Origin of the sequence: Paraburkholderia acidisoli (assembly GCF_009789675.1) — a bacterium.
Lineage (GTDB): Bacteria > Pseudomonadota > Gammaproteobacteria > Burkholderiales > Burkholderiaceae > Paraburkholderia > Paraburkholderia acidisoli.
On record NZ_CP046917.1, the window covers coordinates 1 to 115,343 of the forward strand.

108 protein-coding genes and 3 pseudogenes (1 of these 111 running past the window's edge) are annotated in these 115,343 nt (G+C 60.9%); 73 read left to right on the forward strand and 38 right to left on the reverse strand.

Translation table 11 applies throughout. The features are described 5' to 3' along the window. The first annotated feature begins 15 nt into the window (after positions 1-15). The 4 genes from FAZ98_RS34420 (at position 16) to FAZ98_RS34435 (ending at position 4,158) form a co-directional block, all read left to right on the forward strand. Positions 16-267 (forward strand): DUF6723 family protein, encoded by a 252-nt coding sequence (locus FAZ98_RS34420; RefSeq protein WP_158958763.1) that lies wholly within the window; start codon positions 16-18, stop codon positions 265-267. Positions 268-404: 137 nt separating this feature from the next. Continuing rightward, complete coding sequence (locus FAZ98_RS34425; RefSeq protein ID WP_158958765.1) at positions 405-647, forward strand: hypothetical protein; 243 nt, start codon at positions 405-407, stop codon at positions 645-647. 621 nt (positions 648-1,268) lie between these two features. Then, on the forward strand, positions 1,269-2,141 hold the full coding sequence (locus FAZ98_RS34430) for a manganese catalase family protein (protein ID WP_158958767.1): 873 nt from the start codon (positions 1,269-1,271) through the stop codon (positions 2,139-2,141). 1,330 nt (positions 2,142-3,471) lie between these two features. Continuing rightward, on the forward strand, positions 3,472-4,158 hold the full coding sequence (locus FAZ98_RS34435) for a glycosyltransferase (RefSeq protein WP_158958769.1): 687 nt from the start codon (positions 3,472-3,474) through the stop codon (positions 4,156-4,158). A 289-nt stretch (positions 4,159-4,447) separates the two neighbouring features. Here FAZ98_RS34435 and FAZ98_RS34440 read toward each other — a convergent pair whose 3' ends face one another. From FAZ98_RS34440 to imuA, 7 genes are all read right to left on the reverse strand, one after another. Beyond that, positions 4,448-4,951 carry a hypothetical protein gene (locus tag FAZ98_RS34440; protein ID WP_158958771.1) on the reverse strand — a complete coding sequence of 168 codons (504 nt, stop codon included), beginning with the start codon at positions 4,949-4,951 and terminating at the stop codon, positions 4,448-4,450. Positions 4,952-5,240: 289 nt separating this feature from the next. Next, positions 5,241-5,669 (reverse strand): response regulator, encoded by a 429-nt coding sequence (locus FAZ98_RS34445; RefSeq protein ID WP_158958773.1) that lies wholly within the window; start codon positions 5,667-5,669, stop codon positions 5,241-5,243. A 155-nt stretch (positions 5,670-5,824) separates the two neighbouring features. Next, positions 5,825-6,514 carry a hypothetical protein gene (locus tag FAZ98_RS34450; RefSeq protein ID WP_158958775.1) on the reverse strand — a complete coding sequence of 230 codons (690 nt, stop codon included), beginning with the start codon at positions 6,512-6,514 and terminating at the stop codon, positions 5,825-5,827. Between the two features lie 92 nt (positions 6,515-6,606). After that, positions 6,607-7,533 carry a DUF72 domain-containing protein gene (locus tag FAZ98_RS34455; RefSeq protein ID WP_158958777.1) on the reverse strand — a complete coding sequence of 309 codons (927 nt, stop codon included), beginning with the start codon at positions 7,531-7,533 and terminating at the stop codon, positions 6,607-6,609. 10 nt (positions 7,534-7,543) lie between these two features. Further along, positions 7,544-10,690 carry an error-prone DNA polymerase gene (locus FAZ98_RS34460; RefSeq protein WP_158958779.1) on the reverse strand — a complete coding sequence of 1,049 codons (3,147 nt, stop codon included), beginning with the start codon at positions 10,688-10,690 and terminating at the stop codon, positions 7,544-7,546. A gap of 15 nt (positions 10,691-10,705) precedes the next feature. Next, on the reverse strand, positions 10,706-12,181 hold the full coding sequence (locus FAZ98_RS34465; protein ID WP_158958781.1) for a Y-family DNA polymerase: 1,476 nt from the start codon (positions 12,179-12,181) through the stop codon (positions 10,706-10,708). After that, positions 12,102-12,818, reverse strand: a complete 717-nt coding sequence (imuA, locus tag FAZ98_RS34470; RefSeq protein ID WP_158958783.1) for a translesion DNA synthesis-associated protein ImuA — start codon at positions 12,816-12,818, stop codon at positions 12,102-12,104. The genes FAZ98_RS34465 and imuA overlap by 80 nt, the downstream gene beginning before the upstream one ends. A gap of 187 nt (positions 12,819-13,005) precedes the next feature. Here imuA and FAZ98_RS34475 point away from each other — a divergent pair, with 187 nt between their 5' ends. The 5 genes from FAZ98_RS34475 (at position 13,006) to FAZ98_RS35515 (ending at position 22,665) form a co-directional block, all read left to right on the forward strand. Then, positions 13,006-13,977, forward strand: a complete 972-nt coding sequence (locus FAZ98_RS34475; RefSeq protein ID WP_158958785.1) for a hypothetical protein — start codon at positions 13,006-13,008, stop codon at positions 13,975-13,977. Positions 13,978-13,985: 8 nt separating this feature from the next. Beyond that, positions 13,986-16,298, forward strand: a complete 2,313-nt coding sequence (locus FAZ98_RS34480; protein WP_158958787.1) for a UvrD-helicase domain-containing protein — start codon at positions 13,986-13,988, stop codon at positions 16,296-16,298. Positions 16,299-16,555: 257 nt separating this feature from the next. Then, the gene (locus FAZ98_RS34485) at positions 16,556-20,635 is read left to right on the forward strand and encodes a tetratricopeptide repeat protein (RefSeq protein WP_199272510.1); all 4,080 of its coding nucleotides are present in this window, start codon (positions 16,556-16,558) and stop codon (positions 20,633-20,635) included. 417 nt (positions 20,636-21,052) lie between these two features. Then, on the forward strand, positions 21,053-21,832 hold the full coding sequence (locus tag FAZ98_RS34490; RefSeq protein WP_158958789.1) for a hypothetical protein: 780 nt from the start codon (positions 21,053-21,055) through the stop codon (positions 21,830-21,832). Positions 21,833-22,260: 428 nt separating this feature from the next. Next, a complete protein-coding gene (locus FAZ98_RS35515) occupies positions 22,261-22,665 on the forward strand; it encodes a hypothetical protein (RefSeq protein ID WP_199272511.1) in 405 nt (134 codons plus the stop codon). Between the two features lie 86 nt (positions 22,666-22,751). On the opposite strand, the gene FAZ98_RS34500 is transcribed toward FAZ98_RS35515, so the two are convergent. The 3 genes from FAZ98_RS34500 to nikR all read right to left on the reverse strand — a co-directional run bounded on the left by FAZ98_RS34500 (position 22,752) and on the right by nikR (position 25,274). Further along, positions 22,752-24,308 carry a UvrD-helicase domain-containing protein gene (locus FAZ98_RS34500; RefSeq protein WP_158958791.1) on the reverse strand — a complete coding sequence of 519 codons (1,557 nt, stop codon included), beginning with the start codon at positions 24,306-24,308 and terminating at the stop codon, positions 22,752-22,754. Next, positions 24,305-24,547 carry a hypothetical protein gene (locus FAZ98_RS34505; RefSeq protein ID WP_158958793.1) on the reverse strand — a complete coding sequence of 81 codons (243 nt, stop codon included), beginning with the start codon at positions 24,545-24,547 and terminating at the stop codon, positions 24,305-24,307. Before FAZ98_RS34505 ends, FAZ98_RS34500 begins: the two co-directional genes overlap by 4 nt. 268 nt (positions 24,548-24,815) lie before the next feature. Next, positions 24,816-25,274 (reverse strand): nickel-responsive transcriptional regulator NikR, encoded by a 459-nt coding sequence (nikR, locus tag FAZ98_RS34510; protein WP_158958795.1) that lies wholly within the window; start codon positions 25,272-25,274, stop codon positions 24,816-24,818. Between the two features lie 127 nt (positions 25,275-25,401). Here nikR and FAZ98_RS34515 point away from each other — a divergent pair, with 127 nt between their 5' ends. Both FAZ98_RS34515 and FAZ98_RS34520 read left to right on the forward strand, forming a co-directional pair. After that, the gene (locus FAZ98_RS34515; protein WP_158959062.1) at positions 25,402-26,466 is read left to right on the forward strand and encodes a HoxN/HupN/NixA family nickel/cobalt transporter; all 1,065 of its coding nucleotides are present in this window, start codon (positions 25,402-25,404) and stop codon (positions 26,464-26,466) included. 201 nt (positions 26,467-26,667) lie between these two features. Beyond that, positions 26,668-28,731 carry a TonB-dependent receptor gene (locus FAZ98_RS34520; RefSeq protein ID WP_158959064.1) on the forward strand — a complete coding sequence of 688 codons (2,064 nt, stop codon included), beginning with the start codon at positions 26,668-26,670 and terminating at the stop codon, positions 28,729-28,731. Between the two features lie 15 nt (positions 28,732-28,746). Here FAZ98_RS34520 and FAZ98_RS34525 read toward each other — a convergent pair whose 3' ends face one another. The 3 genes from FAZ98_RS34525 to FAZ98_RS34535 all read right to left on the reverse strand — a co-directional run bounded on the left by FAZ98_RS34525 (position 28,747) and on the right by FAZ98_RS34535 (position 32,197). Further along, positions 28,747-29,547 (reverse strand): phosphodiesterase, encoded by an 801-nt coding sequence (locus tag FAZ98_RS34525; protein ID WP_158958797.1) that lies wholly within the window; start codon positions 29,545-29,547, stop codon positions 28,747-28,749. Positions 29,548-30,051: 504 nt separating this feature from the next. After that, positions 30,052-31,203, reverse strand: a complete 1,152-nt coding sequence (locus tag FAZ98_RS34530) for a PDDEXK nuclease domain-containing protein (protein ID WP_158959066.1) — start codon at positions 31,201-31,203, stop codon at positions 30,052-30,054. A 490-nt stretch (positions 31,204-31,693) separates the two neighbouring features. Continuing rightward, positions 31,694-32,197, reverse strand: coding sequence for a hypothetical protein (locus FAZ98_RS34535; RefSeq protein WP_407672179.1), 504 nt, complete (start codon positions 32,195-32,197; stop codon positions 31,694-31,696). 298 nt (positions 32,198-32,495) lie between these two features. On the opposite strand from FAZ98_RS34535, the gene FAZ98_RS34540 reads away from it, so the two are divergent. The 4 genes from FAZ98_RS34540 (at position 32,496) to FAZ98_RS34555 (ending at position 37,690) form a co-directional block, all read left to right on the forward strand. After that, positions 32,496-32,969, forward strand: a complete 474-nt coding sequence (locus FAZ98_RS34540; protein WP_158958799.1) for a hypothetical protein — start codon at positions 32,496-32,498, stop codon at positions 32,967-32,969. A 74-nt stretch (positions 32,970-33,043) separates the two neighbouring features. Further along, positions 33,044-34,891 carry a phage integrase family protein gene (locus FAZ98_RS34545; RefSeq protein WP_158958801.1) on the forward strand — a complete coding sequence of 616 codons (1,848 nt, stop codon included), beginning with the start codon at positions 33,044-33,046 and terminating at the stop codon, positions 34,889-34,891. A 1,114-nt stretch (positions 34,892-36,005) separates the two neighbouring features. Then, on the forward strand, positions 36,006-36,659 hold the full coding sequence (locus FAZ98_RS34550) for an AAA family ATPase (protein ID WP_158958803.1): 654 nt from the start codon (positions 36,006-36,008) through the stop codon (positions 36,657-36,659). 2 nt (positions 36,660-36,661) lie between these two features. Continuing rightward, positions 36,662-37,690 (forward strand): ParB/RepB/Spo0J family partition protein, encoded by a 1,029-nt coding sequence (locus tag FAZ98_RS34555; protein WP_158958805.1) that lies wholly within the window; start codon positions 36,662-36,664, stop codon positions 37,688-37,690. Between the two features lie 44 nt (positions 37,691-37,734). On the opposite strand, the gene FAZ98_RS34560 is transcribed toward FAZ98_RS34555, so the two are convergent. The 3 genes from FAZ98_RS34560 to FAZ98_RS34570 all read right to left on the reverse strand — a co-directional run bounded on the left by FAZ98_RS34560 (position 37,735) and on the right by FAZ98_RS34570 (position 42,551). Continuing rightward, entirely contained in the window at positions 37,735-39,036 is a 1,302-nt protein-coding gene (locus FAZ98_RS34560) for a replication initiation protein (RefSeq protein ID WP_158958807.1), read from the reverse strand. Positions 39,037-40,428: 1,392 nt separating this feature from the next. Further along, entirely contained in the window at positions 40,429-41,076 is a 648-nt protein-coding gene (locus tag FAZ98_RS34565; RefSeq protein WP_158958809.1) for a hypothetical protein, read from the reverse strand. Positions 41,077-41,465: 389 nt separating this feature from the next. Continuing rightward, complete coding sequence (locus FAZ98_RS34570; RefSeq protein ID WP_158958811.1) at positions 41,466-42,551, reverse strand: ParA family protein; 1,086 nt, start codon at positions 42,549-42,551, stop codon at positions 41,466-41,468. Between the two features lie 616 nt (positions 42,552-43,167). Between FAZ98_RS34570 and FAZ98_RS34575 the strand changes: the two genes are divergently transcribed. The 15 genes from FAZ98_RS34575 to FAZ98_RS34645 are packed head-to-tail and all read left to right on the forward strand — an operon-like array spanning position 43,168 to position 58,789. Next, positions 43,168-43,872, forward strand: coding sequence for a type IV secretion system protein (locus FAZ98_RS34575; protein WP_158958813.1), 705 nt, complete (start codon positions 43,168-43,170; stop codon positions 43,870-43,872). Then, a complete protein-coding gene (locus FAZ98_RS34580) occupies positions 43,869-44,762 on the forward strand; it encodes a TrbG/VirB9 family P-type conjugative transfer protein (RefSeq protein ID WP_158958815.1) in 894 nt (297 codons plus the stop codon). Before FAZ98_RS34575 ends, FAZ98_RS34580 begins: the two co-directional genes overlap by 4 nt. 2 nt (positions 44,763-44,764) lie before the next feature. Continuing rightward, positions 44,765-46,036, forward strand: a complete 1,272-nt coding sequence (locus tag FAZ98_RS34585) for a TrbI/VirB10 family protein (protein WP_158958817.1) — start codon at positions 44,765-44,767, stop codon at positions 46,034-46,036. 34 nt (positions 46,037-46,070) lie between these two features. Then, positions 46,071-46,853 (forward strand): transglycosylase SLT domain-containing protein, encoded by a 783-nt coding sequence (locus FAZ98_RS34590; protein ID WP_158959068.1) that lies wholly within the window; start codon positions 46,071-46,073, stop codon positions 46,851-46,853. Continuing rightward, complete coding sequence (locus FAZ98_RS34595; RefSeq protein ID WP_158958819.1) at positions 46,850-48,094, forward strand: TrbG/VirB9 family P-type conjugative transfer protein; 1,245 nt, start codon at positions 46,850-46,852, stop codon at positions 48,092-48,094. Before FAZ98_RS34590 ends, FAZ98_RS34595 begins: the two co-directional genes overlap by 4 nt. After that, a complete protein-coding gene (locus FAZ98_RS34600) occupies positions 48,094-48,510 on the forward strand; it encodes a lytic transglycosylase domain-containing protein (protein ID WP_199272513.1) in 417 nt (138 codons plus the stop codon). The genes FAZ98_RS34595 and FAZ98_RS34600 overlap by 1 nt, the downstream gene beginning before the upstream one ends. Before the next feature lie 36 nt (positions 48,511-48,546). Further along, positions 48,547-49,080, forward strand: a complete 534-nt coding sequence (locus FAZ98_RS34605) for a toxin co-regulated pilus biosynthesis Q family protein (RefSeq protein WP_407672181.1) — start codon at positions 48,547-48,549, stop codon at positions 49,078-49,080. A gap of 3 nt (positions 49,081-49,083) precedes the next feature. Beyond that, the gene (locus tag FAZ98_RS34610) at positions 49,084-50,748 is read left to right on the forward strand and encodes a type II secretory pathway protein (protein ID WP_158958824.1); all 1,665 of its coding nucleotides are present in this window, start codon (positions 49,084-49,086) and stop codon (positions 50,746-50,748) included. 8 nt (positions 50,749-50,756) lie between these two features. Beyond that, a complete protein-coding gene (locus FAZ98_RS34615) occupies positions 50,757-52,055 on the forward strand; it encodes a hypothetical protein (RefSeq protein WP_158958826.1) in 1,299 nt (432 codons plus the stop codon). Beyond that, positions 52,042-52,857, forward strand: coding sequence for a hypothetical protein (locus FAZ98_RS34620; protein ID WP_158958828.1), 816 nt, complete (start codon positions 52,042-52,044; stop codon positions 52,855-52,857). Before FAZ98_RS34615 ends, FAZ98_RS34620 begins: the two co-directional genes overlap by 14 nt. Positions 52,858-52,870: 13 nt before the next feature. Continuing rightward, on the forward strand, positions 52,871-55,054 hold the full coding sequence (locus tag FAZ98_RS34625; RefSeq protein ID WP_158958830.1) for an ATPase, T2SS/T4P/T4SS family: 2,184 nt from the start codon (positions 52,871-52,873) through the stop codon (positions 55,052-55,054). A 26-nt stretch (positions 55,055-55,080) separates the two neighbouring features. Next, positions 55,081-56,187: a type II secretion system F family protein gene (locus tag FAZ98_RS34630; RefSeq protein WP_158958832.1), complete on the forward strand. Its 1,107-nt coding sequence runs from the start codon at positions 55,081-55,083 to the stop codon at positions 56,185-56,187. An 11-nt stretch (positions 56,188-56,198) separates the two neighbouring features. Beyond that, positions 56,199-56,792 (forward strand): type 4 pilus major pilin, encoded by a 594-nt coding sequence (locus tag FAZ98_RS34635; RefSeq protein ID WP_158958834.1) that lies wholly within the window; start codon positions 56,199-56,201, stop codon positions 56,790-56,792. Positions 56,793-56,801: 9 nt separating this feature from the next. Then, entirely contained in the window at positions 56,802-58,028 is a 1,227-nt protein-coding gene (locus FAZ98_RS34640; RefSeq protein WP_158958836.1) for a hypothetical protein, read from the forward strand. An 11-nt stretch (positions 58,029-58,039) separates the two neighbouring features. Further along, positions 58,040-58,789, forward strand: coding sequence for a hypothetical protein (locus FAZ98_RS34645; protein WP_158958838.1), 750 nt, complete (start codon positions 58,040-58,042; stop codon positions 58,787-58,789). A gap of 88 nt (positions 58,790-58,877) precedes the next feature. Here the strand turns inward: FAZ98_RS34645 and FAZ98_RS34650 are convergent, their stop codons facing one another. The 7 genes from FAZ98_RS34650 to FAZ98_RS34680 form a co-directional block, all read right to left on the reverse strand. Then, positions 58,878-59,882 (reverse strand): CAP domain-containing protein, encoded by a 1,005-nt coding sequence (locus FAZ98_RS34650; protein WP_158958840.1) that lies wholly within the window; start codon positions 59,880-59,882, stop codon positions 58,878-58,880. 192 nt (positions 59,883-60,074) lie between these two features. Next, positions 60,075-60,440, reverse strand: a complete 366-nt coding sequence (locus FAZ98_RS34655) for a hypothetical protein (protein WP_158958841.1) — start codon at positions 60,438-60,440, stop codon at positions 60,075-60,077. Between the two features lie 14 nt (positions 60,441-60,454). After that, positions 60,455-60,634, reverse strand: coding sequence for a hypothetical protein (locus FAZ98_RS34660; RefSeq protein ID WP_158958843.1), 180 nt, complete (start codon positions 60,632-60,634; stop codon positions 60,455-60,457). Positions 60,635-60,638: 4 nt separating this feature from the next. Continuing rightward, positions 60,639-61,841 (reverse strand): FlhC family transcriptional regulator, encoded by a 1,203-nt coding sequence (locus FAZ98_RS34665; RefSeq protein WP_158958845.1) that lies wholly within the window; start codon positions 61,839-61,841, stop codon positions 60,639-60,641. Positions 61,842-61,921: 80 nt separating this feature from the next. Then, positions 61,922-63,166 (reverse strand): hypothetical protein, encoded by a 1,245-nt coding sequence (locus FAZ98_RS34670; RefSeq protein WP_158958847.1) that lies wholly within the window; start codon positions 63,164-63,166, stop codon positions 61,922-61,924. A 59-nt stretch (positions 63,167-63,225) separates the two neighbouring features. Further along, positions 63,226-63,642, reverse strand: coding sequence for a hypothetical protein (locus FAZ98_RS34675; RefSeq protein WP_158958849.1), 417 nt, complete (start codon positions 63,640-63,642; stop codon positions 63,226-63,228). 278 nt (positions 63,643-63,920) lie between these two features. Then, positions 63,921-64,667, reverse strand: a complete 747-nt coding sequence (locus FAZ98_RS34680) for a nuclease-related domain-containing protein (RefSeq protein ID WP_158958851.1) — start codon at positions 64,665-64,667, stop codon at positions 63,921-63,923. 471 nt (positions 64,668-65,138) lie between these two features. Between FAZ98_RS34680 and FAZ98_RS34685 the strand changes: the two genes are divergently transcribed. The 6 genes from FAZ98_RS34685 to FAZ98_RS34710 all read left to right on the forward strand — a co-directional run bounded on the left by FAZ98_RS34685 (position 65,139) and on the right by FAZ98_RS34710 (position 69,173). Then, positions 65,139-65,489, forward strand: coding sequence for a hypothetical protein (locus FAZ98_RS34685; protein WP_158958853.1), 351 nt, complete (start codon positions 65,139-65,141; stop codon positions 65,487-65,489). Positions 65,490-65,600: 111 nt separating this feature from the next. Beyond that, a complete protein-coding gene (locus tag FAZ98_RS34690) occupies positions 65,601-66,032 on the forward strand; it encodes a hypothetical protein (RefSeq protein ID WP_158958855.1) in 432 nt (143 codons plus the stop codon). Positions 66,033-66,040: 8 nt separating this feature from the next. After that, complete coding sequence (locus FAZ98_RS34695; protein WP_158958857.1) at positions 66,041-66,871, forward strand: hypothetical protein; 831 nt, start codon at positions 66,041-66,043, stop codon at positions 66,869-66,871. A 15-nt stretch (positions 66,872-66,886) separates the two neighbouring features. Continuing rightward, positions 66,887-67,465, forward strand: a complete 579-nt coding sequence (locus tag FAZ98_RS34700; protein WP_158958859.1) for a single-stranded DNA-binding protein — start codon at positions 66,887-66,889, stop codon at positions 67,463-67,465. Positions 67,466-67,715: 250 nt separating this feature from the next. Continuing rightward, on the forward strand, positions 67,716-68,852 hold the full coding sequence (locus FAZ98_RS34705) for a primase-helicase zinc-binding domain-containing protein (protein WP_158958861.1): 1,137 nt from the start codon (positions 67,716-67,718) through the stop codon (positions 68,850-68,852). Positions 68,853-68,954: 102 nt separating this feature from the next. Continuing rightward, positions 68,955-69,173: a hypothetical protein gene (locus tag FAZ98_RS34710; RefSeq protein WP_158958863.1), complete on the forward strand. Its 219-nt coding sequence runs from the start codon at positions 68,955-68,957 to the stop codon at positions 69,171-69,173. Between the two features lie 64 nt (positions 69,174-69,237). On the opposite strand, the gene FAZ98_RS34715 is transcribed toward FAZ98_RS34710, so the two are convergent. From FAZ98_RS34715 to FAZ98_RS34730, 4 genes are all read right to left on the reverse strand, one after another. After that, complete coding sequence (locus FAZ98_RS34715) at positions 69,238-69,492, reverse strand: hypothetical protein (protein ID WP_158958865.1); 255 nt, start codon at positions 69,490-69,492, stop codon at positions 69,238-69,240. Beyond that, positions 69,492-69,650 carry a hypothetical protein gene (locus tag FAZ98_RS34720; RefSeq protein WP_158958867.1) on the reverse strand — a complete coding sequence of 53 codons (159 nt, stop codon included), beginning with the start codon at positions 69,648-69,650 and terminating at the stop codon, positions 69,492-69,494. Before FAZ98_RS34720 ends, FAZ98_RS34715 begins: the two co-directional genes overlap by 1 nt. Positions 69,651-69,772: 122 nt before the next feature. Beyond that, the gene (locus FAZ98_RS34725) at positions 69,773-70,129 is read right to left on the reverse strand and encodes a hypothetical protein (protein WP_158958869.1); all 357 of its coding nucleotides are present in this window, start codon (positions 70,127-70,129) and stop codon (positions 69,773-69,775) included. Continuing rightward, positions 70,126-71,136 carry a PRTRC system protein D gene (locus tag FAZ98_RS34730; protein WP_158958871.1) on the reverse strand — a complete coding sequence of 337 codons (1,011 nt, stop codon included), beginning with the start codon at positions 71,134-71,136 and terminating at the stop codon, positions 70,126-70,128. Before FAZ98_RS34730 ends, FAZ98_RS34725 begins: the two co-directional genes overlap by 4 nt. A 1,209-nt stretch (positions 71,137-72,345) precedes the next feature. Here FAZ98_RS34730 and FAZ98_RS34735 point away from each other — a divergent pair. Then, a complete protein-coding gene (locus FAZ98_RS34735; protein ID WP_158958873.1) occupies positions 72,346-73,479 on the forward strand; it encodes an integrase domain-containing protein in 1,134 nt (377 codons plus the stop codon). A gap of 247 nt (positions 73,480-73,726) precedes the next feature. Here the strand turns inward: FAZ98_RS34735 and FAZ98_RS34740 are convergent, their stop codons facing one another. From FAZ98_RS34740 to FAZ98_RS34765, 7 genes and pseudogenes are all read right to left on the reverse strand, one after another. Continuing rightward, positions 73,727-74,398 carry a Lar family restriction alleviation protein gene (locus FAZ98_RS34740; protein WP_158958875.1) on the reverse strand — a complete coding sequence of 224 codons (672 nt, stop codon included), beginning with the start codon at positions 74,396-74,398 and terminating at the stop codon, positions 73,727-73,729. Between the two features lie 109 nt (positions 74,399-74,507). Then, positions 74,508-75,565, reverse strand: a pseudogene (locus FAZ98_RS34745) (phage Gp37/Gp68 family protein). Next, complete coding sequence (locus tag FAZ98_RS34750; RefSeq protein WP_158958877.1) at positions 75,558-76,220, reverse strand: hypothetical protein; 663 nt, start codon at positions 76,218-76,220, stop codon at positions 75,558-75,560. The pseudogene FAZ98_RS34745 and the gene FAZ98_RS34750 overlap by 8 nt, the downstream one beginning before the upstream one ends. Before the next feature lie 60 nt (positions 76,221-76,280). Continuing rightward, complete coding sequence (locus FAZ98_RS34755) at positions 76,281-77,144, reverse strand: DUF1173 family protein (RefSeq protein WP_267904876.1); 864 nt, start codon at positions 77,142-77,144, stop codon at positions 76,281-76,283. A gap of 22 nt (positions 77,145-77,166) precedes the next feature. Beyond that, positions 77,167-77,502 (reverse strand): annotated as a pseudogene (locus FAZ98_RS36020) (DUF1173 family protein); the annotation flags it as partial. An 8-nt stretch (positions 77,503-77,510) separates the two neighbouring features. Further along, positions 77,511-77,849, reverse strand: a complete 339-nt coding sequence (locus FAZ98_RS35910; RefSeq protein ID WP_233273052.1) for a hypothetical protein — start codon at positions 77,847-77,849, stop codon at positions 77,511-77,513. Between the two features lie 27 nt (positions 77,850-77,876). Next, the gene (locus FAZ98_RS34765; protein ID WP_158958879.1) at positions 77,877-78,596 is read right to left on the reverse strand and encodes a hypothetical protein; all 720 of its coding nucleotides are present in this window, start codon (positions 78,594-78,596) and stop codon (positions 77,877-77,879) included. A 360-nt stretch (positions 78,597-78,956) separates the two neighbouring features. Here FAZ98_RS34765 and FAZ98_RS34770 point away from each other — a divergent pair, with 360 nt between their 5' ends. The 9 genes from FAZ98_RS34770 to FAZ98_RS34810 all read left to right on the forward strand — a co-directional run bounded on the left by FAZ98_RS34770 (position 78,957) and on the right by FAZ98_RS34810 (position 86,126). Further along, positions 78,957-79,994 carry an N-6 DNA methylase gene (locus FAZ98_RS34770; RefSeq protein ID WP_158958881.1) on the forward strand — a complete coding sequence of 346 codons (1,038 nt, stop codon included), beginning with the start codon at positions 78,957-78,959 and terminating at the stop codon, positions 79,992-79,994. A 218-nt stretch (positions 79,995-80,212) separates the two neighbouring features. Continuing rightward, on the forward strand, positions 80,213-81,880 hold the full coding sequence (locus FAZ98_RS34775; RefSeq protein WP_158958883.1) for a PRTRC system ParB family protein: 1,668 nt from the start codon (positions 80,213-80,215) through the stop codon (positions 81,878-81,880). Between the two features lie 87 nt (positions 81,881-81,967). Continuing rightward, positions 81,968-82,435, forward strand: a complete 468-nt coding sequence (locus FAZ98_RS34780; RefSeq protein ID WP_158958885.1) for a PRTRC system protein E — start codon at positions 81,968-81,970, stop codon at positions 82,433-82,435. Positions 82,436-82,447: 12 nt separating this feature from the next. Further along, positions 82,448-82,666 (forward strand): PRTRC system protein C, encoded by a 219-nt coding sequence (locus FAZ98_RS34785; RefSeq protein WP_158958887.1) that lies wholly within the window; start codon positions 82,448-82,450, stop codon positions 82,664-82,666. A 24-nt stretch (positions 82,667-82,690) separates the two neighbouring features. Beyond that, the gene (locus FAZ98_RS34790; RefSeq protein WP_158958888.1) at positions 82,691-82,906 is read left to right on the forward strand and encodes a hypothetical protein; all 216 of its coding nucleotides are present in this window, start codon (positions 82,691-82,693) and stop codon (positions 82,904-82,906) included. A 23-nt stretch (positions 82,907-82,929) separates the two neighbouring features. After that, the gene (locus FAZ98_RS34795; RefSeq protein ID WP_158958890.1) at positions 82,930-83,937 is read left to right on the forward strand and encodes a PRTRC system protein F; all 1,008 of its coding nucleotides are present in this window, start codon (positions 82,930-82,932) and stop codon (positions 83,935-83,937) included. Positions 83,938-83,953: 16 nt separating this feature from the next. Further along, the gene (locus FAZ98_RS34800; RefSeq protein ID WP_158958892.1) at positions 83,954-84,682 is read left to right on the forward strand and encodes a PRTRC system protein B; all 729 of its coding nucleotides are present in this window, start codon (positions 83,954-83,956) and stop codon (positions 84,680-84,682) included. Next, on the forward strand, positions 84,679-85,314 hold the full coding sequence (locus tag FAZ98_RS34805) for a PRTRC system protein A (protein ID WP_158958894.1): 636 nt from the start codon (positions 84,679-84,681) through the stop codon (positions 85,312-85,314). The genes FAZ98_RS34800 and FAZ98_RS34805 overlap by 4 nt, the downstream gene beginning before the upstream one ends. Further along, entirely contained in the window at positions 85,311-86,126 is an 816-nt protein-coding gene (locus FAZ98_RS34810) for a PRTRC system ThiF family protein (RefSeq protein WP_158958896.1), read from the forward strand. The genes FAZ98_RS34805 and FAZ98_RS34810 overlap by 4 nt, the downstream gene beginning before the upstream one ends. A 298-nt stretch (positions 86,127-86,424) precedes the next feature. On the opposite strand, the gene FAZ98_RS34815 is transcribed toward FAZ98_RS34810, so the two are convergent. Then, a complete protein-coding gene (locus tag FAZ98_RS34815) occupies positions 86,425-87,180 on the reverse strand; it encodes a prepilin peptidase (protein WP_158958898.1) in 756 nt (251 codons plus the stop codon). Between the two features lie 42 nt (positions 87,181-87,222). On the opposite strand from FAZ98_RS34815, the gene FAZ98_RS34820 reads away from it, so the two are divergent. The 10 genes and pseudogenes from FAZ98_RS34820 to FAZ98_RS34865 all read left to right on the forward strand — a co-directional run bounded on the left by FAZ98_RS34820 (position 87,223) and on the right by FAZ98_RS34865 (position 95,383). Then, complete coding sequence (locus FAZ98_RS34820; protein WP_158958900.1) at positions 87,223-87,498, forward strand: hypothetical protein; 276 nt, start codon at positions 87,223-87,225, stop codon at positions 87,496-87,498. 273 nt (positions 87,499-87,771) lie between these two features. Continuing rightward, positions 87,772-88,236 (forward strand): outer membrane lipoprotein, encoded by a 465-nt coding sequence (locus tag FAZ98_RS34825; RefSeq protein WP_158958902.1) that lies wholly within the window; start codon positions 87,772-87,774, stop codon positions 88,234-88,236. A gap of 91 nt (positions 88,237-88,327) precedes the next feature. Next, entirely contained in the window at positions 88,328-88,720 is a 393-nt protein-coding gene (locus tag FAZ98_RS34830; protein ID WP_158958904.1) for a hypothetical protein, read from the forward strand. 9 nt (positions 88,721-88,729) lie between these two features. Next, complete coding sequence (locus FAZ98_RS34835) at positions 88,730-89,206, forward strand: hypothetical protein (RefSeq protein ID WP_158958906.1); 477 nt, start codon at positions 88,730-88,732, stop codon at positions 89,204-89,206. 206 nt (positions 89,207-89,412) lie between these two features. Next, positions 89,413-89,832 (forward strand): hypothetical protein, encoded by a 420-nt coding sequence (locus FAZ98_RS34840; protein WP_158958908.1) that lies wholly within the window; start codon positions 89,413-89,415, stop codon positions 89,830-89,832. Between the two features lie 76 nt (positions 89,833-89,908). Beyond that, positions 89,909-91,429, forward strand: a complete 1,521-nt coding sequence (locus FAZ98_RS34845; RefSeq protein WP_158958909.1) for a hypothetical protein — start codon at positions 89,909-89,911, stop codon at positions 91,427-91,429. A gap of 302 nt (positions 91,430-91,731) precedes the next feature. Then, the gene (locus tag FAZ98_RS34850; RefSeq protein ID WP_325073090.1) at positions 91,732-91,944 is read left to right on the forward strand and encodes a DUF3717 domain-containing protein; all 213 of its coding nucleotides are present in this window, start codon (positions 91,732-91,734) and stop codon (positions 91,942-91,944) included. Positions 91,945-92,095: 151 nt separating this feature from the next. Further along, positions 92,096-93,117: pseudogene (locus FAZ98_RS34855) on the forward strand (ATP-binding protein). Between the two features lie 132 nt (positions 93,118-93,249). Beyond that, positions 93,250-94,173, forward strand: a complete 924-nt coding sequence (locus FAZ98_RS34860) for a hypothetical protein (RefSeq protein WP_158958913.1) — start codon at positions 93,250-93,252, stop codon at positions 94,171-94,173. Between the two features lie 19 nt (positions 94,174-94,192). Further along, the gene (locus FAZ98_RS34865) at positions 94,193-95,383 is read left to right on the forward strand and encodes a vWA domain-containing protein (protein ID WP_158959072.1); all 1,191 of its coding nucleotides are present in this window, start codon (positions 94,193-94,195) and stop codon (positions 95,381-95,383) included. A 65-nt stretch (positions 95,384-95,448) separates the two neighbouring features. Here FAZ98_RS34865 and FAZ98_RS34870 read toward each other — a convergent pair whose 3' ends face one another. After that, positions 95,449-95,634 (reverse strand): CsbD family protein, encoded by a 186-nt coding sequence (locus FAZ98_RS34870; protein ID WP_158958915.1) that lies wholly within the window; start codon positions 95,632-95,634, stop codon positions 95,449-95,451. Positions 95,635-95,908: 274 nt separating this feature from the next. Between FAZ98_RS34870 and FAZ98_RS34875 the strand changes: the two genes are divergently transcribed. The 17 genes from FAZ98_RS34875 to FAZ98_RS34955 all read left to right on the forward strand — a co-directional run bounded on the left by FAZ98_RS34875 (position 95,909) and on the right by FAZ98_RS34955 (position 114,339). Then, positions 95,909-96,955 carry a CpaF family protein gene (locus FAZ98_RS34875; protein ID WP_158958917.1) on the forward strand — a complete coding sequence of 349 codons (1,047 nt, stop codon included), beginning with the start codon at positions 95,909-95,911 and terminating at the stop codon, positions 96,953-96,955. 21 nt (positions 96,956-96,976) lie between these two features. Continuing rightward, positions 96,977-97,369 carry a conjugal transfer protein TrbC gene (locus tag FAZ98_RS34880; protein ID WP_158958919.1) on the forward strand — a complete coding sequence of 131 codons (393 nt, stop codon included), beginning with the start codon at positions 96,977-96,979 and terminating at the stop codon, positions 97,367-97,369. Then, complete coding sequence (locus FAZ98_RS34885; protein WP_158958921.1) at positions 97,356-97,688, forward strand: VirB3 family type IV secretion system protein; 333 nt, start codon at positions 97,356-97,358, stop codon at positions 97,686-97,688. Before FAZ98_RS34880 ends, FAZ98_RS34885 begins: the two co-directional genes overlap by 14 nt. 175 nt (positions 97,689-97,863) lie before the next feature. Then, a complete protein-coding gene (locus FAZ98_RS34890; RefSeq protein WP_158959073.1) occupies positions 97,864-100,341 on the forward strand; it encodes a VirB4 family type IV secretion system protein in 2,478 nt (825 codons plus the stop codon). Between the two features lie 11 nt (positions 100,342-100,352). Further along, positions 100,353-101,096: a type VI secretion protein gene (locus FAZ98_RS34895; RefSeq protein ID WP_233273048.1), complete on the forward strand. Its 744-nt coding sequence runs from the start codon at positions 100,353-100,355 to the stop codon at positions 101,094-101,096. An 8-nt stretch (positions 101,097-101,104) separates the two neighbouring features. Further along, positions 101,105-102,154, forward strand: coding sequence for a type IV secretion system protein (locus tag FAZ98_RS34900; RefSeq protein WP_158958923.1), 1,050 nt, complete (start codon positions 101,105-101,107; stop codon positions 102,152-102,154). After that, positions 102,151-103,572 (forward strand): TraI domain-containing protein, encoded by a 1,422-nt coding sequence (locus tag FAZ98_RS34905; protein ID WP_158958925.1) that lies wholly within the window; start codon positions 102,151-102,153, stop codon positions 103,570-103,572. The genes FAZ98_RS34900 and FAZ98_RS34905 overlap by 4 nt, the downstream gene beginning before the upstream one ends. Positions 103,573-103,577: 5 nt before the next feature. Then, positions 103,578-105,449, forward strand: a complete 1,872-nt coding sequence (gene traD / locus FAZ98_RS34910; protein WP_158959077.1) for a conjugative transfer system coupling protein TraD — start codon at positions 103,578-103,580, stop codon at positions 105,447-105,449. Between the two features lie 13 nt (positions 105,450-105,462). Next, positions 105,463-105,984, forward strand: a complete 522-nt coding sequence (locus FAZ98_RS34915; protein WP_158958927.1) for a hypothetical protein — start codon at positions 105,463-105,465, stop codon at positions 105,982-105,984. Then, positions 105,941-106,201, forward strand: a complete 261-nt coding sequence (locus tag FAZ98_RS34920; RefSeq protein ID WP_158958929.1) for a hypothetical protein — start codon at positions 105,941-105,943, stop codon at positions 106,199-106,201. Before FAZ98_RS34915 ends, FAZ98_RS34920 begins: the two co-directional genes overlap by 44 nt. A 40-nt stretch (positions 106,202-106,241) precedes the next feature. Beyond that, the gene (locus FAZ98_RS34925; RefSeq protein WP_325073088.1) at positions 106,242-106,799 is read left to right on the forward strand and encodes a DUF4400 domain-containing protein; all 558 of its coding nucleotides are present in this window, start codon (positions 106,242-106,244) and stop codon (positions 106,797-106,799) included. A gap of 247 nt (positions 106,800-107,046) precedes the next feature. Then, positions 107,047-107,904, forward strand: a complete 858-nt coding sequence (locus FAZ98_RS34930; protein WP_158958933.1) for an ATPase — start codon at positions 107,047-107,049, stop codon at positions 107,902-107,904. A gap of 10 nt (positions 107,905-107,914) precedes the next feature. After that, a complete protein-coding gene (locus tag FAZ98_RS34935) occupies positions 107,915-109,624 on the forward strand; it encodes an ATP-dependent helicase (RefSeq protein WP_158958935.1) in 1,710 nt (569 codons plus the stop codon). 235 nt (positions 109,625-109,859) lie between these two features. Next, positions 109,860-110,996, forward strand: coding sequence for a mandelate racemase/muconate lactonizing enzyme family protein (locus tag FAZ98_RS34940; protein WP_158958937.1), 1,137 nt, complete (start codon positions 109,860-109,862; stop codon positions 110,994-110,996). Beyond that, the gene (locus tag FAZ98_RS34945) at positions 110,993-112,225 is read left to right on the forward strand and encodes an MFS transporter (RefSeq protein WP_158958939.1); all 1,233 of its coding nucleotides are present in this window, start codon (positions 110,993-110,995) and stop codon (positions 112,223-112,225) included. Before FAZ98_RS34940 ends, FAZ98_RS34945 begins: the two co-directional genes overlap by 4 nt. Next, positions 112,225-113,133, forward strand: a complete 909-nt coding sequence (locus FAZ98_RS34950) for a LysR family transcriptional regulator (protein ID WP_158958941.1) — start codon at positions 112,225-112,227, stop codon at positions 113,131-113,133. The genes FAZ98_RS34945 and FAZ98_RS34950 overlap by 1 nt, the downstream gene beginning before the upstream one ends. Positions 113,134-113,244: 111 nt before the next feature. Further along, complete coding sequence (locus FAZ98_RS34955; RefSeq protein ID WP_158958943.1) at positions 113,245-114,339, forward strand: porin; 1,095 nt, start codon at positions 113,245-113,247, stop codon at positions 114,337-114,339. A gap of 202 nt (positions 114,340-114,541) precedes the next feature. Here FAZ98_RS34955 and FAZ98_RS34960 read toward each other — a convergent pair whose 3' ends face one another. Both FAZ98_RS34960 and FAZ98_RS34965 read right to left on the reverse strand, forming a co-directional pair. Then, positions 114,542-114,949 carry a bactofilin family protein gene (locus FAZ98_RS34960; protein ID WP_158958944.1) on the reverse strand — a complete coding sequence of 136 codons (408 nt, stop codon included), beginning with the start codon at positions 114,947-114,949 and terminating at the stop codon, positions 114,542-114,544. 11 nt (positions 114,950-114,960) lie between these two features. Next, positions 114,961-115,343: the 3' end of a hypothetical protein gene (locus FAZ98_RS34965; RefSeq protein WP_158958946.1), read on the reverse strand. The gene runs 472 nt beyond the window's last position; the window shows 383 of its 855 coding nt (coding positions 473-855); the start codon falls outside the window, past its right edge; the stop codon is at positions 114,961-114,963.

A 115,343-nucleotide genomic window follows, 5' to 3' on the forward strand; every position in this document is an offset into this window, starting at 1 on the left:
ATGCACGGCACAACAATGGGAAAGAAGAAAATTTTTCTGCCTTCGCTGCGGGCAGAAGACTATGAAGTCATTTGTGGACAACGGATCAACGCGCGCGGGCAATATATTGGCGAGCTGCGCATTCGCCGAACAGCGGACGGCAAGGTCATTTATCCGTTTGACGGCTGCAAGGTTCCCGGCCCGTTTGAGACTGCGGAAGAAGCCAGGCACGCTACACGGCAACTCGCAGAAGAGCTGGTGCGTCAGGACGTTGCTAATCCCGAATAGTCCATAAATCCATGCAGCGATCAGCTCGCATAGGAGTTTTTGCGGTGACAATTACCAGACCGATGAGCCCCAACGCGCAGGTACTACAGTCAGCAATGCGAAAATGCTGCATTCCTCTTCTTGCTAAAGGAACCGCGATGTCCATTGATCCGACGGAACTTGAAATCGCCACGCTGCAGACCGAAAAAAGCATGCTTGTCTATGAACTGAGGGCTGCGCATCACATCATTCGTAACGCCCTCGCCATCATGTCGACAGAGCAGCAAATTGCATGGGCGGAATTGAACGCGCGTGACGGAATTGACGGTGATGGCGCCACCCGTGCGGCGGAGCGCGATGCCCTGCTGGCAAGGCCCCGGATGGCGTTAGGATCGGCATGATTCGGCGGTCGCGCCCGGCGGTAGGCCGCATTATTGTGGTCTTCATCGCCAACCGGGTTCGTTAACGCGAGAAGGCGGGTGATCTCCCGGGGGCGTCTGCTTCCCACTGCACAGTACATCACTAATCAAATTACCTTGATAGGACATTTTTCTTACATAGTAGTACTAATCAAGGTACGCCGTCATGACGACAAACACCGTAAAGGGGTAGTTGAAAAAGCGAAGGGCATAGTGGCCGAAATTGTGGGGCATGTAGCGGAGCATCCCGCCAGGAGCTGCGGGGAGCGGAGCAACGGCGCGCCTACGAAGGCCACGAGGTTGTTGTGGGCGACATCGACGATGCAGCGAAAGACGCAAACAAACGTGCTTGACCTTTTTGGGGAATCGTTCGTTAGCGACCGCTCGTCGGTGGCACGTCACATGCGAAAGGGTGAGCGCGATTGTCTTCCACGCGGTAGTCGCACCGCGATCTGGCCGGAACTCTTTTAACGTTCCGAGAACCGAACGCCCCTTCGGGTGCTCTCTGGTGGTCACCAGCGAGCTGTTCGGTCCACGACTGCTATTCCTTTTTTGCGAACTTTCCTCGCAAGGGAATAGCTTTGCCCGGAAAAGGAGAAACTCATGTTCACCCACAACAAGCGTCTTCAATATACCGTTCGCGTCGCCAGTCCCAATCCGGGCCTGGCTAACCTGCTACTTGAGCAGTTCGGCGGTCCGCAGGGAGAGCTCGCGGCCGCATGTCGCTACTTTACCCAAGCCGTCGCGGAGGACGATCCCGGCCGCAAGGACATGCTTTTCGACATTGCAACCGAAGAACTTAGCCATCTCGAGGTGATTGGGTCCATTGTGGCGATGCTTAACAAGGGAGCCAAAGGACAGCTCGCGGAAGCGGTTGAAGAAGAAGCCGAACTCTACCGTTCACTCACCGGTGGCGGTAACGACTCACACACGACCGCGCTTCTCTACGGTGGGGGACCGGCTCTCACCAACTCCGCCGGTATTCCCTGGAGCGCTGCCTACATCGACACGATCGGGGAGCCGACGGCGGATTTACGCTCGAACATCGCTGCCGAAGCACGGGCAAAAATCGTCTATGAACGCCTCATCAATGTGACTGACGATCCCGGTATCAGGGATGCTCTCGGCTTCCTGATGACGCGGGAGATTGCGCACCAGAAGTCTTTCGAAAAGGCGCTGCATTCGATTCAGCCTAACTTCCCGCAGGGCAAACTTCCTGGTGTGGCAAAGTTTGCCAATGTCTATTACGACCTGTCGAAGGGCGACGATCAACGTGGGCCCTGGAACGAAGGGCCGGAATGGGAATTCGTCGAGGCCCCGACGCCAGCTGTGGACGGGGGCGACGGTACTGCCCAAGTCCAGGTAGGGAAACAGGACGTCGAAGTTCTCAAGGCGATGGCAGCCAGAACTGCGTCCCGTACCGACGTAGACCCGGTTACAGGTGCGGATCTCGGGGCGGGCGGGGCAACTGAATAAGCAGGGAGGCCGGGGCGGCCACTGAAAGGACGTCCCGGCGAGTTTATCGAATAGGAGCGCTTCGAGTGACACCAGGAAATGTGGACCGCTATAAATCGCGTGATCGCCGCCTCGATTGTCTTCGGTACATGTACGCCATGCGGAGGCCCATGGTACAGGCACGAAGGCCGGCGCAAGCGCTACGCGAAAGTGTTGCCCGCGAGTGAGAGATCGATCGAGGATCTGAGCCGATGGTATTTCGGAACTAACTGCTATCCGCTTTCGAATTTCGACCGTTGGCCGCCCCGGACACGGTGGCTTGTGTTGTTTCGTCGTCGGATATCGCGTCAGCCCGAGGCCGTCGCCACCGATAGTAGGGATGACCGACTCCTCCCTTTTTATTCTCGTCATCGGCGGCAGGATTTCGTGCGAGCTTGCGGGAATCTGGTTTCATTGCAAAACTCCTTGTGGAGCGCCTATTTCGATTGTCGAGATGGATTGACGTCTGTGTTTGCCGCGACTGGCCTGTGAAATCGCGCCGTCGGAAAAAGGGCGGCCCTGCCTTCAATCGGGATATCCGGTAGGAATGCTACGGACGGCCTGTTTGTTGTGGGTTCCATTGAATCTCGCCTTTTTACTTCACTGCGCGAGAAGGCAGGCCGCGGTCGCCTCGCTTATGCGTTCAATCGACTCGATCAAAGACATCTGGTCGTCGAGAGGAACTTCGTGATCAGGCGGACGAGTATTGTCGCGTTCGGCGTGATTGGGCACTGATCCTGAGCAGTAAATCAGCGAGGTTGCGTGGCGGTTGGATCTTCTGACGGATTGGCCTTTGGTGCTGAAGCACCGCGTGACACTGCTGCGTCGCCGTGCACCGGCTTTCCTCTCGTTTTGCGTTGCATCTGGCGATCTCCTTTTGAGCCCGGTGCCGTCGTATCCTGACCGAGATTAGATCCATACGGCGAGGGGCCCAAGCCCTGTGCACTGACGCTGGTCGCGCCGGTCATGGCGACAAATACTGCCACTCCAATTCTGGTCGATTTCATTGCCGATATCCCCCCTGAGAGTGTCCCGAAAAGCGCTAGCTGGTGCCTGCAATTCGCCGGAGTACCGCAAGCGGCGTTCCGTTGAGTCGTTCATAGGCGCCTGCCGGATAGCGATGAAACGGCCCCGGGCATGCCCGATGCGTAGGGGGCGGAGGCGTTTCTCCTCCGACGGAGTGAGCTGCGAAACCAAGTGTCCTGGAATAGCCTTTGCCTGTCTGTGATCCCGATTTTAAAGGCCGATTTGTCGGCGATCTTCAGGCAGGCTAGTCACGGTTTTTTGCTAAAACTAGAGAGCGGGAGCGGGAATGATCGGCATCGTTATCCCTGTACACAATGAAGAACGATTACTGGGCCGGTGTCTCGACAGCGTCCTCACAGCCTCTCGACACGAAGCGCTAGACGGGGAACGCGTGCGGGTCGTGGTTGTGCTTGACAGTTGCTCGGACAGCTCCGAAGCGGTAGCGCAGAACGCTGGCGTCGAAATAGTGCGAATTGAAGCGCGCATGGTGGGCGCGGCCCGCGCCGCCGGGGCGAATATCCTCGTGTCGCGCGGTGCGCGATGGCTGTCTTTTACGGACGCGGATAGCTATGTCGCGCCGGACTGGCTGGTGAGGCAACTGGAGATCGGGGCAAATGCAGTATGTGGGACCGTTCAGATCGACCAATGGGATAACCAGCCTGAATCGCTGCGTAGGATCTGGTGCGAGCGGTACCACGACGCCGACGGGCATCGTCATGTACACGGGGCGAATCTGGGCGTCAGCGTTTGGGCGTACGAACGCGCGGGAGGCTTTCCGTCTTTAACCTGTTCAGAAGATCTTGCGCTTGTCGACGCCATCATTGCAGCGGGAATTCCGGTCGTATGGAGTGCCTCACCGCGGGTTGCTACCAGCGCCCGTACTCAGGCGCGGGTGGGGGGCGGCTTCGGGGACACGTTGGCAAGATGGGCCCAGGAGGGCGCGAATTCTGGAGGAAGCAGTCTTGTCGCCTGAGAAAGTGCCGACACGGCTTTGGTATGCCGTGTTCGGCACGCCTTGTGTGGAAAGAGAAACACGGTGAAGTGCATAGCCGATTGATGCCGGACTGACGAGCCGGTTCATCATGATATCGCGAAGCACAGCTTAACTTTTCATTCGCTCAATAGCGCTGGCCGCGCTTGGCCATTAGCGTTGGGCAGAAGATGGCGAGTGTGGCTCGGATGGATCGAAGACGAACGCGCATTTCTCGGCGCGGCCCTCGTGTGTCACACCTGCAATGTTCCGATATTCCCGCTTCACCGGCCTAATGCAGCTTTGCATCCTCTCGCTTGGCGTCTGCCATGGCCTCCGGCTCCAGCTCCTCTGCGGATCGGTTCAAGTAAATGAATCCTCCCCAGCATGCGAGTAGCAGCCCATTAGAAGCAATCAACCAGGCCGCGTACCGAAGCTGTGACGGATCCTGGTGGAGCGCCTTGAATGTCGCCACCAGACCTTCGATGGCAAGTGCGACGACCACAACAACCAGAAATCTCGATACGAAACGTCTCACGCGTGTCGGCGCACTTACGTCCGCATCGCGAATGACCTCTTCCTCCACGATTGTCTCAGCGATCTGCATCGCAACAACTGCACCAGCGAGCAGCCCAAGAGCCTCAAAGACAGACAGCGCTGCTGCCTGATCCCATCGGCTGTCAAAGGCGCTCGCTCCCGTTCGAGCAGCAATTGCGATCAACATCAGCGCCCCACACGTGAAGAAAAGAGCCATCAGACCGTGGACGACAGTAAAGAACTGCAGGATGACTTTCATCTCTCGCTCGCTGTATCAATCGATGCTTTACCGCCCGCCGCGGAAGTCGGAGTCGCAACTGCAAGCGCTATTGTCCTTTACTTTGAAAGCGCATAGCGCTCGTCGGGGCCGCGCGCCTCTTCTTCGGTCGCGCAAGGCTGGAAACCTCCAGTGAACCAAATTGCTGCGCAGTGACATCTGTAGGATTCGGGAGGAATACGACGATCGAGGCACGTGCGAAGTCTGGATGGGCGCGAGATCCAGAGGCTGACAGCGGTGAGGGCCGTACGCGAGGGCAGCTCATGACGGCCTAACTGGCGAACCAGCTTGCAACGAACATGGCAAGTTCGTCAGCGGGGACGCCTTTCTGGCAGTAGCCATCAAAATCTCCGGGGATACTGTGGGCACAGACGAAATCCGGCGGAAGGGCCGTGTATGCGATTATCAGTATATTCCTGAGCGCGGCGCTCGACCGGATTTGTCGGCAGGTTGCAAACCTATCGCACTGCGGCATCGAGATGTCAAGCAGAATGGCGTGCACTTCATGCTCCTGACATTTGGCGATACCGTCAAGGCCTGAATAAGCTGGAACACTCTGGAAGCCTTCAAACTCCAGCGTTGCGGATACCGCATCCGCAACGAGCTCGTTGTCGTCGACAACGACGATGCGTAGCGGCGATGTGTCCATGCGCTTCACTTCTCCCGCCAACCTTCGGATGCGATTGTCGAGCATAAGCATTGCCCCCGCACGGATAATGAGGAGATTCCGCAAACGTCGTGCCGTATCAGGGCGGGCAGCCGCGCTTGCTTTCTCTTCCCATCCTGAGAAGTTCTAGAAGATCTGGCCAGGAGAACTCGCCGAAAATTGTGTCACCTAAAGCGAAACAACCGACTTCAATTCCCGGTGTCCGCATTGTGCGGATTTAATACGGAAATGCGAGCCGTGACTTCTGGAAAACGCTCAAAAATGGGCGCATAAACCCACCTCGCGAAGCCGTCTTTCCACTCGCTCCAGAGCAGATCGTCCAGATCAAATTGCTCCTCGATCGACCGCGTATCGTCATCTTTCAGATAGGCGAAGATGACCTCATCCTCCTCCATCCATGCCACGATGAGCTCTTGCAGGCGTGCGACAGCAAAACGGCCGACGCCGCGCAGCTTGAGCGCAAGCGCAACGCGGAAAGCCTCAGGCGAGACCGTGGCCGACGCTGCGTCTTCTTCGGCCCGCGCCACCCATTCCGGATCGTCGAAGTTCGAGTGTTCGCCAACCGGCCTTGCCTGGTTAAATGGCATGACCGGCCCTTTAAGCCACTCGTCGATCGTTGCTCGAACGATAGCGTAACCGGCGTCAAGGTGGGTTCCGTCGGGCGTTCCCGGTTCGTCGGGAAAGACCAGTAGACCTCGAATCATCATGTCGTCGCAAAATCCATAGCGACCGAGATTGTAAGTCTCGGAGAGCTCAGCGTAGCTTTCGGTGCTCCACGAGAGCTCGCCGTTCGACATCGCGTCGATAATCTCGAATTTCGTCTGCGCGATGAACATCTCGATCATGGCCTGTTGCCGGGCAGTCATCGGTCGTGGCATTTCAACACTCCTTTCTGGCGAGACACAGAGGCGGCTCCCGCTTGAATCTGTATTTCCTGACGGTAGCAAAACTCGCGATTAGCCGCGCAGGCTCAGGGACCTGCTTCCAGCGGAGATTTTGCGGCGGCGCCTAGAATCTCCATCAACGTTCGCGCGTTACGCTGTCCCTGATTTTCCCAGTTGTTGTTAAATACGACGTGCGTCTGGGAAACTGACTTTGCGATTTTTTGTATCTCGATTGATAGTTCGGATAACTCATCATTACTGTAGTCGTAATTAAAACGGTCACTCGCCGCCGTCGCGCCTTTTATATTCCACGTTTCATGATTGCGGCCGTGCAGACGAATCAGCGCGAGAGACGGGCTGGTAACCTCCCAGACTGACGGTATCGAATTGGCGGGCCCCTGTGGCTCGTCGACAATCACGTTAACAAGCCCACGTTCCCGTTCCAGAGCGAGCGTTGATGAAGCATGCTTTTCATCGAACCAGCTACGGTTGCGAAATTCCACTGCCATCATGTGCCGGCCCGCCATGACGTCTGCACAATGCTCAACATGCGCGCGTCCGTCCGGCGCCGACGTCACCCAAGGGGCGAACTGGAAGTGCACAGCACCAAGTTTTCCCGCGTCGTGCAGCGGCGCAATCGCTTCGAAGTAACGCCGCCATAGTTCGTCGCGGACATCCTCAGGCATGTCCTTGTAGTACAGGTTCTTCTTACCGTTCTGGGGCAGCGCAGACTGCATGTCCTTCGGGAACATGTCGCGTGGAGTCTGGTGACCGGTGAACAGGCGGAATGCCTTGATGTTGAAGACGAAGCCCGGCAGCGTGCGTTCAACCCACAGGACCGAATTGCTGCCGTTCGGCATCGAATAGTAACTGGAATCGACCTCGACAAGGGGGAACTGGCTCGCGTAGAAGCGTAACCGCGCCTCTGCGCTGTTGCAGCCCGGCGGATAAAACTTCCTGCTTTTGATAAGCGTCGGGTCTGTCCATGAGGCCGTGCCCACGAAGATTGTCATCTTTTCGCTCTCAGCAAAAGTTACGACTCACCGTCGGCAACTCGCCAAGCAGCGCGCTGACGTCCACGAGGCGATTTGCGACAAGATGACGGACCTCGCCTTCCTTCTGCCACACACCATAGACAGCAAGCAGCGACGCGCCCAACGCTTCACGCCGGAATTTCTCCAGCACCGACTGCCACACGATGACGTTCACACTCCCGGTTTCGTCCTCGAGCGTCATGAACATCACTCCCTTTGCCGTTCCCGGGCGCTGCCGCACGGTGACAATGCCGCAGGCGCGCGCGAGCTGTCCGTTGCGGTACCCCAGAAGCGTGCCAAACGCGACGAGGCGCATGGTTGTGAGCTTCGGGCGGAGAAGGGCGAGCGGATGTCGCCCCAGTGTCAGGCCCGTCGACTTGTAGTCGCCCACGATTTCCTGTCCTTCCGTCATCGGCGCCAGCGCCGGTGTTTCGTCGTCGTCCGTCGCGCCGCGCAGCAGGTCGCGATCGGGCACAGCGGCAACTGATTGCCAGAGTGCGGCGCGGCGATCGCCAGCGAGCGAGCGGAGGGCGTTCGCCGAGGCGAGTGCTTCCAGATCGCGCCGGTCGAGCTGGGCGCGGCGGGCGAGATCCGACACATCGCGGAATGAGCGCACAGCGCGTGCCATCTCGACGCGGGCGGCGGCTTCCGCCTTCAGGCCGCGCACGAGCGACATGCCGAGCCGCAGCGGATCGCGCGTTGTTGCTCCCTCGATCGTTGAATCCCAGTTGCTCAGCGTGACGTCCACGGGCAGCACCTGCACGCCATGACGCCTTGCGTCCTGCACGAGCTGCGAGGGGGAATAGAAGCCCATCGGCTGGCTGTTGAGCAGCGCGCACACGAAGACCGTGGGCTCATGACATTTGATCCACGCGCTCGCGTAGACGAGCAGCGCGAAGCTCGCTGCGTGGCTTTCCGGAAAACCGTATTCGCCGAAGCCTTGGATCTGCGCAAAGATCTGCTCGGCGAATTCCTTGTCGTAACCCCGCTCAAGCATGCCGTTGACGATGCGGTCGTAGTAGACGCCGAGGCCGCCCTTGCGACGCCATGCGGCCATCGCACGGCGCAGCTGGTCGGCCTCACCCGCGGAGAAGCCGGCGGCGAGCATCGCCACCTGCATGACCTGCTCCTGGAAGATGGGCACACCGAGCGTGCGTGCGAGCGCCTGCTCCATCTGCGGACTCGGGAATGTGACGGGTTCGAGGCCCTGACGGCGACGCAGGTAAGGGTGAACCATCCCCCCCTGTACAGGGCCCGGCCGCACGATGGCCACCTCGATCACCAGATCGTAGAACCTGCGCGGCTGCAGTCGCGGCAGCATGCTCATCTGCGCACGCGACTCGATCTGGAAAACGCCCACGGTGTCAGCACGACAGATCATTTCGTACGTGTCGGCATCCTCCGCCGGAATGTCCTGCAGTTCGAAGACCTCCCCGCGCTTTTCCGAGATCAGATCCAGTGCGCGGCGCACGGCCGACAGCATGCCGAGCGCGAGCACGTCGATCTTCAACAGGCCGAGCGCCTCGATATCGTCCTTGTCCCACTGGATGATCGACCGGTCCGCCATTGCCGCGTTTTCGATCGGCACGAGGCGCGAAAGCTTGCCGCGACTGATGACGAAGCCGCCGCTGTGCTGCGAGAGGTGACGCGGGAAGCCAAGCAGCAGGGCAGCGAAATTCGCCCACTGCACGATCAGCGGCGCCTCCGGATCCAGCCCTGCCTCCGCGAAGCGGTTCAGCAGGTCCTGGCTCGAATCGAACCACTGGTGCGCTTTCGCAACCCGGTCCACGATTGCCGGATCGACGCCTAGCGCCTTTCCGGACTCGCGCAGCGCGCTACGTGGCCGGTAGGTCGTGACGGCCGCCGCGAGCGCCGCGCGGTCTCGCCCGTACTTGCGATAGATGTACTGGACCACTTCCTCGCGCCGCTGGTGCTCGAAATCGACGTCGATGTCCGGCGGCTCGCCGCGCTCCTTGCTGATGAAGCGCTCGAACAGCATCGACGAACGGGCGGGATCGACCTCGGTGATCCCAAGCGCGTAACACACGGCTGAGTTTGCGGCAGAGCCACGGCCCTGGCAAAGAATCGCCTCGTTGCGCGCGAAGCGCACGATGTCGTAGACCGTGAGGAAGTAGGGTTCGTACTTCAGGTCCGCGATCAGAGCGAGTTCGTGCTCGATCTGCGCCTGGACCCTGTGCGGGATGCCGGCCGGCCAGCGCCGGTGCGCGCCGGTGTACGTTTCCTGACGCAGATAGGCTTCTGGCGTGTAGCCGTCCGGTACAAGCTCATCGGGGTATTCGTAGCGCAGCTCATCGAGCGAGAATGTGCAGCGTCGCGCGATCGCTATGGTTTCCGCAAGCGCGCGGGCAGGGTACAGGTTGGCCAGGCGCAGGCGCGAGCGCAGATGCTGCTCGGCATTCGGCGCAAGATCGTATCCGCACTCAGCGACCGGACGGCCGACGCGGATCGCCGTGAGCACGTCCTGAAGCGGTTTGCGCGAGCGCACGTGCATGACCGGCATGCCGGTGGCGACGATCGGCACGCCGTGGCGCGCAGCGACCTTTTCGATCACGCCGCGGTGGATGTCGTCCATGGCGCGCGCATGGAGCGTGAGCGCGACCCACGCTCTCTCACCGAACGTCGCGGCGAACCACTCCATCTGTGCGTCAAGATGCGTCTCGTCGGCCGGATAGTCCGGGCTCAGGATGGCGACGCACGCCGGCAGTCCCTTCAGATGGGCGTGCGACGTCTCGGGGTGATCGAGGTCGCGCGTGGCCAGCCGGTAGCTTCCCTTGTCCGCGCGCATGCGCCCGAGCGTGATCAGCTCGCTGAGATTGCCGTAGCCTTCGCGGTTCATCGCGAGCGCGGTGAAACGAAGCGCCGGCGAGCCGTTGGCATTCGTCAGGACGAATTCGGAACCAACGATGAAAGGAATTCCCGCTTTCTTCGCCTCGACGTGTGCGCGCACGACGCCCGCGAGCGAGCATTCGTCAGTGACTGCGATCGCCGCGTAGCCCAGTTGAGCCGCGCGCGCCGACAGATCGTCGGCATGCGACGCACCACGCAGAAAGGAAAAGTTTGAGATGCACTGCAGTTCCGCGTAATCGGGCAGCGCGCCATAGGCCGGAGTTGACATCGCGAGAACCCATGCCTAACCGAACAGACCGTGCAGAAACCAGCGCGGCTCACGTTCTTCAATCACGCCGACACGCTCGCGGTAGACCCAGTAATGCAGGTGGTTCTCCGCTTCCGCGACAAAATAGTCGCGCGTCACGGCCGCGCCGTCCTGCCATCCACATTCGATCCGCTCTCCGGGCGAGACCATGCGCAGCGGTGTGCCATAGAACGGTCTGTGACTGCGCATGATGAGCTGGATCGGATTTTCAAGCAGCCATGCGGGACGGGGCAGGTCGCGCGGCAAGCCCTGCGCCGCTCGCGGAATGTCGTTCGAAGCCGGCACCCATTGCGCCGCGACTTCCGGCCGGAAATCGGCTACCGGGCTGGGTCGCAACACGTTTTCAGAGCCGAGGCGCGCGGTGAGTAGCTCCATGAGACGCGCGAGATCCTGTGGCGATCCCCCGGGTTCCGGAAACAGCGAATCGCTGGGTGCTTCGGCTTCGCGCACGTCTTTCGCTTCCAGCCGGAGTGCGATGACGGGTGCCGCGAGTTCGATCCGCGCCAGCCATTCCTTGAGCAAACGCACGAGATGCTCCTCATGCCACGTCGGCTCGCCGAGTGCGATTTCAAGCTCCGTCGGAGCGATCGCTCCGCGCCCGCGCTCGTGTTCGAGCGAAAGAACGAACCGCGTAATCGCGAGCCGGCGCGCCGCAAGCCAGCCGGTCATCTGTAGCGTCAGTCGGCGCGCTGCGAAGAGGGTCGCCTCGACATGCTCAATGCGATCGGGCAGCTCAACGCGCTCGTTGAAGGTCGGCGGCATCGTCATCCATTCAAACACTTCCGGCGCTTCCCCCGTCGCACGATCAAGCACATCGAGCAGGGCCGTGCCACATCGCTTTTTCAGTCCCGCGCGAGGCAGACGCATCGCATCGGCGATCGACGTGCAACCTAGACCATCGAACCATTCCGCAAACTTCCGCGCAGCCGGTACCGCCGCGACCGGCACACGCCCGAGCACACGCGACAGCGTGCGCTCCGAAAGCGCCAGGCCGCCTCCGACGCGCGCGATCAGCCATGCGGCCTGGGCGGTCGGCGCGACGGCCACAGCGCTCGTCACGCCAAACACGGCGACTGCGGCGCGCACGCGCTCGCGAAGCCGGCGCAGACCGCCAAAAAGACGCAGGCTGGCCGTCACATCGGCAAGTACCACATACTCATCGGCGACAACGACGTTGGGCGTGAACTGAAGCAGAGCGAACGCCACCCCGCGGATGGTCTGTTCTTCGCGCGCTATGTCGCGCTCCTTAAGGTCAGCGGACGGCGCCAGCGTCAGCACGCCACCGCGGCGCATCCCTGCGACTACCCCCTGAGCACGCGCGGCCGCGTCCAGCTCGATGACGCGATTTTTCTCCAGCACCACAACGCCCGCGTTATGCGCTGGCGTGTGCCACGTCGGGCAGAAACTCTCGATGGGCAGGCGCGGCAGATGAACGCCGATCCAGTGGTGCATTTCGATTCAACAGAACAGGTGAGGGTGATAGTGGAACGAAAACCGGCTCATCCCGATGGGGGCCGCGACGCTTGACGAACGAAACGTTGAGGCCGCCGGCGGTTGCCTCCAGCGAGACCCTCAGCGGTGCCGGTGACGTTGTCGTGGCGGCCGCCATGGGACGGAACAGAAAGAACAGCGTTTCGGATCGCTGCGCGGCCAGCTGAAGCCGTCTTAACGCTTCGGCCCTTACCTGTTGCTGCCAGAAGAGCAGCGCGCCGACGGTGCCCGAGCGAAGGATCTGCTCGGCCGCCCAGAGCGCGTCGGCGGTCGACCTGGGAGTGAGCACACGGATATTTCCCGGATCAAGCCCCCACCACGACAACGCTGCCGGTTGCAGCGGGTGCGGTGGCTGAAGGAGCATGACCGGCCGCGCAGCGGTTGCGGCGAGCGCCGGCTTGAGCAGTCGAACCTCGCCGCAGCCAGGCTGCGGCACCAGAATCTCGCTCAGCGACCCGGTAGGCCAGCCCTGCCCAGGCAGTTCGGCGTCGAGCATCGCGTGACCGCTGGCCACCGTCCGCGCAGCGGATGACGCCAACTGGGAGGCAAGCCACAAATCGCGGTGAATTTCTTCAATTTTCGCCAGTGGCAGCGCCATTTCCGCCCCCCTTTAATACTGTATATCCATACAGTCATTCTAGCCTGGATTCTTGTCAGGAGGAAACAGGGCGTCGAATTGGGTCAACAGCGCTGTGGAATCCTTCTGTGTTGCCGGTGATAATTAGCGTGAAGCGCACACTAATAACAGTGGCCGTCCAGGCGGCCGGGGTCCGAGGAATCAAGTAATGGAGTCAGGCGAGCTGTCGGCCGAATCACTACGCAAGACCGTAGTCGGCATCCAAGAAAATGCAAGTCGGGAATCGAAGCAAGGATCGTCGGCCAAGCTGACAGCGGGCTCCATGATTTCGAAGCCGCGTATGGGGCGAATTACCCAAGGCACCGTGTTCTGCGGGGCGTGCGCCGAAGAATATCCTGGGCGGCCGGCTTGGGGAGTTGTGATTACCGCGAGATGCGATACCACGCACGAAAAAACGCCAATAGTGAATTATTTGCCGGCTGTCACCGTGGAAGACTGGTTACAGTCGCACGGCGGGCTTCTGAGCATCGACCGTGAATTTCTTGAGGTTAAGAACAAATACAGAAACCTGCTCGTTAAGAAGCAACTGAGCGAGAGTCTGCTTGATGTTCACTCGCCGATGCAAATCGCCGAAAACAACTTCCCGTTTCCAGACGAATCGCTGGGTAACCGAGCGCAGAAAGAGCGCAAGGACGCAGAAGACGCGCGCGGCTTCGCAGCTCGCCTGCAGACACTAGGTGACTGCCTTGTTACCCCCTTACCCAACCGCGAAGGCATCGGCTCCATCCTGCCGACATGCTCGAAGAATGTTGAAGCCGTCGTCAAGGAGCTCGTCAGCCATCGGCTTTCTGGTTACTACTTTCTTCCAAGCCTGGGTAGTGTCACCGAGCGCGCCTCGTGCAGAGGGTACGTTGTGCTTCTCCGCGAAGTTCATCATATCCCTCGCCGGACAGTTCCTCACCTAACCTCTGGCGTTACTGCGGACGACATTGATGCCGTGGCTACGCGATCGCTCCGGTTCGATTGCTTCGATTTCGCGTATCCGGTTGCAGAGCTTCAATCGCCGTGGACCGAACACCTTATGCAGATGTTCTGCAATCTATTCGGCCGCATCGGTGTTGCCGATGCAGACAAGGCGCTCGTCGCCCAAATTGTCTCCGACCTTGAATTTACAGACTAAAGGACCCTATGCGTCGCTTCATTTTGGTTGATGGCGCTGCCGCGGACGACCTCGTGTCAACCCGCACGTTGCAGTCAGATGACTTTGAACACGGTCAAACGCTCGGCGAAGTCCTAAAGGGAACCTCAGCTATCAAGCAGTTGACCACGCGCACTTATCTTGTAGAGGACGAACAGGGCCTCTATTTCCTGCAAGATGCCTCCAAAGACGAGAACGTTCTGATCATTGACCTAGAGACGGCACCCGTGTTCACCGACGGCTCCACGCGCGATTCGATTATTCGTTTCCAAAAGCTGCTGCGCTTCGCGAGGCGACGGTGGGCGAAGGTCGGGCCTGCACAAAACGAAAAGCTGTTCAACGGAAGCTCGAAGGCCGTTGTCTTTCCCTATCCCATCACCACGCAGTCGTCCATCCGGATGTCCGTCGAGATGGCTCCAGACCGCCATCGACGGGAAAAGCGTACCAAAGGCATTGAGCTGCTTGTGTACCGCATCGGCACGGACGAAGGTGGTGGTTTGCAAGAAGAGGCATCGGTCACTAATTTTCGGAAAGCGATCGAAGGCCTTGCTGCTGCGAAGGAAGTGCTTCGAGCCCGAGTCCGTGCGGAAGGTAGCAACCCCGCTGCTTCCTCTGTCGACAGTCTGAGCGTCACGAGACTCACCGAAGGAACCGTCCGCGGTGCAATCGCTGGCTGCGACTTCGATCAATGGGACGATTACCTAACGGACTCGCAGAAAGCATTCGTCAATCAGGAGCTTTCTTCCCCTCATCGAATTGAAGGTCCTGCAGGCACGGGTAAGACGCTCAGCTTGGTCCTCAAGTGCATCTTCCAGATGCGCGCGGCCAAGGAACGAGGCGAAGCGCATTCCGCTCTCTTCGTGTCACACAGCGAAGCGACGCGCCGGAGCATCGAGTCGATGTTCGACCCGGAGAAAGAAAAGGAACAAGTATCTTCCTCTGGCTTCGCCCTGCAGTCAGTCAAGGTGACCACGCTCCACGAACTGTGCGGTGAGCTTCTTCGATACGAAATATCGGACACCGAGTTGCTGGACCGAGATGCTTTTGAGTCGAAGCAATCACAGCTGCTGTACGCAGTGGAGGCGCTTCAAGAAGTCATTAAGGCAGACCTGCTGAGCCACCGAGCGCACATGAGCGCTTCCTTCTGTGACTACCTCACGTCCAATGACGAATGGGTGGTCGCTGAAATGCTGCAGCACGAAATCAGCGTGATGATTAAGGGCCGAGCCGACGAAGACTTGGAGAAGTACAAGCGACTTCCCAAACTGCGTTATGGTCTGCCCGTTGTGAGTGAGGGAGACAAAGCCTTTACCTTCTTGCTGTTCTCCGCGTATCAGCGCCGACTCCGGGCGAGCGGACAGTTCGACACCGACGACGTCGTATTAAGCGCTCTGCAGCAGTTGGATACTCCCATCTGGAGACGCCGTCGCGAAAAAGAGGGCTATGACAGCATCTTCGTTGACGAGACCCATCTGTTCAACATCAACGAACTGTCGATTTTCCATCGACTAACGCGCACGGCAGACCGTTTCCCCATTGCGTACTCGGCGGACATCTCGCAGTCGCTCGCCGACAAAGGATGGGCTGACAACCAGTTGAGCGACGCGCTGCTTGGCTCAGCGAGCCGGGATGACAACGAGAAGGAGACGACATTTAGCTCCATCTTCCGTTGCTCACCGGAGATTGTGAATTTGGCGTTTAGCGTGACATCTTCTGGAGCGACGCTTTTCACGAATTTCCACGACCCGTTGGCGGCAGCCTCGTCGGCGTTCACGGAAGCAGAAGAGCGGAAGTGTCAGCCGCCCAAGTACGTTATGTACCCAACGGACGAGGCGATGATAGCGGGCGCATTTGAGGTTGCCGATGTCTTGGCAAGCGAGATGCAAAGCACTCGAGGCGACATCGCGCTTATCGTTTTTGGTAGCGAGCTGTTTGCGGAGGTCGAGCGGCAAGCACGTGGCGCGAACAAGCCGGTTGAGCTTCTGAAGCATCGTGGTGACATGGCGGTTGTTCGGCAGGCACGATCATCTGGCCGGTTCGTCATCTCGACTCCGGACTACGTCGGTGGTCTGGAATTCGATGCGGTCATTCTCATCGGCGTGGACAAAGGGCGGGTTCCGCCAAAAGTCTCTGCGGAATCGGCTGACAGCGAAAACTTCGTGAGCTATGCGACTCACCAACGGCTCTACGTCGCAATCACGCGAGCGCGCTACCGCATTGCGCTGCTCGGGGTGAAAGCTCGAGGCATGTCAGATGTTCTTGGCAATGCTGCGAAACACGGCTTGCTGCAGCTAGAAGGCTGATTAAAGCCGTCTCGTGTGGGCGATTTGCAGATTTCCCGTGAAGTGCAATTTCGCCCTGCGGCGTCCTACGGCTTGCATCCGGAAACACGCCGGTCCCAGAAGAGTTGAGCGGAAGAGGATCTTCTGGACGAGGCCGCACAAGATCACGCCGTCATATTAGTCCCGAAGACAGCAACAATACTGGGTGTCGCGCCAATCATCAATTTGATTGTCAGCGATAACTCGCACAGTCGATATTCAAATAAGTTCGTCTCGATATGCTCACCGAAAGCATTGGTCTACAGCCCCCCCGAAATCCCCAAGCATTTGAGGATTTTTGCCACATCGTCTATATGAAGGTATTAGATGACCCAACGGCAACCAAGTACGGCCGTTCAGGGCAAAAGCAAGATGGCGTGGATGTCTTCGTGACCCGCAAGGCCGAACGATATGGCGTGCAGTGCAAGCAGAAGACCTTCGGAAAGCTGACGAAGGGAATCATTGATGACGAGGTGAAATCTGCAGACGCGGGTGACGTGCGAATTGACCGACTCATTGTCGCGACAACGGTTGCCAATGACGTGAAACTTGTTGCTTACGCAACGAAACTAACCGACAAGCGGCGCGCGGAAGGGAAATTTGAGGTCCATCTTGCGTTTTGGGACACATTAGAAACACTCGTTCGGAGCCATCCCGAATTGCAGTATCTGTATTCGCCTCAGATGTCCGGCGGGGCGTTCTGGGAGCAGAACAGGCGGCTGGATCAGCACTCCGCGCAAATAATGCAGCGGCTCGATGAGCAGGCGGCCCGACTTCAAGGTTTGGCCGACCAGTCCGCCCCGTATGCCGGTGCCTCGGCCTCTCGCTCAATTCCTGATGCGCGGGCTAACTCCCTGAACAAGTTGGTTGATACACAGCTCGACGCCGTCAAGCAACTGCTCGTGACCGGGAAGTTTGAAGATGCGTTGAAGAGTCTGACGGCGCTGGGCTCGAATTTAGACGCTTTTGACGAACACCAAAAGGCACGTTGGTATTCGCAACGAGCCCATTGTTATTGGCACCAAACTGAGCTCAACCTTGCTGCGGCTGATTTTGAAGCGGCATGGAAGCTAACTCCGCACGACGACAAGGCGATCAGCAACCATGCAACAGGTCGGCTTCTCGTTGGAAACATCGACGACGCAGCTAGAATCATTAACGAGGCGAGAGAAAAATTCCCTGCATCGACGACCGTCTACTCGGTGTGGATTCAAGTCGTCGACCAGCAGGGTCGAAGAGTTCACCATCCGCGCGACGTACCGCCGGAGATGCGGAAGAATGGCGATGTTTTAACGGTACTGGGATGGCTTGCGGCACATCACGGCTTGCATCGTGAGGCGGCAAGGCTAGCCAAGCTCGCCATCGAGGCCGGCTCAGTTGGACACCAGCAAACCTCTCTACGTCTTCTTGCACTGGTAAACCAAGCCGCGGAGAACGGAGTGCTCGCGAGCCTGAGTCTCCTCCCGAATGACCTGAAGATCCAGCTTAAAGGTGCCATCTCCTATTTCTTGCCATTCGACGAAACCATTTGGCAGAGGCAAGACCAGGCGACGACAGCGCAGACGGTGGCATGCCTTGGGTATGCGTTGTTGATGACCGGCCGCGCGAGTGAGGCGCCCGAATTGTTGCGTGAAGGGGTCAAACGCTATCCCGAGGATGGCCAGATTGCGCGGGTATATCTGGAGACGCTCCGCAAAACAAACACGAGCGTTGATCGAGCGCTCGAATTCGGGCGCACGTGTATTGACATAATCGACGAAGAGGCCCGAATGATGGTTGCGGAGATGGCCGCGATGCGCGCGGATTTTGACACGCTTGCGCGCATTCAAAAGTCGTTTCGCGAGGAGGACGACGAGGGGCTGCGAAATGAGCTCCAGGCGTTTGCATGGATGGCAACCGCGAATAGCGGGAAAGGCAGTGAACTTGCATCGGCAATGACGCTACAGTCGGTGACGTCGATGAAATCGGTGGCCGCAAAGGTTGTCGCGCTAAATGTCGCCTTCGCACTTGGGGTGCCTTGGGCCAAGCAGGCGGTTGAAGAGATGGCGGCCTCAATTGACGCAGATTCCTCGATGGGCGAAGCGCTCATGGTGGCTCAAGCATGCCTTGCGGTCGAGATGTACGATCAAACCATCGCTCTGTTAAAGGAACGTCTGCCTACCAAGGGGGTTAGCGACCCGCATAAGATACTGCTCGAGGCGCTGATAAGGAGCGGTGCGCGAAAGAAGGCGCACCAAATGCTTGAGGCATTTCCCGCCTCAGCGATGGACGACCCAGAAATTCGAGCCTTGGCCGTGGACTTGGCGAATGCAGCCAATGACTGGAAGCAGCTACTCAAGCTCTCCGACCTGCAGCTCCGTGCTCATCCGAATCGAGCAGAGGCTTGGACGTATCGTGCCGCTGTATTGTTCCGTCAAAAGAAAACGTCCGACTTGCGTGCTCTACTCAAGCGTGACATCCCCCTCAATCTAGAGGGCTCTATCCCCGCTCAAGCGCAATTGGCACGCTTCGAAATCGAGCTCGGGAACCGAGCGCGTGGCTTCAGGCGCCTCTATCGTATGTTCCGCAGTGCTCTCGGCGACGTAAAAGCCGCGGTCGCCTACTTCTCAAACATCCTACTCCTCAACAACCCGGATGTAACGCCGGCGAAGGCGACAAGTGTCAGTGAAGGCACCGCAATTACCATTGTGAGTGACAAGGGTGAAATCCGAAGAGTTGTCATCGACCCGGACGACCTCGGCCAAATGCCTCCAGCTCCTGAGTTCATCAACACAGCCAGCGATCTCTATGGCCGATTCGTTGGAAAACAACTCGATGACATTGTCTTGCTCCCGAGCGGCCTGGGTGGTGACGAGAAGTATCGAATTGCAGATATCGATTCTGCTTATCGGCATCTAACGCGCCTTGCCGATGAAGTTAATCGCAGGGCGGTCGCGCAGAACGGTTCTATGTTCTCGATTCACATGTCAGTGAAGGAAGATGGTGACATGGATTTCACCGAAGTCCTTAAACTCCTGACCGCACGCTCGTCTCAGGTGAACGAGGCTTTTGAGCTGTACTCGAGCGGTCCTGCCACCCTTGGCATCCTCGGAAAGTTTCTCGGCGTAGGTGCAATGGTAGTGGCCGCCGACTGGCCAGATGGATCCAAGCCCAAGTTGTACGTGTGCCAGGGAACGGCGGCCGAGCGTTCCGCGGCTGAGGCACTTCTCGCATCCCGTCCAAAATCGGTGGTGCTTGACCTGACAGCCTTGAACGAGCTTGTTGCTAACGACCTAGAGTCCGCTCTTCGGCTAGCCGAAAAAGTTTATGTCTCGACTTCAGCCGTAGAGGCGCTTGATGAACTCATCCTGAGCGCAAAGACCGATCGGGCACGCGGTCATATGCGCGAGGAAGGTGGTCGAATCTCCGTAATCGAGTACGGAGCAAATTATCATCAACAGCGGTACGACTATCTCCGCAAACTGCGCCGGTGCGTCGACGATTACTGCGAGGTCGCGCCGGCATGGGGCAATGAAGAGTTGCCAGAGAATCTGTCCGAGCTTAGCCCGCATCTGGGTGACGACTCATACGATGCGCTTCTGTTGTGTCTAGAGCACGAAGCGATCCTATTGACCCTTGATGGGCGCCTACGCGAAATAGCCAAGGCACTCGGCAAAATCGACGGAGTTTGGCCGCAGGTATTTTGCAATGTGGCGCTCGCCCATGGTTTTTGCTCTGAGGAGGCGTATAGAGCCTTCGTCGTCTGGAGCATCAAGCATCGCCGAACACACGTTGCGCTCTCCGCACACGAGTTCCTGTGGCTTTTCAAGAGTCCCGCTTCGACACGGCAGTCAGCAACGTCGGCGATTGTGGGATATGTAGCCGAGCCGACGCTCGAAGTCGGGAGCATCGCTTCCGTCATATTGGAGGTGGCACAACGGATGTTGGTTTCAGGCACTACAACGCTTGCTCTCTGTCAGTATCTCTATCGGGCGACGGCGCCGCTCTTTGCACGCCCCCAACTGAAAGTTGATGCCCTCGAGAAGTGGTTCGTCGGCAAGCTAGACCAATTCCTGCTACGGAACTTTACAAAACGCACGGGGCGCCACGTCGAACGCGACATCAGCCTAGCCAAGGTGAACATGTGGAGTCGAGAGATTGCAGGCGCGATGTCGGCCGCGAAGGCGGCCGGGCTTTCCACCTCGGTAGAGGAGCTCGGCGCCACTTCTATCGGAGTGGTTGCTCTGTATGGAGCGACGACTCCCTTGTTCATTGCGTATCCTCCTCCCGATATGCGCACAGCGGACGAACAGGAAGATATTCAAGTTCAGGTTGTGTAAGCCATAGGATACTTCGCCAAGTCGCACATCGAACGGTAGCGAATTCTCAATCACGGTCGTACGTCCGGTTTCCGTGCTGTGAGAAGGCTTACTGTGCTCGTCCAAAGTCGCCAATCGACTCGCCTGTGTGCAGCCACCCTCAAGAGCCGGAGAATGCCAGAAAACGCGCTAGGTGATTCGCCGAGTACGAAGGTTAGAAAATAGAGACGTCGTCAACAATGCTGGCGCCGCAGCGGTTCCTTAAATCAGCGAGATCGCTTCACGTGATGGCGCATGATTCGTTTTCGTCGATCTCGTCGATCGGGCCTATCGATAGTAGGCTTACGAGCGCGGCATCGAATAGGCCAAGTAATCAATCGGCAACAATTACGGATTCAATATGGATGATCCGTTGCAATAGCATAGTGGGATACGATAGTGTCAAAAAAAGAAAACGTTGTTCAGGCGGCTATCACCGGTGCGCTAGAAGTCTACTGCCACGGAAACGGCATGCCCAGATTGGAGTTGTTTCCGCCTTACTCCGTCCAGCAAGGAAAAGGGCTACGAAAATTCTGTGCTGATCTTGTCGGACGGTTAAATGACACACAGATTATCCTCTTGGAAATTAAAGAGCTTGACTGCTCTTCTGGCGTTCTACCCGCGTTTGACTCCGATCAGCATGCCGACAATTTACGGTTCGAAAAGCTTGGCGTCCCGATCGCCTACGCTTACAACGCTCAGTGCCCGCTCCCATATCATTCAGAGTTCCGACCACCCGAATGGCCCGAACTCACACTGGCTGCAGTAAAGCGCACAGTTCCCAGTTTGTTGCCAAATGGCACTCCACGCGTAGTAGAGCATCAATCGTTGCTCAGTTGGCTACTTACAGCGAAAGGCAAAAAGGCTAGCGCGGAACTTGGCCGCGTACATGGAGCATTTAGGGCGGCAAGCGAGTTACGAAATGGTGCACTGGTACTGCTGCACGGTGTCGCCGAGAACGTGCTGACTTCACTCACCCCTGAACAGTTGGACAAGGTGATCAGTTGCCTTGATGACGGCTCGTGGTTGACGCCGAGACATCAAAGAAAGTTGAAGACGTTACTCGGGGCTTCAGAGTCGGTTTTTCAAGATTTCACAGTGGCGCCGAAGAAGGCAAAACCGAAAATCACTGATCCAGCGGAAAACAAGCCAGCACCGGTGAAAAAGAAATTCAATTAGGTTAGATGTACCGGCCCTGTTCGACGGTTGACGCACAGATGATGTGCGCGCAGAATCGCTGATCTCAACCGGTGAATTCCCACAGCAATCGACGCAAGACTGAAGTAGGATTCTCGTCGTACATGGCGTCCGGCTCAGCCGCCATGAGCGGCAGCAAGTGACGGTGTCCGCTTCTCATAGCGCGCAGTTAAGGACTGTATGAATATGCGGTTTTCGCGTAACAGTCGAGATCTCGCTTGCCGCAACCGGCTTTTCCAAACCCCAATCAATCGCGTCGGACGCGACACAGACTATGAAACAAATGGAGAGCAGAGAATGACTATGCGAGAACCAAAAGAACGCGACATTTGCAAATGGTTCTTACAATTAAAAAGGTCGATAAAATAATTTATGTTAAATTAAACCGCGTCGCTGAATGGAGTTGTCACATGATTAAATGCTCGCTGTTTTCAAAGACCCTTGGCCATCTGGATCGCGCCTTTAGCGAAAGTGACACACAGGTCATTGTTATCACCGATACGGCCAAGCTGAAAGCCGTGATGGAGGCGAACAGCCGTTACTACCTGAATGAAGCAAGGGTCGAAATGCACGCCCGGTATCTTGATAAGGGCATGTTTGAAATGCCGCTTGTGGCGCCGACTGTGGACTCACTGAAATGGGTCGAGGGCTTTCATCAGATCAACGCCGCTGTGAACGGCCAGCTCTCTATTCTGCCGGTCACTACCTCTGCTTCGCATGCGGAACGGGTAAAGGCGCTCGTGGGAGCAAGCGCGCCCGACTCCGCGTACGAAATCTTTGATTTTTCCGAGTGTCATGGTGTAAAAGTGGCTTAGGTCTCGCACTTGGGATTTTTAGGTTTACGACCTTTCTCCGCGTTGCCTGAATGCACTTGCGAAATATAAGGGAAACCTAAAATTCCTCAGTCTTCTCCAGACAGGAATGCAGCCTGCCCCTTGTGGTGGGCTTTTTCTTTTCCGCACTCCACCTGCGGCGCGACTGCCGAGCGCTTGAACGGTTGCTCAACTACCCGCTGCACCAGGTCATCCCGCATCTCCGAAATGTCCAGAACGTGCTGCGCGCGCGTGATCGCAACGTACAGCAATCGAAGTTCGTCGTCGTCCGGAACCGGACTTCCGTCTGCGCCGCGAAAGCGAAAATCGTTTGCTACCCTGACCCGCTTCCACTCCAGCCCCTTGGCTCGATGGACCGTCGAAATGACATAGTCGGCCTGCGCCTCGGGCGCGCCCTGTTGCGCAAGTGCACGCAGGTACCCGGTGCCGAGCTCGTCAACGATTTGTACGATCGGCGACAAGTCCTGTCCGAATGGCGTGCGCGCAAACGCCTGCGCGTCCGCCCAGTTCTCGAACAGGGAAAACGCGGCGGGTTTGAATGCGCGCTGCCCAGCCAGCAACAGGTCGGCACCGTCTGCAAAGGCGGTGACCTCTGCCGCGCTCATCCGGATCGCCGGCCGGTGGCCCGCTTCAAGTCCGGCCGCCAATTGCCAGATCGCCGTCACGTTCTTGCGACACAGCACCGCGTCGACCGGCGGTGCGAGCGAAGAATCCTCGACCAGCATTGTGCCGATGGCGTCCTGTCCCCGCAGCGGCACTGTCTCGCCCAGGCGGGCGAGCAGGCGGCTCGCCAGCGCTGCAACGGTCGCGCCAAACCGGAACGATTCCGTGAGCGCACATTCGGGGGCCGCGATCTGCGACATCGCATTGACGGCGCCCCGCCACTCATAGATCTGCTGGTACGGATCGCCCACGTAAATGACCTGTGCGTGGCGTTGCTGGGCAAGCACCGACAGCATGACGGCATCGCTGTCCTGTGCCTCGTCGAACAGGATGTAGTCGGCGTCGATGCGCGGCCCGGACATCGCCCACAGCTTGAGCACGACATCGGGCGACACGGCGCTGCGCGACTGTGGCGCCGCACTCTCCTCCCAAATCCGCCGGAGCGCAGGCAGCAACCACGCCCGCAGCTCGGCGGCGAAGACCTCATCGAGCTTTTCGTCAACCACCACATGGTGCACCTGCGGCTCGGCGTCGGCCGAACGGCAGAAGCGACCGAGCGCGTCGGCAATCAGGCGGCCCGTCTCGAACGGCAGGAGTTCGACGCGCCGCCCGGTCACCGTACGCGCCTCGACCGGTCCAATGCCGAAACGCGCGGCCAGCATATGGGGCGGCTCGGGTTCCAGATTACCGCGGTTTCTGAGCGACGCGCTGACGGCTGCCCACGCATGAGCATGCATCGTTCTCGATGCTACGTGCGGCGGAAACCGGCGCGCTGCGGCGTCCGCGATGGCACGGTTGAATGCGAGGTAGAGACCACGCCGCCCTTCGAGCCCCTGAGCGATCAGCCCGAGGGTCGAAGTCTTGCCGGCACCCGCATACGCCTTGATCTTGAGGTCGCCGCCGCGGCGGGCAGCGTCTAGCGCGATCACCTGCTCCGCCGTCGGCGCGAATGCTCCGGTCATGCGGATCCGATCACCATGCGCGGTCTCGCCAGCAGGGCGTCCCGCTCCGCGGCGCGCGTCGCGCCCTCGCCGTCGACGCCGTCACGCGCGTTCATCTGCGCCCACGCGACCTGCTGCTCCGTCGTCATGACAGAGAGGGCGTTACGGATGATCTGGTGAGCCGCTCGTAGTTCATAGATGAGCAAGCCCTTCTCGGCCTGCAGCGTGGCAATTTCGAGTTCCGTTGGGTCGATCGACATTGCGGTTCCTTCTGGGCAAAGACGAATGCGCAATTCTCGCACGGGGCCCGTAGACCGTAATAATGTAACACCGTCGCGACGATAATTGAGTCACCACGAACGTAGCAATCCACACGCCCCCAGCCGTATCGCGCCGACGAGCGGCCGCGGCAAACACCGCCACCGGTTGCGAACTTCCGGTCTCGACCCTGAGCAGCCGTCCGACTCCAGCGAACGAACGTCCGCTTTGCGCGTTATCGCAGCAAATCGCTAGTCCAACTGGTGGATATCAAACATGCAGATGATCGTGATGATCCGCCGCATCGCCATGCGAATGCAGTTCACGCTCCACCCTGGCCGGAATTGCATGCAAGTTTGCGTAACGGACACCTCGTTGACTGGTGATCCCGTCAGCGAACGCCATCACGTCTTCAGTGCGCCCGCGCAAGACTGAAGACTCAAGCAGACTGTCATGATCCAGGTGAACACGCATGCTCGCAACCGATAGGTCGTGGCGCTCGTGATGCGCCCGGGTGATCCGCCGCGCAAGCTCGCGTGTCGCATGGTCGTACACATAGGTCAGCGTCGCGACGCAGTGCGCGCCAACCTCCGCGGGCCGGTCGCGAACGCGGTGTTCCCGGACGAGATCGCGGATAGCTTCCGAGCGGTTGGTATATCCGCGTTCCGTCATCAGTTCGTCCAGCGTTTCCAGCAAATCGTCGTCAATGGTGATGGTGATGCGTTGCATGTTGCCTCCGGCTTCGATGCGACATGATAAGACACCGAAATGAGTATGATTATTTTTGAAAAAGGTATTATCTGGCTCCGTCAGCCAACAAAAAGCTCTCGCGCGGCGAGAGGGATTGGGATCGGAGATGAAAAAAATAATCGGTGCGTTGTTCGGCGACGAGCAGGGGCAGATGAAGCAGAAGATCGGCAGCCTGTACGCGTTACTTATCGCGTTCAACGTGGGCGCCTGGATATGGGCGTGGGCCGCCTTTCACGACTATCCGGTGTTGCTCGGCACAAGCCTGCTGGCCTGGTCGTTCGGTTTGCGGCATGCAGTTGACGCCGATCACATCGCCGCGATCGACAACGTGACGCGCAAGCTCATGCAGGACGGACGTCGGCCGATCACCGTCGGTCTCATGTTCTCGCTGGGGCATTCGACCATCGTGGTGCTCGCGTCCATCGGCATCGCGGCGACGGCACTGGCGATGAAAAGCCACATGGACGGCTTCAAGGAAATTGGCGGCCTGATCGGCACGCTGGTCTCGACGTTTTTTCTCTTCGCCATCGCCGTGATGAACCTGTTCATCCTGAAGGCGGTGATCGCGGTATTCCGTCGCGTCAAGCGCGGCGAGCCTTATGCCGATGAAGACCTCGACGTGCTGCTTGCGGGCCGCGGTCTGCTTTCGCGCCTGTTGCGGCCGCTTTTCTCGCTTATCACCCGTAGCTGGCACATGTATTTCCTCGGCTTCCTGTTTGGGCTCGGCTTCGACACCGCTACGGAAGTCGGCTTGCTCGGCATTTCGGCGGCGGGCGCCGCGCAGGGCATGCCGATCTGGTCGATTCTTGTGTTTCCGGCGCTATTCACCGCTGGCATGACGCTGATCGACACCACCGACAGCATCCTCATGCTGGGCGCCTATGGGTGGGCGTTCGTCAAGCCGGTGCGCAAGCTCTACTACAACATCACCATTACGACGATCTCGGTGCTTATCGCGCTGGCTATCGGCAGCGTCGAGGGGCTCGGCCTGCTCGCGGACAAGCTCCATCTGGAAGGGGCGTTCTGGGACGGCATCGGGGAACTGAACGACAACTTCGGTGTGGTCGGTTTTGCAGTGATCGGCATCTTCATCGGAAGCTGGATTGTCTCGGCGCTGATCTACCGCTTCAAGCGCTACGACGATCTCGAAGTCAGAACCACCACGATCTGACCCGTTCCGCTGCGGCGGACACCCTTAAAAGCGTACCGGAAGTTTCTCCGCCTCACTGGCGGAGGGCTTCGTCACGCCTCGATAAAAACACCAACGACCAAGAGAATCGTCATGCCGTGCAACTCCTTGCCTTGCGCGCCGCTGTCCGGCAGGCGCGCCATCGTGCTCGCCTGCGCCACCGTGTTCTGCACATTTGACCTTATGCCACGGGCGCGCGCAGGCGGTATTCAGGAGCCGCCTCCCGACGCTGGCCAGACCCTGCCGGCGGTCACAGTCACAGGATCGGGCTCTGCCGCCGCAGCAGAGGCGGTAGGCGACTCGGCGAGCGAGGGCTACATTCCTCGCGCACAAATCCAGGCGCGCCCGTTGTTGCGGCCGGGCGAACTTCTCGAAGCGGTGCCGGGCCTCATCGTTACGCAGCACAGCGGCGATGGTAAAGCGAACCAGTACTTTCTTCGTGGCTTCAATCTCGATCACGGTACCGATCTCGCAACGACCTTCAACGGCATGCCTGCGAACATGCGCTCCAACGCACACGGACAGGGCTATACCGATCTGAACTTCGTCATGCCTGAACTCGTGGACAGCATTGCGTATCGTAAAGGTCCGTATTTCGCGAGCGAAGGCGACTTTGCTACGGCCGGTGCCGTCGATATCGAATACGTGGATAGCCTCCCGCAGGGAATCGCCAGCGTCGAGCTAGGCAGCCACGCTTATCGGCGCGGCGTACTCGCCGATTCGTTCCAGCTTGGGCCGGGCACGCTGCTTTATGGTTTTGAATGGCAAACCGAGAACGGGCCGTGGGATACGCCTGAGAACATGCACAAGCTGAACGGTGTCGTCCGATACACGGTGCCGCTCGGCGCGGGCGAGAAACTCGGCGTGACGGCGATGGCATACCGCAATGCCTGGAACAGCACGGATCAGGTGCCGGAGCGCGCGATCGACAGCGGGCTGATCGACCGCTATGGCGCGCTGGACCCGACCGATGGCGGTTACTCTTCGCGCTACAGCCTCTCGGTCGACTGGTACAAACCGCTCGCGGACGGCGCGCTGAAGGCGAACGTCTACGTCATCAAGAGCCGTCTGCAACTGTTTTCCGACTTCACGTTCTTCTTGACCGACCCGGTTCACGGCGACCAGTTCGAGCAGTATGAAAACCGTGTAACAACCGGTGCCAATGTAGAACGGAAATGGTTTTCCTCGCTGCTCGGCCGCGACAGCGAGACCGCCGTGGGCTTCCAGTCGCGCTACGATCGACTCGATCCCATTACGCTGGCAAACACGGAGGCCCGAACCGTCGTCGACGACGTGAGTATCGACACGGCCAATGAAACAAGCGCCGCGCTGTATGTGCAGAATTCCACCCAATGGCTGCCCTGGCTGCGCACGATCGCCGGACTGCGCGCCGACCAGTTCTGGTACAACGTGACGAGCGAACTGACGCCAGCGAATTCGGGATCGGGCAGCCAGCATATATTGAGTCCGAAATTCAGCATCGTCCTGTCGCCGACGTCCGCAACCGATATCTTCCTGAATTACGGACGCGGTTATCACAGCAACGACGTGCGTGGAGCGACGGCGACGATCGATCCGGTCACGGGCGCGCCGCTGTCCAGGGTCAATGTTCTCGTGCCCGGCACCGGTTACGAACTCGGCATCAAGTCGGCGACGCTGATCCCCGGCCTGCAGCTTTCAGCGTCGCTCTGGCAACTGGATCTTGCGTCCGAGCTGGTCTACGACGGCGACACCGGGACGACCGAGCCGAGCCGGCCAAGCCGCCGCCGAGGCATCGAACTGGCGGCGTATTACAAGCCGAACCCTTACATTACCTTCGATATCGACGGCGCCTGGTCGCATGCGCGCTTTCGCGACTATGACCCCGTGGGTGATTACATACCGGAAGCTATCGAAACGACGGCATCGGCGGGGTTGTCGGTCGAGCATGAAAAGTGGTCGTTCGGCGCGCGGCTGCGCTATTTTGGACCGCGCCCGCTGATCGAAGATAACTCGCAACGTTCGGCGTCGTCGTTTCTCGTGAATCTGAAACTGGGATATCGCGTCGCAAAGAACACGCATGTCTTCGCGGAAGTGCTCAACGTGCTCAACAGCAGGGCCAACGACATTGACTACTACTACGCGACCTTGCTGAAAGGCGAAGTGTCGCCTGTGGACGCGAATGGTCAGCCTGAAGGGATCAACGATCATGTGATTCATCCGGCTGAACCACGAGAACTGCGGGTCGGGCTCATCTACAACTTTTAAGGTGGTTGTGCCGACTTAGGCGAAGGGCAGCGGCCCTTCGAAGCGACCTACGTAGCAGAGGTGAGAAACCGCCGGCTGACCTCGCCCCGTCCAGCGATGCAGCATGTAGGCGGGCGGTTCGAGAAAAGAGGCGGGTTGCGCATCCGCTTCGACTCGCAGCGCGATCTGTGTGGTCGTGCTCGGGCAAGTGAGTACCGGAACGTTCCCCAGGCGTGTCTGCATAGACCGATGAACATGCCCGGCGAGAATCCGGTCTACATTTTTATGGCGCGCGAGAACCATTGCCAATGCATCCGCATTGCGCAACCCGTAGATGTCCAGATAAGGGATGCCCGTCATGAACGGCGGATGGTGCATGAAGATGACCACGGTCTGATCGCGATGCACTGTAAGCTCATCGTCGAGCCACGCAAGGGATGCCGCGTCCAGTTCACCGTGATGCAGTCCCGGCACGGAGGTGTCCAATGCCACTAGACGGAGCTGGCCCACGTCTCGCGCAAACGAGAGCGATCCTTCGCCCGGAAGCCAGGGGTGGTCCGGGAACGCGGCCCGTAGATTCCCGCGATTGTCGTGATTACCCGGCATGACCACGAATGGTTGTCGCAACCTGGCAAGTAATTCACGAAGTTTCTGATATTCGTCTACCGTCCCCTCGTCCGTGAGATCGCCGGAGATGACGACAAGATCCGGCTCCGGCCGATTGCTATTCAGCGAATCGACGGCCGCTGAGAACATCGCATTTGAATCCACGGCGTCTTGATAGAGGACGCCGTGAGGCCGGACATGGATATCCGAAAGTTGCGCGATGACTGTCAATCAGCTCTCCGTTGATGTTAACTGCTCCGTGCATGGATGAAAACGATTCTAGGGTAGACAAAATTCGTCCATCGGCAGACTTCTTCGATAGGGCAGCCTCATGCGGTCTGTTCGGGATTGCTCGGCCTGTGGCCGATTTGGCCTGACGAACGGACGCTGGTCGGTCAGGCACGAGGGACCGCTTTTGGCCGGCTAGCGCCTGACGCATCGTCCGAGAGCGGGCACCCCCGGCGGCATGCGTGCGGCCACCTTGCCGCCGATCCGCAACCCTGTCGCTAACGCACATGCGAGATAGCTGCGTTTTTCGCCAAAACTGCATTCACACCGACCAAGCCGCTGAGATTCCGAGGCGGCCCAGCTCCGATGCTAAGTGTCTAATGCGACAGAGGCGAAGACACGGTTTTTATCGCGCTCCGAGAGGAATAAACTCTGTCACTTCGGTGTCGAGACGCCCCTCTACGTCGGGGACGCCCAAGTGACAAAGTTATTGCGGACTACGGTGCATCAATCGTCGGGTTCCGATTTCTCTTGCGAGGATCCATGCTGCGCTTCCCATTCCCGGCGGGTCCTCGATAATTCCTCGGCGAGCAGCTGTTCGTCTGGAAGCACCGTGTGGTATTCGGCCGCAAGTATCTTGTTCGGAAGTCCATCGAGCGCGTAGCGTGCAATGGCGGCGTTGTTCCGCGCGCACAGGACCAAGCCTACCGGCGGATTCTCATCCGGCAGCGTCCAGTGCTCTTTCGCATAGTTGCAATACATGTGCATCTGGCCCACATCGGCGTGGTTCAGCTCGGTCAGCTTGAGATCGATGATCACCAGGCAACGTAACCGTCGGTGGAAAAACAGCAGATCAACCCGAAACCAGCTGTCACCGATGCGCAGTCGCCGCTGCCGCCCGACAAAGGCAAAGTCGCCGCCCAGTTCCAGTAGAAAGTCCTCGAGCCGATGGATGAGCGCGTCCTCGAGATCGCTTTCGGAATACTCGTCTTTCAGGTCGAGGAACTCAAGCACGTAAGGATCCTTGATGGCTGCCTCGGGCGTGACCGTGTCCGCGGGGGTCGCAACGGACCCTTTCTCAAGCATGGCACGCTTGTTCTTCGACAGCAGCGTACGCGTGTAGAACTGGGTGTCCATCTGCCGGCTGAGCTGCCGCACGCTCCAGCCACCGCGCAAGGCCTCGGTTTCGTAAAACGCTCGCTCCTCAGGTGAGCGTGTCCGCCGCATCAGTCGAACGTAGTGCGTCCAAGACAGGGGGAAACGGGTGGCCAGCCCCGCAAGCGGAAAATGCCGAATCGGTGATTCGGTTTTTGTCCGCGAGACCCGGCTCCCTGATTCCCGAATCGCCGGTTCGGCAATCTCTGCAGACGGATAGGTTTGGTAGAACAGCCGCATCAGTTCCAGGTTGTCCTTCCCGAAGCCACGTCCAAACTGCCGGGTCAGATCGACCGACAGATGCTCAAGCAGCGCCTGACCGTATGCGGCCCGCTCCGCCCCGCCCTGCTCGGACTCGACAATCCGGCGACCGATCAGCCAGTACGTCGCGGTCATCAGGGCGTTGACGCTGCGCGCGGCGCTGCGTCGAGCTTCCTCCAGGAGCTCGATCACGTCACTGAGTGTCGCGCTGTAGTTGCCGTCAGGCGAAATCACATCCGTCATCATGCTCTCATTGGTTAGTACACCCGGAGCCGGGCGTTGCCGCGATCCGATCGTGAAATACGGTGCGCAGGATCACGGCTGGCGCTTGCCGCCGGCTCGCCCACCCGGAACGAACCGCAGCAGAACGAATCGCCCCCGCGCGAGCCGACATTTCCTCACCGTGCGGAAACTTCCTAACCGGGCATCAATTGTCCAGTTCGAATGCCGCTACCACCCCGCAGCGCCGCATCTCAGAAAAGGCCGCCCTGCCGTGTGTCCCTCGCTGGTGGCAACGAGACCTTCGCCCGACGCGCGCCGCGACGGAGCAAGACCCGACGCATGTACGCCACCAGTTCGACGCTCACCTCTCCGCCCGTTAGCCCCTTCTGACCGGTCATCGCGGTCAACCGCAGTGTATGACGCTTCACGCCGCCAACTGCGGAGTTGTGCAGCCTGCGTAGCGAGACACGCAGCCCGGTTCGTCGGGCACGATGGAGCAACTGAGCGCGACTCATCCCGTTCCAGCACTCGCCGACGAACGATGCAATTGCTGGTGGCAGCGCCTCGGGAGCACAGCCAACTGGCAATGCAATCGCGACAAGTTCAAGGCGGTCACCCATCGCGCGCATCGCCTGTATGTATGCATAAGTGGCTGGCGCGAGCCGGCCACCGCGGGAGGAGTCTCGTCACTTCCCGCCCGGCCACCATGCCTGTGGTTGCGGCGCGTCGATCGCGTAGTCCTCGAGCCGCTTGCCCACGAGCCAGCGTGGGCGCCTGCCCTGCCCGACCACTTGTTGCCGGTGACCGGGTCAAAGTATTTCGCAGGCAACTGCGCAGGCCGGTCATAGCCGAGCGCGCGGCGCACTTCCTGTTCGGTGATGCCGAGCATCGCCACGTCCTCCCGGAATTTCGCCAATGTTGCCGCGACTTTGCCGGCGGGCGCATCGGCCAACAGATCGTTCACGCGGCCGAGTTCAGCCCGCAGCGGCTTCAGGTCGGGTTTCGGTTCAGACATGGACCCTTGGGTGTAAGGCCGGCGGGCGGCAACCGTCAGATTCTAGCGTCGGCGCGAGCCGCTAGAAAGATGCCCGTGCCACCACGCCGGCCGGACGGCCCGTGCCCTGAAACATTAACCGGCTCACCGTCGAGCCAAGCAACGTGCGTTCGGCACCAGCCGTCGTTTAATGGAGGTACGTTTCGGAGAACCTATTGTTGTTTGTGAACATCTTCAAGCATGATAATTGTTATTATCATGCTTGCGTTTGATCGCTAAAATATGGGTAATTCCCGTCGAACCTCACTCCGGAGGCCGTTTGCGAAACGATTCCACGCCGCCCGATACGTCTGCTGCCGCTCTGACCGAGCGCCTGCGAATCTTTATCTACAGCGCAGCCCTGCCCGTCAGCCGGCTCGCCCTCGACGTCGAGGGCGCTGAGCGGTTTTCAGCCTTCGGCGACGAAGGCTCTCCTCAGATGCAGCTCGTGCGCGCCATGCCACCGTTTACGCCAGCGGCCGCCGAAATCGTCAATGCGATGGTGGACGCATTCGGCGCCGATCTGTTCACGGACAGGCTTGAAGGTCGGTTGCAGGCGGTGATTCGCTTCGGTCCCGTTCGTTTCGCCCACGTCATCCTCGCTTTCGAGGCACGGTTTCCCTCTCGCCCGCTGTCGGCGCTGGCGACGCGTTTCCAACAGATCCTCGACCGCCACCCCGAAACCGGCTACGCCGATGCGCATCTGGCTCTCAGTCAGATCGGTCTGCCGGTGGGCGGCCCCAACGCCCGATGAGTGCGATTGCCTCAGCGCCGAAGGCGTATGCGTGTTTTAACCGAGGCTGAGCGTTAGTTGCGTGAGGAGCAGCGTTGTCCGAAACCCTTGACCGCCAACGCCTGTACACCGCGAAAGATTTCGCGGCACTGCGAGCCTTCGTCCAGCGCCTGCCGCCGGCCGTCATCGCGCGCACCTATTTCAACGAGGACTACGACCCGCACGCTGCCACACCAGGAGCGACCGAACGCTATCTGCGAGACATGCTGGCCACGCTCGTTGAGCTGGCGATTGATCATGGGTCCCCTGTACTCGCCGATCACCTGAAAGCCTCCATCCGCCGGCACGGGAGCGCGCGCCTTACCGCTGTCTCCCTGAAGATGGTCGAGGACGCAGCACGTCTCGCAGCGGCACGACCGGCTGCAGGACACGGCATCGGGATGTGGTTCCGACCGTTGGTCACCCGCTATCTCCACATGCGCGGCGTGTCGACGCTCGAAAACCTTGTCGCGTACTGCAACGCACGAGGCGGCAGCTGGTGGCGCTCCGTTCCCCGGATCGGCCCGGGCCGCGCGCGGGCGATCGTGGGATGGTTGCGCCGACACGAGCGAGATATCGGCCTTCACGTCGACGCAGACGTGGATCTTGACGATCCACTTGTCGCGCCCGACGCGGAGATCGTCGCCATCGGCGGCACGGCTGACGTGCTGGCTCCGCTCGAGCGCATGGCGCTACGCGAAGTGCTCGATGGCTCCGCCGGCATCAACCGATCAACTGCCTTCCCGTACATTGCCGCGCATAACGACCTGGCCGCCGTTCGTGCGTGGTTGCATCTCTATCGCGATCGACCGAAGACACTGCGCGCCTATACCAAAGAGGTTGAGCGATTCTTGCTGTGGGCTGTCACCGTCCGTGGGAAGGCGCTCAGCTCCCTGCTCGTCGATGATTGCGAAGCCTACAAGGATTTTCTGAAGCTGCCCTCCCCGTCATTCATCGGCGCGCGAGCACCGCGCTCGTCGCGCCGGTGGCGACCTTTCGCGAGTGACCAACTAAGTCCCGAGTCCCAGGTATACGCGGTTCGCGTTCTCCGCGCCGCCTTCGCGTGGCTCGTCGACATGCGTTACTTGGCGGGAAATCCTTGGAAAGGTGTCAGGGACCCGGAGACTATCCGGCGCGAGGGAGAGATTCAGATCGAGCGTGCGTTGAACGGCGAGCTGTGGTCCGATGTTCGCGCTCATGTTCGACGCAGGTGCGCCGCAGCGGAGAGCCAGCGCTGGCGTATCGTGCACGCATTGATGTTGCTGATGGGTGACTCTGGCCTGCGGCGTGAAGAAGCGGCGGCCGCACGACGCGAGCGCCTCCAGCCGTACGTCAGCGACAGTAATGTGGAAGTCTGGGCTTTGACGATCGTCGGCAAGCGCAACCGGGAGCGCACCGTTCCCGTCAGTGTCGAGACCGTCGACGCGCTGCGCGCGCACTGGCAGGACAGGGGTGACGACTTTGATGTCCCTGCCGCTGCCGGCCCCCTGCTGTCACCGCTGATTATTCCTCACACCGAGGCAGCGCGCCGCAAGCATGTCAGCGGCGAACGCATGCCCTACGAGAGCAACCATCTCTACCGATTGATCGAGTGGTTGCGCGCACGCCTACTTGCTGAACTCCAGAATCTTTCGCCCGCAACGCACGCTCAGCTTGAGCAAACGACGCCGCACGCCTTTCGCCACACCTTTGGCACGTTGGCGGCCGCTAACGACGTGCCACTCGACGTCGTTCAGCGCGTCCTCGGGCACCGGTCGATTCAGACGACATCCATCTATCTACAGGCGGAAAAGCGGCGCATGATGACCGAAGTCGGCGCTATGTTTGGCCGCCGCCTCGAGTCCGAAAACCAGCGGCCTGCCAACGGTGTCTCCGAGCCTATCGACGTAGCGTCGGACATCTAGCGGTCTCCTCACGGGCTCCAACTTACCCGGCGAGCCGCTTCTGCGCCAGCAGCAACCAATAATGGGTCACGGCGATGTAACGTCGCACCGCGAGCGCCCTTCCCTCGGTGCATGCTTATAGCGAAAGATCTCCAATGTCGAGCCGGTCGCGTCGCAGTTCGTCGAACAAAATCTGCCGAATGGACAGGCCCCACCAAGAGGGCGGCAATACGGAAATTATGTATTGGTCTGCGCGAGGCGATCGCTTGGGCCCAACATCAAGGTCGAGTGGTTGACTTTCAACAGATCAACGAGGCGTCGACGCACTGTCACGCCACTCGTCCGCGAAGGGGCTAACGGAAGCGGTGGACTCTGGCCTCGATATTCGCGACTCTCACGGATATGGGACACATGGAGCTACTACCTTCAATCGGTATGTAGACGGTAAAACCGATAAAACGAGCGCTGCCCACTGTCCGGACCCGCCGCGCACGATGATGGCGGCCCTTCCGAGGGCAGATCCCTCAGTTTCTGCGTGAAGCCTCCCTCAGCCGATCCCGGCACCTGCCAGTTTCTACGTAGAAACTGGCGCGCGCGACAATCAATTGCATATCTCAACTGGCCCGAACGGTTAATTGCATTTCCCTTCATGGACATGGCTGCTAACCGATCCGGGCGAAACGCGACATCGCGTTTCAAGGGCACTCCGAATAAAGTACCCGCAACTCATGTTGGGCAGATTTCACGCGAGGAATGGTCCACTGAAAGCGGCTCTCGACCCATAGTTTCTACGTAGAAACTATGGGCGTAGCGAGAACCGGGCCGATAGGGTCAAGCGCCGACCGTCATAGTTCATCCCAGTTTCTACGTAGAAACTACGGCTGGTAGTTTCCACGCGAAGAACGCTACAACAGACTCGAAGTCAAGCTCCGTGCAATTCGCCAAAGACATCGGACGATGATTTTACCGGTACAAAGCAAGATCACTCACATTATTTCGTTGATGACTATCGCTATCTAGGTGAATTTTTCTTGAGAAAACTAGATTATGAAACTATCATCATTCACATCCTACGCGCGTGCAGTTTCTACGTAGAAACTGCACCATCACGAGCACGGAAACGATCGGAGTACAAATGCCCGCAAAAATTATTACGGTCTTCAATCAAAAGGGTGGGTCCGGAAAGACGACCACCTCGTGCAACCTAGCCGGCGTCTTGGGGTCACGCGGATTCAAAACTCTGCTCGTAGATCTGGATGAACAGGGGACGGCCACATTATCCGTAGGTGCCGCAGCTGACGATCGACCGTTTCCGGCAGCTCTGTCGAATCTTTCTCGCTCTCCGCGCCCAGATCGCGAAATCGCAAAATTCGTCGATGACTACGAATTCATCGTCATCGACTGTCCGCCTGCCATCAGGTCGAGCGCGCCCTCCGTCGCACTGCTAATCTCCGATCTCGGTTTGATTCCCGTAGGTGCGTCTGGCGGAAATCTCTGGGCCGTCCAAGAGGCCAAGAGGCTCGGCCTCACTGCACAAGTGACAAATGGGGATCTAAAGCTGCGTTCCCTCGCTAATATGGATCAAAAAGTCTCCATTGTTCAGCAAATTTTTAAAGCGGCTGAACAGGATGAGGAAATCCCAATGCTTAAGACCCGATTGGGCTTCCGCACCGCTTACAAGGAAGCTGAAGTGTCAGGAACTACGGTCTTGCAAATCCGCGGCGCAAAGGCAGCACAGAAAGAAATCAATGCTTTCGTGGACGAAGTGCTTGCCGTAATCGGAGAGTGACAATGGCGAAGAAAGATTTTTCCGCAGCGTTGAACGCGGGCGTGAAACGCGACCAAGAGTTGCGAGATAAATCCGTCGTGGGGCGTTTCGACCGTGTAGAGGCTGCGCTCGACGGCCGCGAAACGCTGCTCGATGCGGCAGATCCGGTACACACGCTTAAAACGGATTCGGCCAGTTTCTACGTAGAAACTCTCGAAAAAGAGGGGAGGGTCAGAACTGCGTACGTCTCGTGGCCAATTGATAAGATTGATGACAATCCTCTGAATAGCCGAACGATTTATCAGGAAGAAAAAATCGCTGCCCGCGCAGCATCAATGAGCAAAGACGGGCAGCTCGTGCCCGCGTTAGCGGCACGTCACCCGAGCATCCCTGAGCGAGTGATTCTGATTGACGGCCACTATCGAAAGCAAGGCGCATTGCGAAATCGCTGGACCGAGCTAGAGTTGAAAGTGTTGGAAGGCCTTGAACCCATCGACTTTTATCGGTTGGCACGTGCGGCAAACAACGAGCGTGAACAAGAAACTGTCCTCGATGTCGCGCTGGGATACAAAAAATTGCTCGACGAAGGATATGCGAACTCGAATGACGAGCTCGCGGCGTTGGTGGGAGAAGGAAAAACGAAGGTCAGTAAAACCTTGGCCGTCTTGGACTTGCCACCCGTCTTGCATGAATTCATTTCCATTTACCCGGAGCAATTTGGCATCAACATTTCGTACGAGCTGGCCTTGTATTACAAAGCCACAGATGAAGCTCGAACGAGGGAGTTCGCGCAGCGCATTGTGGAGGAGGGACTGTCTTTCCTTAAGGTAAAAGCAGCCCGAGAGGGGCTAGCTCAGCAACGCGCACCACGGAAGACCTTCTCTCGTCAGTACAAGGTGTCGAATTCCGCAGGCGCTTCGATCGGGACGATTAAGGAATGGGGCAGCGGCAACATCCAAGTAAGTCTAGCGCTCGACAACCCGGAGCGTGCCGAGGCTTACATCGAGGCCCTCCGTCAGCTGCTGGAAGCCGATGGGCACAAAGCGAAGTAAACACTGTGCACCGTAATGGCGCTGCACAGACGCAACCTCAGCGGTCACCTTGCGCCGACTGCCGCATCTTTCAGAAGGAAGTTCAACAAATCGCGATCAGTCGGCTTGCCCCACACCTGTTCGGCCAGCCAATTGAAGAACGACGATTCAGCCGTCTTCTTAATCTTTTTTCCTGCCAAGATTTTCAGCTGGGTCGCTGCCTGATCGTTGTACTTGCTCACGTACTCATTCTGCTCTTCTACATTAAGCTCGTTGAAATAGCTCTGTGCTTCGGTCGCACGGTAAGCTTGATATTTTGCGAGTAGTTGGTCCTCTGCGCGGCCTTGCCTAGCCTCCATCGCGATGACCCCGCTCGTGGCCTGGGTGCGCTGCTCCTCGCTCTGCCAGCCGGCTTGAAGGGCTTTGCGGAAGTACGCACCTACATTCTCGATGGGTTGAGCGTTTTTCTTGATGACCCGTTGATCAGTGTATTTGATCGCTTTTTGAACAGCGGTCGCTCCATGCTCAGCCAACAGCTTTCGCGCCTCGGTCAGTGGAATGTCGAATCGCGTCATCGCGGTCAGGAGCTCAAGGTCATCTTCCTGGACCGTATCCGCCTTTCTCTTTTCCCTGATGATGAACTGAATATCCGCGACCGTCCGTCCGACCTTGAATTCAACGAGCTCAACCTCGTGGTCCGCGATGCGATTAATCTCCTCGATTGCGGGAAGAAGGACACGACTCTTGAACGTCTTGTATTGGGCGTAAGAGCCGCGCTTCCACTCCATGCCCAAAAGCAGATCTCGCAGTGTATCAACACTAAGTCTCGGAGTGCGTCCGACTCCTTCGTAACGGACAACGTTTTCCCACAAGGTCAAAGAGTGTCCCCGCTTGAATTCGCGAGCGATCCGCATGTCGATGCTCGCGTAAATTCTCGGGTTCATCAAAATCTCGCGGATATTCTCGGAAAACTGATATCGCAGCGTTGACCCGGCCAGCTTTGCTCCAGCAACCAACCCGCTAGCATTCCACACCGGCGTGCCCGAAAGATGATCCCAGTTCACAACAAGCCCTATCAACGAGTTGATCGTTGATTTGACGTAATCCCGGTTCTTTGTGTTTAGCCCAACATCCGAGATGAGCTCAGTGACAGCGTACTCGAACCATACGCGTTCACCTTCCTTGTTTTGCTCAATCGCATTTTTGATGAGAGCGTTGAACATTTTCGCTTGCTGAAGCGATATCGGACCTGCCTGCGGTGCGATGTGCACGGCGGGAACCGCTTTACGGAACGGCTCGGGCAGATCGGGAATTTGAAACAAGGCGATCTGCGTGGGTTCGAGCTTGGATTCGTTCTTTTTGGACACTATGCGTCAAAGAGATGGATCAGTTAAAGGTAACAATACACTGTACGATGTTCACCTTCAAGAGCTTCATCAGCAAGACGGGACAACAGCCTTGGTTAGAACCATAGACGTTCACCAATCGGCAAAACAACCAAATCTTCAAAATAAGTGCATTTAAATCATATACTTACAAGTTTGTAACCGCTCACTTCTGGGTCATCTTTACCCCATACATGTTCACCTTTCTACAGAAAGCTGCTCAAAAAGATGAGCTTTTGCCCCCTTGACAGAACCATAGACGTTCACCTAACGCCGCGAAGCTGCGTAATTACCGGAAAAGGCCGCGCTGCGAACCATAGGGGTTCACCTAAAGAGGCAAGCTGTGCTCCGGACATCCAGCATTAGGCAGATTTACTGAACCATACACGTTCACCTTTGAGTTCAATAAAAACAAAAAACCTTAAAAATCAGTGATATACGACGTTATGCTGCACGATTTCTCAGAACGCACGCAGGAGCAAGGGCGAACCAGCGGCATACACGTAGGACCGAAACGACGGTCTCTAAGCACTGGGGAATTGGCCGAAAACCATGTGCGTTCACCTTTTGCCCATGTGCATTCACCTGTCGAACCATCCGTGTGCCCCTTCCGTACCATGTGCATTCACCTTCCGACCCATGGATATGCCCCTCGGGAACCATAGGGTTGAACCATATCGGGCTGAAACCCCTACGGGATAAGGCTTTGCGGTGTGTAAACTATTAAAGGATGTAAACGTGTTAACTGAAACACGTAAACGTCGCTGGTGCTCTTCAACATTTATCAAACTAGCTGAACCATACGCGTTCATCTCATACGCGCCCGCGGGTTCAAATCTCAGACATCCCGTTACAGTCGAACGCCTCGAATCGACCCACGATCGGCCCACTTTCGTCTAGCGACTTGATGCCTTCGTTGCCCCGAACCATAGACGTTCTCCTGTCGAGAATCGACTGAAAGCAGGGACCATAGACGTTGACCTATTTAGCAATCGCCTCAAAACGTCAAACCGTTGGTGTTGGAATGGGATCGGCCACAAGAGAGCGGCCAGCGACGTGGCGATTGACGTCGTGCAGCTCGTTCTTGTCCATCGCACAACCCAAGCCACGTCGATCTTCCTGCGGGCGGAAGGGCAACGGATGATGAATGAGATCCGCTCGATGTTTGCTCGCAAACACCCGGCTACAGCTAAAGATGACGAGCCGGCACTTGACGGCTTCCAATGACCAAACGCGCCAAACACTGAAAGCCGGATCTCCGATCCCGATCCACTGGTGAGAATTTACGCGTCGCCCACTCAACTTAGGCTTTCGCTGAAGGTAAAAACTCCGGGATTTGACCGGACTGACTGGAAATTTATATCAATCTCCGGGCTAAACCCGGACTTTCGGGTGGTCCGCTAAAGTCGCATCGATTTCTCTCGCTAAATCTCCCTTAGCTACCACCGGCGACTCGACCGCTCCGCTCTCGAGAGTCGTTTCGAACCACAACAGCATGTTCGACAAGAACTCCTCCAGTTGGCCGAGGTGCGGAAGAAATCGTTCAAACTCAGCAATTTCAAGCCTGAAGGTTTTCTTATCTCTTGAAAGACGAATTTGGACGTTTGATATTTTCCGGTTCGGTCTGCGATTTGTTATGACCAGGTCGAGGATATCGCTTGCGGACATGCAACCCAACGAAGATGCTTGCCGAGCACGGCGCGAGATCTCTTGCTCGCCGTGTTGCCCTAAGGCCTCAAGCAAAAGGTCGCCCACCCGAAAGGTGATGGGTTCGGGGCCGCCCAAGGCGTCCACGACCGCACTGGGAATGCGGGTCAATGAAATCGCCCGCGACACCATCGAATTTGAGACTTCAAAGAAGTCTGACATGCTGCTTTGCGTCGGCCAAAACCGTCTCGCGAGCATCGCTCGATAGAAGCAGCCTATCTCGAAATGAGATGCGCCTCGGTTTCGCAAGTCCGCGTGTACGCTTTTAGCCGTTACGCGGTTTGGCACCCGCTTTGAGTCGTAGATGAAGGTCATTTTATGTTTTCGTCGAAGAAACCCTGTCTAAGCATACTGCGCTGGCATCGCAGTCAAGCGGCGGAGAATGCCTCCACCGCCCTACGCGCAGGCCCGACTGCTGTCGCGGCCGACGTTTCTGGCCCTGCATTCACGCTGATCGAGCAAGCCTAAAAGACCCAGCTGCGCATCAGCGGCCCAAAATGCCAGCGCCTGACGAACGCGCTGACGCGGCCGACGGGTCACTTCTGCATGAACAGCAACAATTGGCGCATTGATGCCGACTCTCGCTTCCGCCGCGGCCTCGGGAAGGGAAGCCCTGTTCATTCTTTAGGCGGAACATTTAACTTTATGGTTCTAGCAAGAGCAGGCCGATTTTGCAGCCGCTGCAGGAACTCGTTGTCGTGGCTTTAGGCATTTGTTACCTGCATGCGGGTAAGCAGCGCGGCGGCACAGTTCTGCAAATCGCTTGACGCGCTGCATCCGGGCTTTGAGAGTACGAGAGGAACGTCCGCTTCGTTGTCGAGGGTCTTCGCAAAGTCCTCGCTATGCCGAATCCAGTAATCCAATAGCGACTGCTTGTACGTTTGCATAATCATGCTGAGTTGCGTCATGACCGGTCCTCGAGCCGAATCTAAAAAATTTCCGACGATGATCAATTCAGGACTGCGCCCGAACTGATTGTGCATTTCGCTCAGGACGCTAGACAGATAGGAGAGTGCCTTTGTCGAATACTTCTCCATCGACACAGGGCAGATGACGTAATCCGACGCGAGCAACGCACCGCGGGTGATTCGGTTTTTTGACGATGGCGCGTCGAAGAGCACAATGTCGTAATTCGAAATATCGAAATGCGAATCCTTCTTCGCATGTCCATCGCGGAGAAGTTTGGAGATCGCCATGTCGGCCATTCTCCTTGCCGGCGCTTCAGTAGTCAGCATCGTGTCGAGACGATCTAGCGTAAGGTCCGCCGGAATTAGGTGAGGGCCATTTTCGCCATACGGCATTTTGACAACCTCATCGAGTGTTCGTCGTCCTAAAGGCCAATTCGGCATAAGGTTTCCGAAATGGTATTCGACGAGCTGCGATGGTGGCTTTCCGATCTCGGCCGCTTCTTCGAGAGTTAACTCAGAATCGTAGCCAAGGCTCGACGTGAGTTTCGCCTGGAAATCCAGGTCAATAGTCAACGTTTTCAGCCCGCGAAGACTGAAACAGGACGAGAAATTGCCGGACAGTGTGGTCTTTCCAACGCCGCCATTCGGTGCGTAGACCGTGGCAACGACCTGCTTACGCTCGCCTCGCTTTTTTTTTGTCTTTTTCGTGGCGCTGAAGCGTGCGAGATCAAAAATGTTCTCGACTGAGAACATCCGCGTCTTTGTCCCCGAGTCCTGGCGCGCGACCTTAATGCCCGACTCGTCGACCATTCGGCGAACACTGTCGGTTGTGGCGCCGAGTAATTGCGCCACTGCCTGGACTTTGTAGGGCTTGAAGGTCAAAACATGCCTCTCGGACGAAGGTTCGCGTTCCGAGTATTCTGGGCAAAGATCGCCGACTCTGCAAGGATTTTGTCCTTGATTTAGAAAAAATCCTAACATCATCAATAGAATCATAGATTATATGATTTCTTTGAAATTTGAATTTGAGAAGCTTGTGGGCGGTAGATAGGCTAGATGACGACAAAAATCCTGAATTATTACGATTGAAAATGCAATAAATCTAGAAGTTTATAGCATAAAATACCATCATTGTATCTAAAAATGAAAAACCCATGACAGGCGCATGTCACCAAAAAGGCTTTTTCCCACTCGATCAAAACCCGTAAAGGCTTGATTTTAAAGGATTTACTGCACGATTCGTCCAAAATTGACGTTGTGCAAAATGTGAAACGTGGTTGCCTCGTCTTTTCAGCAAGGTATCTGTCGGCCACGGGGGGAGCTGGTGAAAAGATAGCCAAAAACATCACCATTCCGGGAAAACAGCAGCAGGCGCCTGTCACCAGCGCTGCAAACGCGTCGCTCCGGCAATGGTATGGAAAATACCTCTGCTTTTGCCCCTAAGCGACCGCACCTCCACTGTTTCAATTGACGCGAACCAACTCGTCTTGCGCGCGTCATGCCCCTGTTCCGTCGTTCCCGAAAACAGGTCGCCCTCTCTACATCCCCGGGCGGCTACTCCGAGGAAGATCCCGAAAAGATCATCTTCGATCGCGGCACGCGCCTGCGCGTCGAGGCAAACCACTGGAAACTCTTCAGCTTTGTGATGGCGGTCGTGGCTGCCGGCGCAGTGTGGACTCGTCAACCGCCTCCCTCCGTTGTGAAGTCCTACGGCATCTCGGCCGATGCGGGTGGGCGACCGCTTATCCGGCAACTCGCGGCGTACCAGCCTGACGACCAGGCGCTGCGTTCATCCATTGCGGATTCAGTGCAGCGCTGGTTCACGATCGAACCGGTTCTCACGCCAACCATCGAGACGTCGCGCCTCGCGCGCAACATCAACGCGGTCAAGGCGCAGATGCTCGACAACGCGAAGAACCAATTCGCTGCCTGGCTCAAGCTCGATGCCCCGTTCCAGACCATCACCGCCAACCCGAAGCTGGTTCGCGAGGTGAGGGTAGGCAGCGTGTCGGTGCTCGACGATTCGACCGTCATCGTGGAGTTCTCTACGACCACCACCCAGTTCCCCGCAGACAAGCCGGTCGAAGTCCGCTACGCGCTCACGCTGCGCTACCAGATCGTGCCGGCGAGTTCCGACGATGCGGTTGGGACCAACCCCTTCGGGATCTTTTTCCCGTTCTTCACGCTCCAGAAAACCGCATGACGATCCCGGCAAACCGCTATCTGCTGCCCGCCGCGCTCGCGTGCGCGCTGTTTCTCCCGAACGCGCACGCCACACAAGTCGCCCACGCCGCGCGCCACGCGCCGACTGCGACCGGCCCGCTCGATGTCGGCGCGATCATGGGCGATCCGATGAGCCCGGTGAACCCGTACAACAGCGGCACTGACCCGGTGGCGATGCCCAATGACGCCCGGATCGTGGTCTTCAACTACAGCCGCGACCAGATTTTTCGCATCATGGCGGCGCCGCTCAAGCTCACGACCATCGAGCTCGCGCCCGGCGAGAAGCTGATCGTCGACCCGGCGATGGGCGACTCGGTGCAGTGGATCATCGACACAGACGGCGCGAACCACGTCTTCGTCAAGCCGGTGCGCCCGGGTCTGGTGAACACGTTGCACCTCACCACGAACCTGCGCGAATACGACATGACGCTCGTGTCGTCGCCCGCTGGTGGCTTGTTCTATCAAACCGTGCGCTTTCACTATCCGGAGTCGCTCATGGCGAAGGTGCACGCGCGTGCCGGTGCCGACGGCGCCGCTGCTGGCGCAGAGGGTAGTGGTGGCGGTGGGACGGATTCGGGCCCGCTTGGCGTCTCGCCCGACAAGCTCAACTTCGATTACACCGTGTCCGGCTCCGCGCCGTTCAAACCCGAGACCGTGTTCGATGACGGCAAGTTCGTCTGGCTGAGACTGCCTGCGGGAGCGCCGTTCGCGGTGCCGATCGTGAAAGACCACGGCGACGATGTCGCGCCGAACTTCATCCGTCGCGGGCAGTACATCGTCGTGCAGCAGCTCGCGGACACGATCGTGCTGCGCGCGGCGAGCGATGAGGTCAAGATCACGCGCGGTCGCCGCGGCATTTTTGGGTTCTGAGCATGTCGAGCCCGAACCCACAAACTGCAACCGATCAGGAACGCGTCACGCGCGGCAAGTCGCCGCGACGTGCGCTGATTGCCGTCGGCGTGCTGTTCGCGCTGATCATAGGCACGCTTGGCTTCTATTACCAGTCGAAGGAAGCGAGCAAGGCCGACGCTGACGCAAAAGCGGAGAAGGCTGCGAAGACGGCGGCGTCGGTCGACCATGCGCCGAACAGCACCGATATCGACAAGATTATCCGCGACCAGCAGGCCGCCGCGCGTGAGGCAGAGCGCAAGGCGCGCGAGGCAGCCGCCGCCTCGGCGCCCGCGGCCGGAACGAAGCCGGGGCTGTCGCTCGACCAGTTCGCAAAGGAAGCGTCGTCGTCAGGACTCGCCGCAGACGCTAAACACGACGACATTTATGCATCGCCCATCTTCATTCCCGGGCACAAGGTCAAGGAAGAGGCCGGCTCCGCGGCCGCTACCGGCATCGCAGGACTTCTGACGCCCGGCCAGATGGCACAACAGGGCACCGCAGCCCAGCAGTCGGCCACGGCATCCGCCGAAGCGCAGGCCAGGGCGCTCGCCGCCGCATCCGGTCAGGGCGGCGCGCAACCGGCTTCGTCCGAGCAACGCGATCTCCAGTTCATCAAGGATGCAAAGGCGCAATCCGCGTCGGGCGAGGGGTTCCTTAGTGCGGGCTTCGTCGGACAGACCGGAGCGTGCACGCTGTCGCCTCCGCACCATATCGGCGTGCTGGTGATGGAGGGCGAGAACGCCGACCGGCCCGGTACGGCCGCGCTCATGGTCGAACAGGACGTCTACGACAGCGTTACAGGCACGTGTCTCATGATTCCGAAGGGGACCATGATCACCGCGCCGTATCAGAGCGATATCAAGGTGGGGCAGGAAAGCATTCTTGTTGCCGCCACCGAGATGCGCCTGCCCAACGGCAAGCAGGTGCCGCTCTATGGCGCGCAGGGCGCCGACCAGAACGGCTACGCGGGCTTTTCCGGTGACGTGAACAACCACTTCTGGAAGATCTTCGGCGCCTCGTTTCTCACGGCCATCCTGCTCAACCACTTTGACGGCAGCGATACGAGTTCGACCACGAGCGGCCCGTACGGTGTGACGCAGGTTGGCAATACGGCAGGGCAGGTCGCGGCGCAAACGTCCCAATCGATCCTGAACCGCTACCAGAACATCCCGCCCACGATCACGATCAAGCCGGGTCAGCGCTTCATGATCAAGGTGAACCGCGATATCCACCTGGAGCCGTACCGTGGTTAAACGCGCCCTTGCAAACATCCGCCCAATCGGTCTCATGTTGTGCCTGACCGCTTGCGGCGCGGTGCACGCGGCTTCGATTACGCAGGTCATCAGCCCGGTGTCCTTCGTGCTGGGTTCGGGCAACGCGCGTGAACTTGCGCCACTGGACGGCAAGCCCGTGCTGTATTGCGGACTGCGTGCGTTTGACAGATGGGCTGCGCCGCTGCTGGGTCAGCCGGTGCGCAGCTCGCCCGACGCAGGCATGACCGTCTCCGTCGATGCGCACGACGTGTCGCTCGCCACGCTGATGGTCCGCAGCGGATGGCTCCTGCCGACCGGGCTCGATGACGATGCGCAGGCCGCAATGACTGAGGGTCGTGGCGGCTGGGCGTGTGCGAATGCGGTTGAGCCGTTCGAACTGCTTCACACGAGCGTCGATCCGAAGGTGCTCGCCGGGATCGCGCTCAACGAGTCCGCATACAGGGGCCGTGCGTGGCCGTGGACACTCAATGTAGCGGGCGAAGGGTTTTTCTTCCGCTCGCGCGAGGACGCCTACGGGGCAATGCGCCGGCTCATCGCAGCCGGTCGTTGCGACTTCGACGTCGGCCTCATGCAGGTCAACTGGTGCTACCACCGGCAGCGCTTCGCGTCGCCATGGGATGCACTTGCGCCCGCGACCAATGTGCATGTAGCGGAAGACATCCTCAACGAGAACTACCGCCATACGCACTCGGTTGCGAAGGCCATCGCGTATTACCACAGCGCGAATCCCGCACCGGGCAGCGCCTATCTCGCGCGTTTCGTGCATCACCTCAACCAGATTCAGGCGGGACTATGACGCGCAGGATTCTCGTACTCGCTGCGATCAGCGCGCTTGGCCTCGTTTGCGTCTCGCGCATGGCAGGTGCCGCGGACACCGATCCGTTCGACTTCGACTACGAGGTGGCGGGTGGCCTCGCCGAGCGGCCCGCGCTGATCTTCAACGACGGCGCGAAGACGTATATCCAGCCACGCGCCGGGCAGATCATTGCTGTCGCGGGCAGTCATCAGGAAGGCCCGTATGTCGTCGTGGAGGGCACGCCGGCGTCGATACAACTCAGCGTCGCGGGGCACACGGCCGTCGCGACGTGGAACCGCGCCAACACGTTTATCGGCGGGCACGGCATCGTGCCCGGCGCGGGAGACGATCAGCCCGCGGCGTTCACCGGTTTCAGCGGCAGGCTTTCGCTCGTCGGCACCCACGGCGCGCTCGAGCCCGTGCGCAGCCTGAACGCGAACATGCCGGTCGCCTCGATCGTGAAGGCGCTCGTTCCGCAGGGTTGGAGCGGCTCGGCCAGCAAGGATGTGGATCTGACGGCTGCCGCGCGTTTTGAGACGGTGCCCGGGGAGAACTGGATGCACGCGCTCGATCGCCTCATGACGCAGACGGGGCTGTATGCCGACGTGGACTTCGACGCGCGTCATGTACGCCTTCGCCATGACGTCGCGAAGTCGGGCGCGCTGAACTATGCCGGGACATCGTCGGTGGATACCGATGCGGTTGCGAAGCTGCCGGTCAAGGATCGGGGGGGTGCTCCGACCGAATCGTTGCTCGCGAAATACTTCGGCGCGAACGCGATCCGCGATGGCGACGACACGCATACGCAGATCCGCTTTGCCGCGAAGCCGAAAGATCTCAAGATTGCGACCGCCGACGGTGTATCGCTGCATCCACACTGGGACGCTGACGCGGGGGTGATGACGATCGATCGCGCTGAGACCTTCGTCGTCTCCGATGCGACGAATCGTGTCGAGGTCGCGCGGCGCGCGGGAACGGTGTACGACTTCCCCGCAGACAATACCGCGCACCTCGAGTCCGTATTCGACGAGGGTGGGCAGACTTATTTCAAGTTCGCCCCGAGCGTCATCAACGTCACGGTGGCCGATGTCCGTCATCTGGGATCGGGCGAACAGAAAGGCCGCTACTTCAAATTTAACGGCACGGCCGAGCAGTTCATCGTGACCGCCGACGGCCAGACCGTGAGCGTGCTGCGCCGTCACGACGTGAAGTATTTCGAGCGTGCGGGGACGTCGTCATGATGCGAGCCTTCTTCCACGTAGCCTGCATTGCGATGCTGGTGCCCGCCGTGTGCCGCGCCGACTGTCTGGACGATGCCGCGGCCTATCGCCATATCAGTGCGCAGCTCGTGCGTGCGATCGCGCGGCAGGAGTCGGGCATGCGCGCCGACGCGGTGAACACGAACCGCAACGGTACCGAGGACATCGGTCTCATGCAGATCAACTCCTCGTGGCTGCCGACGCTCGCGCGCTTCGGCATCCGGCGCGAACACCTCTTCAACGCCTGCGTGAATGCCTATGTAGGGACGTGGATTCTCGCGTCGAACATCCGGCAGTTCGGCCCGACATGGAAAGCCGTCGGCGCCTATAACTCGCCCACGCCCGCACACCAGTTCGTCTATGCCAACTCGATTTACCGCCGCCTGCAGGGCCACTAATCCATGAGCAAACAAGCAAACCGGGCCACGCCCTGCATGCGCAAACTCGTACCGTTCCTGAGCGTGCTGACGATCGTCTTCGCCCAGGCTGCGCTGGCCGCGGTCGATCCCGACCAGTCCGCCGTGCATCCGCCTTCCGGTGACGGCTGGCAGGTGCTCGGGACGCAATCGAGCCCGGTGATTTCGGCTTCCGCCGCACTGGCGGGCGCGCCGCCCATCGTCGCCGTAGCCGGGGCCGCGCCCTCGACCTCGACCGAGGTGAAGGCGGTGGTATTGCCCGGCGCTGCGGGTGGCGAGCCGACCGGCACGCTATCGCTCTCGATCACTCCGCAGGACATGAACCTGCGCAATGCGCTTGACCGGTGGCTGTCGACCCAGGGTTGGCAGCTCGCGTGGAAGATCGACGACGACCTGCCGGTGGAATTCAATGCCTCCTTCAGTGGCGATTTCGATTCCGTGCTCACCCAGGTGATGCAGGCCACCAATCACATGCGCACCCCCGCGCGCATCTGCGAACACACCAACAACGTCATCCGCGTGATCGCGCGCGCGGCGAACTGCCAGGACTGACCGATGCAATCTCTCCGCTTCCGTTCCGCCATTGTCGTAGTGGCTGCATCACTGGCCGGATGTGCCGTGACCCAGGGCGACGTGAATAGCGCCTATGACCGCGCCAACGCCACGGCGGGCGCGGCGCTCGATGGTTCCGGTCAGGGCATTGCGCTCGTGGAGCATGTCCAGTCCGCATTCCTCGGAGATCGCCCGATGCCGCTCGCCTATGTGGCGACGCTGCCCGCGGTGTTCCGCGACAAGAAAGTGACGTTCCCGCCGAAGCTCGAAATGAAGACGCTCGCGACGCTTGTGTCCAGCGCTTCGGGCTATCCGGTTCATGTCAGCCCGGACGTCTATATTCCGCGCGACACGCTGATTCCGCGCCCGGGGGGCGACGGGAAGGGCGGTGAGAGCAAGGGAAGCGAGAGCAGGGCGACGACGGGTATGGCCGGAATGGTCGGCACAGGCGGTCAACGTGCAATGTCCGAACAGCCCGTCTACGAGCAGCAGTGCGACCAGTGCAGCATCGGGCAGTACCTGCAGGACGTGAGCGAGAACCTGGGTCTTGCATGGTCCTTCGATGGGTCGACCATCAGCATCAGCCGCTTCGTGACGCGCATGTACCAGATCGCCGCGATTCCCGGCAAGGTGTCGATCGACTCGACCATGTCGAAGGGCACGGACACGTCGACGGGCAACCAGTCCTCCGGTTCTTCGGGGGGCTCCAACAGCGACACGGGGTCGTTCACCGCAAAAACGTCGACGGGACGCAAGGGCGACTTCGACCAGATCGCGCTGATCCAGGCCGAACTGGACAAGCTGCGCTCGCCGATGGGCCAGGTGACGGTGAATCCGCAAAGCCGCCTCGTGATGATCTACGACACGAAGGAAGCGGCGGACCGCATGGCCGAGGTGCTCAAGCGCGAGAACGCGATCTCCACGCGTCAGGTCATGCTGCGCGTGCGAACAATCCAGATTGCGCTGAACCGTGGCAGCCAGGCGGGCGTCAACGCCGACGTGGTGTTCAACCAGATCCAGGGGGGACTCGCGAAGTGGGCCGTGAATTTTGCGTCACCGACGTCGCTTGCCTCAGGCGGCGGCACGGTGGGCCTGTCCGTCCTTCAGTCCAACGCGCCGTTCTCGGGCACGAATGCGGTCGTCAACGGGCTGAACCAGTACGGCCGCACCGTCTCCGATGACACAGTCAGCAAGCTCACCCTCAACGGGCTGCCGGTGTCGGTCGCCAACTTCCAGAGCGACGACTATCTGCGTTCCACGACCGCCTCGGCGGGCAGTCTCACGGCCACGTCAGGGGGCGTTCCGGGTCTCACGCCCGGCACGCTCACGACGGGCGATTTCCTGAACATCCTGCCCTCGGTCAACGATCACAACCAGATCATCCTGTCGTACTGGCGCGACACGTCCAAACCCAACGGCCCGTTCACGTCCGCAGGCGTCGGCTCGGGGCAGACGGCGCAGCAGATCCAGCTTTCCCACCTGACCGGCAGCCGTGATGACCAGACGATTGCGCTCTCGGACGGCCAGACCATCGTGCTCTACGGCGCGGTGACCGATACGGCCGACAGCACGACGAACGGCGGCATTGCCGGCATCACGGGCACGTGGAACAAGGCGCGCACGTTCCAGGTGGTGATGCTCACGGCAACCGTCGTGCCGTCGATGTGAGCACGGGCATGCATATCACCGAACCGCTACCGGGAGACAGCCGCGCGAGGCTCGTGTTCGGCCTCGACTGGCGCGCGTATCCGCTCAAGGACAAAAAGGACAGTCGCGTCCGGTACGCGGAGGACTTCTCGGCGACGCACTTCGTGAGCATGACGCTTGGCGAGGTGGAGGTGGCGGGCTTCTGCGCGCCGGAGGCAGCAGAGCTGAAACGCGTCACGCTGTATTCCGGTGCCGCGCGTATCGCCATGCTTGAGCGCGTGCGCTCGAAGCCGGCCGTGCTGGTGCTCATGCAGGACGGCCAGCGCGTGCATCTCGTTCATGTCGTGCGCGGCGTGGTTGAAAACGACGAGGTGCATACGCTCGCGCAGGCCGACAGGCGGCGCGAGGAAATCCTGCAGCGCAGTCGCCGTCAGGGACTGGCTCTCGTCGTACTGGCGGCCGGTGCTGACATTCCGGCTGGCGATGAACCGTTTCAGCCGGGCGAGCTGCTGACCCTGAAAAAGGCCGCGCCGCTCAAACGCGTGCCGGCAGGTATTCCCAACGCGGTCGTGCTGATGCTTGTGGTGGCGATTGCGGGCTTCGGGATCAAGGAGATGGCTGGCGTCTTCAACCCGCCGCCGATCGTCGCGAAGGGGCCGGACTGGACGCAACGCTACAACCAGGCGCTGAAGAAGGCCTTCAGTGGCGTCACGCCGATGGCGTCGCAACTCACGCCGGCGCTGCTGGCCCAGTTCGACTGGACCGAAACAAACCGCAAGGGGTTCCAGTTCGATCACGCCGTCTGCGGCAGTACCGGCACCTGCACGGTGACCTGGCTGCGCATGGGTGGCGCTTTCGAGGACTTCGCCCGCGGCGCGCCCGCATCGATGCTCCCGATCGCGTTCGATCGCGCAGGCCGCACGCTCGCGGCCCGTGGGCCGGTTGTGCCGAAGGTTGACGCCGTCACCCCGTCGCAGCGCGCGCAGTGGCCCGATGAACAGACGTTGATCGAGTCGTTGCAGACGCCCGCGCAACGCCTGTCCGTGAAGCCGGTGGACCTGAACAGCTTTGGCTACGTCGTGCGCATTGAGCCGACACATCCGCTGCTCAGCGCACCGCCGCCTGCGAGCGAACACCACGGCGCGCTCGTTCGTGAGGGCAAATGGGAAATCGATGGTTATCGCTGGCAGGCGCCGCTCCTCGAACACCTGCCTCCCGACATGACCCTCGAAACGCTGGAGGTGAAGCTCGATACGTCGGCACCCGAGGCACTGGGCAAGGTGGGCATCCATTTCGTTGCAAAGGGCAAATACTATGTCGTGCAGTAAACGTCTTCCGGCTGCGGCCGTCATCGGTTTGACGCTGGGCGCGGCGTGGCTGCGTGCCGCGGCCGCGTCGACGCCTTCGTTCGATGCCGTTGTATCGCAGGCACCCGCGACCTCCGTGATCGTGCCGTCGGCATCGTCCGCTGCGGCTCTCTCAGGTCATCAGGTTTCATCGAGAAAAACTGCGACTGCGAAAGCGGCAGCCGTGATGGCGTCGCCACCGGCGCAGTCGCCCGCGCCCGCGGCGTCTGCAGCGAACGGTGAATCCGCAGGTTCTTCCTCCGCCGCGTCGACGCCGCTCGCGAGCGACGGCACGCATCTCACGCTCGGCGAGATCGACCGGCTCGCGCGCAACAGGGTAGCCAGCTCGCTGCGCGGCGCAGAGGGTGCCTCGCAACCCGTCGCAGTTACGGCACCCGTGAAGCCCGCTGCCGCGCTACCGCCGGTGCGCCCCGGCCCTTCGACCCTGGTGCCGGGCTACGCGCCGCGTGCGCGGACCGAGCCCGTCAGCTTCTTCGGTGCCTACACCGACAGCGGTGGTCAGCATGTCCTCTATCAGTACAACGATGCCGTCTACGACGCGCGGGTGGGCGAGAAGCTGCTCAACGGCTGGACGGCGCGCGCGGTAACGGGGCAGGTCGTGACCGTTGCGCAGGGGCGGCACACGTGGAGCGTTGCAATGAAGGGCGACGCGGTGACGCCAGCGCCGGTGGCAACGCCGGGCATGGTGTCCGGCGGCGCTCCGCTACTGGGCGACCTTTCGCGCCCGTTGCCGCCGGCGATGCTTGCGTCGCCAGCCAACTGACCGGGAAATCATCATGTCACTTTTTGAAACGGCAGAAGCGAGCCCCAAGCGCCGTCGTGGCGTCATGGAACGGCTGCGTGGCTGGCGCGCTGGCGCCGGCGACGAGCCGGAAGCCATCGAACCGGCGTTCGATGCACTCCGGCCGATACGGCGTGGTCCCGGCGCGCCCGCCGGTTCGCTCGGTGCACGCCTGCGCGACGGCGACATTACGGATGTCGAAGCGGTCGATCCCGACGCGTTGCTAAATTCCGGCACCTATGCCGACACCAACGCCGGAGCCGGAGCCGATATCGAGCCCGTTCGCGCCGACCCCGTCATCGGGGCAGACGGGCCCGCGGATCTCTCGCCGGTTCAGCCGGTTGTCACCGGCATTGATCTCGGCGCTGGTGCATTCGTGAACGATGCTGAGCCTGACGCGCCTGCATCATCGGCGTCTGGCGAGCACGACGATGGCGAGCCGCCCACAGACGCGCCGACGCGGGGAGCCAGTGGCGACGCGCACCATGCGATCGCACTTTCCGATGTCGAGTATTCGGCCGTGGGCATGCCGCGCCTCTTCTCTGCGGAATCGCTCGCCGAGTTCAAGCGCATCCTGTGCGATACGACGCCCGACGCGACGCTGCGCATTACCGCTCACGCGCGGCGTGAGTTTGTCGCGGTCGACATGCAGGCCGGCATCGCGGTGGTGATCGCCACGCGCGCGTTTCACGAGACCGCCCTCTACGCCACTTACGTGCGTGATCTCGAACGCGTTCACATCTCGGTGCGCGAAGAGATGATCGCGACGGAAGACGTCATTGCCGACGTGTACGAGCGCGCGCGTATCCGTCTTTCGACCCATGTGCCCGAGGGCTCGCGCGCGATCGCGCTGTTCCGCGATGTGATCGAGGCGGCGCACGCCTACGGTGCGACTGACGTGCACTGGGAGTCGCGTGACTATCAGGCGGACGCCGAGCTGCGCTTCCGCGTGGATGGTGATCTCTATACCTACCGGCGCATGCCCAAGGCGACGGTGCTGCGCGCGCTCTCGGCGTCCTATCAGGATCTGGTCCAGCGAAACACCAACAGCGGCAATGCATTTCAGGCGACGGCGCCGCAATCGGCCATGATCCCGCTCGCTCTCGCAACCGACACGGTGAACCTGCGCTGGCAGAGCGCCCCCCAGGTCGGTGGCTTCGATGTTGCGCTGCGCATCCTCGACGGGAATTTCCGCAACTACTCGGTGCGCATGCCGGCGACGATGGGTCTTGAAGCCAGCCAGCTCGCGATCGTCGACTCGCTCGGGCATGCGAGCGGCGGTGCGGTGCTGCTGTCGGGTGAGACCGGATCGGCGAAGAGCACACTGCTGCGGGCGCTTTCCTACATGGTAGACGGGCGCGAACTCATGAAGCAGTACGCCGTGAGCCTGCCGTCCGAATATCCGTTGCCGTGGCTCTCGGACCAGTCGATCACGCGCGGGCTCGACGAGACCGAAGAGGAATTCCGCCGCAAGGTCGCGACGATCATCCGCACGCTCATGCGCATGGACCCGGACGATCTGACGGTTGCCGAGATTCTCGACTCGACCGTTGCCGGACTCGTCGTTGAACTGGCGCTGACAGGCCATCCGGTGCGCACGACGATTCACGCTGACAGCATCATCGGCGTGTTCATGCGCCTGATGGGCGATCGCCTGCAGATGACGGCCGACGAAGTGGCCTCAGACAAGTTTATCAATGCGGTGGGCAACCAGAAGCTGATTCCGATGCTGTGTCCGCACTGCAAGCGGCCGGCCGCCGAGGTCATGGATGCCGCTGCCCTCGAGCTGCTGCGTGTGAAGTTCGGCCTGGACACCTCACGCATGGCATGCCGCAACGATGACGGTTGCGACCACTGCCGCAAGAAAGGCCTTCTTGCGCGCGATGGCAAGGTCGCAGCCGGCACGAAAGGCCAGACGCTGGCAATGGAACTCTACCGGCCCACGCCCGAGTTTCTCGCGCACATCGCCGTGCGGGACTGGCGGGGCGCCGAAGACGCCTGGCGCCGCGAGCGCACGGCCGATTTCAATTCGCCCGACATGACGGGCAAGACGATCTATGAGCACGCGCTCTACAAGGCGACGCAGGGCCTGATCGATCCGCGGTTCATCGATCGTGCGATGAAATCCTTCAATGTCTACCGCGTGGCGCCCGGCCGTGACGGGAGGGTGCCGTCGTGATCGGAAAGCTGATTTATCCGCTCTTCATGCGCCTGCCGCGCAAGGAGCGGATCAACCTTGCGAAGTGGCGATTCCAGAAGGTGCGCGAGTCCTTCTACGACGAGTCGCGACTCGACATCGAGGCGACGAAGGGTCTGCGAAACCGCGAGACGCTGATGGAGCGCCTGGGCGTGCTGGAGGAACGCGCACGGCGGCGTCGCCAGATCGTATGGGTCGTGTACCGCGAGATTGGCGAGCGGCTGGGCAAGGGCGACGGACTCGCGGTCGCGATGAAGCCGTTCGTGCCGCAGGAAGAATTTGCACTGCTCGAGCTTGCCGAGGCGTCGACCCGCGAGGATGCCGCCCGTCGGGGCTTCGAACTGTGCGCGATGACGGCGGCCGCGCGCCGCACGCTCTCCACCACGACCGCTATGCAGATGGCGTATCCCGTGATGCTGCTCTCGTACATGTACGGCCTGAGCGCGCTGTTCGGCGGGGTGATCTATCCGCAGATTCTGGAGGTACGGCCGCTCGACCAGTGGACCAGTGCGGGGCGTTTCCTTTACGCAATCGATACGTACTGCGCAGATTACTGGTGGCTGAATATCGCGCTGATCGGCGCGCTGATCGTTGCGTACTTCTATGGACTCAAGCGCTGGACCGGCCCGATGCGAAACCGCTTCGACGCGGCGCCCCTCATGTGGCGCAACCGGCGGGACCTGCGCGCGGCGCTCCTCATCGTCTCGTTGTCGGGACTGTTCGATTCGGGACTGACGCTGAGCGGCGCGCTCGAGCGGCTCAAGCGCAACGCCGATCCCTGGCTGCGCTGGCATCTCGCGCGGATGCTGCGCCGGCTTGCGGCGAAGCCCGAGGAGCCGATGCGCGCATTGCAGACCGGGATTTTTTCGGATCTTGTCGTCGACCGTATTGCCGACGCCGAGCGCCGCGACAACTTTGTCGACGCGGTGAAATCGCTGGGCCGCGGCTCGCTCGATCGTGTGGTCGAGGCAGTGCGCCGCAACGCGAAGGTCACGCACTACGTACTGCTCGCCGTGGCCGCGGCGCTCTTCATCGGCGTGGGTATTGGTTCGTATGTCGTCACCGGCCTCGTCGGCCTTCAAAGCGCCATCGGCGCCAACACGGGTTCTTTCTAAAGGAAAACATCATGAACACGAAGCAACGCAGTCTGGCCCAGGCGGAAGCCGCGCGTCGTCTCGCGCGCCGAAAAAAGCAGGCGGGCGAACTCTCCCTCATTGAAGCCGGCGCTGTCCTTGGCGCTGCGGCGCTGCTCGCACTCGTCGCGTATCTGGCCGTGCCGTTCGTACGCAGCATGGTGCAGTCGGCGCATTTCAAGAGCGAAGCGGCGATGTTCCATACGGGTATCCAGAACGCGACACAGAACGACGCCGACTTCTCTGCCGAAACCCTCGGCTCGCTCGCCGAGAATCACGCCTTCGATGCCGCGGGTACTCGCCTGTCCGCCGACAAGTCGGCGGTGCAGGGTCTCTTCGGTGGCGACGTCACGGCCGAACCCGGCACGGTGAACAACGCGAATGACGCCGTGGTGGTGTCGTATCCGGTGCCGACCTCCGTGTGCTCGATGAGCGTGAGCGCGCTGGCCAACGTCTTCCCGGAACTGGCCGTGAACGGCACAACGGTCTTCAGCCCCACGACCGCGTTCAGCAGCGCGACGGCGGGCACCGCCTGCGCATCGGCGGGTGAGGTCGCCACGGTCGAGATGTACACGACGCGCGGCTAAGAGATCTGTATGGGAAGCCTGATCGAACTGGTTTTCGTGCTTGGCGCGACCGCGATTCTGACCGTCATTGGCATCCAGCAGGACGTTGCGAAGCATCGCAGCCAGGTGCTGGGCGTCGAAGGCCAGAACGAGGCAGTCATTGTGAAGGCGCTGGGCAGCTGGGTCGACGATAACTTCGCCACGCTCCTCGCGCAGTACCAGCAGTCGGGCAATCCGGTGCTGACGGCACCGACGCTCGACCAGTTGCACGCGGCCGGCAACCTCAAGCAGGCGTATGCGGCCGGACCTTTCTGGGGCGGCGATTACGTCATCCAGCTTGCCATGGTGCCGGACAACTGTTCGGCGGACGCGGGGACGTGTCACGTTTCCTACGTGTTCTATCCTTCGCAGCCCTATACGCGAAATGGCGTGGTCGATGTCTCGGGTGCATCGCAGATTGCGATGGCAGGCTCCACCAGCGGCGCACAGTTTGGTTACTCGTCGACGCGCAATCCGGGCACTGTGTTCGGGATCAACGGTGCATGGCAAGCGACGAATCCATTGCCGGGAACGCCAGCCGCGGCGATTGTCGCGACAAACGGTCCCGATCTCGACGACGGCAATGCGCTGTATATCCGGCGCGACGGCAGCCTCACCTGGACGGGTAGCCAGAACGTCAACGGCGTTGACCTGCACAACGTCGGAAGTATCGACGCACAGGGCACGATCGCAGCGCCCGCGGTGTCGGCGTCCAACGTCGCCGTGAGCAATGCGGTGCAAACGCCGGGCACCCTCCAGATACAGAACGCGGCGGGCAGCGCGCCCGCGCCCGTCTCGATGGGATCGGCCACGATCACCGGAAACGCGACGGCCACGGGGACCTTGCAGGCGGGGAGCATCGCCGTGCCGCGCTCAGCCTGCTCGGGGACGGGGATCGCGGGGGATTACGACGGCTCGGGCTTGATGCTGTCGTGCCAGTACACAGCGGGGGTGGGCTTTATCTGGCTACCGATCGGAGGAACCACGCTGCGTTATGCGTATTACAACGTGGCGAATGGTTCGGTCGTGCCCGCGCCCTGGTGCCCAGCGGGAGGCATTCCAGCGATTCTGCTTGACGGACAGGGTCTGTACACCGATCCGACAGCGACGATCAATCTTGGAACCCAGGGGGCCGGACCGTGGACCGTGACCATTACCAATGGAAGCGGAGCGGGTGTACAGGGATGGGCTGTGGCAACGACGTATTGTGAATTTTAGACGGGAGCAACATGAGTATCCGACGGATCATTCTCACACTTTTTTTCCTGTGCGCACCGCTGATCAGCACTTCGGCGTTTGCGACACCCGTTCGATGCTCGTATGGGTATCAGGACTCGTCGTGCACGCCGAAGCTGGTGAATGTCGCGCAGACGCCACCCACCTGTCCGGCCGTCGATGGCTGGACGACCGCGGTTGCTCCTCAGTGGATCGGCTCGGGTTACTCGGCTCCCCAATGCGCGTATCAGGCACCGCCCACGTGTGCACCTGGATACGATGAACAATCCCCGGCGGTATGGAACGGGGCCAATTGGGTTGGGCTCAATTGCGTCCCCGGCGCGCCTGTACATACGCAACAGGAAGAAGCTGCCGCGTGTGCCGCTACGGGTTTCTTCCCGACGCAGTTGAACAAGGTGGCATCGATCTTTACACCGACCTCCGCAAACGTGTTCACGGCCATTGGCACGACGACCGGTGCTGGCGCTAGCAACAGTGTCTATGCGCCCATCGTTGCGAGAGCACAGGTCATTGCACCCACCGTCAGCTGCAACGGCGGCCAGGTCATTAGCCAAGGCTCGATGCCCGGCGGCTCGGATGGCAGTCTGTATGACGTGTTTACTGCTGAGGTGGCCGCCCAGAATCCCAATACCGGACAGTGGGGGGACTCTGCGGCCAGTATCTGCTATGTTCCTACGGGAACGGCGACGGTCGCTTATCAAACCAGCATCGGACTTCAGAAGGTGCCCGGCACATGTCACTGATCATGGGACGTTGAGACAGATATAAAAAGGGGTTGCCTCGTTGAGGCAACCCCTTTTTTCTGACACCAGGGAGCGTCTGCCCGGCCGACTAGCTGCCGGTGGTGAACGACCCCGTTCGGCTGAACGGCGTTCCATCGATTGTGCCGGCAAGCGACACCGAATACTTCGTGTTCGCTGTCAGCGGCGTAGCGGAGTAAGCCCGAGCCTCGTACTTTTCAGTCAAGTTGTTGGGGTCATTGGTCGAGTTGAGCAGTTGCAGCACGATAACGTTGCCCGACGTGTCGGTGAGCGTCCCGGAGGTCAGCACAACGACATCCGACGAATTCGCGGCCACGGAGATTGCCGGACCGTAGGTACCGTTGGTATTCGGTGGGGTCGGCGTCTCGCCAGTAACTTTATAGCGAACGCCGGTGGCGCCATCACAAGGGAACATCAACGGCAGGCTGCCCGTCATGGGTTGCAGATTCGCAGCTGTGATGGCGGCGTGCGCTTCGGGGTAGTTGTCGAATGTGGTTTCATTCCAGCCGATACCAATCTGCGTCACCGGCAAGATGAACAAATCGACGTGATAAACGCTGCCGGCCAAGCTGTTCGCGATCCCCGCGCCATAAGCGGCTTCCGTCAGCGTGGCGTTCGTGTAGTAGCCGCCGCTTTCTCCCACCATGAAGACGGTGCTGGCGGGATATCCCACCGCCGTTGCGCGCGCAGCATAGTCGACGCCGGTGAAGCCAGGGTTGCCTGACACTTCGGTATCGGTAATCGTGCCGCCGTTCTGTCCCATGTAGTCGGCGTGCGCCTGCGACGATTTATCGAGCAGGGTGTTTTCCGTCAGGGCAGGGAAGCCGCATTGCGTGCGCTGTGCATTGATCGTATTGAACAGCGCCTGCTGGGCGCTGTTGTTGGCGTATTGCGGCGTCGTGACATTGCCCGTCGTTGCGGACGTCGTGCCGGTATTGCCCGAGCCCGAGGTCGAAGTGTTCGAGCCCGACGCAGCGGTACTGCCACCGCCGCCGCCGCCGCCGCCGCAGGCGGCGAGGGAAAGCGATGCTGCGAAAGCGATCGTGGTGAGAGTCGAAATCTTGTTCTTGTTCATGCGGTCCTCTAGTTCGAGTGTTGCAGCTGCGCCCCTTGCGCGAGCCTGATACCAGGTTACTGTGCCCGGCGGGAAGTCAAGTCGCCGCGTTCCCGGGCGCGCCGATACTGCCATGACTAACGGAAAGTTTTTGAAAGACTTTAAACGTTTGCGTAAAAAACCCGCCTTGCATGGCGGGTGAGCTAGGGGCCGCTAACCACGGCGTCGCCGTTTTCGGTGGAAGATGCGCAGGGCCACGAACGTGGCGACGAGCAGACCGGCGGTGGCCTTGGGCGCCATTCCCGCGGCGATCGGCACGGTATGGGCTCCGATCCATGCGGCGAGCACGCCAATGAGCGCTTGCCCAACAATCGGACGGTTCAGCCCGATGGCAAGCCGTGAAGGGCGTTCCGAAACCCATTTCGCATAGTCCTCGTTGAGCTTTTCGAGGTCGAAGTTATCGGTCCCCGCTCGCCACGCGTCGCGGTAAAACGCCTCGTAACCGGGAAAGCGGGCGTCGCCGTGGCCGCGAAGCCACGCCGCCGCGCTTTCCCGAACCATCCATGCCAGATCGTCCATGTCGCGGCGAGCCTTCAATGCACGACGTCAGCCAGCCAGGGAACGCAGCCGATTGCGTCGGAAATGCATCTGCCGTCCGACTCGGCATAGTAGGCGCCGTGCTCGGGGTCCTGCCAGCCGAACTGCGCTGTGCCGTCGGCGCTAAACACGACAAGGCCGAACGGGAGTTCGGGCAGATGATTGACTTGTGCCATAGGGTTACTTCCGGCCACGATTGCCTGCGCGGGGCAGAAGGCTCCCGGTGCATGCCGGGCAAACGAAGCTGTGATGCATTTCGATCTTCGACTCGTTGTTCGAGACGATGTAATGCGTCTGGCATTCCCGGCAGGGCGCAATCGACAAACGCGTGCCCGCGCCCATCCAGCGTGTGAGGCCACACGCGCGATCGACCGAAAGCAGGGTGTTGCCGGGGAACAGATGGGCGTAGAGATCCGATGCAGCAATCAATGCCTGCGGCGTATTCGCGTTCATCTCAAGCGCGGCGCTAAACAGCCAGATGAACGCGGTCGAGTGCAGACGGTGCTGGGGTTTTTCAACGAACCACTGGAGGGAGTTCGGGAGGTTGCCACACGGTGAGCGCTTGCCGTGAATCGTGAAATACATCTGGCGAGTCTTGCTCTGCGGCAGGCGGAACAGGGTTGCCGCCGTACTCGCGCGGCCTCCGTGCGCCATCAGAGCGCCTGCATAGGTTTCGTGAGACTCGCGGCCAAGGCGCAGGTCCGTCCACGTCGCCGAGTGCGGCAGATCGCCCGCGCGGAACGGTGTCGTCGCCATGATCTGATGGGCCACCTGTTCGGCATTGAGATTGTGCGCGGCGAACTCGTACCAGAAGGCGCTGTTCCGGAAGCGCCACTGGAAGAGTGGAAGGTCGCGGATCCGCTCCAGTGCGGTACGCAGCTTCCACGCGGGCAGGCCGCCCAGATAGCGAACCAGCTCCGGTGTCATGCCAAGCAGGGGCGCGCTGAGCACGCTCGTGTTGGCGACCGCCTGGACGATGTCGAGGAAGTGCCGGTTGTGACTCTGGATCGCCTGCGTGGTCAACGCGTTTCGCTCGGTGGGCATGCTTTGGCGCAGGGTGTCGACCGCGACGGTGGTGGGTGTGTCGTCAACAAAGCAGCGCCAGTCCTCCACGGAAGGAAGCGACGGCGAAAGCATCAGGAACGGCGTGCCGAGCAGGCTACGAAGCGACGCGTCGTTCAGATGCAGGTGCTCGATCGATTCGAGGTCGACGCCGTAGATCGTGCTGAAAGCGGGGTTCGAGACGAGCACGTGGCGGATGTGCTCCACGTGATCGTAGTTGGCCCCGCGAATCCGCTCGGCGACCCAGGGAGCAAGGTGGAGCCGGTCAAGCGCCTTGTAGTCGTCGACGGTCTTCGCGTGGTTGTCTTCAGCTTTGGTCATGTTTCTTCTTCTTTGACGATGTATTCATGACCCGCCAAGGTGTGGCAGGTCGTGCGCGCCCCCCGGGGCGCGTCCAGCATTCAGGCGGCCTTGCTTGCGGCGAGGATCTCCTGGTGAAATTTTCCGACTACGTCGGCGAGCGCCTCGAAAATCGGCGTGTAGCGTTGCGGCTGGCCTTCGGCGATGCAAAGCAACTGCGTGCTGGTGTAGCGTTTTGCAAATTCACCGAAGTCGATGACAAGGCCCTTCACCTGCTCTTCGACTTTCTGGCGATCCTCAAAGGCGGCTTCGGCTTCTGCGATCTTCGCTTCGAGCACTGCTTCCTCGGCTTTCTGCGCCGCGATCCGTTCTTCGAGCTCTGCGCTTTCCTTCATCAGCTTAGAAAACTGCTCGTTAACCCGCCGCAGGTCCGCCTTCGCCTCAGCGTCTTCAGTTGCCGGCGGCGGGTTGTTTTTCAGATCGGCCGCCTCGCGTCGTACAGCGGCAAGCTCTTTTTCCATTTCGCTGAGTTGCTGATGAAGCGCGCTGCGCGACTGCCCGGCCAGCGTGAGATCGTTGCGCAGGCGGTTCGTCGCCTCTTCCTTCGAAGCTTGCTCCAGGCGCATCCGTTCCATCTCACGTTGCAGACGCTTTTCCTCGACCTGGCTCATGTCGTAAAGCGAGGTCAGGCGAGCGATCTCTTCATTGCCAGCTTCCACCTGCTCCCGGGTCGCGGCGAGCTCGTCCTGCTTTGCCCGGTAGGCCGCGATCAACTCCTTTACTTCGCGCGTCGATGTTGACGGGTCCGCCTTGCGCTTTGCAATCACTGCGCTGACGATCTCGTCTCCCAGGTCCTTGGGGAGCAGCATCTGCATGTCGGTCTGCCGCAGGAACTCGACCGCCTCGCTGTTTGCATGGAACTTCGTGTACGAATTCAGATGCATCCGGATTTTGGTCCGGGAAAAGCGGTGCAGTCTTTCGATATATTTGTGTGCATCCTTGTTCGCGCGCTCAATCGTATCCGGACGGTCGCCGTATGCTTCGATATAGGCGCGCTGCAGGATACGCATGACCTCGCCGAACCGGAAACCTAGTGAAAGGTGTTCGTGCAGGATGCGACGAACCGATTCATTGATTTCCGTACTGCTGCGAATTAGTTCCTGCAGTAAGTCCTCGTTGAGCGTGCTACCGAATGTCTCGCGCGCCGCTTGTGCGATTTCCGTATTCGAGGGGAGGTGGGTCCCGAAAATATCGGCCGATTCCTTTTCTTTGGGCAACACTGCGCCCTTTTCAAGAACGGTGGGGTCAAACGATTTTTCAGATACAGGTTTATTCTTGTCAGTCATGGTGGTCTCTCTTTGTCGCTGGCAGCGCTTTTGATTCGATATTTCAGGACGCGCCGCGCTCACGCCTGCGCACCGACGCTCGGGCTGCTGCCATCACGGCCTACCAGGGGCTGCGGACGCATTCCGATGATCAACGCTTTCACTTCGCGCGTCGAAAGACGGGGATTCTCTTTGCGCCGTTGAATAACGGCGTTGACGATGTCGTCTCCGATCTCGTGGCTCAGAAGCAGTTGCATGTCCGTCATGCGCAGGTACATGACTGCGTCATCGTTTTGGTGGAACTTCTCGTAGGCGTGGACATACAGGCGGATCTTCGAATGCGAGAAGTTGAATATTTCCCGGACATAGTCGTATGCGTATTTCGTAGCAATTCGTCGATTCCGCGGGTCGTCGCGGGCGAAACGGATGTGTGCAGAGGTGATCGCGTCGATCAGCATCTTCAGGCGTGCCCCCAGCACGAGGGCCTGTCGCTGCAAAGGTACTCTGCCTTCAATGCGTCGAGGTGGGCCCGCACGGCGTCGAGCGAACTGTCTGCGGCAGCGCGCGAATCAGATTGGCTCCGACGGGTCGGATCTTCATTTTTCATTCTGTGTCTCTCGATAAAAGATCGGCCAATGAAAGCCCGACGTCAGAAATGGAGCGCGCACTTCCATTGCTGCTGATACCCAAAAGGGTACGGCGGGGGACGAACGCTGCGTGCCCGAAAGCTGCTTCTTTTGATGTAGCTTTTACTTAATGCGCAGCGTATCCACCTTCAAACGGCATTGTTTGCGCGATCTTTAGGGTGCGCGCGCAAACGTTTTCTATGTTCTTCGAGTTCGAAAGCATTTATTGATGCAGTCAGCATAATTGCCTCCCAAGCGCCGGATACGTTGACTGGCTTTTTCCCGGATTCTCTAAAGTCGTTAAGACGCAGACGCATCCAGAGAGCGAGTTCACTGACGTGAATAATCGGCAACGGCAAGCGAGGATCGAGCGTGCAATCAGGCGATGCGAACACGCCGAGGCTTTCAATCGGCCAGAGCGCAGGGAGTTTTGCAATCAGAAAGTCGACCTTGGTACGGTTCTGCGCGAGCGGCGAACGCCTTGCTTCCGTGACACCGTCAATTCCCGTGCGCGACACTTCGTCGCGGCTCGGGCCGGGAGTGATGGCGCCGCTCCAGTTTTTGGTCTCGATCACGAAAATTCCAAATGGCGTGACGGCGATGTGATCGATCTCGGCGGTCGGGAATGCTGTGCCGGGAGCATGGTGAATAAGCACGGCGCCGTCATACAAATGAAAGTTTTCGCCGCAGAGAGCGGAAAGCACACGACGCAGTTCGGAGCGTACTGCGGCCTCGCCTTGCTCGCCGTGGACCACTGCGCGCGTTGCGGGCGTGACGGCTTCGCTCTGGGGCACGTAAGTCTGAAATGAGAACAGGCCTCGACGGGCGCGGGGCGCACGCTTGCTGACCCGATAGCCGAGATAGCCAAGGCCTGCGATAACGAGAATGCTGAACATGGATGCTCCGTGTTGGAAAGGGTGATGGCCCAAGTGTGCCTGGAATATTTCGAAGTCAAGTAAGCGGCAGACGCGGCGCGGCGAATTTCGAAAAGCTCAACAAAAAGTGAAGCTTTCCGGGTTTTAGCGCGCAGGCGACTGTTTTCGAGCGAATCAGCGGGCCCGGCTGCGTTGCCGGTCCTCTGCCGGGCGAAAGGCCATGTGAATCCGCGAGCATAGCCGCCGCGCAATTGCGAATTCAGCCGTATTCTCAAAGTGTCAACCGCGTCCAGCACGCATCGAAACGGCCCCACGGTTCCCGTGCCGCCTGTCCTGTTTTCCTTCCCGTACGCAAGAGTCCGTTCGCGGTGATCCCATCGGGGTCACCGCGAACGTGCTTCCGCGCGCCGCTTTCCTTGCTCGTCACGAGCATCGAAATCACCAGGCCAGACCTGGACATTCCCTTTTGAGTTGATTTTTCTGGAGAGAAAAATGCGGAAGCAATTTGTCGAAGACGTGCTGAAGTCCCCGGGCAAGCTGGTGGCCCTGTGTTGCATCGTCTATCTGGCCACGATGTCCTTCTTCGTCGGATTTTTTCTTTTCTGCCTGGCGATTCGCTGGGTGCGAAAGCAGGTCGCGCTGAAAGCGAAGGCCATCGAAGCGGCTGATGCCGAAGCCGCCCGGTCACACGCCGATCAGGAACGCGAGCGGGCTCTTCGAGCAGCTGCGGCGGCACAACCGACCCCACCCTCGCCGCCGACGATCGATCAACCGGTCGCGCCTCGACAGTACGCGCGCTCGGCCGTCGTCATCCCCTTGAAGAAGACGGGCACCCAGGACTAGTCCCGTCGTTTCCTTCTCCACCGCGACCCTGGTCGCGGTGGCCTTACCCCCACCGGGAATCCACTCCCGGCAAGGGGCGTGCGATTGCCCGGACGCTTCCGGAGCAATTCCATGAAACCCGAAGTTGCTGGCTGGCAGCTCGACATCTTTGGCGGCGAAGCCACTCCGGTGCTCGTCGTACCACCCAGACCCGATCCCTTACCCGACCCGCAGTACTGGAGCGTGGCCATTCGTGAGTCGATGGTCGACGCGCTGATCACACTGGCACGCGATAGCCGCCGCGGCGACCGCATGCCCGAATCGCTGATGGATTGCGCGACGATGCTCAGCGAACGGTTGCGCAACGTAAAGCTCGACGTCGACGACTATCGCGCGACGCTCGGCTGGATCATGGGCTACTGGGACGGTGCCTTGCCGTACGAGCACGTGTGCAGCGTGAACGGAATCGATCCCGAGACATTGCAGGCCGTGATCTTCGACACACCGCTCCTTGCGCGTGATCTCGACGAACTGCGGCGACTCTGCTTCGGTTCATTACTGTAGGAGGGTAAATGGCAGCACATCTTTTTTTCCGCGCGCTCGCCGAGCTCTTTCCAGGCTCCAACGGCGATGTACGCAAGGCGCACCGGTCACAGCCCCCCTCGACAAGCGCTCATGCGTCGACGCCCGCGCAACCGCGAACGGTGGGCCAGGGCGCTTCGAACGAAACGCTTGTCACGATCGCCGATCTACCGAACCTCTTTGTCGACGAAGGCGACTGCATCGTGCAGCTCATACCGGCGTTCGACGAGCGGCCGCGCGACACACGGTTCGGTATCAAGATGCTGCCCGATCTCGCACCGCACTGGTCGGTGCTGCGCGAGCATCGCGTGCCACTCAACGACGCCATTGCGTCTGCTATTCGCTCGTACGGCCGACCGGCGATCGCGCCGGTAACGACGCCGGCCGACATGAGTCAGCTGGATGTCAACCGGCAGATGCAGGCCCCGCATCACGAAGCGACTGGGCTGGCACCCGCACAAATGCAGCCGGCCGCCGGCATGCCGCTGGGGACGTCATCCCAACGCGCGGACATGCTGGCTGCGACGCACGGCAGGGTGGTGACCTGGGGGGAGGAGAAGTTTCCGAACCGCAAACGTACCGGCAAGCCGTTCTACACGTCGTTCGCGATGCGCATCGATACGGTGATGGGCGAGCAGATCCTGCAGGGCGAAGGCCTCAAGGACGCGATCGCCGAATCGCAGTGCAAGGTCGGCGATGTCGTCTCCGTTCGTCGCCTGAAAAAGATCAAGGTACCAGCCTTCAGGGAAAGCGGGCAGCCGGTCATGAAAGACGGCCAGCAGGTTCTCTGGGACAAATGGCTCTGGTCCATCACACATTAATCAGGAGCTTCATTTATGGCATCAATCAACAAGGTCATCCTCGTCGGCAATCTAGGCGCGGAGCCTGAAGTGCGTTATCTGCCCAGTGGCGACGCGGTGGCCAGCATTCGCCTCGCGACAACCGACCGCTACAAGGACAAGGCATCGGGCGAGTTCAAGGAGGCAACCGAGTGGCACCGGGTGTCATTCTTTGGCCGGCTCGCGGAGATCGTCAGCGAGTACCTGAAAAAAGGCTCGTCGGTCTACATCGAGGGCCGCATTCGCACTCGCAAGTGGCAGGCGCAGGACGGCACGGACCGTTACTCGACCGAGATCGTTGCTGACCAGATGCAGATGCTCGGCGGCCGCAACGGTGGCGAGCGTCGCGAGTCTGGCGCCGGCGATGACTTCGAGCAGGGTGCGCGGAGCGCGCAGCCGCAACGAGCGTCGTCGGCGTCCGGCGCGCGCAACGGGCGCGGTGTTTCACCCACCAGTGCCGGTAATCGCACACAGGCAGCCCAGCCTGCGCAGTCGGGCGGCGGTGGCTTCGATGAGATGGACGACGACATTCCGTTTCGCCAGGCATACGCCCGTGCAGCATGGGCAGCCATCTGATCCCGGAAGGGCTCACCTTCAGGATTTGCTGATCCCGTAAATCCTCACCCACGTTTCGTGACGCACCTTCGGGTGCGTCGCGTGACGCCCCTCTTTACGGCGCATCGCCGCCGCACAGTACGTCGATTTCCTGAACCCGAAGAGAACCTGCTGAAAAGAGTCGCCTGTACCGGCGCCTCTTTTGAGCACGCGTTTTCACGCCTGTCTCAGGCACCGACCCAACCCACCTTCCGTTCGAGGAGCGTGACATATGAGTACATCTGGACGCGGGCTGTCACCCGGGCAGTACGAGTGGCTGCAACGCAAGCTGAAGGGATTCGCGCTCTCTCCGGAGGCGTGGATTTCGACCTTGATGAATTACGGCGTCGCCGCCGAATACCTGACTGGCCATGCCACGGCATGCCCGGTTTGTGGTGGCGATGACCGCTTTACCTATGACAACAGGAGCGGTCGCGGCGACTGGGTGTGCCGCAAGTGCAATGACGGCTACCCGATGGCCGGCGACGGCTTGCAGCTGATTACCCGCGTGAACCGCATTGGCCTTTTCAGGCTGATGCGCGAGCTCGACGGTGGTTCCCCGCCACCGGCTTCCCGCGCGGCCCAGGTCAATGCTCCCGGCCCGAAGCGCAAGGCCGATCCGGCCTTCGTTGAGAAACGTCTCAATGGCATGTGGCGTGACGCACAGCCGCAAGCCGTGGGCGATCTGTCGATGCGATATCTGCACGAGCGGGTGCCGCGTCTCACGGCGGTTCCTTCCTCGTCGCTGCGTCTCGGGATGCTGGAGTACAGGCACGAGAAGCGGTTACTTGGCAAATGGCCCGGCATCCTTGCCAGGTTCGAGCTTCCCGATGGACGGCTCGGAACGCTGCATCGAACCTTCCTCGATCCGGTCAAGCCTGCGAAGGCCACGATCGTTTCGGCGGACGGCGAGCTGCTCGATGCAAAGCTGAACGACATGACGCTCAACCCCCTCGCGGGAGGCGCCGTTCGTCTGATGCAACCTGTAGATGGCGAAATCGGCGTGGGGGAAGGGCTTGAGACCGTGTACGGGGCGCACATGGAAACGGGGGTGCCGGTCTGGAACTGCCTGAACCGCGTGCTGCTGTCGAAGTTCGTCGTGCCCGAAGGGCTGGGCATCAAGGTCGTTCACGTCTTCATGGATTTCGATCACGTCGATCCGAAGACGGGTCAGTCGCCGGGTGTTGCGGCCGGTATGGCGCTGGCGAAACGGTTGCGTGCGGAAGGCTACACGGTCGTGCCGCATCGGCCACGCGTGCGTGGAACCGACTTCGCGGATCAGTGGAAGGCGCGGTTCACCGCGTCCCATGAGTCGGCCCTGACGACACGTCGGGCTACCAACGTGTCTCCGGTCGCAGTTGCAGTCTGATTTTTTCTAGCCGGAGCGTCCGGCAATTTCGTGAACCAGCCCGGTGGGGATTCATCCCCGCCGGGGATGGTCCGTCCGGGCTCTTTTTCCTGAGGAAGAAAAATGAGCTATTTCCAGATGAAGGTGGGCAATCGTTTTACGATCGTGGCGACCAATGGTGCTGCCAACGGTCATCAGCCTGTCCACAAATCCGAAGCGACCGGTTTCGATGTGATCGACCGACGTATCTGCAGGACGGTTGCTCGCGACGAGCCGTTCGAGTCGGCTTTCGACTTCTGTACGCGACGACTTGCCGTCATCGCGACGAAGTCCGCGCAATGACAACAAAACTTGAAACAGAAGCGGCCCATTTTTGGGCCGCTTTTTTTTTGCCTTGCCGATGAGCCTACCAACGGCTTGTCACGCGGAGCCAGATCGCCAGCAGATGCAGGGCGCCGCGCAGTACATACCAGCCACCGAGTGCGAAGAAGCATCCAAACAGCGCTGTGATGCCGATAACGATCGCAGCGTCGTGGACGCCGGCGTGATACAGGAAGGCACAACCAATCCAGACAAGGTAGCAGGCGACCCCGATGACCGCCCGGCGCACAAGAAAAGGCCACTTCATGAAGGCGACCCAGGCGCGTTCTATCGCGTACATCACTCGTCTCCGTGCGTCTTTGGGTGCCGATCGAAAAGAAAACCGCCAAGCTTCCAGGCCCCGATGCCTCCGGTGGCAAGTGAGGCCAGATACACCCAGGTAAGCGGCTCAGCCAGGCGCTGGCCATGAAGGATGGCGTCCAGAAGTTGATATTCCATCTTGATGCTCCGTCGTGTTGGTGGGTGACACAGGCCAGTGCAATTCCGGTTGGCTGGATATTGCACCGGTGTATGTGAGTTGATGATCGCACGTTTGATACGAAGTCAAGACGCGCGTCAGCCTAGTATTTGTCGAGTAAGTCCCCGAGCGCGTCTCCGAAGTCTCCAGACATCCCGTCGCTATCCTCCGTGCCCAGGGGCATGAATTCGTTCGACTCGCCACCTTCAAGAGTGGAAGCAGTCGGTGTATGCCGGGAATGCGACACCACGCCGGTTGCAGCCCCTGTGCGATCAGGAACATCCTCTAACTCGTTGTCGTCGAGGGTTGGGCGTGTGGAGTCTCCGCGTAGATAGGCCTCGGCGCACGCCTTGAAGATCGCCGCACGCTCGCGCGCCGAAGCGCATTCGCGCAGACGCTCAAAGAGCAGCGGATGCAGCACTTCGGCGATCGTTACCTCCATGACGAGTTTGCCGTTCATGCTGCGCGACGCTCGCGTGCGAGTCCGGCCTCGCCAACGAGGAGAAAACCTCGTGCGTTCGCGAGGCAGGGCGAGTCGATCACCTCGATCACGATGCGGGGGTAAGCGCGGCGGATCGCTGCCGCGTAGAGCACCGCACCACCGCCTGAGAGAATGATCGAACGGATGCCCGACACACGTCCGACTTTCGTCTGCATTTCCTTCACGACGCCCGCGACGATCGGCGACGCGCGTTCGACATACGGTGCGAGATCGATATGCTTGTTGTAAAACAGGAGTGGCGTGCGATTGCGCAGTGCCTTGTCGATCAGTTCGATCCCGTTGACCTCGTCACCTTCGTCGTGCGCGATGAGGTTGGCGATGCGTTGATAGATCTGCGATGCGCCGCCGGGCATCCCACCGCTGCGCGAATTGTCTACCGAAAAACCAGTTGCAAAAACCCAGTCTGTCGTGAAGTAGCCAACATCCACGACGATATGGGTATCGTCGGGGCCAAAGTCTTTGCCACGCGAGTTCTTGGCGAGCACCAGCGAGCCGAGCGGCTGCGGAACCACCATCACCCTGTCGACCACAACCTTTCCATGACCGAAACTCAGCTCGCCTGTGAACCGTTCCTTCAGGAACGCTGAGTATTTATTGAGGTTGTGAACGGGCAGGCCGAGCACCAGGCGTTCGATGTGGGTTACACCGGAGAAATGCAACGCGCCGAAGAGCAGCGCTGCATAGTTGTCGCTCAGTACGTAATCGTCGGCGAGAGCACGCCCGTTTTCACCATAGGCTGCAGTGAGCCTCACGCCCGGTCCGACTTCATATTCAAGGTTTCCGAGCGTCACCACGGCGATCTCGCGTGAAAGCATCGCGACATCGCCGTCGCCAACAAACGTGTCCAGATCCGCCATTGGTGCGAGCGAGGGGAACATGCCGGTGGCCACGGTGCCGCTCGTTGCGCGCCAGGCGTACTTCGTGTTGCCGTAGCCAACGTCGATCGCAAAGACTGGTGTTTTCATGGTGTACGCGTCCTTCAGGGTGTTTCGATGGTTGCGTCCTCGAACTGCGGGATATTCCCGGAGTTCGAAGTCGAGAAAAAGCGAACCCGGAGATAATCCCGGAGTTGTCCGGGAGGCCTCTCGCAAACTCCGGTATGAACCCGGACTTTCCATGAGGTATCCCGAAAACTCCGGGCAAATCTCCGACATTGCTGAATCCAGTCTAGCGAGCGCATCACGAAGTCAAGTCGCCGAAAGCGCACAGAATGAGGCGATGTTTTGCTGCCGCTCGATGGCGTTGACCGCGTATTCTGGTTACACCTGTCGCGTCCCTGACGCATCGACCTGAAGTGCAAGGCACTTCGTGCGTCCTTTTTCTGGCCAGAGAGGCCAGCATCCCCGGTCCGAACGGACCAGAACTCACCCACTGTCCGCGCTCCACCATGAGGCGGATTTTTTTTCAGTCAGATCAAGTCCACTGTGATCCATATTGAGGACCACTGGACAGTGCGATATCCATACGATTGGCGGGTGTCCGCCGCAATGTGGCGTATTGAGGAAATGTGGACGCGGACAGTTGGACAGTTCGCGAGCCGTTTCCCAATACGCCTGCACACGTTCCTTCAGCCCACAGCGCTGGGTGCGTTCACGAAGCCCGATACACCGCGGCGGAGATGAACGTGCTTCGGAACGGGGGAGAGCCTGCGCGCTGGCCACGCCAGCGAATCGCGCCTCCCTGTACGGAAGACATAACGGTCCGCGCAACCGTCACCAGAAACGCGCAACAGGAATTGCCCGGCAGTTGGCCCGGGCGTACGGACGGCAGGTGCTGCGTCCGCTACGCCCAGACGCATCCGTGCGTCCGGGGCCGGCAGGGTAGCCACAGCAGGCGGCAACGCAGTAGCAGTACACGCGGGTGCGGGTTTGCGCGAAGCGCATGCCGGTCCGTGCCGCAGCAAGGTGGACAGTCGGAACGCATCTCTTCCATGCGTCGGGCTGATCGGATGGAATCGCTAAAGGACAGGAAGGTGGTACCCCGCGCCGGGGAGAACGGCGAAGCCGCATGGTGAGCGGCACAGTAATGAGCAAAGAATCAGGCCCGCGAGGGCGGACGTGATGCCAGGCAGGAGCGTCGCGCCGCAGGCGTTGGCAGCAAACCCGGTCCCGGTGAAGCCGCGACCGAAGAACGGCCGTGGGACGGTCAAACCAGAGGCCCAGAACGGAGAAGGCATGGCAGCGATCCTCAACGTGCGCGCGGTGGTGCGTGGCTACCGGCTGGCGCCGACTGTAGCGGCGGCACTGATCCAGTTACTCGACGACCATGTTTCGTCCGTGCATAGCCGCACGCGCATCAGTGCGAAGCCGCTATCGATCAAGACGCAGGAATTCCGCGTGAGGGCCATCTGCGCCGCGCTGCTCGAACTGCGGGACGGTGGCTTCGCGCTTGTGAGCCCGTGGAACCTGCGGCGCAAGCATATCGAATGGCTGGTGCAGCGCTGGGTATCGGCTGGGCAGAGCGGCGGGACGATCGAGAACAAGCTCACGTATCTCCGTGCGCTGAGTGACTGGATGAACAAGACCAGCCTCGTCGGCACGCTTGACGATTACGTGAACCGCAAGGATAAGGGGCTTGTGCGATCGTATGTCGCCGAGGTCGATCGTTCGTGGGATGCAAATGGCCTGAGCGCGGGAGCGAAGATCGCTGAAATCGCGCAGACATGCCCCCGCGTTGCGGTGCAGCTGAAACTCCAGGTGGCGTTCGGCTTGCGCATTGAGGAGAGCTTCATGCTGCAGCCCCGACGTGCCGTAAGTGATCTTGAAATGTTGCACGTGACGCGCGGCACCAAGGGCGGTCGCGAGCGCGCGGTGCCGATTGAGGAGAAGTATGCGGTGCTGGAGGAGGCCGCGCGTCTGGCGAACGCACTCACGGGCTCGACAGTACCAGCCGACCGGACGCTCAAACAGTGGCGCGACTGGTATTACCATGTGCTCGCCCGGCATGGCATTACGAAATCAGGACTTGGGGTGACAAGCCACGGTTTGCGCCACCAGTACCTGCAAGAGCTTTACGCGAAGTGGGCTGGCGTGGCCGCGCCGGTGAAAGGGGCAGGCGAGCGTCCCGAACGCGAGCAGCACGCACAGGCAATCAGGCGGGTGGTGGAGGCCGCGGGCCACAGCCGACCGACCAAGGCGAATGCGTATATCTCGACATTCGCGCGCCAGGAGCGGCTGGCGAAACCCACTCTCTCGCTTGACGATGCCATGGCGGCGTTAGATGCGGCGCGCGGCAACAAAACGCACGCCGCGGCCGCACTCGGTATTTCGCGGCAGGCGCTTTACCGACTTCTGGAAGCATCGAGCTAGTGAGCGGTGATTCGTCTGATGAAAGTGCGTTGTCGCACATTCTGGTGTTTCAGGTGGTTTGATAATGGTTTGCCAACGTTTCACCGGGGCGAAGCGAATGAGCGTGAAAGAACCAACGATACGGGGTGAAGGGAGAGACGGGCGCGGGGCACAATGAAGTCGTCTCTCAGGTTCTGGCACCCCGGAAAAGCCAGAGCGTTCATGACCGGCCTTGTGGCCGGTCTTTTTTTGCCGTTCGACCGATGCGTTACCAGCGATCGCGGTCAGGCAGCGAGTCCACTGCGGCGGCGATCACGTCTTCAAACGCACGGTCGCGGTCCTCCGGGTGCGTAAAAACCTTGGGGAACTGCACGTAACGCTCACCGTCGATATCGACCCATTTGGTGAGCTGGACCAGCTTCCGGTAGCGAGCTGCGTCATTAAGCACAGGATCGATCGGCCACGAATCGAAGGTAACAACTGTCGCATCCACCATGCGACGGGCGATCATGGCAACGATGGGACCAAGTTCATTCCAGTCACCGTCAAGTCTCGAAAGGAGCTCGATGAACGCTGGAATGTCGGTCGTGCCCAGTTCGCGCTCCACCAGTCGCTGGAGGTCGGTCTTGTCCGCTTCGGGACGATTCACTCGCCGGTTCCATATTTCCGCGACGGTATTGCGTGCTGCCGTGTCATCTTCAGCGCACGGTTGCCACGGCGTTTGCATTCCGCATTCAGCACAGTAGATGCAGACCAGGGGTTCGGTCTGTGGTGCTTCGGGCGGCCGTCGCATCGTGTCGCGTAAGACCGGCGGGCCGCCGAACCGGCCCCACCTTGTCTGGTCAAACCATGGATCGGGCGTGTCGTTGATGATGCGTTGCGAGCGGCCGACAGTGGGGCGGCCGCCGCAATGGTCACAGGGAATGAGCTGCTCGTACATGGCTGAGTAGAATGGGCTGGAGAGGTGCCGACATTATCCATGGTCGACGAGCTTTCAATTCCGCAAGATGCGTACCTCTTCGGCCGTATCTTCCCTGGCGCTTTCGAAGTCAGGGAGTTCCGAGCTCCAGTGAGACATTCGGAAATGCCTGATAGCGCTGCCCGTCGAGCTCGCAGCCGGCCTGTCCTTTCCCGACGTTGAGCATGTTCGCCTCGCCGGTGGCGAAGATCGTATTGTCCTCGCCGTGCCTCAGGCAGCCGGAGATCGACAGGGAGGCTGACATTCGCGCGGCATCGCGCACGCTCTGGTCTGCCTGATCGGCGGGAATCCAGTCCCCCCATTGCTTGAAGAAGAACGCAGTGCCGGCCGTGCGGCACTGGTCGCGCACTTCACGGACCCCTTGCGGGTGCATCGGGCGTGCATCCGGCCCACTCTCGCCACCCCGATGACCCAGTCGACGTAATCATGCGTGGACGGATCGTGCATGGGATCGGTGCGATGGCCCGCGCATGTTCCGCAATATCCGGTTGCGTACTGTGGGCCCTGGGTGAAGCCACTTGCGCAGTGCGGCCATCCCGGCGCGAGGTACCCACTGATATCCGGGTGGCCGAGCAACGGCTCCAGACTGAGAAACTTCACAGCTGCGGGTACATCGAGCAGTTTCGGGATATCGCGATGCATCTCCGGTGGATTAACCACCGTCGCACCGAGCCAGAGTTTGGGGATGGGCTCGGTGTCCCATGTGGTAGCGCCGCCCGTCATGGTCTTCACCGCGTCGTTGAGCATGGCACGTGCGTTGCCGACGCGCTTCGTGAGGACCAGCCAGTCGAGGTTCGGTGTTTCCCGTATCAGTTGCAGCAGATCGGCGCGCCATTGCGCCGGCACGGCATTATCGAAGACGTCGGCGAGAGGCGCACAGAAGACGCGTTGCCGGCGCCCGTGTTTGTCGAAGAACGCCGGGTGCGCGGCATCCCAGCGCGTGGGCTTTCTCCAGGTGGAAACGGCTGTGCGACGACGGGACTGAGCGGCGCCCCAATGGACGCCAAGAATACGGATAGCCCGTTCGCGTTCCGCGTAGCAATGGTCGCAACCCGGGGAAACTTTCGTACAACCGAGCCACGGATTAAAAGTGTGGTCGGCCCATTCGATGCCGGTGTTCTCAGCCACGCCGGCCTCCGGTCATCGCTTCGTTCTCGCCACCGAGGATGTGGGCGCGAATGACCTGCATCGAATGGGCATCGGCCGTCGCCGTTGCGCCCTTCAGGACTGATTCGTCCAGTGGCGTGCACATCCGGTCGAGCGCCGCGCGCACGTCGTCCGGTATGGGGTTGTCGAGCACGTCGCGCGCGAGCAGCTCCGCGTCGTCGAGGGCGATCGAAACGCCGGTGCGGGAAAATCCGTCCGACATCGCGAGCAAGCCTATCCGGGCCTGCGCCAGCGTGGCGAACAGCCGGGCGGCGCGCTCGCGCGGCGGCTTCGGCGCGCAACCGTAGCGGGTGTCCTGCACCGTCGCGTGAGTGTTTTCGGGTTTGAGCAGCGTGTCGGCCGCAGCGCAGAGTTCGCGCGCCGCGAGCCAGTTCCGGTTGTCGAGCGATTGCAGGCCTTGCTCGACGAGCCGCAGTGAGCGCGAGAAAAGCCACGCGGCAATGGCCTCGGACGAAGTCGACTCCAGTGGATTGCGATAGAGCGGGGGAAGCTGGTCCAGCCAGCGTTGAACGTCGGCCACGGTTACCGTGCTGGCCGGGCAACCCGGAAACTGCAGACGGTAACCCGTATCGAGATCGGCCTGATCGGCGGGTGTTGCGCAAGCGGTGGTTTTCATGGCGCGGACTCCGGGATGAAAGTAGGGATGCCCTTTCAGCCTACGGGTTGCCGCGCAAAGTCAAGCTCGCGCTTCGGGCGGGGGAAGTGCGACGCTTTCAAGTGATTCGCGGTCGATGTTCCACTCAACGACGGGAATGCCCCGGGCGAGACGCAACGCCTGTTTTGCCGATTTGCGTTGCTCATAGCTCGCGAGACCGTTCATGCCGTACACCTCAACATGAGCAGCCGGACGCGTGTCAAGCAGCACGAAGTCGGGCAGCATGTCGTCGCCCTCCGCCAGGCGCATAGGCTTTTCAAAAACACGCCGCTCGTTGACCAGTCGATTCGCCATTGCGACTTCGTGAATCGAGTCGCAGGGCAGGAACGCCGACGAACAGAGCATGGCGGCAAGATCCACCACCCGGACGTAGCCGTTGGTCGTGCGCTCGATGAGCATCATCAGGACGACCCGGGCGCCGGCGACACCGATGGCACGCCACGCGTGCGGGTACGTTTTTGCTGCGTGCTCAATGATCGCGTCAGTACAGAAGTACCTGTGGCGGCGTTGCCGCAGGGTGATGGCTTTACCAAAACGCATATCCGCAAGTTCACCCAGCTCGCCCACGATCAGGGCGCGTCGTTTCAGCTTGCCATCATTGGTGAGCCGGTTCAGGAATTCGTTGAACTCGGCGTTGATCGATTCGCGCTCGCTTTCTTCGTACCGTCGCATGATGTGCAGGACCAGATGGACAGGGCAACCATTTATTTTGGCGTTTTCGCCCAGACCGCCGAGCAGCATCGTGTTGACTGCGCCCCAGCCGCGCGTACCTGAGTTGCCGGACCATGCGGTGAGCCGGGCGTTGTGCCAGAGGGCCTGAAAGCAGGGCGAGCAACGCGGCGCGTCGGCGAGAGACTCGATCTGAGGTACCGTTTTTTGTGTCACTCGCGCCGGGTGCGGTAGCGCCCTGCATGAGCGCTGCGGTCAGGCGGGCGTTGAGGCCGTCGGGTCCGTTGACTATCGCGGCAGTCGTCTCGCCGCGGGCGCCGGTTTGCTCATGCGTTGGATCCTTGTGGAAATCGCATCCGCGCTGGTGGTGAACGCCGTCATCCGGCCATCCGGCGAGATGGAACAGGGAGCCATAGCGGCGGATCACAAGTTGCCGCGGTGCATCGGCGCGGCAATGGCACAGCGCGTAGCCCGGTGTGATCTTTGCGTGCTCGAGCGCGCGGGCATATCGGCCGGGATGTTCCTGGACATCTTCAAGCGGAACACGTCGACCCGAAAAGGAGACGTCAGGCATGGGCGGCCTCAGGCTATGACTTCGAGGAGATCTTCGGGGCCACGCCAGAACGAGCCGTCATCGGTGTCGAGAACCGTGACCATGCCACTGTCGGGATCGTGTTCGGTGACAACGCCTTCGCTCCAGTCCGCGATGCCGGTCTGGTACAGGACACGTCGCAGGCGCAGCGTTGGAGGGGGGTAAGAGGAGGTCGCACGGATGGCCATGCTTTCATCATGGCGTGCGCGCGATGTGCTCGTGGGGCAAAAGCGTGCGGAAATCGGGACGATTTCCAGCGGAGCGTGAAAAGGCGGGGAATTGGCGGAAAGCTCAACAAAAAGTGGAGCTTTCCGCCAGAAGTCGTGCATGCGCCTGCGCTGTCGCTCCCGCAGGGGTCAGCGGCGACGCGTCCAGACGAGCGACAGGTTACCGTCGACGGGCGTGTCAACAAGGAGGCGCACCCTGCGCTGTACATCTGTGCGAAACGCACCGAGGATCGAAAGGGGCGCGCCGAACTGCATCCGCACGCCAGCCGCGATTACAAACACCGTTCCGTAGCTCCATGCCAGCATTTTCGCCACGTCATGCAACGCGGTGGCGAGGGCAGTCGCGTGACCGACGCGGCTGGCCGGCGACGCCGCGTATGCGATAAGGTCGCTCGCGAATTCGTCGGGCGCGAGCAGGCAGGTGATCACCAGCCATGCGGCGACGATGAAAGCAGTCCATGCGAATGCGAGCATGCCGTGGCGCCACAGGCCGACTGCGAGCCGACCGGCCTGGGCCACGTAATTGCGCGGATCGTTTGCCGCCGCGAGCCGCGTCTGCGCATAGTCCAGCTCCGACAATTCGCCAACCGTCACCCCGTTGATCGAAACCTTCACTATCACTTCGTCGTCGGCGTTCGCCGCCTCGCGGCTAACTTCGGCCAGTTTCGCGCGCCGGATGGCCTCGAGCAGCAGTCCGATGGTGAGCGCGAGGCAAAGTCGTCTCGCGATCACGCCTGCATCGACCGTGGTGGGCAGGAAGAGGGCGATTGAAGCGAAGGCGACAGAGGTTGATGCGACGATGAACGCGAGCGATCCGGCCCACGGCAGCCGGAGATTGGGATTGAGCATGGAGGCCTCCTGAATGGCGCAAGCGGTAGTGCCAGCGATTGTTCATTCTCGACGGCGATCGCACGTACAGCGGTCCGGAAAGATCGCCAATACGTGGCCTGTAGCCTGGCGCGGGCGAGATGCCGAGGAATTTTTCCACAGCCTTATCACCAGAAAATGTGGATAACCGTAGCCGGCGCCGAAAGCGCACCATGGTCACGCTGCTTTCGGGCCGAAACCACTGATTGCATCGCGTACGATCATTGCAACTCACGCGTCGTCAGACGCATCGACCCGCCTGAAAAGGCTATCTTTTTTTCCATTTCCCATTGGGGCATGTACGCCCCGATGGGCCATGTCCCGTCCAATCAAGGAGCGGGCATGAGCCGCAAATCCGCAGAGCGTAAGTTCGATCAAACTGCTGATGAACATCAGCGCAATCTCGTTTCCCTCATCAAGGCGTTTTCATACGCTCATCATCTCGACAAGGTTTTCCGGGACTTTGTCGAACTCAGCGCACTTGCGATCAGCAACAGCGTTGATCGGGCACAGTTCGAAGTGCGTGAGAAGCGATACATGGAAATTGTTGGTACGTACAAGCCGGATGAGGTGGCACGCTTTCCGAAGATGTTTGCCGAACTCACGCTTGCATTCGAGAAACGGGTCTCTGTCATGGCCGCTGCGCGCGAGCGTGGCGTGATGGCTTCGAACCTCACGGATGTGCTGGGCGAGACGTACATGATGCTGGAACTCGGTAATGCGAGAAGTGGGCAGTTCTTTACGCCCTATGCCATTTCGAAGCTGATGGCGGGCCTCATAGGCGGGGACGCAGTCGCAAGGGCGGACGCGCAAGGTTTCTCGCGTGTTCTCGAACCAGCGTGCGGTGCGGGTGGCATGGTGATTGCCACCGCGGAGGCGTTTCACGACGCCGGCCTGAACTATCAGCAGGCGATGCACGCAACGTGCATTGATGTTGACCCGTGCTGTGTGCACATGACTTATCTGCAGTTGGCATTACTCCATATCCCGGCAATCGTGGTGCATGGCAATTCGCTCACGATGGAGGTCTGGGGACACTGGTTTACGCCGGCGCACGTGCTTGGGGGCTGGTCGCGGAAGCTGCGCGCGCGCCGCTCTCACGATGCAATGCGCGAGCTCATGCGCGGATCGATGAGCGATGACGACGAGGTTGCCGATGTCGGCACGGGACCTGTCCCGGACGAGGTGGTTGCGGCCGATGTTGAGCCGCCGACGCCGATGGCGATTGAGGCCGACCCGGAAGGAGAGGTCACCGTGCTCGAGCGCCCGGTTGAAGTCGAAGCCTCCACTGGACTGGCCGATCTGTTCGAGGACGCGGTGAGCACCCAGCCTCGTCGCGATGACATCTTCGAGCTGGTCGATCAGCTCACGTTATTCTGATGCGCAGCCCCGGGGATCGGTTCGATCTCCCGGGGCTTCTTTTTGAAAGCGATACCGGATACGTGAGCTTTCCTCTCTTGCGGTGGCCGATAACGCGATATTGTTACCTCACCTACCGCGCCTCGTGCGCATCGATACCGGCCCCTGCGGCCTTTCTTTATTCACCCTTCGGGAATCCTCTTCCCGTCGGGAGCGGGTTCCCCTTCTGGAGACCCGCAATGCAATATCCCAATACCCTTCGCCTCGGCGACATCCGGCCCGGCCGCAACCCGCGCAAGTATTTCGATCCCGCGAAGATGGCGGAGATGATCGAATCGGTGCGCACCCAGGGCGTTATTCAACCTGTTCTCGTGCGTCCGCTCGAAGACGGCAGTCATGAGCTCGTCGCCGGCGGCCGTCGTGTGCGTGCCGCACGCGAGGCGCACGGTGACGACTATGCGATGCCCGTTGTCGTTCGAGAGATGGACGAATTCGAGGCGCGATCGCTTGCGCTCATCGAAAACATCCAGCGCGACGACATGGCTCCGTCCGAAGAGGCCGTGGCTGCGGCAGAAATCGTCGGGATGTGTCAGGGCGATCGCGATGAAGCGGCACGGCAGCTTGGCTGGACCCGTGCCATGCTCGACTCGCGTCTCGCGCTTATGAACTGCAGCGCATCCGTTCTGGAGGCGCTCAACACCCGCACGATCAAGCTCGGCCACGCCGAACTGTTCGCCGCCTTCACGAAGGAGCAGCAGGACAAGCTGTTGCCCGTCATCGTGAAAGAGGGACATACGGTTGCCGACCTGAAGAACGTGCTCGAGCGTGCCTCGTGCTCGCTCGCTGCGGCGATCTTCGACAAGGCGGACTGTGCAGGATGCCAGCACAACTCGGCCGCGCAGGCCGAGATGTTCGGCGAGTCGATCGGCACCGGCAACTGCACGAACCGGAACTGCTACAACGAAAAGACGGAAAAGCAGCTCGACGCGACGGCTACTGGCCTGCGCGACGAGTTCCAGACCGTCAGGATCGTGCGTCCGGGTGACAACCACACGCGCATCCAGCTCGTAGCGGAAGGCACGAAGGGCGTGGGCGAGGAGCAGGCGAAAGCCTGCTATGCGTGCCAGAACTTCGGCGCTGCGGTGAGTGGTTTGCCGGACTCGCTTGGCAAGGTCTACAAGGGCCAGTGCTTCGACACCGTCTGCAACATGAAGAAGGTGGCGGCGCGGATCAAGAGCGAGAAGACGGAGCCTGTCGCCGCCAAGGCGGCCAGCGCCGGTGGATCGTCGAAGGCGAAGGATGCGACGAAGGCCGACAAGTCTGCTGCCGCGTCGCCTGCGCCGGAAGCCACGGTCGTGGCCGAATCGGATCGCGTGAAGACCTATCGCGTCGCGCTCTGGCGCAAGGCGCTACGTCGCGAGGTGAGCCAGGATGCAGCGCTCGCGCGCCGCTATCTGCTTGCTGTAGTGGCGACCGGTCAGGCTCGCAGTATCGACGCAGGCCCGGTCAACACGGTCTGGGAACGCCTCATCGATGACAAGCCCGCTGTCGGAGACTTCGGCAAGGCGGCCACGTCGGCCGCTGCGCTCGATGCCGACGCCGAAGGGAAGATGATGATTTCCATCACGCTCTCGGCAATTCAGGGCGTCGACGTCTCCTATCTCATGCAGATGTGCCGCCACCACAAGCTCGATCTCGCGAAGCACTGGAAGCTCGACAAGGAGTTTCTGGAGTTGATCACGAAATCGGAGATGAAGGTGGTGGCCGATGAACTCGGCTTGCGCAGCGCGATGGGCGATGCCTTCAAGAAGGTGTTCGCGAAATCGAAGCCCGAAGTCATCGATGCCTTGCTGTCGGTTGACGGCTTCGACTACGCGGGCAAGGTTCCGAAGGTCCTGAAGTTCTGATGCGTGTCGCGGTGTTCGCCGCGACTTCCTTTTTTCGCGCCGCCAGTCGATCGACTGCGCGGCGCTTTTCATTTGCGAGGTTTTTCCATGTTCCAGCAACTCGAAGCGTTCGTGCGCGAGACCGGCAAGGTCACGCTCACACTCAAGATGGCCGGGGACCAGATGTCCGTGGTCGTTGTGCCCTGGGGCGACTCGAAGGAGACGGCGCTGCGTCAGCCGCTTGTGCTGAGCGCGACGCCGGTCGAGCTCGATGAGGGCTTTGTGCAGGCGTTGCAGTCGTTCGAAGGTGCGCATCGTTCTCTCGCGGAGCAGGTGAGCGCGACGAACGAGATCCTGCAGGCGGCTGAAAAGTCGCAGGCGGGCAAGGCCCAGAAAGCGTTATCGAAGGGCGCGAAGCCGGCGCTTCCAGCGCCGTCGGAGCACGCCGGTGACGATCCTGAGGATGCCGATGACGGGGCGCACACCGATAGTGCCGCCCCCGCGCCCGCGGTCGAAACCTCCGCATCCGTGCAGTCTGCCGGCGACGGCAAGACCGACCTTTTTGGCCTGCTTTGAGGAGACACGCCCGTGACCATCAGCATCGCAAGGATCATTCGCGAGTTCACCTACAACGGCATGAAGTTCGCCGATCCGGGGCCTGCATTCAGCCCTGACGACGTTCGAGATCTCTTTTCCGCGCAGTACCCCGAACTGACGACCGCTGCGGTCGACGGGCCGGAGTTCTCGGGAGAGGTCGCGATCTACAGGTTTGTGCGCGCGGCCGGCGCCAAAGGTTCCCACACCTGAGGAAGCCCATGCCGGAGGAAACCTATGCGTAAAGACGTTCTTCTCAAGCTGCTCGCCGATCCGGCGACCGGCTTCAACCAGGAGCCGCCCGGAAGGGCGGTTTTTTCTTATGACGACGAGGTTCGCCAATGCTGTTCGATCCTGCTTTCGTTGATGGAGCGGTCGATGTCGGCACCGGTACGGCCTGGCAACCGCCTCGGCCTGCCGCTGCCCGACATCGAGCTTCCCATAGTGTTCTGACGCTTCCGACGTTCGCGCTGGACGTGCCGCGTAACGCCAGCATCAAATGGCGTGTCGATACCCAGGTCGAGTCCGTCGTGCTGGAGCAGTTCAGACACGGGCCGCTTCGTGCGGCCGACGTGAATGATCCAGTGAGTCCGGTCGATGCTTTCCAGCAGGCGTTCTTTGCCTGGGTGGATCGGCTGATGCCGCAGGGTCTTCGCCTGATCTCGATGGGACTGCAGTTGTGCGACACAAACGCAGTGTTCGATGCGATCGAAGCAACCTACGAGAAGGAAGACTTCAAGCCGCTGACGCCGCTGCATCTCGGCATCAGGCTTTCGGATGAGTGGGTCCACGAGATGGACGTGCTCGCCCAGCCGTTGCGTGAGGCGCATCCGTTACTGCTTTACACGCTGTTTTCGATCGTCGATCAGGTGTCGGGTCGGACCGTGCCGATCCGTACGCCCGGCTGGTTTCTCTCGGAGATGGCCTGCCAGTACTGGGAGGGCGACGAATCGGCCAGCGACGCCGAAGCGCGGACCTGGCTCGAAGACTGGTACGGCAACGACGAAGAGATGGTGAAGCTCTATCTGCCGTCGGTGCTCAGGCCCGCCGTCTGTCCGGACGAGATCCGTTGTCCGGCCAGGGTAGCCGGGCGCCGGTCGCGAAATGCGTCCCTGTCGGCGAGGGAGCTGCTCGCGCTGGCGACGCAACACGAGGGCCGTGTGGCGTCGGTCTGTCACGAACTGGTTGCCTTGCGCGCGCTACTCCGCAAGGCCGGGCGTCACAGGCTGCTCGAGGACGGCTACGACGCCCGTCCGCTGTATTCCGGTTGCACGTTCGTTCTTGAAACCAACGAACGGATCGGCGAGTTTCTCGACGATCACATGAACATGGAATACCAGCACGGCGAGTCTACCGAGTTCCATAGTTTTCATACCTTTTCCACGACACGGCAGGGCATCCGCGCGCAGTACGCGCAATGGGGCCTTGCTTTCCAGATGCTTCGCCGCCTTGACCGCCTGATGGCGCTGGTGGTCCATATTTGATATCAGGAGTGTTTCCATGAACGGAGTTTCCATTGGCCAGACCGGCCACGACGTCACGCTTTCCCGCGCGTTGCTGCTTTATGCAGGGTCGAACGGCGCGCACTATGCAACTGTCCACGCCGTCACGGAAGAACCAAAGACCGGACGGCCAGTCATCGGTGCAGGCCGGCCGCTCGATCGACGTGCTCTCGTCGACGCGCTCGTGCAGCTCGATCGCAATGCCGCCCCGAAGGCGGAGTTTCTTTCCTCGAACGTGCTGGGTGTGACGTCGGCGGCGATCACCTGGTGGTGTCCGCCTGCGTCGCGTCGTGTATTTTTCGATTGTCCGAAGGTGGGCAATCGCAGCGCCGTTGTGCCACATCCGGGTCTGGTTTTTCAGGCGGGCGCGCAGGGTTTCTGCGTGTTCGCGGTGAGGGGCGCGGATCGGCCGGTGGAGGGCACGGCGCTTTATGAGCCACCGTACTTCAACACGTGGGACAAGGGGAGAATCTGCATTGGCTCGGCCAACGTTCCGCGACGCATCGAGATCTCTGCGATCAAGGGTTGGGAAGACGGGTTTTTCAACTCGGCGTTCACGCATCCGAACGCGGGCGGCAAGCGCGTGACTTATCGTGGTGGTTTCCACGCATTCTGGACCGACATGCTCGACGGCAAGTTCGAGGCATTTCCTGCGCGCGCGCTCGTTCGCATGAAAGAGCTGACGGCTGGCGCTCTCGTTGCTGGCAAGAACGGAGGTGCAGCATGAATCCAGTCGATATTGCCTTGCAGGGCTCGTTTCCGAGCGTGATGGTGCCGACACGTGAGCCGGTCGCACCGATGGACGCTCCCGGTGAGCGGCTGCTCATCGCGTCCAACGGCGTCTTCCTCGAAATCAGCCGTCCGTGGGTGCGTCTGGTGCGGCGGCTGTCTTCCTTCGACTGGGCGACTCCGGTACCCTACGGCGAGGCTGCAGAGCGTACCGATCTGATGTGCGGGTCAGTGCCTGCGGACCTTGTGGTGCAGTTCGCGGATATGGCACGCGCAGCGTTGCCCAACGAAGCGGGCGCCTGGATCGTGTGGGACGCCGCAACGGGCCGCTTCAGGCTCGTGCCGCTTCCGTCGTTGTCTCACGGCCCCGACCATCTGCGTTACGAACGGCCGGAGTTGCGGGCGGGCGAGTCGCTTGTGGTCGACTGCCATTCTCACGGCCATGGCTCCGCATATTTCTCGTCGACAGACGATCGCGATGACCAGCACGACGTGAAATTCGCGCTCGTACTGGGCAACTGCGATTGCACGCCAACCGTGGCGCTGCGGCTTTGTGCGAAGGGTCGCTTCGAACAGGCCCCGGCCATCCCGCAGCACTGGCGCGCAGCGCTGGCAGGGGAGGTCGCATGAACGGACCGATCCTGCACACCACGCCCGGGGAGATGGTGGGGAGGCCGTGGAACGTCGTCGTCGTGGGCGCTGGCGGCACGGGCAGCGCATTGTTGCCGTCGCTCGCGCGTCTGCATCATGCGATGGTCGAGCTCGGTCATCCGGGCGGGATCGATTGCACGGTGTACGACGACGACACGGTCAGCGAGTTCAACGTCGGCAGGCAGGGTTTCTATCCGAACGATGTCGGCCAGTACAAGGCCACATTGCTGGTGAACCGCCTGAACCTGCTGATGGGCACGAACTGGGTAGCACAGCCTCGTCGCGTCGATTCGAGCGTGAGTCTGCGAGCGGATATCGTGATTGGGTGCGTGGACTCGCGTCGCGCGCGACATGCGATCGTCCAGGCCGCAAAGCGTGGAAAGGTCCGCTACTACCTCGACTGCGGCAACGAGACGGATCGGGGGCAGGTCATTCTGGGCGAGTTCGGCAAGGCCCGGCATGACCGGTTGCCCCATGTGGGTGACCTGTTCCCGGACATGCTGAACGCGAAGAACGACAAGGGCGACGATACGCCGTCCTGTTCGATGGCGGACGCGCTGCGCAAGCAGTCGCTCGTGATCAATCAGGCGATCTCGGTGCAGGCGTTCAATCTGCTCTGGACGTTGTTTCGCAATGGCGGTCTGAATTACTCGGCTGTCTTTGTGAATCTTGCAACCGGCCGTACGAACCCGGTGCCCATCGACCCGCAAACGTGGAGACGTTTCGGATATGAAGCGCCACAGATGCGGCCATCGAAAAAGCGACGAAGGGTCGCCAGTGACGGTCAATGAACCGTTTGCCGGCTTCTCTGGCGGCGTTAGTCACCTCGTTTCGCTTACTTGATACACGCCACCCGTACCCGGGTGGCTTTTTTTTTTAATAATTGGTAAACGACGGGTTGGGCGCGAGGGTGCACGCGGGAGCATGGATTGCGGAAACAACCGTTTGGCCGCGTTTGCTCACACAACGCGACAGCGGCGCCAATGCGCGCCCCACCGTGCAAGTTAGCGTCGGCGCGCTCTCCCCGAGTCGCCGGCGTGTGTGTTAAAGCCCGCCTTCGAGCGGGCTTCTTTTTGTCGAACTTGCGTCCTAGCGGAGCAGAACGTAGACGCCGGGCGCGCTGAGGCAGACACCGACAAGACCACCGAGCGCGAGAAACGGCCCGAACGCCATAGATTCTCGCAGAGGCAAACGATTGCCGCGCGCGGAGGACAGCGACCAGACGATCGACGACAGCGCTGCGATCGCCAATACGGCCGGGAGTGCGGTCCAACCCAGCCAGGCGCCGAGCGCGGCCAGCAACTTGAAGTCGCCGTGTCCGATACCCAGGCTTTGGGTCGCGATGCTGGCGAGGCAGGAAATGGCGCGCATTCCCAGATAGCCCGCTATCGCGCCGAGCACCGCATCGGGTAGGGGCACGAAGAGCCCCCGGGTGTTCGCGAGCAGTCCAATCCAGAGCAGCGGGGCGGTGACGATGTCAGGCAGGAGCCGGTAGCGAACGTCGATTACGGCACCGACGAGCAACGCGCAGGACAGGGCGAACGCTGCGAAGCCTTTCTGGCCCACGCCAAATACCCCTGCACACAGGCCGCAAACCAGCGCGCAAAGCACGATCGTCACGAGTGTGATGCGGCGATCTGGCGAGCTGCTGTGTGTCTCGTCGCCAATCGAGCGAAGGGCGGCGGCGGCCAGCGCCTCGCACATCGGCGGCAGGCACCCGCCGACGGCAGCACCCGCTGCGAGTGCGGACGCGATAGCCCCGAGATGGGGTAAATCCAGCAACGCCAGAACGCCAGCCGTTACTTCGCGGCTGAAATGCGACTGCGCAGAGAATATACTGTACATATATACAGGAGTTGCTCCGTGGTCAGGAAAAGTACCTCACCCATGCCAGAGATCGCCGGCTTCGTATCGGCGCTCAGGCAGGCGTTCGGCGCGGACGAAATCAATGCGATCGTCCGGCGTGGACATGCGGGCGAGCCCGTATTCTTCGCGCGGGAGGGCGGGATCGAATACGGAACGAGGCTACCGTCCGGTTCGGGCTGGAACGCGGCCCGCGTCGCTGACCGGCACTTCTGCGACGGGTGCGGCGGTGCCTGTCTTGAATCGGGCGTGCGCTGCAGCGAACATCGTGCACGCGCCGCCCGGATGGCGGCTCGATAAAACATACGTCGATTCGGCGAGCATTCGGGTCCCGGATGCCGGCCCGTCGCCGTAAACTGAGTCCATTCCCCCGCGCCTCACAGCGCATCGACCTGACCACAGCAGCACGCTGCTGTGCATTCCCGCTGTATTCCCCACGGCACGTAGTCCGCCGATCATCGTTACCCCGTTGGGCGCCAACTCCCGACAGGGACGCGGCTCCCCTTTTTCTTCCCCGTCCGGGCAACCCTGCCCGATCGGCGCCGGTTGCCTTTTTACCTTGAGGCAACCGCCATGATCCGCGTTCTCATCGCTCTCGTTGTTTTTTCCATTCTCTCCGGCTGCGCAAACATGACTGACTTCGGTTCGCCCGATGTCTATCAGCGTACTGACGTGCAGCGCGCCGGCACGCTCGAACAGGCAACAATCGTTCGTGTGCGCCGCATAACGATTCGCGTCCCCGGTAACAACTCGGGGCTGACCAGCCTTGTCAGCTCGGGGGTTGGTGCCTTTCTCGGTTCGCAGACGCTCGGTAATGGTCGCGGCCGTTATGTCGCCGCGGCGATGTCGGGAGCGGTGACCGGATTCGTCGCGCAGCATGTCAGCGATGCGCTCTCACGCACCGCGGGGCTGGAGATCGTCGTGCGAAAGCCCGACGGAGCGCTTCGCGTCATCACGCAGCCCGACGACCAGCTTTTTTCTCCCGGCGACCACGTGCTCCTCATGAGCACCAATTCCGGTATCCGCGTCACGCACTGACGCATCTTCTGCCGCCCGCGAAAGCGGGCTTTTTTATGACAGCGGGGCATTCCTCACGGCGTGCCTCGCTTTTTTACTTCTGGAGATTCAGATGAAGCATGTCAATCGCGTTATGCACGCCGACCGCCATGGCGCGGGTGAGGCGCGTGACGCCCGCTTTACCCGTCGTGCCCGCGGCTTCCTGCAACGCGTCGCGGGTGAATTGCGTCTGCGCGCCGGCGAGCACGAAATCACGGTCGCTCCGCGCTGCCAGAATCGAGGCTGCCGCGTGACGCTCGGCACCGCGCGGCTAATCGTTGAAGTTTCGGATTTACCGGTGAACCAGTCGGTGCGCATGTCGTTCCGCACGCGTCGCGGCTACGCGGACCTGTCGGGCGGCGGCGACAATGCCGTGAGCGCCGAACAGCTCGGAACCCGCGAAGGCTTCGAGTCGTTGCTCGGCGCCTTGCGTCTGGTCAATGGTCTGGACAGCGAGCGACGCTAGGGGAAGCCGATGGAGATCATCACGATCAGGATCGAGTTCCCGGGCGGCCTCGCGATTACGGACGGTGCCACGTGGGATGCTGATTCGGGCGTCGTCCACGTTTCCGAACGGCTCAAGCAGCTTTGTCGCGAGCTCGATGTGACCGAGGCGCCGCCGGTGGTTTCGGCGACGTGCCGCGGCCGGACTATCGAAGCTGAGGTACTTCCGGGAGGAGACTTCAGGTTGACATCGCACGAGCTACCGCCATGCGAGTCGGAGGGCTTTTTCGCAGAACTCGTGGAGCTCGTTCGTCGCCCGTCGAAGGACCAGCGACAGCAGTTCGGTCGTTTCGCGCACACCCTTTCGGCAGGCGCGACGATCGGAGGATTCGGCTTCTGGCATTCCACGAACGTCTGGACCGTACAGAACGCGCTCTCTCTGGTGAATCTGTGCGCGGCGGCCGTGGTACTCTTTTACATCGGCATTATTTCAATGGACGGAGAATAGCGATGGGCTGGAGTTTCGCAGCACTGGGTGTCTCCCTCGCGTTGTGCGCTTTGGGTATGGTCATGAATCACAATGGTCGCAAGGCGGACCGCGAACGTCGTGGGCATTGACACTGTTATAGACGACGTCGGCTGAGCCGACGATCTGCAAATCTGAAGGGCTGCACCTCACGGTGTGGCCCTTTTTCTTTTTCTGGACCGTTTTCAATGAGCACTGTTGAACTGGATTTACCCGTCGCTCTCGCGCCTGCGGCTCTCGATTCGCTCGGCAAAACCGTAGGCCAGGTGGTCGATCGTATCGGCCGTCACCTGCGAGCTGCCGACCTCGAACCGGAATGGGTCGTAGTCGCTAACTTCGTCGATGACGCGCATGAGTCGGTGCGCGGCCTGAAAGCAGACGCTCCATGGCCCGAGCCCGGCGACTTGCACAATCGGCGACGCCTCTGCGTCTCGGTGTCGACCGGTCACTGCGAAGGCTGGCTTGTCCAGATCGATCACGTCGAGTTGCAGAAGGTCGGCGATGGCGGTCACTGGACCAGCGTGCCGCTCGTGCGCATCAAGACGCTGACGCGCTCGCATGCATGGAGCGTTGCGGCCGCTGCATCACGCATGCTCGATATCGACTGACGCACTTTCTTAATTCCTTCCCTTGCGGGGCATCGCCCCGATGGGTGATGTCTCGCGCCTCTGGAGCTCATCATCCATGTATTCGCTTTCCCTTCCTGACGCTGTACTCACGTCGCCCACACTCGCAGGCGTTTTCCGGCTGTTCAACGACGAACGCGTGCGCACGCTCGACACCTGCTTTATCCGTCTTGGCGGTGCCGCGGCAGGCGAGCGCATCACGCGCTACAACGGCGCGCTCGCCCTGCGCATGCCGGGTACGACGCACAGCATCGTGAACGAGATGCTGCTCGAAATCCGGCGTGTGGGCGCTTTCCTGCGAGCCGACGGAACGCACCGCGCGCCGTGGGAAGTTCTCGCGAGCAACTGGGACGTTCTGTTTGATTTCGTTGAACTCTGCCGCAAGCCGAACCTGTTGCTGTCGTCCGACCAGATCGACGCGGCCAACGAGAGCGCGCGCGGCGCGGGTTTTCGGTTCGACCTGTCGGACCTGTGCATCCAGACCATGACCCGACTGTTCGGGTTCGGCTACTGCGGTCCGCAGCTGCCGGGCGCGCGCGAATGCCACAGCCGTCACGCGCTTCACGTGGCCCACGCACTGCTCGCCGGTCTGCCGGTTCCGGAGGCGGTGCTGGAGCATTATCGGAGCGATGCGGAGGCGTTGCGCTACGTCGAGTGGGCCGATCCGCTACTTCGACTTCCTGCCCTTCGTGGCGCGATCGCCGGACCGAAGCTGCGCACGATCGCATCTGTCATGCGGCATAACGGCAAGGTGATCGACGGGCAGAATGCGGACATCGTCACGATGCTCGCGCACCTGCTGCCTGACGAGCCGGCGTATCCGCAGGCGGAGGATGTTTTGCACGCGCACGGCCTGATTGACGACTTGCCATTGCCTGACACCTTCAACGTGCCCGTCGACGTTGGACAGCCGGTCACGCCACTCGCTGAGCGCGTACGCGAGCTGGTCGCCGGGTCTGTCATGAAGCGCTCGTTGCGACACGCCGATGACGAACTGAAGGCAGGGCGCATCAGTCAGCGCACGTACCGGCATCGGTGCGATGTTGCACGGCTTGAGCGCGGCAGACATACCTTCGCCTACGGCAACCGGCTATCCCGTGCACTGGCGAGCCGAGACGTCGAGGCGTTGCTGAAAGTGCTGGACACGTCCGACGAGCACAACCAGGCCAGCAAGACGGCTTTTCACGAGGTGCTCGGTGTGAAGTTTCTAGGTGTCCGGTCGGCCGCCCGTCGCCGTGCCGTATTCATGATGTGCGGATACGATGCGGCCGCGCAGGCACGCTGGGAAGCCGATGCCAAGAAACGCAAGGCGGCGGCCGATGCCGAGCGTGACCTGAAGGAAGCGCGCGACGCGGCCCTTGAGGCGCGTTACATGGGCCCGCAACGCGTCGAGATCACGGGCGTCGATCACGTCGATCGTGCAATCAGCGATGGCTTCTCGACGATCCGGAGCTTCCGGCGCGGTGCGGTCCTGTGCTATGCACTGGTGCGCGGGGAAGAACGTACCGCGCGCAGGCTGAGCGCAAAGGACGGCACGCTCGCATACGCCCGCGCGTGTCTCGAACGCCGCGCAGCGTGAACCATCCTGTCACTATCATCCCTTGACCAGACCGGCGCGCTTCCCGCGCCGGTCTTTTTTTTCGTCCGCACTTTTACCCCGTCGCGCGAAAGACATAGCGAATTCATCACCATTGAACGCTGGCGGCTTTTCCCGAACACCTAAACTGGCGTTATCACCCGCGTCCACGACGCATCGAACTGTCGGCATCGCCGACCCATTTACGTGCCTGCAAGGGACCCCGTCCCGGTTACGGCGCGGCGTCTCCCAAGGCTTTTGAAGGGAGCAACCCCATGACCCCCTTACCTCTCACGGTGACTGCGGTGACCATCGCGCAGATCGAAAGCGCGATTAATCACTGGCGTGAGCGCAGTCTGCCTGTCTCGCCGGATATCGACCCGGAAAATCTCGTGCTATGCGCGCAGGCGCGTGCATTGGCCGACGTCTACGGAATGATGATTTACCGCAGGCAGACGAGCGTCGAATTCTCGGCGCTCAGCGCGCAGCAACGCGACGCGCTTGCGGTCACGCTGTAACTACAGCTTTTTTCATTCGCTGCTTTCTCGCGCCCCAGACAACAGGGCGCATCGAACCGCCGCTCACGCGGCACCTCCACTCACCCCGCCGGGACACGCTCCCGCCGGGGACGTGACTCGCGCGGGTTTTCTCTTTCAAGGAAAACCTTCCATGCAAGTCAATGCTTCCCAGCTCAATTCCCTCCTGACCGCTTACGTCCCGAAACGGTTGCCGGTCCTCATTACCGGGCGGCCTGGCATCGGCAAGAGCGATATCGTCGCGCAGGTCTCCGATGCACTGGATCATGATCTGCTCATCAGCCATCCGGTTGTCGAAGACCCGACGGACTCGAAAGGTTTGCCGTTCGCGGCGCCGGATGGTCAGTCCGCGCGCTTCCTGCCTTTCGGCGATCTGGAGCGCGCCCTGCAACCGCGCAAGCGCCCTCTGATCTGGTTTCTCGATGATCTCGGGCAGGCCTCGCCAGCTGTGCAGGCCGCGAAGATGCAGCTGCTGCTCGCCCGTCGCATCGGCGAGCACCAGCTTCCCGATAACGTCTGGTTTCTTGCGGCCACCAACCGTCGCAACGACAACGCTGGCGTGAGCGGCATTCTCGATCCGCGCCGGGATTCGCCACCGTGGTGGAGCTCGAGGCCACGATCGAGGAATGGACAGCCCGGGCGGTCGCGAACAACGTACCGCCGGAGCTCATTGCCTTCCTGCGCTTCCGGCCGGATCTGCTGTCGGTCCACAAGACGTCGCGCGATATCGAGGCAACACCGAGCCCGCGCAGCTGGGGCTTTGTGGCGCGCACGATGGGCGTGGTGCCGAAGGATCTGGAGCTGATCTCGCACGCGGGTTCCGTGGGCGAAGGGGCGGCCACCGAGTTGATGGCGTTCATCCAGATTTACCGTGAGCTGCCGTCGCCGGCGGTGATTCTCGCCACGCCCGACGTCGCGCCGATTCCCGAGGCGCCGTCTGCGCTCTACGCGATCAGCGCGGCGCTCGCGATGTACGCGAACGAAAGCAATTTCGAACGCATCGTGACCTATACCGAACGGCTGATTGGTGCCGGGCTGAACGAGTTCGCGGCGCTGCTCGTAACCGACGCGCTGCGCAAGACGCCAGCGATCGCAAACACCCATGCCTTCATCAAGGCGCAGGGTGGGCCGGTCGGCAAGTTGATTCACGGCTGACGTTCCGTTTTTTTCGCTTCATTTCCCTTTCTTCGTTGTTCTGCCCGGCGGCGCGCTCTTCTCACGGGCACGCTCCGGCATCCCCATTTCCCTTTCCGATTTATCCATACCCCTTTTTTCTGGAGTCATTCCATGAACATCACCGATATTCAATCGCGCGTCATGCTCTGCTCGGTCACGATCTCGTCGTGGGTCGCGCGCCGTTTCGATCTCAAGGTCACCGAGGAAGTCGAAAGCCGTCACGACACCAAGGGCATCGGCCGTTTCAACAAGCGCCTGCTGCCGGAGAACGCTTCCAGCTTCAAGGAAGTCGTGTCGCTCGGCGGCCGTATCCGTCGCTACTTCTATGACCACACGCTGGAATACAACCAGTTGTCGGTGCGTCTGCTGCCGACCGGGATCTACATGGACTTCGCGGCGCAGATGCGCCGGATGAAAGACGAGTTCGATCTCGCGGTGCAGGTGTTCCTGACCGACTATCTGGACCTCAAGGAACAGGCCCGGCTGGAGATGAACGGCCTGTTCAACGAGGCGGACTATCCGACGCTCGCGCAGCTTGGCGAGAAGTTCGGTGTCCGCATGTCGGTGCTGCCGTTTCCCGATGCCAGCCAGTTCGGTGTCGACCTGCCCGAGGACGTGCTTACGAGCCTGCGCACTGAGATCGACCAGCATGCGCTGCGGTCGATCGAACACGCGAACCAGGACATTGTTCGCCGCCTCTATGACGCCGTGTCCGCGATGGCCAACCGGCTGTATGCGGCGGGCGGGGTTCGCATCGACGTGGCCGACAACGTGCGGGAACTGTGCGGACTGCTGCCGAAGCTGAATTTCAGCAACGACGCGCAGTTGAACCACATTCTGGAGCAGGCACAGCGGCATCTGGCGGTACATACCGGCGTGGAGTTGAAGGAGTCCGAGGTGCTCCGGTCGCAGGTGGCCGCCAGGGCCAACGAGATCGAGGAACTGATGGAGGCGTTCATGGGCGGCAAGCCGCAGTCGGCGATGCCGGCGGCGGGCACTGCGCGTACCGCAACGAATCTGCGCATTGCCGCGTGAGGTCGGTATGAACTCCCGTATCGATGCACGGATCTCGAAGCAGCGCGCGGCGCTCGTTCTGGACCAGCCATTCTTCGGGGCGCTCGCATTGCGCCTGAAGATCGTCGAAGACGCGACGTGCAAGACATTCTGGGTGGACGGGGCGGCGCTGGGCTACAACCCGGCGTACCTCGCCACGCTGAACGATCTCGAGTGTCGCGGCGCGCTGGCCCACGAGGTGCTGCATGTCGCCAACGGGCACTGCTTCCGGCAGGGCTCGCGCGATGGCAGGCGGTGGGATCAGGCCTGCGACTACGCGATCAACCCGATCGTGAAGCAGGCGGGCATGCTCCTTCCTGCTGGTCACCTCGACGACGCGCGCTTTCATGGCAAGTCGGCCGAGGAGATTTACGCGGTCCTCACGCAGGAGACGAGACAGAAGGAGAAGGAGAAGTCTGGCGGCAAACCCGGGGCGCAAGCCCCGGGCGAACAGCCGGCACCCGCGAACGGCGCGAACACACCGTCAGCGGCTCCCGAACCCGACGCCCCTTCCTGCGGCGAGGTCCGCCCTTATCCGGGGCCCGACAAACCGGTGAAAGAGACCGAATGGAAGGTGGCCACGCTTCAGGCAGCGAAAGCGGCGAAGATGCGCGGCAAGCTGCCCGGTGCCATGCAGTCGATGGTGGCGGTAGCGGCTGAGCCGTCGGTGGACTGGCGTTCGATCCTCATGCGTTTCGCGCAGCAAGTGACCAACGATGATTACAGCTTCGCGATGCCGAACCGGCGCTATCTGCATCTTGGCTTCTATCTGCCGTCGCTGCACTCGCCGGCAGTGGGCGATGCGGTGTTCGTTCGCGACAGCAGTGGCTCGGTGTTTGGCGAGACGCAGGCGCAGTTTGCGGCCGAGATCGTGCACGTCGCTGAAGTCGTACGGCCAGCGCGGCTGATTGTGATGGATTGCGACACACGCGTCACGCAGGTGCAGGTGTTCGAGCGGGGCGACCCGATCGAGCTGGCGCCGGTGAGGGGCGGCGGCGGAACGTCGTTCGTCGATCCGTTCCGACGGCTGGAGGAGGAAGGCTTCAATCCGGCGTTCCTCGTCTACCTGACGGACATGGAGGGCCGGTTCCCGGATGCGATGCCGTCGTATCCCGTACTGTGGGCATCGACCACCCCGCTGCGGCGCGCGCGGCTGGCGCCGTTCGGTGAAGTCGTGGAGGTGATCGTCTGACCCAGAAAGTTTTTTTTCTCCACGCCCGGCTCATTTGAGCCGGGCTTTTCGCGACTGCAAAGCGCTTAGCGATCCTTCTTCAGATCGTCAGCGGCGTCCTTCAGGTCGCCTACCTTCTTCTGGGCCTCGCCCTTGGCCTGCTGCACGTCTCCCTTGAGCTCCTGCTCCGGATCGTCCGTGGCGCGGCCGACGGCCTCGTTCACCTTGCCCTTCACCTTCTCGACGGTTCCCTCGACGTGATCCTTGTTCATGATGATTCTCCAGTAGTAGGCGACACGAGCGTCGCGGTGTGAGCCATACCGCATGCATCGTTCCCGCGTGAATCAGGACGGCTCGGCATGCGATCCGGATGGCCGGAAAGCTGCACAAAAAGTGGAGCTTTCCGCAAAAAGCGCAGCAGGCGCATGCACCCGGACCCGGTAACTCTGGAGCCCGGGGGCGAAGGGGGACGAAATACAAAAAAGCTGTGGAATATGGCGACCCTTTTGGTCTTCCGTGGCGTCGCCGCGCCGGAAAAATAGCTGCATGTCCGACCTCGCCGACAATCCGCTGCTGCGATTCAACCGCCTCGAAAAGAGTGCGGTCGATCTCTTCTTTGCATCGCTCAAGCCACTGGCCGAATACCTGGCTGCCCCCGACGTGGCGGAGGTGATGGTCAATCGGGCTGACGATATCTGGATCGAGCGCCGCGGCGCGCTGTGCCGTCTCGATCTCGCGATCCATCCGGCGATGCTTAACGGCGCGATCCACGCGCTGGCGTCGTCCGTCGAAAAGTCCGCAAAGGCAGGGACCGCCCAGGGGATCCTGAACGCGGGCCATGCCAACCTGCGTATCGCGACTGTCATGCAACCGACGGCCATCAATGGCGACGCGTTTGCCATCCGCAAACACCGGGACCGCAACCTGTCGCTCGACGATTACGTCCGCGCAGGGGCGTTTTCGCTTGTGCACGCGCGAACGGCGAAGGAGGCCGAATTCTTGCCGCCCGGCGCGCAGAACGACGATCTCAGGCAGGCATTGCGCGACATCGTGCGCGCCCGCAAAAACATCCTGGTGGCTGGCGGTACTTCTTCGGGCAAGACCACGCTGCTGAACGCGATCGGCGCCGAGATACCGGATGTGGATCGCGTCATCACCATCGAGGACACGGCGGAACTCAAGCTCACCGTGCCGAACCTGCTGCGCCTGCTCTCGAATGCCGACACGGGCGTGACCACACAGATGCTCGTCGCGCTGTGCCTGCGCTTTCGTCCCGACCGCATCGTGGTCGGCGAAGTGCGGGGCGGCGAGGCCTACGACTTCATCCAGGCGCTGAACACCGGCCACGACGGTGGCCTGGGTTCGATCCATTCGAGCGACGCGCGTGGCGGTCTGCGACGGCTGGAGAGCCTTGCGATGCTCGGCGTGCCGCCAGGCACGCGCTGGGATATCGCCGATCTGCGCGAGAACATCGCCAGCTGCTTCGATTACGTCATCCACATGCGCCGCACGGGCGAGCTGCGGCATGTCTCCGAAATTCTCGAAGTCCGCGGGTCGGACAACGGGCAATACAACCTCAAACGCGTTTTCTAAACCACCGGAGTGGACCATACGATGAAGTACCCTTTGCTGTCCCCCCTTCGACGCGCCGCCGTTTGCGCAGTCGCCAGCGCGCGAGCCGCATGCGCACACTTGCTCGCACGCCGCGAAATCCGCACGACGCTCATTGCCGCGGGCTTGAGCATGATCGCGCCGATGGCCAATGCCGTCGACCTGTCCGATCTGGGTTCCGCGACCGATGTGATCTGCCTGGTTTCCAGCTGGATCAGCGGCCCGTGGCTCTTCGGTATTGGTCTGGTGGTGATCATCGTTGCATTCATCGCGATTGCAACGTCGGAGAGCACGATCGCCAAGGTCCTGTCGACCGCGCTTGCCGGTATCGGCTTCGCAGCCTGCGCGGTGCCGATCCTGCAGAACCACTTCAAGATCAGCTATGTCTGCACGTGAGCGCGTCAAGGTCAGCCGCTCGCTGTCGCTGCCGCGTCAGATCGGCGGTGCGGATCGAGTGCTCGCGATGGGCAACGGTCTCATCACGGTGCTGCTGTGCTACTCGTGCGGCTTCGATCTCGTCATGCTGCCCGCGTTTCTCGCCCTCGGCGTCGGTGTGCACGTGTTCCTGCGCTGGATGAGCGCGCGCGATCCGTGGTGGCGGCTGGTGCTGATTGTCTATGGCCGCTATCCCGACGTGCATGAGCCGTCGCCAATGCACCGGTCGTCGGCGCGTTTCCGCCGTCCGTATGGCTTCGATCAGGATCTTTCATGCTGATGCCTTCAAAAAGCACGTCCACCGGCGAAGACGCTGCGTCGCCCGTCACGCCCGTCGTCGTGACGCCCGAGCACCTCATTTGTCCGGCCGGTTCCATGCTCGCGCTGTGCACGTTCGTGGGGTTTGGCCCGACAACGCAGAGCGCGGTGCAGTCCGCTGTCGGGGACCTCGCCCCATGACGCTGAAACCCGCACGGCTCGGCGCGCTCAAGCGTGGCCCGATTCACGAGATCGCGCCGTGGGCGACGATGGTGACCCCCGAGCTTGTTCTGGGCAAGGACGGCTCGTTACTGACCTCGTTCACGTTCGACGGCATCGACGCCGACAGCCCGAACGTGGGGGATATCACCGCAGCCCGCAACAATCTCGATAACGCCTGCAAGAATTTCGATCACCGCGTGACCGCCTGGTGGCGGCTCTCGCATCGCCGGATGAAGGGCGCGATCGAGGGCGATTTCGCATCGCCGCTCGATGCCCGTATCGACGAGATCAACCAGCAGATGACGAAGAGCGGGCTGTATTTCCGCAATTCGCATTCGCTCTCGCTCGCGTTCACACCGGAAACCGGCATCAACCGGTTCTTCGAGAAGGTCGGCTACCACCTCAAGGTGGGCGGCAAGCCGTTGCCGGTTGCGATCTTCGAGGCGATCCGCGACCAGCTGCTCACACGCAACGCCTTCGTCTTCGACATCGACCAGATCACGGCCGACATCCGGCGCTTCGAGGGCATTCTCGACGCGTGGCGCGGCGGGGTCGGCCGTTTGAAGATGAAACGGCTTGAGCTGCAAAACGCGCTCGCTTACCTGCACCAGACAGCGAACCCGTCCGTGCCGCCGCGCCGCGTGCGTTACCCGGTGACGATGCTCGACACGCATCTGACCGAATCGGTCGTGACGTATGGCGCCGAGCACCTGCTTTTCGAGTCGGCGCACGGCAAGCGCTTCGCGAAAATCATCGCCGTGAAGGAATGGCTGGGGTTCCAGGAAGCCGCGCTCGACGTGCTCTACGACGTGGATGCCGAGCTCGATATCTGCGTGATGTACCGCTTCCTGAACACGACGCGCGCCGAGCAGTTCATCAAGTCCGTGCGCAAGTTCTACAAGGTTGCGGCAATCAACCCGTGGGCAATGGTCAAGCAGTACCTCACGAAGGAACAGGAAAAGAACGACAAGGGCCGCGAGACGCTAGCCGGCGAGGCCGAGGATGCACTGTCGCGCCTGCAGGCGGACGGGCAGCAGTTCGGCTACGCGAACATCTCGATTGTCGTCTACGGCGACACGATGGAGGAGTGCGACCAGGCGACGTCCGACGTCGTCGGCCGGATCAGCAACGCCGGCTTTGGCGTGGTGCTCGAAGAACGCAATCTCGGCGCGGCATGGGCCTCGACCCTGCCGGGCCGATGGGACCAGCAGAAGCGCCTCCAGTTCGTTGAGACGGCGGCGGTGTCGGATGTCGCGCCGCTGCGCGGCGTGCCCGAAGGGGCGGAGGTCAACGAGTGGCTGACCCAGCAGTTCGGCCGCAGGACCGGCCCGGTCACGATGCTCCCCACGCGGCACCGCACGCTCCAGCGTGTCGTGCTGCATCACCCGAGCGGCCGCGCGCATCTGCTCGTCGTTGGCCCCAATGGCGCAGGCAAGACGATCCTGCTCAATTTCCTGCTGTCGCAGATGGCGCGGCACGACGCGCGCCGCATCCGGTTCGACAAGGAACGCTCGACACGCATACCGACTGTGCTCTCGGACGGCCACTTCATCGACATCACCGGGCGTTATCAGGCGGCGACCAGCGTGAACCCGCTCTCCCTGCTTTCCGATAGCCGCCATTACGAATATGTCGCGACCTGGGTGCAGATGGCGATCGAGGATGAAGACTTCCGGTGCACACCGCAGCAGCAGCGCGAAATCTTCGCCAAGGTTTCGACGCTGGGCGATGGCTACGATCCGGAATTCTGGACGCTCTCCTATCTGACCACACTGCTGTCGGCCGAACTGCGCGAGCGGCTTCGCATCTGGACGAAGGGCGAGAAGAACGGACAGTACTTCGATCACGTCGATGACGCGTTCGCCCTCTCGGAGAACCTGTCCATCGAGTGCGGCGATCTGTTCCAGAACAACCCGGAAGCCGCGCTCCTGTTCACCGATCTCGCGTTCTATCGGATCTCGCAATGGCTCGACGGCAAGCGCTTCACGGTGATCGAAGTGGAGGAGTGCGGGTTCTTCTTCATGTATCCGCGCTTCTACGCGCGCCTGGAGCTGTGGGCGGTGACGATCCGGCGTCTTAACGCCATGCTCGCGCTCGCGACCCAGTCGCTCAAGCAGCTCGAGCGGGTGCCTAACTTCGAGATCCTGAAAGAGCAGTTGCAGAACATCGTGTATCTCGCGAACCCGGACGCGCGCAGCAACCGCGCGCTGTACGCGGACATCTTCGGGCTGTCCGATGGCCAGATCGGCCAGATCGCCGATGCGGTGCCGAACCGCGACTACCTGTGGGTGACGCCCGGCAGCTCGCGAATGCTGCAGACGAGCTTCGATAAGGAGACGCTGGCGGCGCTGCGCGCCGACGGGCGCGCACAGGCGATCCTCGACCGGCATTTTGCGTCGGGCGCTGTGAACTGGCGCGACAACTACATGCAGGAAATGCTCACTCTCGAATGACAGGTGAATCCGTGAAAAAGATCCTTTTGCGCACCGTTTTTATGCTGGCCACCGTAGGTGGCCTGGCGTCGCCCGCTCATGCGCTGATCGTGTTCGATCCGACAAACTACAGCCAGAACATGATTACGGCAGCGAAGGCCGTGCAGGGCGAGATCTACCAGAACACCAACATCCTCTACCAGTACCAGATGATGTCGAACCAGCTGCTTCAGGCCGTCAACCTGAACCCGGCAGCGATGAAGGCGCAGTACGACGAGATCACGGCCGACATCAAACAGGTGTCCGGTTATGTCACAACGCTCAACAGCCTTTACGGCGACCTTCAGCAGGGCGAGCAGTACATCACGCACGTGCAGAACCTCATCTCCACTTCGGGCAAATCGCCGTCGCAGTGGCTCTCGGACATGAATAGCCTGTACAAGCAGGGTGACGCCAACGCAACGCGCCTTTTCCAGCTTGGCAACGATGTGGCTTCGCACACGCAGACGCTGGCCCAGCGCCGCGCCGACCTGCAAACCCAGTTGTCACTCAGCCCGACCCAGCAGGCCACCGCCCAGCTCACGACCCACTATCTCGATATCGTGTCGAGCCAGATGTCGGACCTGCTCAACATGTACTCGGCGAAGACGCAAAACGACGCCCAGCAACAGGCGATCAGCAGCGCATCGGCGGAGAACCGCGCTGCGGCAGCGCAGGCGTTCACGACGCAGCAGGACGCCGAGCGTGCTGCACTTGACGCGCTACCGACGAACTGAGAAGCGACATGCGAATCACACGCGCGCTGCTGGTCGCGCTCACTCTCGGCTTTTTTGCCATACTCAGCGTGACAGCACGCGCTGACGACACGCCGGCCGGTGGCCAGCAGATCACGCTCACGCAAAGCGGCGCGACGATCAGTGTGCCCTCGACAGGCGACGATACGGTGGGGGCCACGGTCAAGGCGGGCGAGATTGCAAACGGCGCGGCCAAAGCGTCTGCGCAATTCGCGAGCCTTTTCAATGCCGTGATTCCGGCTGCGGTCACGGCCAGCCAGAGCCTGAAGCCGGAGGCGGACAAGTTTGCCGCGGGTCTGGGCCTGATCACGATCGTTCTGGCATTTGTCCGGTACGCGGCAACACGCGATCCCGTGACCGCGTGGGTCACGGTGTTCGAGGAACTGGCGACCCTCGGCATTTTTGCGTCGATCTACGTTGGTTACCAGACCTTCGCGCCAGGGTTCTATAACTGGTTTCAGTCGCTGGCAAGTCTCATCCAGGCGGGCGCCGGGCAGGGCGTTTCGGCATCAATTGGGGCCGCCGCGGGTGCTGCTTTTGAGGCAACTATCAAGGCGTATCAGGGCACGCACTGGTACGAATACATCGCGCTGACGATCTCTCTCGCACCGCTCGGCATTGCCTGGATTGTGCTGATGCTCACAAGCGTCGTGTTCGCGTTCATGAACAACCTTGGGGAGATCCAGGCTGCTGCAGGCATCGTCATGGGTCAGATCGCGGTGGCGCTGGGCTTCTCATCCTTCACGCGTGGGTATTTCAAGACCTGGCTCGACTGGATGATCAGTGCGGGCATGTACTGTGTCATCAGTGCGATTCTCGCTCGCCTCGTGACGGGGTCGCTAAGCGCCGCGATCACGGCGGCGACGGCGAACGGCCTGTCTACGTCGTACGGTGCGACATACGTCATGGACCTGTCGCTGTTCATCTTCCTGCTCTCGTTTGAGATCCCGAAAATGGCGGGCATGTTCGGCGGGGGCGCCAACGCGTCCGGATCGCTCATCAAGAAGGCGGCGAGTGTCGCGACCGGAGGCGTACTTTGACCGCGCCGGGACAGTATGAGGCGCTTGATGCAGAGGCGTTGCTGGACCAACACAATCGTCGCGTGGCGCTCATCCGGCAGGCGGCCAACGAGGCGCGCGACGAGGACTACTGCACGCGCTGGCGTGACGTTCTCGTGCGTTGCGCCGCGTGGTTCTCGAGCCTTCCGTATTCGCCGACGCTCTACCGTGAGCCCGCCGGGGCGTTCCGGTGCACGGTCGAGACGGCCTTCTATGCGATGCGGCTGGCCGGGGGGCAGAAGTTCGGCACCAGTCTCCCGTCGGAAAAGCGGCGCGTGATCGAGCCGCAGTACAACCATGCAGTGTTTCTCGCCGCGGTGTGCTCCGGGCTTGACGAGCCTTACCGGCACTTCATCGTGACGCGCAAAAGCGACCGGGCGCAGTGGAACCCGGCCGGTCACGGCGCACTGGGTCCGTGGCTCGCTGGCAGTACCTATGCCTTGCACCGGCGCGATACGCCGTTGCCGGTCGAGCGCATGCGCACGGCGCTGTTCGCGCAGAACCTGATCGAGCAGTCGCTGCTGGCCGGATACGAAGCCTCCGTGCTCTCGGAGCTTTTTGGGGCGATCAATCCGGTCGACCGGCCACAGGGCAACGAATCGCTGGTGCACAAGGTCGTGCGCCAGGCCGTCGGTGTCGCGGCCGATTTTGACCGCAAGGCACAGCAGGGCGTATTCGAGCCAGTCCACTATGCGGTTCCGACCGCCGTCCAGGTCGCGGCGGCTGTGCAGCCCGCGCCGGCAACCGCAGCCTCTCCCTCAGCCGCGCCGGCGACGGAACCCGCAAACGTGCAGCCGCCGCCGGCTGCAACTGTGAGTGCAGCCGTCTTGCAGACCGCCGCACCGGATGCGCCGGTGCCCGGGCAAGCGATGCCGTCTACATCACCGGCGGCCGCCGCCGAAGGCGAAGGAGCAGCGGCCGTGAAGCTCTCCACGGGGCCGGCCGACACCGAGCCTGCGAATGGGGGAGTGGACGCGACCGCAAGCGCCAGCGAGCCCGGGAGAGGGGCATCGAAGCATGATCCGCAACTCGGGCTGCCGTTTGCAGGAGACATAACGCCTCCGCCCCCCGTGGATCCCTCGGCCATGCGCGTGCCGACTTCACGTGTCGAGACGGCCGCGCCGCCGGCGGCCTTCGACGAGGTGCTCCAGGGGATGCCGAACATGATCCGCGACTTCTTCAGGGCGTTGCGCGAGGACGTCGCAACAGGAAAGTCGAAAGTCGAATGGACGGATAAGGGACTGGCGATCTCGAAGCGCCTTGTCGGCAGCTTCGGCGTCGCGAGCGACACCCTCGTTGAACACCTTCGCCGCCGTGGGCTGGTCGTCTCGAACGTGCAGACCGAGATCGTGCTGGCGGTGCGCGCCGGAGAGCTGATTCTGGAGCGCGCTGACGCATGAACGCGATCACAGGGTATATCAACCATTTCCGTCCGGTCTACGAAACGCGGGCGTGGCTCGTCTGGCTGCTGGCGTTTGTCCTGCTGCCAGTCTCGGGGATGCCTGACTGGTGGGCGTTCGAACTGCTCATCCTCGCGGCGGCAATGCTGCGTGGCACTCAGGTCTGGAAAGCCCTGCGTTTCCGCATGGCGATATCGACCAAGTGGCTCTCCACGCTGCCCGTATCGAGACTGTTCGCGCTGCAGAAGAAGATGCGGGCGGAGTCGAACTCGATGTATCTCGGCACAGGGTTCGAATGGACCCAGAAGCACTGCCAGATCGCGCACGACATCCTTCGCATGCCCACGACCGACATTCCGGGGTTGCCGAAGTGGCTCGGGAAGACGCGCCACGGCCGGCAGATCGAGGAAGCGATCGAAAAGATCTTCGCGCCGGCCGACAGCATCCGGGACCGCGAGCCGCAGGGCGTGTCGTGGATTCATGGCATGGAGCCGGACAAGGTGACGGTGCCGTTCCACTACAAGGCGATGGGCGCGCACACCGCGGTCGGCGGCACGACGGGCGCGGGTAAGACCCGCACGTACGAGGTGATCTCGACGCAGGTCATTCATCTGGGCGACGTACTGATCGTCATCGACCCGAAGAACGACAAGGACTGGAAGGCGCGCGTGGAGCGCGAATGCGCGCGCGCGGGGCGCAAGTTCCTCTATTTCAGCCAGGCCAAGCCGCTGGAATCGATACGCCTGAATCCGCTGGAGAACTGGTCGCAGCCGTCGGAAATTCCCGGCCGCATCGCGCAGCTCATGGAAGAGGGGCCGTTTCGTGATTTCGCGTTCCTGTTCATCGACCGCGCGGTCAAGGGCGAGCTGTATGTCGGTGACAAGCCTAACCTGCGCTCGATCCTGAAGTACGCCCAGGCTGGCGTCGCCATCCTTCTTGAGCGTAGTCTCACCCGCTTTTTCCAGGATGCGGGGCTCACCAACTGGGAGGAGCTCGTTGCCACGACCATTAACCAGATTGGCGGCCGCCCCGGCAGCGTGACGCCCGTGGACGCGATGGCGCTGCTCTACAACGAGCGGTTTGCCCGCCACGACCACGGGAACGAGGCCATTGATGGCCTGATCGCCACGCATACGCACGATCGTGACCATTACACGCGCGTGATCGCGTCGGTGATGCCGCTGCTCCAGATGCTGGCCACCGGGGAGACCGGGCTCATGCTCGCACCCAAGGTCGACGACTTCGAGGACGAGCGCGAAATCTGGGACATCGATCGCATCATCAAGCAGAAGGCCGTGCTCTACATGGGCTTCGACTCGTTGTCGAATTCGATCGTCCAGAAGGCCATCGCGTCCATGGTGCTGGCGGACGTGGCTGCCGTGTGCGGTGCGATCTACAACTTCTACAAGGAAACGCCCGACGTCGTGCTGATGATCGACGAGGTGGCCGAGGCGATCAACGAACAGGTCATCCAGATCCTCAACAAGGGCCGCGGCGCGGGCTTCAAGGCGTTTGTGGCGTTCCAGACGCGTTCCGACCTCGAAGCGAAGCTCGGCAATGCTTCCAAGATGCTTCAGGTTTTGGGCAATCTCAACAACCAGATCATCCTAAGATTGGAAGACACCGACACCGCGAAGTGGTTCTCGGAAAAGGTAGGGGACACCGTCATCCGCAACATCCAGGTATCGGGCGGCACAAGTCGTGGCAGCGAGGGGCATCTGGGCGAGTTCAACGGAAGCATCACACGCTCGCTGCAGCAGGAGACCGCACCGCTCATCCCGACCGCGCTGATCCAGCGTCTTCCCAACCTTCAGTACTTCCTGCGTATCTCCGGTGGCGCGGTGTATCAGGGCCGTATTCCAATCCTTCAGGGCTAAATCCAGCAAACACATGAATTCGACCGTGTTCAAGAAAATCATCCGTGAAAACAGGCTGTCGTCGCGGCTCGTGCCCGTCTTTACCCTCGCCCCCGAGCTCGAGCTGGCGTGCACGCGCCTGGCCGATTTCATCGGCGAGCGTTTCGTGGGGGAACGGGAGCCACTCCTTCGCGAAATGCTCGAAGACGGCCTCGACGCGTACAAGCGGGTACGCAAGACTGGCGAGCCGCACGTCGCGTTCATGCGCGGGCTGTTCCAGCGCGCGCATCTGCTGTACGCGCGTCGCTACGTTGCGCGCGAGGGAGACCGCGTGCACGTCTGGTCCCCGATGTTCGAGGCTGTCACAGAGTTCGAAGCGCGTTATGGAGAGGGTGTGACGGAAATGATCGACGAGGCCTGCCCGGAGCGGATCACGCCGAAAACCGCTGCCTTCCAGCTCGCCGCGCGGGCATTGAACGGCGAAAGCTTCCGTCTCTACTTCGAGGACTACGATGTCGCTCACGACTACGCTGATCTCGAAGCTGTCGGGGCTTGACGAGATCGATGCGAGGCGCATCATGCTGTCGGTGCGCGCGCAGGACGATCTGACCGCCATGCCGCCCGCGGAGTTTCGCGGCGGGCGATCTGCGCGTGCGTGGGCACTGGCGGTTGTGATGGCCCGAAATCCGGTGCGATTCTGGATCGGGCTGGCGGGTCTGCTGGTGTTCCCGGCGTATCTGATCTTCCAGGTCGGAGCGTGGATCCATGGCTAGCGGGAGCCGCTTCGTCAGCCATGTTAAATGGTGGTTTATCGTGCTTCCGCTGCTCGCGTGCGTGATTCTCCCGGCCGTGCCCGATCGCGCGCTCTTTGAGATCAGCGACGCGGAATCGCAGTCGGTGGCACACGCACTTGGCGACGATCGCGCAGCGGCGGCAGTTGACGCAACGAACGCGTCGTTCCGGCGCATGTTTGTCAACACGGGGGCGGTGCAGGCGACGCTTGACGCAGGCGGTGACGACGAGCTCGACGCCGACGGCATGCACAGTTTCGCGCGGACGTGGGCCCGGCAGTTCTGGATGCTCGTCTACCGAGTGATTTATCGGGCGGTCGTGATGCATACGTGGCTGGTGGGAATCCTGCTGCTTTGCATCGCTGCAACCGTCGACGGCGCTGTACGACGCAAGATCCGGGCGGCGGCGGCTGGCTTCGCCAGTCCCTTGAAATTTCATCTGGCTGTCCATGCGCTGCTGGTGACAGCAGGCATCGCCTTCGTTGTGCTTCTTCTACCCGTGCCGCTTGTTGCGCAAAGCTGGACCGCGCTCGCGGTGTTGCTGCCGCTGCTGCTGTGGGTCGCCAACTCGTCGACGTGACACGGTAGTTGCCGTCGTTATCGATCTCGTTCCGGAAAGCTCGCGAATTTCGCGAGCTTTTTGCGTTTTGGGGCGCAGGCGACTGCGCCACGCACGGCGATCGTGCTGGCGAACGATGTCGCGGCCGCCGCTCCGATCCACAAAGGCGCTTTAATCTGCCGCGTTTTCGCGGTCCCCGATGACGCAAGGTCGCAACAATAGGAGGTGCCGCGCGCTGGTGCGCGTGCAATTTCCTCAGGATCGACCCATGAGCACCCTCAACGAAGAGACGACTAAGATCGATGCGGCAGGCAGCAATAATCCGGCGGTTGCGTCCGCCGCCCCGGCTGGCCTGGACGACAATCGCGCGGTGACCGATGGCGCGGACGATCACGAACTCGAAGACGAACTGCAGCGTATGGAAAGCGACGCTGCGACGCTGCATCGCGAGGGCATGATCTCCGAAAGTGAGGCGGACGAAAAGCGCGAACAGGTCGCACGCACGCGCAAGCTTTTCCGCGAACTGCCACCGGCCGAGCGTGCGGCGATCATCCGCCGGCGCCGCGAGATCGGGCGCATCCTGCTGGACCGGCAGCTCACGGGCGCGGCCATCGTGCCTGCGGCGGTCCGTCTGAACCATACGCGCCTGCGCCCGCTCTTCGAACAGTGGTGGCCGTACCTTAACCGCATGAGCATCAACATGCAGCGTTTCGGCCGCTCGACCTTCGGCGAGCAGGACATGTCCACGGTCAACGCGTTCTTCGACAAGCAGCTCGACGGCCTTGAAGCCTACGTGACCGAGCAGTTTGAAGTGTCGGAGAGCTTTCGCGAGCGCACGAAGCGCGAGATGGTGGGGCGTGGCGACATCGTGTTCGAGCCGTCGGTGACCAAGCCGTCGCTCGCGATCGAGGTGGAGGCGTATTCGCGCTTTTCTATGCGCCTGCTGTCCGTCATCACGCGCTTTGACCGCGTGATGGACCACTTCGACTTTCTCGTGTGGAACGGCGTACGCGACCAGGGCGACGTCGACGAGGAGGTTGGGCGCTTCCTGCGCAAGTTCCATCCGGTCGGCGTGCGCGGGTATATGACCCATCTGCGCCTGATGACAACGGTTCGCGCGATCTAGGCGCCCGGCTATGCTTGAGGGGCTGAATCCGCAGCAGCTGGAGGTGGCGCAGGCGCGGCGGCATTGTCTGGCCGTTGCCTGTCCGGGCGCGGGCAAGACGAAGACCATCGCGGCCAAGGCGGCGGCACTGCTCGCGGAACCCGGCGCGCGCGTCGGCGCCGTGACATTCAGCAAGGACGCTGCGATTGAATTGCGGGATCGCATTCTCAAGCTGGCGGGCGCGGGTGCGAAAACTCGCCTCGTGGCGGGCACATTCCATTCGCTCGGATTCCGGCAGATCCAGAAGTCGGGGCGCAAACGCGATATCGCGTCCGACGGCGACCGGACCGGGCTGCTGATTCGCGTGCTCGCGGAAACGGGCCTGAACTGGAAAGTCGAGGAGGCTGTGCCGGTCATCGAGCAGTTGAAGACAGGTATTACGCACGCGATCGACGGCTCGCCCGAGGCAATCCTGTATGCCGCCTACGAAGAGGCGCTCGCGCGCAACGACAAGATCGACTTTCAGGACATGCTGCGGCTGTCGATCGCCGGCATGGAGTCGGGCGACATCGAACCCTACGCGTTCACCCATCTGCTCGTTGACGAGTTCCAGGATACCGACCCACTACAGTATCGCTGGGTCGAACTGCACGCACAGGCTGGAGCCTGCGTGACGGTCGTCGGAGACGATGACCAGAGCATCTATGGCTTTCGTGCTGCGATGGGTTATCGTGGCATGGAGGGCTTCGCCTCCAAGTTCGAAGCGCAACGCGTCATTCTCGACAGCAATTACCGGTGCCGCGCCGAAATTCTCTCGGCCGCGGACCGGTTGATCCAGCACAACACGGACCGCATCGCGAAGATCCTCTACGCGGACAGAGGCGAGGGCGGTACGATCGTCGCGCGTCGCTTTAACGACGAGTATGACGACGCGGCGGCCGCCGTCGAAACGCTCCAACCACGACTGCACGCGGGCCAAATGTGCGCGATCCTGGCGCGCACGAACCGCGTGCTGGACGCGATTGAGTCGGTGTGCCGCTCGTATGGCGTGAAGTACTACCGAGCCTCGGGTCGCTCGGTCCTGGATCAGCCGGAGGGCGCGCTCATGTGCAATCTCCTGCAGATCGTGCAGCGCGTGAAGCTTAATGGTCTGGATGCTGTGCTCGGCTATGCCGGCATGAGCACGCGCGACCTGACCGCGCTGCACAACGCCATGGGCGCGACGCTCGTGCAGAGACAGAAGAAAGATCTCGTCGCGCTGGGCCTGAGCGAGGAGACGGCTACGGCCTATCGTGGGTTCATGAAGCGGCTGGCGGAATGGCAGTCGCTTTGCGAGCGGCAGTTTCATTCGTTGACGCTTGAGGGTGTGCGCGAGTGGATGATGACGTACGTGCGCAAGGAAACGGCTGAGCGAGCGCTGCAGGCCACCTACGACGTGATATCGCGCCTCAATGGCACGTTCGCGGAGCGCATCGAGTTCCTGAAGCGTGCGAACAACGAGCCTGCGGAAGACGCACTGGTGCTCACGACAATGCACAGCTCGAAAGGGCTGGAATGGGACCACGTCTGGATCACGCGCGCCGAAGAGAACGTTGTTCCGGATCTGAAAAGTCCCGAGTCGGAAGAGCGTCGGCTGTTCTACGTCGCGATGACACGCGCGAGAGAGACGCTCGTCATCAGTTCGATTCGCAAAAATCCCGCCTCCCGCTTCATTTGTGAGGCTCAAGTCCCCGAGACATAGGATCGGGCAATAGCCGCTCTTGAAACGCCATCGATTCAATGCAAGCGAAAACGGACGGACCGATGCAATTCGGTCGTTCTCATTGATCGCACACTGTTCGTCGACCGCACGGTTGTTGGATCATGTCTCATTCGTCGACTTTTCCGACGATGTACGCCGATAAATACAGCTTGAACCAGCTTTGTCGTAACAGTACATTTCGCGTTAATCAAGAATTCATTAACGCGGAGACGAAGTGAAGATCGTACGCATCACCACCCTTGCGGCCGGGCCGTATCTGTTCACGCGCGTCGAAACCGACGACGGACTCGTCGGTCTGGGCGAAGCCGGGGATTGGGCACATCTCGACGCCGTCAACGCCGAAATCGGCCGGCTCGCACAATATTTCGTTGGCAAAGACCCCCGTCAGGTCGAGCATCACTGGCAATACACGCAACGCTCCACCTTCTTCCGAAGCTCGGTTCTGCTGAGCGCCATCGCCTCCATCGACATCGCGTTGTGGGACCTCAAGGCCAAGGCACTGGGCGTGCCGGTGTACGAGCTTTTCGGCGGCCGCACGCGCGACAGGGTGCGCTCCTACGCCGTCGCGACCGGCGATACGCCTGATGAAATCGCGGCGTCGTGCCGTCACGTGAAGAAACTCGGCTTCGACGCGGTCCGCGTGATTCTGCCCTCGTTCAAGAGCGACACGCTCGCCGCGCGTGATCACGTTTTCAACCGCCGCGTGACTCTTGCCGTCGACAAGGTACTGGCGTGCCGTGACGCCGTCGGGCCCGATTTCGACCTCTGCGTGGAGGCGCATCGTGCGTTTAGCGTGACCGAGGCCATTGCGATCGGCCGCGGCATCGAAGCCGCGCGGCCGTTGTTCTTCGAGGATCCGATCGCGCCTGAAAATATCGATGCGATGGCGACCGTCGTCGCGGCTATCGGCGTGCCGGTCGCAACGGGCGAGCGCGCTGTCTCACTACCCGAATTCCAGGCACTGCTCAACGCGGGGGTCGCGGTGCTGCGTCCCGACGTCTGCGCAGTGGGCGGCCTCACGCCGGCACGGAAAGCGGCCGTGCTTGCCGAAGCAGCGGGTGCCCTCATCGCACCACACAATCCGCTCGGCCCGGTTTCGACAGCGGCGTGTCTGCAACTCGATCTGTCGTCGTCGGCGTTCCTGATCCAGGAGTTTCCGAGCTTTAACATCGAGGGCCGCGAAGACTCGATGGTCGCGACTGCGTTAGAGGTCGAGGCTGGCTATCTGATCGCGCCCGAGGCGCCCGGCATCGGCGTGACGCTTGCGGCGAACATCGAAACACGCCACCCGGCGGCGCCGCGCACGCTTACACCGGCGATCGGCTACGACGGCTCGGTGGTGGCGCGATGAACGCCGAAGACTCGATGCGCCGCAACTGGTGGATCATCGCGCTGATCTTCGTGCAGTGGGTGATAGGCTATTTCGATAAGACGGCGATCAGCGTGCTCGCCGTGCCGATTGCCAAGGCGTTTCACTTCACGCCCACGCAAATGGGCGCGGTATTGAGCGGCTTTTTCCTTGGGTTCGCGGCCATGACGCCCATCGGCGGCTATCTCGCCGATCGTTTCGGACCGCGTCTGGTGCTCGGCACGGTGATGTCGCTTTGGTCGATCTTCACGGGCATGACGGGGCTCGCGTGGTCGCTCTCTTCGCTTGTGGTGTTTCGTGCGTTGTTCGGACTCGCGGAAGGCAGCTTTCCAGCGGCAAGTTCGGCCGCCGTCGCCCATCTCGTGCCGCGAGAGCAACGCGGCCGCGCGAAAGCGTTGCTCACCTCGGGCGCCTCGCTCGGCACGGCGATTGGCTCGATTGCCGTGGCGGCAGTCGCGTCGCGCTGGGGCTGGCAGTCGCCTTTCGTACTATTTGGCGCGCTCGGCGTGGTCAATACGCTGCTGTTCCTGCTGATCTCGCGCTCCATGCGTCGTGCGTCAGACACTGCCTCGTCGACAGTGGTCGGCGAAGGCCGCTGGTCGATTGTGCTGCGCTCGCCGCTCGCGTGGGTGCTGGCCGCAACGCAGTTCGGCGTGGGTTTCTTTGCGTGGGGCTTGTTCCAGTGGATGCCGACTTACTGGATTCAGGTGAAGGGGTTGAGCTTGTCCAGCGCAAGTCTGATCACCGCCGCGTCGACGATGCTGGCATTCTTCGCGATGATCGGCACCGGTATGGTGTCAGATAAAATCAACGGCAAAGAAGGCAAATTCGTCTTCGTCTTGCTGCTGGTGACAATCGCTGCGACCAGCCTCACGTGGTACGTCTCGCAGGTCACCTGGGGCATCGTCTTCTTCAGCATCGCGCAAATTGCGCTGTCGAGCTGCGCGCCTTTACTTGCCATCGTGGTGCTCAAACGGATGAAAACGTCGCTGGCCGGTACGGCAACGGGCATGACCAATTTCGGCCAGCAGCTGGCCGGCGTCATAGCACCGACTGTCATGGGCTTTGCCATCGAAACCACGGGCGGCCCGTACGGCATGGTATTTACGTTGGTGATGGCCGTGCTGGCGCTGGCCGCGTGCGCTAGTCTGATGATTGATCGCGTTGCGCCTGAAGGCATCCGGGCGGGTGCGCAGCACAAGGAAGCGTGATGGCGCTCGGCTACAGTCTCAAGCAACTCGAAGCTTTCGCGGCTGTCGCAGCGCTGGGCAGCTTCACGGCAGCGGCGGAAAAGCTCAACATGTCGCGTGCCGCGCTGTCGGCAACTATCGATGCGCTTGAGGAGTCGTTGGGCACGCGGCTCTTCAATCGCAAGCGTTCGATCGGCATTTCGCTAACCTCGACCGGGCAGGAGTTCTTGCTCGGCGCCAACTCGCTGCTCAATGACGCGCGGCGTCTCGCGCGTACTGTGAAAGCCAGCGACGATCTGCAAGGGGAGCTGACTGTCGGCGCAACCGCATCGCTCGCGTCCACCGCTGTGCCCGTATTTATCGAGCAACTTGCGAAACAACATCCGCGCCTCAGCGTGCGCGTGATCGTGCGCGGCGCCGACGAACTGCTCTCGCTGCTCGAAGTTGGCGGTGTCGAATTACTGTTCTCCTACGTGAGCTCGACGGCCGCGCGCAAACTCGAAACCATACGTCTGTTTTCCGCGCGCCTCGGCGTGATGGCGCCGCGCGGACGATACAAGGCGACCAGCGGCAGGCTCAATGCGCGCAAGCTGATCGGCCAGCCGATCGCGGTGCTCGACAACGCCGTGAGTTTACAGCGTCTCTTCGCATATCTGGAAGAGGCGAAAGCTGCTGATATTGCGATCCGGTACCGCGTGGGCGCCCTCCCCATTTGTACCGAGCTCGTGCGGCGCGGTGTCGCGACGGCCATCGTGCCGATTTTGCCCGCACTGCTCAACCAGCTTCCCGCGGATATCGAATGCTTCGAGCTGGAGCCACCTTCGTTGCCGAATGTAGCGACTGTCACATGGCCTGCAGGTACATCACTGAGTCCAGCGGCAGATGCCTCCGTTGCGATTCTGCGAGCGCTGTGGCACGAAGCCGATTGAATTTTCTATGAGATTGCCAGTGGAGAAAGTAAATCTCGTTAATTAGTTAGCATAACGAAGTAAAAATCGAAAATGAAGCGATCAATCTACATCGCTTAAAAGACAAAAACAATGGAGACGACTGCCTTGAAGCGCTTATATCGTTCATTATTTCTCGCAATTCTGATTATTTCTTTACCGGTGCGCAGCTTTGCTCAATCGTCGGTGACATTATTCGGCTCAGTTGACGATGGCATTACCTATGTCAACAACGTAGGGGGTAAATCGCTGGTTGGGCTCAGTGACGGCATCCAGCGGTCCAACAAGCTCGGCTTTCAAGGCACGGAAGATCTTGGCGGTGGCACCAAGGCAATTTTCACGCTAGTCAACGGTTTCTCGCTTAACAACGGCACGACTTCGCCCAGCGGATCAATGTTCAAGGAGGCATGGGCCGGATTGTCGAATACCACTTACGGTTCGCTAACGCTCGGCCGTCAATACGATCTGATGTCTGACCTGGTGAAGTACTTCGCGTGTCTTGAATGCGGTGCGTACGTTGTCACGAACACGGACGCGGACCACTCAAACGGCGACTACATGTCGAATGTGGTGAAGTACCGCACGCCGGGCGATCATGAGTTAGGTGCTGCCGCCATGTATGCTTTCGGCTCGCGGGACTCGGGTTATACAGCATCGGGCCGCACCATTGGCCTCGAAGGGAGCTACGCGCATGGACCTTTTGCCGCAACGCTGGTCTATCTCGACATCAACGGCATGCCGTTCAGCGCAAGCACAATGGGCGTGCCCACAGTGCTGGGTGTGAACGTTGCGAAAACACCGTCGTTCGATTTAACGAACGACCAGATCTTTGCCGCAGGGGTGTCGTACAAGATTGGCAAAGCAACGATCGATGCACTGTATTCGAACGCACGCCTGAAGTTGAGCAGCGTAGCGGCAACCGACCAGGCGGCGCGCCTTGGTGCAACCTACCTGGTCCGTCCTGACGCCTTGGTGTCGTTTATGGAAACTTTCGAGCATTTCGAAGGACAGAGCTGGTGGACGACCAGTTCCGGATTCAGCTACTTCTTTTCAAAGGCTACGCGCGCCTATCTCGATGTGGAATATCAGAAGTCGTCAGATGCAGCGGTGGCTTCCATTCGCAGGATTGGTCCGTCATCGGCCCAAACGCAGTTGCTCTTGCGCGTGGGACTGATCCACACGTTTTGAAGACGAGGGAGGGCAAGTTGCCAGCTCGTCGGGCGAGAGAGTTGGCGCTTCCTTTCAAGACATTTCATCAGAGAGAAGCGTGGAGAGTATGGGTGTGGACACCGCCCGCTATTTCGATGTAGTCGCTACGGGCGCTAGCAGCTGGATCGCCCCATCCGTTGGAAGCACGCGCTGGGCAGTCACCCAGGGCGAGGTGGACGCCTCATATTGCGAGTGTTCGCGGCAACTGTTGCACATTAGATGTGTCGTCCGCTCTCGATGCCGTGTCCTCGATGACCAGCTCCCGGGAGACGCGCTTGAGTTGGCCCTCGAGCGAAGCGGAAGGGCCAAGGCGGATCGTGCCGCAGTAGTAAATGTTCCCTTTGACACGTCCGTTGACTTCGAGCGATCCCCGCGCGTGCAGGTCGCCTTCGACCGTGCCATCGATACGCACGTGCTCGCCTTCTACCTGCCCCTTCACGAGGCCGCCCTGGCCGATGTGCAGCAAGCCCTCGTTCGCAATCAGGTTGCCGTCTACGATACCGAACAGGCTTAGGCCATGATCGAGAATAACGTTGCCTTCGATCATGATCCCCGGCGCGAGTAGCGTTACATTAAGCTGGGTTCTCATTCGCTTCTGCCTCAGAAAAGTTGGACGTCGCCGCCGCGGGTCGCGGGGGCGAGGGGTTTCATCTGGACTGTCTTGCCGTCGGCGGTGGATTGCTGCTGCCCATGCCCGGTGGACAGGCTGCGATGCACCGTGTGACGGGCGAGCTGAGTCGCGGGGGCCGGGGATAGCGAGCCGGATGCGACTCTTGCCGGCGCGTCCGGCACTGCGCTACGGTTACCCGTCGCTGTCGCATGCGGATCCGCTGCCGCCGACGTCGCAGCCGACGCCGATGCGGGTTGTGACACGGTGAGTGTGCCCGGGCGCTCGACGCTGTGCTGACGGATCGGGGAAGCCGCGGCGCGCTGCTCATCGGTAGCGGCAACGGTAGCCGTCGGTGTCGGGCCGGCGCGGGAAG

Coding starts and splice junctions, on each gene's coding strand:
- FAZ98_RS34670 (WP_158958847.1), bottom strand. CDS start 63,166: ATGACTGACAAGAATAAACCTGTATCTGAAAAATCGTTTGACCCCACC.
- FAZ98_RS34630 (WP_158958832.1), top strand. CDS start 55,081: ATGCGCCTGCCGCGCAAGGAGCGGATCAACCTTGCGAAGTGGCGATTC.
- FAZ98_RS34600 (WP_199272513.1), top strand. CDS start 48,094: ATGCGAGCCTTCTTCCACGTAGCCTGCATTGCGATGCTGGTGCCCGCC.
- FAZ98_RS34500 (WP_158958791.1), bottom strand. CDS start 24,308: ATGACCGGAGCATTCGCGCCGACGGCGGAGCAGGTGATCGCGCTAGAC.
- FAZ98_RS34830 (WP_158958904.1), top strand. CDS start 88,328: ATGAAGCATGTCAATCGCGTTATGCACGCCGACCGCCATGGCGCGGGT.
- FAZ98_RS34915 (WP_158958927.1), top strand. CDS start 105,463: ATGAATTCGACCGTGTTCAAGAAAATCATCCGTGAAAACAGGCTGTCG.
- FAZ98_RS34700 (WP_158958859.1), top strand. CDS start 66,887: ATGGCATCAATCAACAAGGTCATCCTCGTCGGCAATCTAGGCGCGGAG.
- FAZ98_RS34890 (WP_158959073.1), top strand. CDS start 97,864: ATGACGCTGAAACCCGCACGGCTCGGCGCGCTCAAGCGTGGCCCGATT.
- FAZ98_RS34835 (WP_158958906.1), top strand. CDS start 88,730: ATGGAGATCATCACGATCAGGATCGAGTTCCCGGGCGGCCTCGCGATT.
- FAZ98_RS34640 (WP_158958836.1), top strand. CDS start 56,802: ATGGGAAGCCTGATCGAACTGGTTTTCGTGCTTGGCGCGACCGCGATT.
- nikR (WP_158958795.1), bottom strand. CDS start 25,274: ATGCAACGCATCACCATCACCATTGACGACGATTTGCTGGAAACGCTG.
- FAZ98_RS34960 (WP_158958944.1), bottom strand. CDS start 114,949: ATGAGAACCCAGCTTAATGTAACGCTACTCGCGCCGGGGATCATGATC.
- FAZ98_RS34585 (WP_158958817.1), top strand. CDS start 44,765: ATGTCGAGCCCGAACCCACAAACTGCAACCGATCAGGAACGCGTCACG.
- FAZ98_RS34620 (WP_158958828.1), top strand. CDS start 52,042: ATGTCGTGCAGTAAACGTCTTCCGGCTGCGGCCGTCATCGGTTTGACG.
- FAZ98_RS34710 (WP_158958863.1), top strand. CDS start 68,955: ATGAGCTATTTCCAGATGAAGGTGGGCAATCGTTTTACGATCGTGGCG.
- FAZ98_RS35910 (WP_233273052.1), bottom strand. CDS start 77,849: ATGCACGACTTCTGGCGGAAAGCTCCACTTTTTGTTGAGCTTTCCGCC.
- FAZ98_RS34655 (WP_158958841.1), bottom strand. CDS start 60,440: ATGGACGATCTGGCATGGATGGTTCGGGAAAGCGCGGCGGCGTGGCTT.
- FAZ98_RS34605 (WP_407672181.1), top strand. CDS start 48,547: ATGCGCAAACTCGTACCGTTCCTGAGCGTGCTGACGATCGTCTTCGCC.
- FAZ98_RS34590 (WP_158959068.1), top strand. CDS start 46,071: ATGTTGTGCCTGACCGCTTGCGGCGCGGTGCACGCGGCTTCGATTACG.
- FAZ98_RS34750 (WP_158958877.1), bottom strand. CDS start 76,220: ATGAAAACCACCGCTTGCGCAACACCCGCCGATCAGGCCGATCTCGAT.
- FAZ98_RS35515 (WP_199272511.1), top strand. CDS start 22,261: ATGATTAAATGCTCGCTGTTTTCAAAGACCCTTGGCCATCTGGATCGC.
- FAZ98_RS34515 (WP_158959062.1), top strand. CDS start 25,402: ATGAAAAAAATAATCGGTGCGTTGTTCGGCGACGAGCAGGGGCAGATG.
- FAZ98_RS34955 (WP_158958943.1), top strand. CDS start 113,245: ATGGAGACGACTGCCTTGAAGCGCTTATATCGTTCATTATTTCTCGCA.
- FAZ98_RS34665 (WP_158958845.1), bottom strand. CDS start 61,841: ATGACCAAAGCTGAAGACAACCACGCGAAGACCGTCGACGACTACAAG.
- FAZ98_RS34475 (WP_158958785.1), top strand. CDS start 13,006: ATGGAGTCAGGCGAGCTGTCGGCCGAATCACTACGCAAGACCGTAGTC.
- FAZ98_RS34520 (WP_158959064.1), top strand. CDS start 26,668: ATGCCACGGGCGCGCGCAGGCGGTATTCAGGAGCCGCCTCCCGACGCT.
- FAZ98_RS34555 (WP_158958805.1), top strand. CDS start 36,662: ATGGCGAAGAAAGATTTTTCCGCAGCGTTGAACGCGGGCGTGAAACGC.
- FAZ98_RS34610 (WP_158958824.1), top strand. CDS start 49,084: ATGCAATCTCTCCGCTTCCGTTCCGCCATTGTCGTAGTGGCTGCATCA.
- FAZ98_RS34430 (WP_158958767.1), top strand. CDS start 1,269: ATGTTCACCCACAACAAGCGTCTTCAATATACCGTTCGCGTCGCCAGT.
- FAZ98_RS34870 (WP_158958915.1), bottom strand. CDS start 95,634: ATGAACAAGGATCACGTCGAGGGAACCGTCGAGAAGGTGAAGGGCAAG.
- FAZ98_RS34725 (WP_158958869.1), bottom strand. CDS start 70,129: ATGAACGGCAAACTCGTCATGGAGGTAACGATCGCCGAAGTGCTGCAT.
- FAZ98_RS34770 (WP_158958881.1), top strand. CDS start 78,957: ATGAGCCGCAAATCCGCAGAGCGTAAGTTCGATCAAACTGCTGATGAA.
- FAZ98_RS34935 (WP_158958935.1), top strand. CDS start 107,915: ATGCTTGAGGGGCTGAATCCGCAGCAGCTGGAGGTGGCGCAGGCGCGG.
- FAZ98_RS34815 (WP_158958898.1), bottom strand. CDS start 87,180: ATGTACAGTATATTCTCTGCGCAGTCGCATTTCAGCCGCGAAGTAACG.
- FAZ98_RS34735 (WP_158958873.1), top strand. CDS start 72,346: ATGGCAGCGATCCTCAACGTGCGCGCGGTGGTGCGTGGCTACCGGCTG.
- FAZ98_RS34695 (WP_158958857.1), top strand. CDS start 66,041: ATGGCAGCACATCTTTTTTTCCGCGCGCTCGCCGAGCTCTTTCCAGGC.
- FAZ98_RS34930 (WP_158958933.1), top strand. CDS start 107,047: ATGAGCACCCTCAACGAAGAGACGACTAAGATCGATGCGGCAGGCAGC.
- FAZ98_RS34775 (WP_158958883.1), top strand. CDS start 80,213: ATGCAATATCCCAATACCCTTCGCCTCGGCGACATCCGGCCCGGCCGC.
- FAZ98_RS34805 (WP_158958894.1), top strand. CDS start 84,679: ATGAATCCAGTCGATATTGCCTTGCAGGGCTCGTTTCCGAGCGTGATG.
- FAZ98_RS34715 (WP_158958865.1), bottom strand. CDS start 69,492: ATGTACGCGATAGAACGCGCCTGGGTCGCCTTCATGAAGTGGCCTTTT.
- FAZ98_RS34450 (WP_158958775.1), bottom strand. CDS start 6,514: ATGCCACGACCGATGACTGCCCGGCAACAGGCCATGATCGAGATGTTC.
- FAZ98_RS34420 (WP_158958763.1), top strand. CDS start 16: ATGGGAAAGAAGAAAATTTTTCTGCCTTCGCTGCGGGCAGAAGACTAT.
- FAZ98_RS34460 (WP_158958779.1), bottom strand. CDS start 10,690: ATGTCAACTCCGGCCTATGGCGCGCTGCCCGATTACGCGGAACTGCAG.
- FAZ98_RS34575 (WP_158958813.1), top strand. CDS start 43,168: ATGCCCCTGTTCCGTCGTTCCCGAAAACAGGTCGCCCTCTCTACATCC.
- FAZ98_RS34650 (WP_158958840.1), bottom strand. CDS start 59,882: ATGAACAAGAACAAGATTTCGACTCTCACCACGATCGCTTTCGCAGCA.
- FAZ98_RS34660 (WP_158958843.1), bottom strand. CDS start 60,634: ATGGCACAAGTCAATCATCTGCCCGAACTCCCGTTCGGCCTTGTCGTG.
- FAZ98_RS34845 (WP_158958909.1), top strand. CDS start 89,909: ATGTATTCGCTTTCCCTTCCTGACGCTGTACTCACGTCGCCCACACTC.
- FAZ98_RS34680 (WP_158958851.1), bottom strand. CDS start 64,667: ATGTTCAGCATTCTCGTTATCGCAGGCCTTGGCTATCTCGGCTATCGG.
- FAZ98_RS34900 (WP_158958923.1), top strand. CDS start 101,105: ATGCGAATCACACGCGCGCTGCTGGTCGCGCTCACTCTCGGCTTTTTT.
- FAZ98_RS34425 (WP_158958765.1), top strand. CDS start 405: ATGTCCATTGATCCGACGGAACTTGAAATCGCCACGCTGCAGACCGAA.
- FAZ98_RS34690 (WP_158958855.1), top strand. CDS start 65,601: ATGAAACCCGAAGTTGCTGGCTGGCAGCTCGACATCTTTGGCGGCGAA.
- FAZ98_RS34820 (WP_158958900.1), top strand. CDS start 87,223: ATGCCAGAGATCGCCGGCTTCGTATCGGCGCTCAGGCAGGCGTTCGGC.
- FAZ98_RS34445 (WP_158958773.1), bottom strand. CDS start 5,669: ATGCTTATGCTCGACAATCGCATCCGAAGGTTGGCGGGAGAAGTGAAG.
- FAZ98_RS34950 (WP_158958941.1), top strand. CDS start 112,225: ATGGCGCTCGGCTACAGTCTCAAGCAACTCGAAGCTTTCGCGGCTGTC.
- FAZ98_RS34685 (WP_158958853.1), top strand. CDS start 65,139: ATGCGGAAGCAATTTGTCGAAGACGTGCTGAAGTCCCCGGGCAAGCTG.
- FAZ98_RS34465 (WP_158958781.1), bottom strand. CDS start 12,181: ATGCACCACTGGATCGGCGTTCATCTGCCGCGCCTGCCCATCGAGAGT.
- FAZ98_RS34535 (WP_407672179.1), bottom strand. CDS start 32,197: ATGTCTGAACCGAAACCCGACCTGAAGCCGCTGCGGGCTGAACTCGGC.
- imuA (WP_158958783.1), bottom strand. CDS start 12,818: ATGGCGCTGCCACTGGCGAAAATTGAAGAAATTCACCGCGATTTGTGG.
- FAZ98_RS34780 (WP_158958885.1), top strand. CDS start 81,968: ATGTTCCAGCAACTCGAAGCGTTCGTGCGCGAGACCGGCAAGGTCACG.
- FAZ98_RS34860 (WP_158958913.1), top strand. CDS start 93,250: ATGAACATCACCGATATTCAATCGCGCGTCATGCTCTGCTCGGTCACG.
- FAZ98_RS34440 (WP_158958771.1), bottom strand. CDS start 4,951: ATGAAAGTCATCCTGCAGTTCTTTACTGTCGTCCACGGTCTGATGGCT.
- FAZ98_RS34765 (WP_158958879.1), bottom strand. CDS start 78,596: ATGCTCAATCCCAATCTCCGGCTGCCGTGGGCCGGATCGCTCGCGTTC.
- FAZ98_RS34635 (WP_158958834.1), top strand. CDS start 56,199: ATGAACACGAAGCAACGCAGTCTGGCCCAGGCGGAAGCCGCGCGTCGT.
- FAZ98_RS34920 (WP_158958929.1), top strand. CDS start 105,941: ATGTCGCTCACGACTACGCTGATCTCGAAGCTGTCGGGGCTTGACGAG.
- FAZ98_RS34740 (WP_158958875.1), bottom strand. CDS start 74,398: ATGTACGAGCAGCTCATTCCCTGTGACCATTGCGGCGGCCGCCCCACT.
- FAZ98_RS34595 (WP_158958819.1), top strand. CDS start 46,850: ATGACGCGCAGGATTCTCGTACTCGCTGCGATCAGCGCGCTTGGCCTC.
- FAZ98_RS34480 (WP_158958787.1), top strand. CDS start 13,986: ATGCGTCGCTTCATTTTGGTTGATGGCGCTGCCGCGGACGACCTCGTG.
- FAZ98_RS34885 (WP_158958921.1), top strand. CDS start 97,356: ATGTCTGCACGTGAGCGCGTCAAGGTCAGCCGCTCGCTGTCGCTGCCG.
- FAZ98_RS34790 (WP_158958888.1), top strand. CDS start 82,691: ATGCGTAAAGACGTTCTTCTCAAGCTGCTCGCCGATCCGGCGACCGGC.
- FAZ98_RS34565 (WP_158958809.1), bottom strand. CDS start 41,076: ATGACCTTCATCTACGACTCAAAGCGGGTGCCAAACCGCGTAACGGCT.
- FAZ98_RS34825 (WP_158958902.1), top strand. CDS start 87,772: ATGATCCGCGTTCTCATCGCTCTCGTTGTTTTTTCCATTCTCTCCGGC.
- FAZ98_RS34485 (WP_199272510.1), top strand. CDS start 16,556: ATGCTCACCGAAAGCATTGGTCTACAGCCCCCCCGAAATCCCCAAGCA.
- FAZ98_RS34810 (WP_158958896.1), top strand. CDS start 85,311: ATGAACGGACCGATCCTGCACACCACGCCCGGGGAGATGGTGGGGAGG.
- FAZ98_RS34435 (WP_158958769.1), top strand. CDS start 3,472: ATGATCGGCATCGTTATCCCTGTACACAATGAAGAACGATTACTGGGC.
- FAZ98_RS34505 (WP_158958793.1), bottom strand. CDS start 24,547: ATGTCGATCGACCCAACGGAACTCGAAATTGCCACGCTGCAGGCCGAG.
- FAZ98_RS34625 (WP_158958830.1), top strand. CDS start 52,871: ATGTCACTTTTTGAAACGGCAGAAGCGAGCCCCAAGCGCCGTCGTGGC.
- FAZ98_RS34880 (WP_158958919.1), top strand. CDS start 96,977: ATGAAGTACCCTTTGCTGTCCCCCCTTCGACGCGCCGCCGTTTGCGCA.
- FAZ98_RS34875 (WP_158958917.1), top strand. CDS start 95,909: ATGTCCGACCTCGCCGACAATCCGCTGCTGCGATTCAACCGCCTCGAA.
- FAZ98_RS34645 (WP_158958838.1), top strand. CDS start 58,040: ATGAGTATCCGACGGATCATTCTCACACTTTTTTTCCTGTGCGCACCG.
- FAZ98_RS34720 (WP_158958867.1), bottom strand. CDS start 69,650: ATGGAATATCAACTTCTGGACGCCATCCTTCATGGCCAGCGCCTGGCT.
- FAZ98_RS34615 (WP_158958826.1), top strand. CDS start 50,757: ATGCATATCACCGAACCGCTACCGGGAGACAGCCGCGCGAGGCTCGTG.
- FAZ98_RS34730 (WP_158958871.1), bottom strand. CDS start 71,136: ATGAAAACACCAGTCTTTGCGATCGACGTTGGCTACGGCAACACGAAG.
- FAZ98_RS34800 (WP_158958892.1), top strand. CDS start 83,954: ATGAACGGAGTTTCCATTGGCCAGACCGGCCACGACGTCACGCTTTCC.
- FAZ98_RS34945 (WP_158958939.1), top strand. CDS start 110,993: ATGAACGCCGAAGACTCGATGCGCCGCAACTGGTGGATCATCGCGCTG.
- FAZ98_RS34580 (WP_158958815.1), top strand. CDS start 43,869: ATGACGATCCCGGCAAACCGCTATCTGCTGCCCGCCGCGCTCGCGTGC.
- FAZ98_RS34840 (WP_158958908.1), top strand. CDS start 89,413: ATGAGCACTGTTGAACTGGATTTACCCGTCGCTCTCGCGCCTGCGGCT.
- FAZ98_RS34705 (WP_158958861.1), top strand. CDS start 67,716: ATGAGTACATCTGGACGCGGGCTGTCACCCGGGCAGTACGAGTGGCTG.
- FAZ98_RS34530 (WP_158959066.1), bottom strand. CDS start 31,203: ATGACGGATGTGATTTCGCCTGACGGCAACTACAGCGCGACACTCAGT.
- FAZ98_RS34550 (WP_158958803.1), top strand. CDS start 36,006: ATGCCCGCAAAAATTATTACGGTCTTCAATCAAAAGGGTGGGTCCGGA.
- FAZ98_RS34455 (WP_158958777.1), bottom strand. CDS start 7,533: ATGACAATCTTCGTGGGCACGGCCTCATGGACAGACCCGACGCTTATC.